Raw genomic sequence first — 112,892 nt, forward strand, 5'->3', positions numbered from 1 at the left:
ACGGGACAGACCGCTCCGGCCATGATACCGGTTCGCAGCGACGACAAGTCGCGGCCGGGGAAATCCTGGTGGCCCAGCATCGCGATGAACATCGTCGGCACGCCGTATACGCCTGTGCACCTTTCGGTTTCGATGGCGGACAGCGTCAGGCCGGGATCGAAGCCGGGTGCCGGGATGACCATCGTCGCCCCATGGCTGGTGCATCCGAGATTGCCCATCACCATGCCGAAGCAGTGGTAAAACGGCACCGGTATGCACAGCCGGTCACTGGGTCCAAGGTTGAGGAGCTCGGTGGCGAAGAACCCGTTGTTGAGGATGTTCCGATGTGACAGCGTGGCACCCTTGGGGAATCCGGTTGTGCCAGAGGTGTATTGGATGTTGATGGGTTCCGTGTTGGACAACCCGCCCGTACGTCGGCGCAGGTCGTCGACGGAGACACCTTCGGCGCGGTTGCACAGCTCGCTCCAGTCGTCGGTGCCGAGGAAGACGACGTCGGTCAGTGCGGATGAGTCGGGGCGCACCTCGTCGACCATGCTGCGGTAGTCGGACGTCTTGAAAGCCGTCGCCGAGATGAGGGTGCGCACGCCGGACTGATTGAGCACATATGCGAGTTCATGTGTGCGGTAGGCGGGATTGATGTTGACCAGAACAGCGCCGATCTTCGCTGTGGCGTACTGCACGAGCGTCCATTCGGCGCAGTTCGGCGCCCAGATGCCGACGCGGTCGCCTTTCTCGATGCCGAGGGCCATCAGACCGCGGGCCACGACGTCGACGTCGGCATCGAGTTGGCCGTAGGTCCACCGCCGGTCCGCGGCGACGTCGACGAGCGCCTCCGCGTCCGGGTTTCGCTCGACGGTCCGCTCGAAGTTCTCGCCGATCGTCTGCTCGAGGATCGGCGTGCCGGTCGGACCCGCGTCGTAGGACTTCATCGGTTCAGCACCATCTTCTCCCCGGCGCAGTTCGACGCGGCGGGTGTTGCCCGAAATCGTCCATTGTCAACACCTTCTCCAGTTCGAGCGGGGTCACCGTGTAGTCCGACGATTGAATGGCGTCGTCGGTTCAACAGCCGATCGCCTTACGACTGTCGCGGTCGCTGCCGGAGCATGCTTATATGGCAATGAAGCCCTATGCCTGCAATTCCACCGAGAACGGGTAGCACCCCTTCGCCTCGCGATCACATCCTCTCCGTGGTTGCCGTTCATGGCGCCCTGACCAACGTGGTCGCGGAGGCGTCGCGACTGATGAGCGCGCACGCGCACGACAAGTACGCGGCACATTTGGATCAATATCGTGCGGAGCTGAACGTCGCGATAGGCGAGTTGGCTATGTGGCTGGACAGTTTCGGAGGTTGGGCCACCGTTGATGTGCGCCACGGCATCCAGCCGCCGGCGACTGACCAGCTGCGCGGAGGGGCGCATAGTTCGTATGAGGCGCGCCTGCTCACGGCGCGCGAGACGCTCAAGGCGCGGCGCACAACTCTGTTTGGGGAGCTGGCCAACGCCCGCTCGGCCCTGCATCGCGCGGGACTGCCAGCCGAGGAGATCACCGCCTATCGGCGCGTGGTGCGGCTGTGGGCGGGTGAAGCCATCGACGTGGTAGCCAGCGTCCATCGCCTGACCCTGGCCGACCGCTACATTCGACGGCTGGCTCGGCTCAACGCCGATAGCGAGCAGGCCCTGCGCCGCGACGGAGCCCACCTGCTACGCGAGTGGATGCACGATCTGGAAGCCGTCGACCGCGACGGCGAGTTGGCGCTTGCCGAGACCTGTGGGTACGGCGATCTGGTCGAGTGGTATCGGGCGGAAGCGGTGTGAGCAGAATGAGGTATGGCCCAGATCAACCCGTTTCGCATCGCGGTCCCCGACGACGTTCTTGACGACCTGCAGTCCCGGCTCGCTCGCACACGGTGGCCGGAGGCTGAATGCGTCGACGACTGGAGTCAGGGCATCCCGCTGTCCTACACCCGCGAGCTTGCCGACTATTGGGCCGGTGAATACGACTGGCGCGCACGCGAAGCCGCGTTGAACCGGTTCGACCACTTCACCACCGAGATCGACGGGCTCGACATTCATTTCATCCACCAGCGCTGCGCTGACGACGATGCGTTCCCGCTGTTGATCACGCATGGCTGGCCCGGTTCGGTCGTCGAGTTCCACAAGGTGATCGAGCCGTTGACCGCGGCGGGCTTCGACGTCGTATGTCCGTCGCTGCCGGGATACGGGTTCTCCGGAAAGCCGTCAGGCACCGGTTGGGGCGTGCCCAAGATCGCCGATGCGTGGGAGACCCTGATGGGCCGCCTCGGTTACCAGCGCTACGGCGCACAGGGCGGCGACTGGGGCGCCGCGGTCACCACACAGATCGGCCGCAACGGCGGCCGCTGCGCGGCGATCCACCTGAACATGCCGCTCGCCCAGCCGCCCGGCCCGCTGGACAATCCGACCGAGGAGGAGAAGCAGGCGCTGGCCCACCTCGCCTACCACCGCAAGTGGGGCACCGGCTACTCCAAACAGCAGTCGACGCGGCCACAGACCCTCGGCTACGGGTTGGTGGACTCACCCGTCGGGCAGCTGGCCTGGATCGTCGAGAAGTTCTGGTCGTGGACAGACAACGACGGCCATCCGGAAGACGTGCTCACGCGCGACGAGCTTCTCGACAACGTGATGCTGTACTGGGCGACCGCGACGGCCGCGTCGTCGGCACGGCTGTACTGGGAGAGCTTCCGCATCTTCGAAGGCGGCGAACGCAGACGCGTCGAGCTGCCCACGGGCGTCGCCTCGTTCCCCAAGGAGATCCTTCGCGCGCCACGCAGCTGGTGCGAGGCCGGCTACAACATCACCCATTGGACGACGATGCCCCGCGGCGGGCATTTCGCCGCGTTCGAGCAACCCGAGCTGTTCGTCGATGACCTGACGGCCTTCTTCAATACGGTGCGCTGAAGTCGAGTAGCCCACTACTCGTGAGCTCGTCGCACGTTTCCTAGACCCTGGTTGCCATGACGACGAAACCTGACGATCAGGACTGGTTGCGCGTGGCCGACGAAGCCTTCGCTCCGGACGGCGAAGGTACGCACGTTGATTCTGCGCTCATGGCGCAGGTCTCTCGCACTCTTGCGCCCTGTACGCAGAGTGAATCGGGCTCGGCAGGCTAGGCCAGCGACTCCACCCATGCGCGGTGCAGTGCGGCGTAGCGTCCGTCGGTGCGGCCGATCAAGTCCTCGGGCGGGCCGTCCTCGACGATGCGGCCGTGCTCCAGGACCAGCACCCGGTCCGCGATCTGCACGGTTGACAGCCGGTGCGCGATCACGAGCGCGGTGCGATCCGACAGCACAGTCTCGAGCGCCCGCTGCACCATCCGCTCACTCGGGATGTCCAGTGACGACGTCGCCTCGTCGAGGATCAGCACCGCCGGGTCGGCAAGAAACGCCCGCGCGAATGCGACCAGCTGCCGCTGGCCCGCCGACAACCGCCCGCCACGCTTGGCGACGTCGGTGTCGTAGCCGTCGGGCAACACATCGATGAACCGGTCCGCACCGACTGCGGCTGCGGCCGCGCGTACTTCGTCATCGGTGGCGTCGGGTTTGCCGAAGCGGATGTTGTCGGCGACGGTCCCGTCGAACATGAAGTTCTCCTGGGTCACCATCACGACGTGGCGGCGCAGCTCGCTCTGCGCAAGCTCGCGCAGGTCGACCCCGTCGAGCGTGACCGATCCCGAGGTGGGGTCGTAGAACCGCGCGATGAGCTTGGCGATCGTCGTCTTGCCTGCACCCGTGGTGCCGACCAGCGCGACGGTTTGGCCCGCGGGCACCGTCAACGAAAGATCCGGCAGCACCGGACGTCCCGGCACATACGAGAACCGCACATCGTGGAATGCGACGTCGCCGCGGACCTTGTTGAGCGTGACCGGATGCGCGGGGTCCTTGATGCCGGGCCGCTCGGCAAGCACGCCGGCCAGCTTCTCCAGCGCCGATCCCGCGGACTGAAACGTGTTGAAAAACTGGGAGATCTCCTGCATCGGCTCAAAGAACATCCGCAGGTACAGCAAGAACGCCGCGAGCGTGCCGATCGTCATCTGGCCGTGCAGCACCCGGTAGCCGCCGTAGAGCAGCACCACACCGGTGGTGATGTTGCCGACCAGCTTCACGCCGGGCATGAAGACGGCGAGCAGACGGAAAGTCTGCTCGTTGTCCTCGCGGTAGCGGTCGGCGATGTCTTCGAAGATCTCCTGGTTGCGCGGCTCGCGCCGATACGCCTGCACCGCCTTGATGCCGGTCATCGTCTCGACGAACTGGACGATCACCAGCGCGGCGCTCTCACGCACCCTGCGATAGGTCTTGGCCGACTCGTTGCGGAACCACCACACCAGCGCCACCAGCACCGGGAAGGCGGCAAGACACATCAAACCCAGCCGAACATCAAGCGTGACAAGCAGAATCGACGTGCCGACGAGTGTGAGCACCGCGGTGATCAGGCTGTCGAAGCCGGTCTCCAGCATGTCCTGGATCGCCTCGACGTCGTTGGTCGATCGGCTCACCACCCGGCCGGAGGTGTAGCGCTCGTGGAAAGCGATGTCCAGCCGCTGAAAATGGCGGAACACGCGGCGGCGCAATTCCAGCAGCACCTTCTGCCCGATCCGTCCGGAGCGTTGGAGGAAGAAGATCCGGCTGACGGTCTGGATCAGCACGACCGCGCACAGCACGCCGACGATGACCATCAGCGTGTGCGTCGAGCCGCCGGACAGGATCGGCGGGATGCCGTGGTCGATCCCGCGCTGGATGAGCAGCGGAACCGAAAGGCGCGCAAGGTTTTCCACCACGACGACGATCGCCAGCAAGGCAACGGTCACCCGGTAGGGCCGCAGCAGGGAGCCAAGCAGTGCCCGCGCCTCGCGCCGGCGCGGCAGGCGTTCGTCGATGGGCAGCTCGTCGTTTTCTTCGTCGAGTTTCCCGCGCCATTCGGTTGTTGTCATCGGCGCTCGGCCTCCGACGTCACGAATCCACGTTCAGCGCATGCGGCATCGGCCGCCTCTTGCTCCTCGTAGGTCTGATCGAGTCGCTTGCGGTCCTCGTCGTCTTGCCATGCGCAGCTGCGCTCGGCGCGATCGTCGAGTTCGTCATCGGCGGCAAGCAGGTAGCGGTATTGCGGCACCTGGGCCAAAAGCTGTGCGTGCGTGCCGATGTGGGTGATGGTGCCGTCTTGCAGCAGTGCCACCTTGTCGGCGAGCAGCACGGTCGACGCCCGGTGTGCGACCACGATGCCGGTCACGGAGTGCAGCACCCTGCGCAGCGCCTCCTCGACGATGGCCTCGGTGTGCACGTCGAGCGCGGACAGCGTGTCGTCGAGCACAAGGATCTTTGGCGTCGCGAGGATGGCCCTGGCCAACGAAAGACGTTGCCGCTGGCCGCCGGACAGGCTCATGCCCTGCTCACCGATCCTGGTGTCCAACCCGAACGGCAGGTCGTACACGAACTGTGCCGCGGCGACCTCGATGGCCTGGGCCAACTGCTCATCCGTCGCATCAGGCCTGCCCAGCCGCAGGTTCTCTGCGACCGACATCGAGAACAGCGTCGGATCTTCGAACGCGGTGGCCACGGCCTGCCGCAGCGCGGGCAGCGACAGCTCGCGGATGTCTTGGCCGTCGATGCGAATCGAGCCCTCGGTGACGTCGTAAAGCCGCGACAACAGCGCGGCCAGCACCGACTTGCCCGAGCCGGTGGAGCCGACGAGAGCGAGGGTCTCCCCCGGCTCGACGGTCATGCTGACATGGCGCAGCGCCCAGTCATCTGTCGAAGCATCGGGAAAGCGGAAGCCGACGTCAACCAGCTCCAGCCGCCCGCCGCGGGGTGTGTGGTGGTGTGGCCCGTCGGTGATTTCGCGTGGCGCGTCGAAGATTTCGGCGATCCGGTTAGCGGCGGTGAACGACTCCTGCGTCATCGACAGCAGAAAGCCCAGCGACGCGATCGGCCACACCAGCGACAGCATCATCGTGATGAACGCGACGAGCGTGCCCATGGTGACGTAGCCGTGACCGGCAGCGTAGGCGCCGAAGCCCAGCACGACGATAAGGGTGAGGTTGGGGATGACCTCCAGCAGCGTCCAGAACTTGGCGGACACCGACACGCGCCTCACCTGGGTGTCGTAGAGGTTTGTGAGCTGCTCGTCGAAGCGGTCGTAGGCGTACTGCTCGCGACCGAACGACTTGACCACCCGCACGCCGAGCGCGGACTCCTCGACATGGGTTGCGACATGGCCGGATTGGTCCTGCGCCAGCCGCGAGAGCCGCGTGTACTCCCGCTGGAAATGCAGCACCGTAAGCGTGATCGGCACGATGGAGGCGACGACCAGAACACCCAGCGGCCAGTACATTGCCAGCAGGATCGCGGTGACCACCGTGATCTGAAGGACGTTGAGTAGCAAGAACACCATGCCGAACGACATGAACCGGCGAATCGTGCTCAGGTCGTTCATGATTCGCGAGAGCAGCTGGCCGGATTGCCACTTGCCGTGAAACGACATCGGCAGAATCTGCAGCCGCGCGTAGAGGTCCTTGCGAATGTCGGCTTCGACGCCCATCGTCGCGCGGGCGACCAGCCAACGGCGGATGAACCACAGCACCGCCTCGGACATGCCGACACCCATGGCCGCGGCACCGAGCAGCCACAGCCCGCGCTGATCCTGATGCCGTACCGGGCCGTCGATAACGGCCTTGGTCATCAGCGGGATCGCCACGGTGGCACCGAGGCTCGTGACGGCCACCAAGACCATCGCGATCCAGCGCACCCGGTAGGGCATCAGGTACGGCAGCATCCGCCACAAATCCGAGCTGGCGCGTCGGTGCTTGGGTGGCGGTGCGATAGCCGGCGCTGAGCGCAAGGCAGGATCTAGGGCTTTAACCACTTAGTACATCTTCCCATGACGGGCAAGCGGTTAACCTCCGCGCAAAGTCGTTCATCAAATCACCGTAAAACCTCAACAATGGATGAGGTCAACGGCTTCCCGCGTCGTGCCGGCGACGCGTTACCCTCGGCGACCCAACATCGGGGTCGCCCGGCTTGCGGCGACAAAGTCGTCAGTGGCGACAATGTCGCCCGGAGGCGGGCACCGAACAGCAGTGGCCGGAGGACAGCCACGCCCGGCGCCCGTCAGCTCCACAGCCCGATTTCGTCCAGCTGCGCGACCAACCGCGCTTGCCCCTCCGGCGTCAGACGATGCCGAAGTAGCCGAGCACGCCCGCCGCACCGACCACGATCAGGGGATTCGTCTTGGTGAAGATGAAGATCGCCGTGCAGATCGCGGTAAGCGTGTAAGCCCGCCAGTCGTGATCGGCAGCTCGGCTCATCACCAGCGAGGTCGCCATGATCAGGCCCACGGTCAGCGGGGCGAAACCCTTTTCGACGGCATATCGCAGCTTCGACTTCTGTGCCTTCTGCCAGAACAGCGTGACGACATACATCAGTGAGGCGGCGGGCATGATCATCGCGACCGTGGCGATCACGCCGCCGAGGATCGCTCCGGGGACTCCCCCGACGTGTAGCCCGGCGCCGTAGCCGACCAGTGTCACGATCAGGATGCTCGGCCCCGGGGCCGTCTGGGAGATGGAGAAGATATCGGCGAATTGGCTGTCGGTCATCCAGTGATGACTTTTGACCGCCTGCATGTGCATCTCGGGCAGCACTGCGTTTCCGCCACCGATCGACAGCAGCGACAACGTCGCGAACAACGCGGCGAGCGACAGGTAAGTGCTCATGCCGCACGGTCTCTCGGCCAGGCCCAGACCAGACTGAGCGGCGCGACGAGCAGAAGAGCCAATGGCAGCGGCCAGCGCAACACGCCGTTCAACAGGAACGCGGTCAGGAACAACAGAACCGGCACCACCCCGGTCAGACATTTGCGGCCCGTCTGGATGACCATGGCCAACGTCAGCGCGACGGCCGCCGCCGATGCACCGTGAAGCACGCCCTTGACCGCGGGCTCCTCCTTGAAGCGAAAGTAGAAGTAGCCCATCACCGTGATGATCACGACGGGCAACAGGCACAGCCCGAACACCGCGGCGGCCGCGCCGATCAAGCCCCGCATTTTCGCGCCGGCGAAGACCGCCATGTTGACCTGATTGGCACCGGGAAAGATCCGGCACATCGTCATCGCGGACAGAAATTCCTCTTCGCCCATCCACTGCTTCTCGAGGACGAGCACTTCCCGCGACCACGCCGACAGGCCGCCGCCGAACGATGCCAGCGCAATGTGGTTGAACGTCCAGGCCAGCTCGGCCAGAGAGACCTTCTCGCGCGGCGGGTCGATCTCGCCCTCGCGCGGTGGATCCATCTCACTCATGCATGAGGTCGTGGTCGTGCGGGAAATCGTCCTCGACGTGATGGGTCGCATTGAGAGGATCCGGCGCCTCGTATTGGTGCGACAGTTCCCAGTCGGTGTTGAAGACCTCCTTGAGCCGAGCGACCGTGTCCACATCGTCGATTGTGATGCCCAATTCCCGCCGCAGATCGAATGCACTGCGGTCGATATTCATCGACCCGACCAAAGCGTGCGCGTCGTCGACGATGATCAACTTGGCGTGAACGCGCAGGTTCTTCTGCTTATGCACCTTGGCCCCGAAACGCTTTAGCGTGCGCAGCGACGCGAACGTGTCGAGAATGTCCCACTCGCTGATCCCGTGCTTACCGCCGCACAGAACGTGCACCTTGACGCCACGATCGGAGGCAGCCGCCAACCGCTCGAGGATTACTGCGTCCACGTACTTCGGGTGTTGAACATCGATCCGCTCCGTCGCGGTGTCGATGAATTGCGCCATGTGATAGCGCGAATTGGAGTTGCTCCACAGCAGGCCCTCGTATGCGGAGCACGTCCAATCGCGGTGGTCCCAGTCGGCATTGAACACCTCGACGATCTGCGCCACGTGATAGGGATTATCGGTGACGATGCCGTAGTCGCGGGTCAGCGTGAAATACTTCTCCATCAGATTGAAGGTCGCGACCAGTGCAGCTTTCTCGTCGACCACTATCGACTTTTCGTGCGTGACGTAGAAATTCGGATTCGACCACTGCACCGCGACCCCGGCATTTTGTAATTGCTCGTATGTCTCATCATTCGCTCGATCACCCCCGGAGCGGGCGGGGTTGAGCATGACCCGCACGTCGACACCGGCTTTCTTCCGGTCGATGACCGCCGCGATCAGGCTCGGTTCGGTGAATGTGAATTGCTTGATCAAAAGCGAATTTTCGGCCGAATTGACGAATTCGCGGACCGGTTCCACGCCGTCATCGGGCTGGACAATCAGGCGCGTGGAGAACGGGTGCATAATTGCGGGATGCTAGCACCGCGTCAATATCATTGCTTTGCTATCGCGGGAATGTTCAGCTCGCCGTGACACAGCCGGGATCTGACCGCGGCTGTACCGATGCGCGTCGGCTCTCGTGCCTGTCACATCTGCGGCGGCGGATCAGGCAAGATTGCGTGCATGGACAGTAGTGCCGCTTCTCCCCGGGTGCTCGTGGTCGACGACGATCCAGACGTGCTGGCGTCGCTCGAACGCGGGCTGCGGCTGTCGGGGTTTGACGTGGCAACAGCCGTCGACGGCGCCGAGGCGCTGCGCAGCGCCACCGAGACCCGGCCCGACGCGATCGTGCTGGACATCAACATGCCCGTGCTCGACGGCGTGAGCGTGGTGACCGCCCTGCGCGCGATGGACAACGACGTGCCGGTGTGTGTGCTGTCGGCGCGCAGCTCCGTCGACGATCGCGTGGCCGGGCTGGAGGCCGGGGCCGACGACTACCTGGTCAAGCCGTTCGTACTGGCCGAGCTCGTCGCGCGGGTCAAGGCGCTACTGCGTCGGCGCGGATCGACTGCGACGTTCTCGTCGGAAACAATCTCGGTCGGCCCGCTCGAGGTCGACATTCCCGGCCGCCGCGCCCGCGTCAACGGCGTCGACGTCGACCTGACCAAGCGGGAGTTCGACCTCCTCGCCGTGCTGGCCGAACACAAGACGGCGGTGCTGTCGCGCGCGCAGCTCCTCGAGCTGGTGTGGGGTTACGACTTCGCTGCCGACACCAACGTCGTCGACGTGTTCATCGGCTACCTGCGCCGCAAGCTGGAGGCCGGTGGGGCTCCCCGGCTGCTGCATACCGTTCGCGGCGTGGGGTTCGTGCTAAGGACGCAATAGTGCGATGAGCTTCTTGTCGCGGATCTTCCGGCGCACCCCGTCGCTGCGGACCCGGGTGGCATTCGCGACGGCCATCGCCGCGACGATCGTCGTCGGCATCGTCGGCGCGGTGGTCTGGATCGGTATCACGAACGACCGCAAGGAGCGGCTCGACCGTCGGCTCGACGAGGCGGCCGGGTTCGCGATCCCGTTCCTGCCGCGCGGCCTTGGCGAGATTCCCAAGTCACCGAACGACCAGGACGCCGTGATCACGGTGCGGCGCGGCGGGGAGGTCACCTCCAACTCCAAAGTGGTGCTGCCCGAGTTGCCCGCCGGCTACGCCGACACCTACGTCGACGGGGTGCGCTACCGCGTGCGCACCGTCGAGCTGGCCAACCCCGATCCGATGACGGTGGCGGTCGGCGCCACCTACGACGCCACCATCGCCGACACCAACAATCTGCACCGGCGGGTAATCATCATCTGCTCCTTGGCAATTGGTGCTGCGACCGTCGGCGCCTGGCTGCTCGCCGCGTTCGCGGTGCGACCGTTCAAGCGACTGGCGCAGCAGACCCGGTCCATCGACGCCGGCGCCGAAGCCCCCGATATCGACATCCGCGGTGCGACGGAAGCCGTCGAGATCGCCGAGGCGATGAAGGGGATGCTGGAGCGCATTTGGAAGGAACAGGACCGCACCAAGGCCGCGCTTACGTCGGCCCGCGACTTCGCATCGGTGTCCGCCCACGAGCTGCGTACGCCGCTGACCGCGATGCGCACCAACCTCGAAGTGCTCTCGACGCTGGATCTGGGCGAGGAGCAACGCAAAGAGGTGGTCAACGACGTCATCCGGACCCAGTCGCGCATCGAGGCGACCCTGGGTGCGCTGGAGCGACTCGCGCAGGGCGAACTGTCGACGTCCGACGACCATGTGCCGGTTGACATCACCGAGCTGCTGGACCGCGCCGCGCACGATGCGATGCGGGTCTACCCCGACCTGGAAGTCTCGCTGGTGCCCGCGCCGACGATGATCATCGTCGGGTTGCCGGCGGGGCTTCGGCTCGCGGTGGACAACGCGATCGCCAACGCCGTCAAGCACGGCGGCGCGACGCGGGTGCAGCTATCGGCGGTCAGCTCGCGCGAGGGTGTGGAGATCGCTGTCGACGACAACGGTGTCGGCATCCCCGAAGAGGAACGCACGCTGGTGTTCGAGCGGTTCTCCCGCGGGTCGACGGCGTCGCACTCCGGCTCCGGACTCGGGCTGGCGCTGGTTGCACAACAGGCCGAATTGCACGGCGGCACAGCATCTTTGGCAGACAGCCCGCTTGGCGGCGCACGCTTGCTGCTGCGGCTGCCCGGGCACCGCTAATCCTGCGCGAGCAGACGCAAATATCCCCGACACGCCGACATTTTGGGGCAGTTTGCGCCTGCTCGCGCTTATGACTCAGCGGGTGGCCAGGAGGTCGATGACGAAGACAAGCGTCTTGCCGGACAGACGATGTCCGCCGCCGGTCGGGCCATAGGCCTGTTCTGGCGGGATGACGAGCTGGCGCCTGCCGCCGACCTTCATGCCGGGGATGCCGTCCTGCCAGCCCTGGATCAGCCCGCGCAGCGGAAACTCGATGGACTCGCCGCGGTTCCAGGAGCTGTCGAACTCCTCGCCGGTGTCGTACTCGACGCCGACATAGTGCACCTCGACGGTGCCGCCCGGCACTGCCTCGGCTCCTTCGCCGACGACCAGGTCCTTGATCACGAGGTCGGTGGGGGCGGGTCCGTCGGGAAACTCGATCTCTGGCTTCGTAGTCACCGCGCTCACGCTAGTCGGGCAGACTGGACCCGTGGCTAAGGACCAAGACATTCTCGCTCAGGTGAACAAGCTGGTCGCCGAGGAACAAGAGTTGCGCGCGAAGCTGCAGCAGCATGAGATCGACGAAACCGAGGAACACCAGCGGTTGCGTGCGGTCGAGGTGGCGCTCGACCAGTGCTGGGACCTGCTTCGGCAGCGCCGGGCACTGCGCGAGACCGGCGGCGACGCCCGTGAGGCTCGGGTGCGCCCGGCCGACGAGGTCGAGGGCTACCTTGGCTGACCTGTGACCCAGCCCGACGTCGTCATCGTCGGCGGCGGGCATAACGGGCTCGTCGCCGCGGCATACCTTGCGCGCGCCGGACGCCGGGTGCAGGTGCTGGAGAGGCTGGACCACGTCGGCGGCGCGGCGGTGTCCGCGCACGCGTTCGACGGCGTCGACGCGCGGTTGTCGCGCTATTCGTATCTGGTCAGCCTGCTGCCGCGGCGCATCATCGAGGACCTCGGCGCCCGGGTCCGGCTGGCGCGTCGGCGGTATTCGTCCTACACACCCGATCCTGCGACGGCAGGCCGCACGGGGCTGTTGATCGGGCCGCAGTCCACGTTCGGAGCCGTCGGCGCGGCCGACGACGAGACCGGCTTCGTAGAGTTCTATCGACGCTGCCGGGCCGTGACATCGCGACTGTGGCCGACGCTGACCCAACCGCTGTGCACACGGGATGAGGCGCGCCGGCACGTGGGCGACGACGCCGCCTGGCGGTTCATGCTCGACGAGCCGATCGGGTACGCGATCGCCAAGACTGTCGAAAGCGACCTCGTGCGCGGTGTGATGGCGACCGACGCGTTGATCGGTACGTTCGCCCGCACCGACGATCCGTCGCTGACGCAGAACGTGTGCTTCCTCTACCACCTGCTGGGCGGCGGCACCGGTGACTGGGATGTCCCGATCGGCGGCATGGGAGCGGTCAGCGGTGCACTTGCTGCCGCCGCGGCCGGCTATGGAGCCGAAATCACCACGGGCGCAGACGTTTACAGCGTCGACCCGGACGGCGGGGTTCGGTACCGCCATGGTGATCGGGAGCACCGTGTGCACGCCGCACATATATTGGCCAATGTGACGTCTGGCGTACTGGCACGGCTGCTTGGCGAGCCGGAGCCTGAACTGGCGCAAGGAGCGCAGGTGAAGGTCAACCTGATGCTGCGGCGGTTGCCCCGGCTGCGAGACGACACCGTGACACCGGAGCAGGCGTTCGGCGGGACATTTCACATCAACGAGACGTTCAGCCAGCTGGACACGGCCTACATCCGCGCCGAGCACGGTGTGGTGCCGGATCCGTTGCCGTGTGAAATCTACTGCCATTCGTTGACCGACCCGACGATCCTGTCGGACCGACTGCGCGACGCCGGGGCGCACACGTTGACCGTGTTCGGGCTGCACACGCCGCACAGCCTGGTGGCGGGAGCGGATCCGGATCGGATGCGGGACACATTGACGTCAGCGGTGTTGCAGTCGCTGAATTCCGTTCTGGCAGAACCTATTCAGGACGTGCTGATGGAGGATGCGTCGGGTCGGTTGTGTATCGAGGCCAAAACGACGGCCGACTTGGAGCGCACGCTGGGCATGACCGGCGGCAACATCTTTCACGGGGCGTTGTCGTGGCCGTTCGCCGAGGACGACGAGCCTTTGGATACGCCGGCGCGGCGCTGGGGTGTGGCCACCGCGCACGAACGAATCATGTTGTGCGGCTCAGGATCTCGACGCGGCGGCGCGGTGTCGGGCATCGGCGGGCACAACGCCGCGATGGCCGTGCTGGAGAGCTAAGGCATCGCGGCGGCGATCGCGATGTGGCCCTCGAAGCCTAGCTTGTTGGCCATGGCGCGGTAGCGGTCCCTGAATTCGCGGTAGGAAGCGGCGTCGCCACGGGCCTGGGCGAGCATTGCCCGCGTCCGAAGCAACACGATGTCTCGAGTCACCCATACAGAATCTGCCAAGGCTGCCGCCAACCTCTCGATCACGACCTCTGCATCTTTCAGGTCATCGTGCGTACCACGGGCCAATAGCAGTTCGACGAACGCGTGCGTACTCATCTCACAGTTGATGAAGTTGCCCGACGCGAACACTTCGTCGACAGCCGCGCGCGCTCGCTCTATCGCGGAGTCGATCTCCTCGGTCGCGGCATGCCGAGCGAGAATCGTGTCCAACCCCGAGACGATGTTCATGGCATACCGTTCGTCGATGCACGTGTTACGCAACTCGGTCAGCATGGCGAGTCCCCGTTCGCGGTCCTGCCCGAATGTCAGAACCGTACCGAATATCATTCGTAGCAGGACTACCGGCAGATCCTCACTGCACCGTTGGGCAACCTCGAATGCTTCAGTGATCTCGGCCAGCGCGGCCTCGTCGGCGGATAGAACCAAACGACTGATGTTGACGTACTTGTAGGCGGCTGCCACTGCAAACGTTGCGGGATCAGCCATCCGCGCCATCGCGACTCCGTCATCGAGGTCTTTCCGCCACCCATCCAGGCCCATGGAGCAGCGCGCAAAACCGCGATACACCAACGCCATTGCCAGCGGGGACCCCAGCATGAAGTTCCCTCGCAATGGGTCACCGTCGGCGATATCGATCGCAGCTTGTGCCCAGCTCAACGCGTCAGCCATCTCGGCGGCCTGCAGTTTGGCCGTACACGCCGGAATGGTCAGGGCCAACGTCAACGTCTCATCGCCGACGGATTCGACAAGAGCCATGTGCTCGGATGCCTGCCGAGACGCATCGGAAACACGCCCCTGGAGCATGTGCTCCATCGCTAGCCCCGCCATGCCGATCGCGAGCGATGCCTTGTCACCCGCTTGGGTGCATAGTTGACGCAATTCCTCGACGCGCCCGGATAGATCCGGATGAAACCGTCTAAAAGCGTTGCTGCACAGCAATGTTCGTGGCCTGATTCGCAGAGCCAAGCGGTCAGGGTGATCAGCCGGCAGCGCATCTGCCACCTTGGCCGCCCGTTCCCAACTCATCTGCGCGGCAGTGTGATCCCGGTTTGTCGACCATGTGCCGGCGCGCATGTGCCAGTCGTACGCCTCACGCAGATCACCGGCCGCCTCGAGATGCTCAGCGATCAGCGCGGCATTCTGGTCGTGCTGTTCGATGGTCGTCGCCAGCCGCCGATGTAACTGCGCGCGATCGGACTTGAGCTGTGATTCGTACGCCACGGCACGGATCAGCCCGTGCCGAAAGGCGTACTGCGGGTGCGGGCCAAAGGCGGTTTGGTCGATCAACTCCGCGCGCACGAGGTCGTCCAGAATTGGTTCGATGTCCAATGCCTTCAGCATGTCTGGGTCGAACTGAGAGCCGATCACCGCGGCGGCGTTCAATGCGCGTTTCGCGGCCCGATCGAGACGGTCGATCCGTGCGGCGATCACGGCTTGCAGGGTGCTGGGCACGGTGACGTCTCCGGCCGGTTCGAGGCATAGGTAGCATCCGCGCCCGCCGATCAAGACGTCTCGCTCCTTGAGGTCCCGAACGATCTCTTCGGCGAAGAACGGGTTGCCGCCGGCACGGTCTGCGACGACGTCAACCAGCTCAGTTACCGACCTGTCCTCGCCCAACAGTTCGGTACTGAGCCGCGACATCTGCGAGTCATCGAGCGGCTCGAGCACGATGGTCTGCGCCCGAGGCGCATGGGCGAGCGCACCAACATATTCCGGGCGGTAGGTGATGAGGACAAGTGCTCGCGTTCGCGGTACGACAGCGATGAAGTCCGCGAGCATCGACTCGCTGATCTCGTCGATCCAGTGCGCGTCCTCGATAACATAGACGGTCGACGTGCTCCTTGTGAGCGCGGCCGCGTTCACCATCGAGGTCAAACGGCGACGCCTGGCATCGGGATCGATTTGGGCCAACGAAGCCGCAGGATCACCGATTCCCAAGAGGTCCTCCAGGATCAACAGATCCTCTTCGTCGGCCGTGGCGAAGCGCGACCGTATCTGGGTTCGCGCCGCGGGGCCGTCGAGATCCTGCGAACCAGTCGTGGCCCGCAGCAGACTCGCCGCCGCGTGAAACGGAATGTCGGTGGTGTGAGACTCGCAGTGAGCAGTGAACACCTCTGCGCCTAAATCTCTTGCGCGTGACGTGATTTCGCGGACAAGGCGGCTCTTGCCGATCCCAGGTGGTCCGACCAGGTTGACGACAGACCCATTGCCGCGCAGGGAGCGATCGAGAAGGCCGCGCAAGGCGCCTAGTTCCCACTCCCGGCCGACGAAGGACGCTTCTACGCGCTCGATTCGGCGGCCGGTAGCGACGCCCAAAAGGCGGCGCGCCGGCACTGGCAGCTGAGCGCCCTTGATGTGCACCAGTTCTGGATCCCCCAGGATGGCGCTGTTCTCCACCAATCGTGCTGTCGACTCGCTCACCATGACGGCGCCCGGTGCTGCGACGGATTCCATCCGTTGCGCCATCCCGACCTGCTCACCCACGGCGGTATACGCCAGGGGACCCGAGCCGACTTCGCCGGTAATCACCTCGCCGGAATTCAGTCCGACACGCAGTTGCAAAGCGACGTTGTCGCGACGTTCCAGGTCCGCGGCTAAGCCGTGGGCATCCTTTTGGACATCCAGGGCAGCGCGACAGGCGCGCAGTGCGTGATCTTCGAACGCGATCGGTGCACCGAATATCGCCATGATCCCGTCGCCCGTGAATTTGTCGACGGTTCCGCCGTAGCGCTGCACGGTCGCCGACGACCGATTGAACAGCTCGGTCATGATCTCGCGAAGTCGCTCAGCCCCAACCGCCGCCGCGATATCCATCGAATGCACAACGTCGGCGAAGAGCACCGTCACCTGTTTGTACTCGGCCTGACTGTCCGCCGCCGCGACCGGCGAACCGCACGCGTCACAAAATCGGGCGCCGTCCCGCGGTTCGGCGCCGCAGTTGCGGCACGGTGTCGCCACCGTCAAAGGATATGGCTAGCGAGCAGCCGCCCGGTCAAAGATCGCTTTCAGAGCCTTCAGATCGGTTGGGTCGAGCGCTGCCAGGGCGTTGGGGGCTGGATCCTCGACAGCGTCGATCTTGGCGACCAATGCGCGGCCGGTGTCGGTCAACGAGACGACCTTGCACCGTCGATTCGTCGGATCGGTTTCGCGTACGACGAGCCCGCGGTCTTCGAGGTCGTTGACGGCGACGGTCGTCGCAGGAGCATCCATTGTCGCCGCGTGCGCCAATTGCTTGACGGTCATCGACTGGCGACTCAGCCGTTTGAGGATGCGAATCCTGCTGAACGGTAGGCCCGCTACCTCGACGACCGCGCGCTTCCACCCGTCGCGGTTGTCGTGTACCAGCGCCGCGATCGCCCGCCAAACCTCGTCGGCCAGAGGGTTACCTGACATCGGCGCCCTCCAACTGGGGACCCGCGATCAAGGGCGCTAATCGATCGGTCGAACGCAACGCGCGCTTCGACGTCGAAAACACGCCGAGCACGAGGATCACCACGCCGAGTCCCGCGCACGCCAGCCAGAGCGGCCGGGCCGCAACTGCGAAGTCCGCGCCGGTCGTCGACAACGCCGAGCCCAACACCGAACCGCACAGGGCAACACCGACACTCACCCCGACCTGGCGGCTGGTCGAAGCGACGGCAGAGGCGGCGCCGGCCCGGTCGGTTGGCATGCCGCTCACGGCCGCGTTGGTGATCGGCGCGTTGACCATCGAGAAGCCGATGCCGAACACCGAGAAGATCACCAACAGCTGCCATACCGCGGTGGTGATGGTCAGCCGGGTGAGCAGCAGCGTCGCGGCGGTGATCAGCGTGCCCGCGATCAGCAGCGAGGGCCGGGCGCCGAACCGTCCGACCAGTCGGCCCGATACCGGCGAAAAGACCAGCGCGCCAACGGCTATCGGCAGATACAGAAGTCCCGTGTGCATGGCCGAGAAGCCACGCTCGACTTGAAGGTACAGCGAGATCATGAACAGGAAGGCGCCCCACGAAGCGAACGCACACACTGCGATCATCGTCGCCGACGCGAACGGGATGCTGCGGAAGAAGCGCAGGTCGATGAACGGGTCGTGGCGACGCGATTCGTAGCGCAGGAACGCGGCGAACGCCACCGCTGCGACGACCGCGACGGTGATGATCCGGGCGTCGGTCCAGCCCCGCGCCGGACCTTCGATGAGCACGTAGACGAGGCCGAACAGGAATGTCATGCCAAGGCCCTGACCCACCGGGTCGACGTCTCGCATTGTGACCGAACGGGATTCGGGCACGAAGATGGCCGTCAGCAGGATCGCCAGCGCGCAGATCGGCAGGTTGATCCAGAACACTGCGCGCCAGTCGACGACCTGGATCAGTGCGCCACCGACGATCGGTCCGAGCGCCATCGAGATGCCGACCACCCCGCCCCAGACACCGATCGCGCGGGCGCGTTCCACCCGGCCCGTGAAGACCTGGGTGATGATCGACATGGCGACGGGGTTGAGCATCGAGCCCCCGACGGCTTGCACCATCCGCGCGACGATGAGGATCTCGATGTTCGGCGAGAGACTGCACAGCAGCGACCCGAGCGCGAACGCCGTCAACCCGATCTGGAACGTGCGCCTGCGGCCGAACCGGTCTGCGGTGGCGCCCGAGAGCAGCAGCAGGGATGCCAGCACCAGCGTGTAGATGTCGATGACCCACTGCAGCTGCGACGCCGACGCGCCGAGGTCGACGCGAATGTTGGGAATCGCGACGTTGACGATCGTCGCGTCCATCGACACGATCAGCAGGCTCAGGCAGCAGGACACCAGGATGATGCCCTTGCGCCGAGCGCTCAGAGACCGGACGACGGTTTCATTCACACAACGATTGTGAAACTACAACTGTCCGGGATGCAAGGCGCATTTCCGTGACGCTCACTACAGCGCGAGCGTGCGCAAACTTCCGAATTGCGGCGGCGTGTCGGCCGCAAACACGCACCCTCGCGGAGGAGGGGAAGGGAGGGAGGTGGCTAGCGGCCGTCGAGAGCCTTGTAGTCGCGCTCGGTGTAGCCGGTGTAGATCTGACGCGGACGACCGATCTTGCCGCCTTCTTCGTCGTGCATCTCGCGCCAGTGCGCGATCCACCCTGGCAGACGTCCGAGGGCGAACAACACCGTGAACATCCGCGTAGGGAATCCCATCGCCCGGTAGATCACGCCGGTGTAGAAGTCGACGTTCGGATACAGCTTGCGCTCGACGAAGTAGTCGTCGGTGAGCGCGACCTCTTCGAGGGCCTTGGCGATGTCCAGCAGATCGTCGTCGCCGCCGAGCTTGCCGAGGATCTTGTCGGCCTGCTCCTTGACGATGCGCGCCCGCGGGTCGTAGTTCTTGTACACGCGGTGGCCGAAGCCCATCAGCTTGACGCCGTCCTCGCGGTTCTTGACCTTCTTCACGAAGTCGTGCACGTCGCCGTCGGCCTGGCGGATCTTCTCGAGCATCTCCAGCACGGCCTGGTTGGCGCCGCCGTGCAGCGGACCCCACAGCGCGTTGATGCCGCCGGAGATCGACGTGAACAAGTTCGCCTGCGACGAGCCGACGAGCCGCACCGTCGACGTCGAGCAGTTCTGCTCGTGATCGGCATGCAGGATGAACAGCATGTCCAGGGCCCGCACGAGCTCGGGGTCGACCTCGTAGGGCTCGGCGGGCAGCCCGAACGTCATCCGCAGGAAGTTCTCCACCAGCGTCATCGAGTTGTCCGGATACAGGAACGGCTGGCCGACGGACTTCTTGTACGCATACGCCGCGATCGTGGGCAGCTTGGCCAGCAGCCGGATGGTCGACAGCTCGACCTGCTCATCGTCGAACGGGTCCAGTGAGTCCTGGTAGTAGGCGCTCAGCGCGTTGACGGCGCTGGACAGCACGGGCATCGGATGCGCGTTGCGCGGGAAGCCGTCGAAGAAGCGCTTGAGGTCCTCGTGCAGCAGCGTGTGCCGCTGGATCTGGGTGGTGAACTTGTCGAGCTGATCCTTGTCCGGAAGTTCGCCGTAGATCAGCAGGTAGCTGACCTCGATGAAATTCGACTTCTCGGCGAGCTGCTCGATGGGATATCCGCGGTAACGCAGGATGCCGGCGTCACCGTCGATGTAGGTGATGGCGCTCTTGGTCGACGCCGTGTTGACGAAACCGCCGTCGAATGTGGTGTAGCCGGACTTGGCCAGCAACGATCCCAAGGCGATACCGTCGGCGCCCTCGGTGGCGTGGACGATATCCAGGTCAAGCTCGCCGCCGGGGTATTTGAGGGTGGCGTGCTCGTCTTTTTCGGCCACGGGAATCCCTTCTTCGCTGCCGTCAATGGGGAGGTCTGCCCTACAAAAGGTAGTCCCATCGGCGCGGGTGTGCCCGCGGGGGGGCGGTCAGTTGCTCAGACCGGCTGCCGGACATCGGAGATCACGCCCACGAACTGCGCGTACGCGTCCTCCACACGGGCGACCAGATCGTCGACGGTCATACTGTCCCAATCGGTGGCCGGTCCCAGGTCGTCCTGGGCCGTCATGATGATGGCCGCCCACACCGTCGCGATCAGTTTCACTCGCTGATCCTGAACAGGAATTCCCATCCGTTGGGCCAACAGCATGTTGACCGGATGGGGCCGAAATTCCGAGGCGGCCTGGCGCAGTGCGGACGACGACATGATGATCCGCACCGCTGCGAGCAACCGCTCGGGGGTGAGACCGTTCGCGGCAGCGGTCTTGGTGTTGCGGTACATCCCTACATAGGCCCGATACAGCGCTTCGAGGGGATTGATGTCGGGGGGCTGGCGGTCCAGTTCGGCGGCGGCCAGCTGGAGCGTGTCGTCGATCAGGGCCAGCATCACCGCTTCTTTGGTGGCGAAGTAACGGCTGAATGTGCGCGGTGAGACGTCGGCGACGGCAGCGATCTGGTCGACGGTCGTGCGTTCGAATCCTTGGCGATTGCACAATTCGACGGCCGCGTCCATTAACGTTGCGCGGGTGCGCTGTTTCTTGCGTTCACGCAGGCCGAGTGCCGGCTCCCCCCTTACTTCAGCCACGTCGGCAGCCTAACGCGGCAACGTGTGAATTCTCTTAGAAACTGGCAAGGCCAGACATTTGGCGTCGCTCACACTTTGTCACCCTCGGTCACGCGATAGCGCACGAACGCGGGCACGACGAGTGCGGCGATAACCACACCGACAACCACCAGCGCCCCACCCCCCGCGGCGGCCGCCGTGGTCCCGATCGCCGCAGCGGCCGCGCCGTGCGCTGCATCGGCGAGCCGCGGGCCGCCGGCGACGACAACCGTGAACACGCCTTGTAGCCGGCCCCGCACATCGTCGGATGCCGCCTGCTGCAGGATCGTCGACCGGAAGGCCGCCGACACCATATCCGCGGCCCCGCCAATCGCCAAGAATGCCAAGGCAATCCACAACACCGCGCCGGTCGTTCCGTGCGCCAGCCCACCGGCCACGCCGAAGCCCACCATCGCGCCGCCCCACACCAGGATCGCGATCACGACCGCCAGGCCCTGCCGCTGGATGCGGGGAAACCAGCCGGAAAACACCCCACCGGCGACCGCGCCTACCGCCATCGCGGCGGAAAGCAGCGCCATCGTGGTGCCGCCCTCTACCGGTCCGCCGAAGCTTTCGTGGGCCATTTGCGGGAAAAGCGCCCGCGGCATGCCGAGGATCATCGCGATCAGGTCGACGACGAACGACATCAGCACCACCGTGTTCCCGGCCAGGTAGCGGAAGCCCTCAAGGACCGAGCGCACAGCTGCAAACCCCGCGCCATTCCCGCCATTGCTGGGCGGCATCGGCGCCAGGCGAAAAGTGGCCCAGATCGGCACGATGCACGTGATCGCGTCGATCAGATAAAGCGTCGACAGATCGACCCAGTGCAGCATCACGCCGGCCAACAGTGGCCCGACGATGGCCCCGAACTGAAACACCGTGAAGTTCAGCGAGTTGGCGGCGGCTAGCTGGTCGCCCGGGATCATGCGGGGAATCGCCGCGGCACGGGTGGGGCTGTTGATCGCATAGAAAGCCTGCTGCACCGACAGCAGGCACAGCACCACCCACACGTTGTTGAGCGCGAGCGCGGCCTGTAGCCACAACATCACCGACGCCACCGCCAGCCCGCACGACGCGATGATCAGCAGCAGCCGCCGGTCCATCGCGTCGGCCCATGCCCCGCCCCACAACCCGAACACGATGAGCGGCACGAGCGCGAAGATCCCGGACAGCCCGACGTATGCCGAGTTCTGGGTGAGCGCGTAGAGCTGTACGGGCACGGCGAAGATCGTCAGGTTGCCGCCGATGACGGTGACGATGCCGGACAGCCACAACCGCCGAAAGTCCGGCGTGCGCAGCGGAGTGGTGTCGGCGAAGAACCGCCGCACTACGGCTGGAGCCGCTCGATGCGGCTGTGTACGGTCACCGGCAGCTCGTTGTCGGTGACGACGCGAATCCTGTTGTGCACCCGGTTCTCTCGGCCCTGCCAGAACTCGACGACCTCGGGCGCGATCAGATACCCGCCCCAATTCGGGGGCACCGGCACGTCGGCGGTGTCGGCGAATCGTTGTGTCACGTCGGCCAACTGTTCCAGCAGGGCGGCGCGTGAGGCAATCGGTTTTGACTGCTGTGACGCCCATGCCCCGAGCTGCGAGCCGCGTGGCCGCTTCGACCAGTAGTCGGCGGTCGCCTCGGCCGACACCTTGGTCACCGGACCGCGCACGTGGACCTGCCGGCCCAGCAGAAACCACGGAAACGTCGCCGATGCGTACGGATTGGCCGCCAGGTCCTCGCCCTTGGCCGAATCGTAATTGGTGAAGAAGGTGATACCCGTCTCGTCCACGCTCTTGCACAACACGGCCCGGGTCGTCGGCCTTCCCCGCTCGTCGACGGTGCCCACCACCATCGCGTTCGGTTCGGCCACCCCGGCGCTCTCGGCGTCAGCTAACCACTTGCGCAGCAGCGCAACCCAGCCGTCGACAAGCCAGTCGGCATCCAGGTCCGAGCTGCCATCCTTCTCGACGGACCCGTACTCGACCCGCATTCTCGCCAGGTGCTCGTCATCGCGAGTTGCCACGCGATCACGCTACGCTCCGCCTGCTCCGCGCGTGGTTACCGACCGGTAGAGAATGCGCGGAAGCAGGGTGCGAGAATCGCCCCATGAGTGCGCTACCGGAAGACTTTGTCGAGGGGCTCGAAGGCGTCGTGGCCTTCACCACCGAGATCGCCGAACCGGACAAGGACGGCGGAGCGCTGCGGTACCGCGGCGTCGACATCGAAGATCTGGTCAACCGTCAGGTGACGTTCGGTGATGTCTGGGGACTGCTGGTCGACGGCAAGTTCGGCCACGGACTGCCGCCGGCCGAACCGTTCCCGCTGCCGATCCACAGCGGCGACGTCCGCGTCGACGTGCAGGCGGGGCTGCCCATGCTGGCGCCGATCTGGGGGTATCAGCCGCTTCTGGACATCGACGACGCGACGGCGCGTGATCAACTGGCGCGCGCGTCGGTGATGGCCCTTTCGTATGTGGCGCAGTCCGCGCGCGGCATCTATCAGCCCGCGGTTCCGCAGCGAACGATCGACGAGTGTTCCACCGTGACAGCGCGTTTCATGACGCGATGGCAGGGGGACCCCGACCCCAAACATGTCGAGGCGATCGACGCGTACTGGGTGACGGCCGCAGAGCACGGCATGAACGCGTCGACATTCACCGCGCGGGTGATCGCGTCGACGGGCGCGGACGTGGCGGCGGCGCTGTCGGGGGCCATCGGCGCGATGAGCGGTCCGCTGCACGGCGGTGCCCCGGCGCGGGTGATCCCGATGATCCAGGAGGCAGAGAAGACCGGCGACGCGCGCGATGTGGTCAAGGGCATCCTGGACCGCAAAGAGAAGCTGATGGGCTTCGGCCACCGCGTCTACCGTGCCGAGGATCCGCGGGCACGGGTGCTGCGCGCGACGGCCAAGCGTCTCGAGGCGCCGCGCTACGAGGTGGCGGCCGCGCTGGAGCAGGCGGCGCTGGCCGAGCTGCGTGAGCGCCGCCCCGACCGCGCGATCGAGACCAACGTCGAGTTCTGGGCGGCGGTCATCCTGGACTTCGCGCAGGTGCCGACGAAGATGATGCCTGCCATGTTCACCTGCGGCCGCACCGCCGGTTGGTGCGCGCACATCCTCGAGCAGAAGCGGCTGGGCAAGCTCGTGCGCCCGGCGGCCATCTACGTCGGCCCCGATCCTCGCAGTCCCGAATCCGTCGAGGGTTGGGACCTAATCGTCAAATCGTGACGGATCCCATCGCGACGTTTGCCTCCGCGGCAAGGAGTTTCGCGGATCTCGTGCACCGCGTCCCCGCTGCGGCGTGGGATGGGCCGGGCCTCGGTGAGTGGGACTTGCGCTCGCTGGTGGGCCACACGTCGCGGTCGCTGATCACGGTCAGCACCTACCTTCAGACCTCGGCCGAACACGAAGACATCACCACGCCGCAGGAGTACTACGTGCGGGTGACTCCGTCGGCCCTCGGCATCGACCCGGCAGGCGTCGTGGAGCGAGGCCGCCAGGCGGGTCGCGACCTCGGAGAAAATCCGGGCGACGTCGTCGACGGCCTGGTTTCTCGGGTATTGGCGGATCTCACCGATTGCGGTGATCCGTTGATCGCGGTGATCGGCGGAGCGGGAATCCGGTTGTACAACTATTTGCCGACGCGGACGTTCGAGCTGGCCGTGCATGGGCTGGATATTGCTCGCGCCGTTGGCATTCCGCTCGAATTGCCGGCCGACGTGATCGAGGAGGCGACGACGCTCGCGGCGCGCGTCGCCGCCGCGCAGGGTCAGGGCGAGACGGTGCTGATGGCGTTGACCGGCCGCGGCGAGCTGCCGGCGTCGTTCTCGGTTGTCTGAGTTCACCTACTTGTCGGTGCCGTGGTGTTGCATGGGCTTGCCGATGAGATTCGCCCCTGCGCGTGGTCTGTACAGGGGAACCCATCGGGTCACGTCAACTAATGAGGAGAACATCATGGCCATTGAAGTGCAGCCCTCCGTGTCCCCACACCTGTGCGTTGATGGTGCAGCCGCGGCGATCGACTTCTATGTCAAGGCGTTCAATGCCGTTGAGCTTGGCCGGGTTCCCGGCCCTGACGGCAAGCTGATGCACGCAGCGCTGCAGATCAACGGCTCGACCGTCATGCTCAACGACGACTTCCCCGAGTACAACGCCGGCAAGCCGTCGACGCCGACCGCGTTGGGTGGCACGCCCGTCACCATCCACCTGACCGTCACCGACGTCGACGCGAAATTCCAGCAGGCCCTCGATGCCGGCGCCACGGTCGTCGCCCCGCTGGAAGACCAATTCTGGGGTGATCGCTATGGCGTCGTGCGTGACCCGTTCGGCCACCAGTGGTCGTTGGGCCAGCCGGTGCGCGAGGTGAGCCCGGAGGAGATCGCCGAGGCGATGAAGCAGATGCAGTAAGACGGCCGCGCCTAGACGATGTTCGGGATGTAGGTCCCGAGCAGCACCAGGGGTAGTCCGTTGGCCGTCGTGATCTGCTTGATCGCCGAAATGCTTGCAGGCCGCGGGGTGCGCTCGAGTTCGGGTGTTGTCGGGTCGGAGCCGTACAGCCCGAACTCGAGGTCGTACCCGTTGGACCACTCGAGGTTGTCGACGAAGGACCAGTACGTGTAGCCGCGGATGTCCATGCCGTGAGCGATCTGGTCCTGCACGACGGCGATGTGGTTGACGATGTACGACGGCCGCTTGGTGTCCTCGTCATCGGCGATGCCGTTCTCGGTGACCCACAACGGCTTTCCGTATGACGCAGCGACGTCGAGAACCTCGCGGAATCCACCTGGGTCGGTCGGCTGGTTGAAGTCGCTGCATGTCGGCGACGACGCGTCGCACCGCACCGGCAAGCCTCGTAGGAACGGGAATCCCGGGATCGGAGCGACGCCGAAGCCCTGCATGGGTTGTGAGCCGTAGTACTGCACACCCATGAAGTCGACCTTGTTCATGAACTCGGGATGCACTTCGCTGGCCTGTTGGACGCCGTCGAAGTTGGCGTCGACCCAGCCGTCGATGACAGCGTTCGGGAACCAGCGGTTGTAGAAACTGTTCCACGCGTCGGCCGCCTGCACGTCCAGCGGGCTCACCGGGTTGGCCGGCCGCGCCGGAATCATGTTGTTGGTGAAGCCGACAAACGCGGCAGGTTGACCCGCCGTCGCGACCGTCGTGTCCCACTTGTGGATCTCGTCGTATGCGGCGACGTGCCCCTTCGCCTCGTTGACCAGGAACGTCGACGCCAGGTCGGGCCGGATCACGCCGGGCGGCCAGTTCGGCAGCAGACCCGGAATCGCGAGGAACTCCGTCAAGACCGGCGGGAACGGCTCGTTGAGTGTCGCCCAGTTGTCGACCTGGTCGCCGTACTTCCACGCCAGGTATGCGGAGTACTTCTCGAATTCGACCAGCGTGTCCGGCGACAGCCAACCGGCGGCCTCAACGGGCAGGCCCAGCTGAATCAACGGGCGCGCGGTGATCGGATCGTGCACCCACGTCGGCAACGTGAAGTGGTTGACGGTGATCAGCGGCTCGAGTCCGTGCGCACGCAGCGAGGCGAACACGTCGCGGTAGTGCTGGACCTCGTCTTGGTTCGCCAGCGCGTCCAATGCCTGCAAATCGGCGAGGCTGACACCGCCGCCTTCGTCCGAGATATCAATGGACGCCGTGGAATTCGGGAAGATGCGGCTCCACTCGACGCTCATCCGGAACGTGTTCATGCCGAGGTCGTTGTGGGCCAGCGCAGCGTCGGAGTCGTATTCGACGTAGGTGCCCGGGCCGTTCTCCGGCACGCCGTGCGTGATTCCCAGGGCCTGGTTGATCGGGTCGTGCACCCACTTGTACCAATCCGAATTCGGGTCGACGGGCGAACCCGGGCCACCCTCGGCCTGGAAGCCGGCGTGCGCCACACCCCAGTGGAAATCCGTCGGGAAGGACAGGTCGACGCCGGACACCGGTGTGACGTTGACGGTGATGGTTTGTGCCACCGCGTCGCCGCCGCCGGGATTGAGGAAATTGCCCAGGATCGGCACGAATTTGAGCAGTCCCAGCGGGCCGTGCACATGCAGCCCCGCGGACTCGTCGCTGACGACGACCGTGAACTGATCGGTCCCGCCGACCGCGGCCATCGCGTTCATGGGTCGGTAGGTGAAGTTGCCGTCCTCGTCGACCTCGACGGTTCCGCCGTTGAGTGGCCTGCCGATCACGGTGTAGGTCAGCGGGTCGCCGTCCGCATCGGAGGCACCGATATTCCCGGTGATCAGACCGTTTGTTTGCGGGTTGATCACCGGGTTGATGGTCGGTGACTCGTTGAAGAGCTCGCGACGCACCCAGGCCAGCAGCGTCCACAGCGACGGATCCGTCGGCAACGCGGGGAGGCCCGCGCCAAAGGGCGCCAGGAATGCATTGACGACGCTCGACACCAGCCCGCCAACGTAGGTCACCAAGGTGAGCGGATCGTAGGCGGTCGGCCATGGCCGCAAACTCGGGACGGTCGGCGGGGTCACCGCAGCTGTCGTTACTGCGGCTGTCGAAAAGGTCTGCGCGGTAAGCGAACTCACTGCAGCCTTCGGCGTGGGATCGCTGGCGGGCTGAGGGTCGGCGTCGACTTTGACCTGTACAGCGTCAACCTTGCTGTCGGGCGTCTCTGCGGCCTTCGTCGGCGTATTGGCCTGCTTGTTGGCGTCGGACTGTTTAGCAGGTTCGGGCTCCGCCGTGGGTTTGGGCTCGGCCGTCTCATCAGTCGAACTGGTGTGGGCGCCGCCGGTGCTCACCACGACGCCGGGTGGCGCCTGCGTCGTCGTCGATCCCGTGGACGTGGACACGGTCGTCGAGGCGGACGGCGTTTCGGCGGTGGTGATGTCCGTCGACGGTTCCGCGGATTGCGACGCGGGAGCGCTCGTCGAAGACTCCGACGGCGGCGTTTGCGATGAAGACGATTGCGAGGACGTGTCCGACGAAGCGTCGGGTGTGTCGGCCCACGCGACGCCGTAGCCGTGCCCGGTGGCCACCGCGACCCCGACCCCCAGAGCTACGGCCAAACCCCCGACCCGACCGACGTACGCCGCTGCAGTCATGCACATTGCATACGCCCGTTGTCGCGCAGGTAGGGCGGGTTTGGGGAAAGTGATTGCTAACGAAGCAACCCGGCGAGCAACCGCTGACGCACAGGCGGTGCAGGCGCGGCCGCCGCCGCGGCAAGCATGTCGGCGGTGGAGGTGAACTTGTCGCGTGGACGGTCCCCGCCGCCGCGGGCGATCTCCGCGGCGTCGATCGCCTTCCACCCCGCCGCGTCGACCACGTCTGGTTGCCGGCTGCGGACCAACCTGTCGAGTGCCTTGCCGACAGGGTCGCGCAACAGGCCGTTGTTGTAGTCGGCGACCAGGTTGTGCACGGTCTGCGCGGCGCACGACTTGTTGGTGCCGATGAACCCGGTGGGTCCGCGCTTGATCCAGCCGGCGACATAGCTGCCCGCCGCTCCGATGACACGACCGCCGTCGTTGGGCACCACCGCCGAGGACTCGTCGAACGGTAGCCCGCGAATTGGCCTGCCGCGGTAGCCAATTGATGTCAATACCAGACCAGCCGAGAGCTGACGCGCCTCGTCGGTACCCGTCACCGTGAACTCCATCGCCTCCGCGCGGGCCTCACCGACGACGCGGCTCGGGGTGAGCCGGTATGCGAGACGGATGCGTGGCCGCGTCGCTGGAGCCGACGCGTCACCGAGCTTGCTCAGGACCTCTAACTTGTTGCGCGTCAACGGATCTGAAGTTTCGGCGAGATCGCGCAGCACCAGATCGTGATCGGCGGTGTCGAGCACCACTTCGCAGGTCGACGTCAAGCCGATCAGCTCCGGCAGCGTGAACGCCGAATCGGCGGGACCGCGGCGTGCGGCAATCACGACCTCTTGGACTCGCGAAGTCCGTAGCGCCGCCAGCGCGTGGTCGGCGATGTCAGTGCGGGCCAGCGCGTCGGGATCGGTGGTCAGGATCCGAGCGACGTCCAATGCCACGTTGCCGTTGCCGACGATGACGACTCGTTCGTGGCCCAAATCGACTGGCAGACCAGTGTATTCGGGATGGCCGTTGATCCACGCGACCATCTCGGTGGCCGTGCCGGTGCCGGGCAGACCCATGCCCTCGATGTCGAGTCGACGGTCGTTGGGCGCGCCGACGGCGTAGATCACCGCGTGATGGTGCTCCAGCAGCTCGTCGTGCGTCAGGTCCGATCCCACCTCGACGTTGAGGTAGAACCGAAACCCGCGCCGCCTGGCGATCCTGTCGAACAGCTTGGTCACCCGCTTGGTGCTCTGATGGTCGGGGGCGACGCCGGCGCGCACCAGACCGTACGGAGTCGGCAGCCGTTCGAAGACGTTGACCCGCACGCCGTCCTGGGTGAGCAGTTCGTCGGCGGCATACATCGCGGCGGGTCCGGATCCGACGATCGCCACCGTCAGCGGGCCACCAGCACGCGCCTCGACGAACGGCGCCTCGATCACTGGCGCCAACTTGGATGTCGGCGGCAACTTGGTTTCGCGCTTGGGATAGAACGCGGCGTTCAGCTCGACGAACGGCAGCTGCGTGGGCTCCAGCTTGGTGTCGGGTGCGATCGCCCCGACGGGACACGCGCTGACGCAGGCACCGCAGTCGACGCACGCCACCGGATCGATGTAGAGCATCTCGGCGGTGGCGAAGCCCGGCTCGTCCGGTGACGGGTGGATGCAGTTCACCGGACAGGCGTAGACACAGGACCCGTCGCTACAGCACGACTGGGTAATCACATGGGGCATGGCTCTCCTACGCGGCGGCGACCACGTGCTGTCGCTGCGGCTCGCTGCGGTAGCGGCTCGGCCGGCCGTCGATCCTGCAGATCCGCCACACGAGCTTGGCGATCGGATTGATCAGGCCCGTATCGCGGCACAGCATCCGGACGTCGCCGAACATGTCGCGCAGCATCTGCCGAGACTCCGGCGAGCGGAAGAACACTTCCTTGCGCACCGACCGCGGGATGTCGAATTCCTTCCAGAACGCCCTCGGCGGAACGATGATCGCCGAGCACAGAATCCGCATCACCAAAGGCACGTAGATCGACAGCCAGAACCGCTTGCGCCGCGGCAGGTGTGGGATCCGCTTGCGCAGGTACTCATGCGCGAACGAGATGTGGCGGGCTTCCTCGGCCACGTGGATGGCCATCACCTTTTCCATGATCGGATGAAGCGACTTGCCTTCGCGCAGCACGTTTTTCTGCGTGTGGTCGATGGGCTCCTCGCCCGCGAGGATGCCGAACCAGAAGGGGATCGGCAGCGGTCCGGCCACCAGCGGGATCAACGGCTGAACCCACTTGAGCATCCGCGGCATGCCGGGCACGTCGGCGCCGATGCGGTTCACCATCTCCTGAAACATCATGGTGTGGTTGCACTCTTCGACCGCCTCGTGCAGGCAGTAGCGGTACTCCGGCGAGCCGTTCGGCGTCCAGAACGAGTACTCCATCAGACCGCGGATGAGAATCGACTCGAAGTGCAAACCGACCTTGGCGACATTGGCCTGGCGCCACATGCCGATCTCGATCTGACGCTCGACCGGCTGCGCCTTGTACCAGGGGTGGCGGCCCAGCGGATCGGTCGCCGGAAGGATCCAGCGCTCGTCGTTGTCGATCACCGCGAACTCGGGAGAATCCCAGTCGATGTCGGTGTAGGGATTGAAATTCCGCCGCACTGACCCCTCAGACAATGTGGTGAGCATGTCGACGTACTCGGTGTCATCGCGTACATCCATGTTGCGACGCCATCGCCTGACCATCCGCGTCCGTGCCATTCGAAGCCTCCCATGAGGTTTACATCTGCACCTGCAATGTCCAACGACGGTACCGCAGGTATCGCATATTGAACAGCCCCCTTCCTGGATGTGATGCGCGTCGCTTGCACGTCAGAAATGTGATGCAGGACACGGTCGATGGTCGAGTCGAAGACCGAATCCGAGAGCGCGTGGGGCCGCCGCTCTCGGGTTCTATGTCTCGTAGTGCCCGCCTCGCGGCGACAATGTCGGCAGTGGCGACAAAGTCGCCTGTAGCCGGGCAATACCTGTTCTCGCCAGAGCATCGGCCCTGGTGTCGATCTCGTGGCCAACGCCGCCGACTAGGCTTGCACCCATGGCCGAACTGACGATTCCTGCCAACCTCAAGCCCAAAGATGGACGTTTCGGCTGTGGACCGTCGAAGGTCAGGCCCGAACAACTGCAGGCGCTCGCCGCGGCGGGCGACCTGTTCGGAACATCGCACCGGCAGGCACCGGTCAAGAACCTGGTCGGCCGGGTCCGCGACGGGCTGCGTCAACTGTTCTCGCTGCCCGACGGCTATGAGGTCATCCTCGGCAACGGTGGCTCGACAGCCTTCTGGGACGCCGCCGCCTTCGGCCTGATCGACAAGCGCTCGCTGCACCTGACCTACGGCGAGTTCAGTTCGAAGTTCGCCTCGTGCGTCGTCAAGAACCCGTTCGTCGAAGAACCCATCATCCTCAAGGCGGACCCGGGCAGCGCGCCCAAACCGCAGTCCGACCCGTCCGTCGACCTGATCGCCTGGGCGCACAACGAAACCTCGACCGGCGTCGCGGTCCCCGTGCAGCGGCCCGACGGATCAGGTGATGCGCTGATCGCGATCGACGCCACGTCGGCGGCCGGCGGCCTGCCCGTCGACATCACCGAGGTCGACGCGTACTACTTCGCGCCGCAGAAGAACTTCGCCGCCGACGGCGGGCTGTGGATCGCGGTGCTATCCCCCGCAGCGCTGGCCCGCGTCGAGGCGATCGCGGGCGCGGGTCGCTGGGTGCCCGACTTCCTGTCACTGCCGATCGCGATCGACAACAGCACCAAAAATCAGACGTACAACACCCCCGCGATCGGCACGTTGATCCTGCTCGCCGAGCAGATCGACTGGTTGCTGGGCAATGGCGGGCTGGACTGGGCCGTCAAGCGGACGGCTGACTCGTCGCAGCGGCTGTACTCCTGGGCCGAATCGTCGAAATACGCCACGCCGTTCGTCACCGACCCTGAGCTGCGTTCGCAGGTGGTGGGCACCGTCGACTTCTCCGACGACGTCGACGCCGCAGCAGTCGCCAAGGCGCTGAGGGCCAACGGCATCGTCGACACCGAGCCGTACCGCAAACTCGGCCGCAACCAATTGCGGGTGGGCATGTTCCCCGCTGTCGAGCCCGACGACGTCAGCGCGCTCACCGCGTGCATCGACTGGGTTGTCGAACGGCTCTGACCTGCTGGGCGTGTCATCACGGTTACGGCCAGATAACGAAGTAGGGTCCTCCTAATCGGGCTTGGTATCCGGCCCGGAGGAGGTCGATATGCGGGAACTCAAGGTCGTCGGGCTCGACGTCGACGGCAAACGGATCATCTGCGAGACCGACGACTCCGGCGAGAAGTTCATCCTGCGGTCCGATGACCGGTTGCGGTCCGCTGTGCGCGGCGACAAGACCGGCTCGAGTCCAACCCCCGTCGATGCCGAGGTTCCAAACGTGCTGCGTCCCAAGGAGATTCAGGCTAAGATTCGCGCGGGCGCGTCCGTCGAACAGGTCGCTTCGGCCGCCGGTGTTGATATCGGCAGGGTCGAGCGGTTTGCCCATCCAGTGCTACTCGAGCGAGCTCGTGCAGCGGAGCTGGCAACGGCGGCCCACCCTGTTCTGGCCGACGGGCCAGCGGTGCTGACACTGTTGGAGACGGTGACTTCGGCGCTGGTGGCTCGCGGGCTTGACCCCGACGCCACCAACTGGGACGCGTGGCGTAACGAGGACGGCCGCTGGACCGTGCAGATGGCCTGGAAAGCCGGCTTGTCCGACAACGTCGCGCATTTCCGCTTCACACCCGGCGCGCACGGCGGCACAGTGACCGCGTTCGACGACGCGGCATGCGAACTGATCGACCCCAACTTCGCACGCCCGCTGCGGCCCCTGGCCCCGGTGGCACAGCTCGACTTCGAAGAACCCGAGCCGCAGTTGCCCGTTGAGTCACCCGAACCGCCGCCAGCACCGAAGCCGCCGCGGGCGCGCAAGGGTAAGCCTGCCGTCCCCGCATGGGAGGACGTGCTCTTAGGCGTGCGTTCCAGCGGTCAGCGCTGACGCTTGACCTGAAGTCCCGTTGAGGTCGTAGCTTCGACCGTGTGATGAGCCTGGGCCCGATCGGCCTCGCCAGCAGCAATCCGTACACCGACGACGCCACCGTGGTGGCCGACGAAGCGCGTCACGCCGAACGCCTCGGCTACTCGACGTTATGGCGATCCGGCAATCTGCCGATGCTCGAGGCGGCCGTGCACGCGACGGCCACAATCCCCGTCGCGACCGGCATCATCCCGGTCTCCAGCGTGCCCGCAGCGGACGTCATCGCGACGTACAAATCTCTGCAGGACGACCACCCGGGCCGGTTCATCGTCGGACTGGGCGGCGCGCACAACGCCCGGCCGGTGGCCACCCTCAACGCATACCTCGATGAGTTGGACGCCGCGGGCATACCCGCCGACTCACGGGTGCTCGCCGCGCTCGGCCCGACGATGCTGGCGTTGGCGCGCGACCGGGCAAGCGGCGCATACCCATTCCTGGTGACGCCGTCGTATGTGGCGGATGCTCGTGGCGTACTGGGAGGGGACCGGATGCTTGCGGTGCTGTTGATGGTGGCCCCGACGACCGACCGCGAAGCCGCGCGACGAGCCGTCGCGGAGACGTTGGGGTTCCTCGGCAAGGTCGGTGGCTACCGTCGAAACCTCTTGCGGCAGGGGTTCTCTGAGTCCGATATCGACGACGTAAGCGACCGGATACTCGACGGCATCGCGGCGTGGGGTGACGTCGACACGATCGCGAGACGGATCGGCGACTACAGAACCGCTGGTGCCGATCAGGTCGTGTTACGAATCATGGGCGCCGACGACGTCAACTCCTGGCAGACGCGGCTGGCTGAAGCGCTCATCAACTGACGCCGCCAAGGGCCATGGCCAGCAAGCCAATCCACGCGCCGGCCACACCGACTCCGGAGCCCAGCACGAACCACCTCCAGACTGGAAGCTTCCGCCACCCCCAGACCGTCGGCGCGAGTCCACCGACGGCGACGAGGTTCAGCCCGACTGCGAGCAGCGGATGCACGCGTGTCAGCCCGATGCTCAACACGACGACCGCGGCGGCGGTAACGGCGGCGACGAACCCTGCCACCGTCAAACCCGTGGCCCATGGGGTCGAGTCGTCGGTCACGGGCCCAATCTAGCTCGTTCGTAGAACGCCAAGGCTGCCGCCGTAGCGACGTTGAGCGAGTCGGTGCCGCGCGACATCGGGATCCGCACCCGCATATCGCTTGCCCGCATGGCGTGTTCGGTCAGCCCGGGACCTTCTGCGCCGACGAGAATCGCCACCTTGTCGTCGGCCAATTGCGTCATCGCGTCGGGCAAGGCATGCGCGGCGGGGTCCGGAGTCATCGCGAGCAATCGAAAGCCGTTGTCCCGCAACACTTGAAGGTCATGCGGCCAGTTGACTGTCCATGCGTACGGCACCAGCAGCGCATGCCCCATCGATACGCGGACGGCACGCCGGTACAGCGGATCGGCGCAGCCCATGCCGAACACGACCGCGTCCACTCCCAGGCCGGCGGCGTTGCGGAAGATCGACCCGAGGTTCTCGTGGTCGTTGACGCCCTCGAGCACCGCGACCGTTCTCGCACCGTCGAGCACCTGCGCCACGGTCAGCTCCGGTGGCCGCGACGCCGAAGCAAGCACCCCGCGGTTGAGGTGAAAGCCCACCACCTCGGCCATCACATCGGGCTGGACTCGGTAGTAGGGCGCGGCCACACCTTTGAGGTCGTCGGCGAGCTCCCCGAGACGCCGGTCGGTGCCGAGCATCGCGCGCGGTTTGAAGCGCGACGCCAGCATGCGCTGCACGACCAGTACGCCCTCGGCGATCACCAGGCCCTTGCCGCTGGGCAGGTCGGGCCTGCGGTCCACGCTGTTGAGATCGCGAAAGTCGTCAAGCCTCGGGTCGGCAGGATCGTTGACGTCGATTACTACTGCAGTCACGCGCTCTCGTCGACCATGCCGGACATCAGATCGGCCGCCACCAACAAGGTTTTGCGTTCGTCTGGATGAAGGCTGTCGAGCCGTTGCTTGAGCCACTCCTGGCTGGCACGTCGCTCCGCCTCGATCAGGTCGATGCCGGCGTCAGAAACCGACACCAGCACCTGGCGACCGTCGGCGGGATGCGCGGTGCGCGCGACGAAGCCCAGTTCAGCCAGCGAGGCGATGACGCGGGTCATGGACGGCGGCCGCACCCGCTCGCGCATGGCTAACGCGCCGGGCGTCATCGGGCCTTCTTTGGCAAGCGTCGACAGTGCCGACAGCTGGGACAGGGAAACCGGCGAATCCGGACGTCGGAAACGTAATTGGCGTGCCAGGCGGATCACTGCCAGAGACAGATCGCTAGCGAGCCGGGCGTCCACGTCTTTCACAAGGCAAAGAGTACATAGCGGATCTCGGGAAAAACGGTGTAATCGGATACGTTGGGCAACGATGACCGCCGACGTCCCGGAGCCCCCGACTCTTCCCACCGCCCTACTCAAGCCGTGGCCGGTGATCGTGGTGATCGCCACGGGCTGGGTCATCGCCGCTGTGCTGTCCTTCACCGTGCCTGCACTGGAGGAATGGCGGCCCTACACGGTCGCCGGACTCGGCGTAGGCGTGCTTGGCACAGCCATCGTTCTGTGGCAACGTCACGCCGTGCGCCGCGGATCACGCGGCGCTCAAAGCGGACTCAGCTGAATCGAGGGGGACGCCATGGCGGCGCCGCTGTTGCAGGCACAGATCGACATCAACGCTCCGGTCGGCAAGGTGTGGGCCTTGGTGTCCGATCTCAAGCGGATGCCACAGTGGAGCCCGCAATGCCGGGTGATGAAGTCGTTCGGCCCGCTGCGGCAGGGCACCAGGACGATCAACTTCAACCGCCGAAACCGCATGTTCTGGCCGACGACATCGACAGTGACCGAGGTCGTTCCGGAAAAGAAGCTGGCATTCAGGGTGCACCAGAACGGAACCGTGTGGAGCTACGAGCTTGAACCAACCGATACCGGCACGCGGTTAGTGGAATCGCGCCACGCGGAGAACGGGGTCAGCGCGTTCTCGAATATGAGCGTCAACGCAATGATGGGCGGCGTGCCGAGCTTCGAACGTGAACTCGTCGAGGGCATGAACGAAACACTGGCCCGCATCAAGGCGGCCGCGGAAAGCTAGTCGGCGGGCTCGGCCAGGTCGAGGACGCCGTCGTCGTAGGGGTCGTAGAGCGGGGTTCCTGTGCCGGGTGGTTGCGGGGTGTCCGAGTGTGCGCCGCAGCCGTATTCGGAGTCGACGACATGGCCGTCGGCGGCGTATTCGTTGGCGCACACGCCGAATGTCCGTCCCAATGCTCCACCGAGCGGAACGTAGAAGCCGCAGTCACGGCAGACGCGACGGGTCGAGCGTGCCATTGCAGAGCCAGGACCGAATTCACCGTCATGCCAGCGCTGCGCGGCCTCGCTGCGGCCCCACTCGCTGAGCACCTGACGGCGGCCCAGCCCGACCTCGAGTGCGACGTCGTCGATCTGCGGGTCACCCGTTGCCATGTACCCGGGCACCAGCCGCGGGTCGTCGGCCGCGGGCGCGAGCAGATCACCTGGGCTCAGGTCGCCGGGCCGGACGCGCTCCTGCCACGGCACCCACTTGGGTGCCAGCAATGCGGTCGGGCCTGGCACCAGCACGACTTCGCTAATGGTGGCGTGGTCGGCACCGGGGCAGGCGGCCACGACGACGGCCCACTGCCAGCCGCGGTATCCAGGCATAACGGCAAGGAATCGGTGCGTGGCGGCGGTCGGGTCCTCGAAGCCGGCGCCGAGGTACTCCCCGACCGTGTTCTCGCCGCTGAACTCGACGATCGCGGCGCGGGCCTGCTCGACGGCGCCCAAGAGCACCGCCTCCAGGTCGGGGCGATCCGCGGTGTCCACGCTGTCCATCGACACCATTATTGCCCCACCGAGCGAACGCGTAGCCACACCGGTCGCCTGCACGCCCGCTATCGCCGCAATGGGGGAGAATCGACGTGTGACCGGATCGCGGCGTGACCCTCGCTATTTCCCGCCGCGCCCTCCCACCGGCGACGAACATCCCGGGATGGCGAACTATCCCAGCGACGACGCCGGCTACCGCAGGCAGCGCCGCTCGACGCCAAGCGCGAATCGATGGTTGCCGCCGCTCGACGACCGTGCCCAGCGCGAATACCGATCCGATCCGCCGCCCACCGTCGGCTCCGCCGCGGGCGAAAAGGTCACAGTGACAAGGGCGGCCGCGCAGCGCAGCCGGGAAATGGGTTCGAAGATGTATGGCCTGGTGCACCGGGCCGCCACCGCCGACGGCGCCGACAAGTCCGGCCTGACGGCGCTGACCTGGCCCGTGGTGGCGAACTTCGCGGTCGATGCGTCGATGGCCGTCGCGCTGGCCAATACGCTGTTCTTCGCCGCGGCCTCCGGTGAGAGCAAGAGCCGAGTCGCGCTGTACCTGCTGATCACGATCGCGCCGTTCGCCGTCATCGCACCGCTGATCGGGCCGGCGCTGGACCGGCTTCAGCATGGCCGCCGCGTCGCGCTCGCCGCCTCGTTTATGTTGCGAACCGCGCTGGCCGTGGTGCTCATCGCCAACTACGACGGCGCCACCGGCAGCTTCCCGTCCTGGGTGCTCTACCCGTGCGCGCTCGGAATGATGGTGCTGTCCAAGTCTTTTAGCGTGCTGCGCAGTGCGGTGACACCACGGGTGCTGCCGCCCACGATCGACCTGGTGCGAGTGAATTCGCGCCTGACGACGTTCGGCCTGCTCGGCGGGACGATGGTCGGCGGCGCGGTCGCGGCGGGCGCCGAGTGGGCGTTTGGCCTGTTCCACCTGCCCGGCGCCTTATACGTGATCGTCGCAGTCTCGGTCGCCGGTGCGGCGCTGTCGATGCATATTCCAAAGTGGGTGGAGGTGACGGCGGGCGAGGTGCCCGCGACGCTGACCTACCACGGCGGCAGCGGCGAGTTGCGCCGCCACCCCGAACAGCACAAGACGTCCGGCGCCGCGCGACAGCCGTTGGGCCGCAACATCATTACGTCGCTGTGGGGTAACTGCACCATCAAGATCATGGTGGGCTTCCTGTTCCTCTATCCCGCGTTCGTCGCGAAATCGCACGATGCGAGCGGCTGGGAGCAGCTGCGGATCCTCGGGGTGATCGGCGCGGCCGCGGCGATCGGCAATTTCGCAGGCAACTTCACCGCTGCCCGGCTGAAGCTGGGCTTCCCGGCGTTGCTTGTCGTGCGGTGCGCGGTCGCGGTGACTGTCGGCGCGCTGGCCACCGCGCTGACCGGCAAGTTGATGGTCGCCGCGCTCGCCACCCTGGTCACCTCCGCGGCGGCCGCGATCGCCAAGGCGTCGCTGGACGCCTCGTTGCAAGATGACCTGCCAGAGAAATCGCGGGCGTCGGCGTTCGGACGCTCAGAGTCCTTGCTGCAGTTGGCATGGGTTACCGGCGGCGCCATGGGTGTACTGGTTTACACCGAACTGTGGGTGGGCTTCACGGCTATCACCGCTGTGCTGATCCTCGGGTTGGCTCAGACGGTGGTGAGCTACTTCGGCGAGTCGCTGATTCCCGGCTTCGGCGGCAACCGTCCGGTGTTCGCCGAACAGGAAGGCGGCAGGGCGGATACCGCGGCGGTGGGCCAGGAGTGAAACGCATCCTCGCCGCATTGGCGGTCGTGGTCGTCGTCGCGTCGGTGCTCACCGGTGTGCTGATCTGGCGGCTCACACGCGACGCGCCGCCGCAGCATCCGGAGATCAGCGCCTACTCGCACGGGCATCTGACGCGGGTAGGCCCGTACCGCTATTGCGAGGTGCTGAACCTCAACAACTGCCAAACTCCGGAAACCATCGGGGAATTGGCCGTCGACGCCCGCTTCCCCGTCCAGTTGTCGGTGCCGCCGGCGATATCTCGTGCACCGTGGGTGCTGCTGCGGGCATACGAAGGTTCCGACGAGCCAGTGGTTTCCGAGTTCCGGCCGGGGACTCGGCTGGCGGTCACGATCCCAACCGTCGATGCACACCACGGAAAGCTGACCGGCCTCGTCGTGCAGTTGCCGACGCTGGTTCGCGACGAGGCGGGCAACGAGTTTCCGTTGCCGCACGCGGAGTGGTCGGTGCGGACGGTCTGGTCCTAGCCCGCGCCGTGCCCGTCCGGCACGCGTTCGCCCTCACGCGTCGGCCCGGGAGGCGTCCCATCGCCAAAAGGCTTGCCGCCCAATTCTTCACGGCCATGAGGGGTGAGCCAGTTCGACAGATCCGGCCCCTTCGGGACGATCTGCGTCGGATTGATGTCTTTGTGGACGATGTAGTAGTGCTGCTTGATCTGCACGAAGTCGATGGTGTCGCCGAAGCCGGGTGTCTGGAACAGATCTCGTGCATAGGCCCACAGCGCGGGCATCTCGTCGAGCTTGCCCCGATTGCACTTGAAGTGCCCGTGATAGACGGGATCGAAGCGGGCAAGCGTGGTGAATAGTCGGACGTCGGCTTCGGTGATGGTGTCGCCGACGAGATAGCGCTGATTCGTCAACCGTTCTTCGAGCCAATCGAGCGCGGTGAACAACCGGTCATAGGCCTTGTCGTAGGCACCCTGTGAACCCGCGAAGCCACAGCGGTACACGCCGTTGTTGACCTCGGTGTAGATGCGCTGCGCCACGTCGTCGATCTCGTCGCGCGGCTTTTCGGGATACAGCTGTGGGGCGCCTTCGCGGTGGAACTTGGTCCACTCGGTGGAGAAGTCAAGCGTGATCTGGGCGAAGTCGTTGGTCACGACCTCGCCCGTCGGCACGTCGACAACCGCAGGCACGGTGATGCCCTTTTCGTAGTCGGGAAACCGCTTGAGGTAGGCGTCCTTGAGCCGGGGAATCTTCAGCACGGGGTCGACGCCGCCGGGGTCAAGGTCGAACGTCCAGCTGTCTTCGTCGTGGGTGGGTCCGCAAAAGCCAATGGACAGAACGTCTTCCAGGCCAAGCAGCCTGCGCACGATGATCGTCCGGTTCGCCCACGGGCAGGCCCGCGCGACGATCAGCCGATAGCGGTCGGGTTCGACGGGGTAGCCGTCGCTCCCGTCGGCTGTGATGCGCGTGGTGATGTAGTTGGTGTCGCGGTTGAACTCGCCACCGCCGGCGACATAGGGCATGTCACCAGTGTTCCCACCGAGTGGCCAGTTGTTGCACGCGATCGAGCAAAAAACGTGTATTAAGTGGACACTCGGCCGAGAAGCAGCTCAGGCGTCGAGTTCGCTCGCGACGGCCCGCACCACTTCGGACACCCTGCGGGCGACCTTGCGATCGGGGTAGCGGCCCTTGCGTAGCTCCGGCTGCACCGCGCTCTCCAAAAGCGTGATCATGTCCTCGACCATGCCGTGCAGCTCGTCGGGACTGTGCTTGTGCTCGGCCGCCGCTGCTTCGCGTCGGGTCCGCGTCAGGCTCGGCGGCGGGTCGATGATCTTCAGGCTCAACGCCTGCGGGCCGCGACGGCCCGCGGCCACGCCGAATTCGACCCGCTGCCCAGCCTTGAGACCGTCGACGCCGGCGGGCAACGCCGAGGACCGGACGTAGACGTCCTCGCCTTCCTCCTGCGACAAAAAGCCGAAGCCCTTTTCGGCGTCGTACCACTTAACCCGGCCGGTCGGCACTGGTCTCACCCGCTTGTCTTCTGCGAACAGTTACATAAGGAAAGCGTCCCGCCTGCGCCGGGACGCGTTTAGGAGATCCTACTCGGAGCCCGCGCCGGTCATCACCCCCTTTACTCGGTAGTCTGAAACCACCGCTGGAGGAAAGATGCGCCTGATCCTGAATATCATTTGGTTGCTCTTCGGCGGCCTATGGCTAGCGCTGGGCTACCTGCTCGCGGCGCTCATCTGCTTCGTCCTCATCATCACGATTCCGTTCGGATTCGCCGCGCTGCGCATCGCGTCCTATGCACTGTGGCCGTTCGGTCGCACGATCGTCGAGAAGCCAGGACCACGCCCCGGCGCGCTTATCGGCAACGTCATCTGGGTCATCTTGTTCGGCATCTGGCTGGCCATCGGCCATGTCATCACCGCGGTGGCGATGGCGGTCACGATCATCGGCATCCCGCTGGCGCTGGCCAACCTCAAGCTGATCCCCGTCTCGCTGGTGCCGCTTGGCAAGGAGATCGTGCCCAGTGACGAGGCCCGTTCCGTCTCCTATTCCCCGAGAGCCGCCGCATGACCGTCATCGATCTGGGCGTGCCGTCGATGGGCCCGGCCGAGCCCGCACCAATTAGCGGGCCGCTGCTCGACACCTTCGGCCGAGTCGCGACCGACCTTCGGGTATCGCTGACCGACCGGTGCAATCTGCGCTGTACGTATTGCATGCCGGCGGACGGCCTTGACTGGTTGCCTGGCGAGCAGCTGCTGGACTATGACGAACTGGTCCGGCTGCTGCGGATCGCAGTCACCCGGCTCGGCATCACGAGCGTGCGCTTCACCGGCGGCGAGCCACTGGTCGCCAAGAATCTCGAGGACGTCGTCGCGGCCACGGCCACACTGCGGCCCCGCCCCGAAATCACCTTGACCACCAACGGGATTGGGCTCGACAAACGCGCTGCCCGGCTCAAACGAGCCGGCCTGGACCGCATCAACGTCTCACTGGACACCGTCGACGCGGCACGCTTCGCGCACATCACCCGTCGCGACCGGCTTTCCGACGTACTCGCCGGCCTGGAGGCCGCAAAGGCTGCCGGGCTGAACCCGGTGAAGGTCAATGCCGTTCTGGACCCGGTCACGGGACTTGAGGATGCAGTGGCGCTGTTGCGCTTCTGCGTCGACGGCGGGTACCAGCTGCGCATCATCGAGCAGATGCCGCTCGATGCCGGCCACGAGTGGCAACGTGGCCGAGCGATCAGCGCCGACGATGTGCTCGCCACACTGCAGCAGCACTTCGACCTGCGGCCCGACCCGGCCCCGCGAGGTTCGGCGCCCGCGGAGCTGTGGGAGGTCGTGGACGGTCCTGGAGTCGTGGGCAAGGTCGGCATCATCGCTTCGGTTTCGCATCAGTTCTGCTCGGCTTGCGACCGCACCCGGCTCACAGCCGACGGGCAGGTTCGCAACTGTCTGTTCGCTCGGGCGGAAACGGATCTGCGCAGCCTCATTCGCTCCGGCGCTGACGACGATGCGCTCGAAGCGGCGTGGCGCGCCGCGATGTGGGCCAAGGCGGCCGGACACGGCATCAACGACCCGGGCTTCGTGCAGCCCGACCGCCCGATGAGCGCGATCGGCGGCTGAGGTGTCGATGAAGGTGACGGTGCGGTACTTCGCGGCGGCGCGTGCGGCCGCGGGCTTCGATGACGAGATCATCGCGCTGCCGACGGGCACCACGGTTGACGCTCTGGTCAACGGTCTCAGTGAACGCGACCCCGAACTCGCCAAAGTGTTGAGCCGATGCTCATACCTGTGTGACGGAATTGCGGTGCGGGACTTAGGAATGACGCTCGACGACGCTCAGACGATCGATGTTCTTCCCCCGTTCGCCGGTGGATAAGCGTGATTTGCATCACATAACGAAACGGTCACGAGCTGGCCACGGGCCGTTACCTTGCAAATTGCACCTGGGGAAACGCCTTGGCCGCCTGGGCTTTTAGAGCCTTTTTAAGATTTGCTGCCCACGGAAACGCCGCCCGCGTCAAAAGATGACGCGACCAGCTAGACCCGTTACGGTTCAGCCCAAGCCATCGACCCCTAATCGATTGGCCCGCCGTGCCCGGCCGCGCCGAGCTCCATCCGTTGGGTACGGGACAACGACAAACAACTTGGATGGAGGCGGGGGACCCACCGGTCCACCGAACAGATAGGACCTGGAATCGCTTGCGATTCCTTGGGGTGAAGCCGTCGTCTTCAACGACGACGGCCGGGTGACCTCTCCAGCCCGAACCCGACAGCTGACCTCGCGGGCGCTTAAGAGAGGACCTAACGCACCCATGAGTGGACGGCATCGTAAGCCCACTACATCGTCTGTAAGCGTCGCGAAGATCGCCTTCACCGGCGCTGTCCTCGGAAGCGGAAGCCTCGCCCTCGCCGGGCATGCTGGCGCCGCCACCGACGGCGAATGGGACCAGGTCGCCAAGTGCGAATCAGGCAACAACTGGGCCATCAACACCGGCAACGGCTACCAGGGTGGGCTGCAGTTCACCCCCGGCACCTGGTCAGCCCATGGCGGCGGCCAGTACGCGCCGGCCGCCAACATGGCCACCAGGGAAGAGCAGATCGCAGTCGCCGAGCGCGTGCTCGCCAGCCAGGGCAAGGGCGCATGGCCGGTATGCGGCGGCCCCCTGTCGCACGCGACCCCGCGCAACGTGGTCGAGCAGCCGCAGGCCCTCGACAACGCGGGCCTCAACGGCGAACTGCCGCCGCCGCCAGTCGATCCCTTGGCTCCCCCACCGGCTGAGCCCGCCGCCTTCGACGCTGTGTCGGCGCCGGTGCCCGACGCTCCGCCGCCGCCTGCGCCACTGCCCGAGCCCCCGGCCGAGGCGCCGATCGTCGACGCTGCCCTTTCGGTGCCCGCCGACCTGCCGCCGGCCCCGCCGGTCGACGTGCCGCCTCCGGCGCCAGTGGATGCACCGCCGATCGAGGAGACGGTCGTCGCGGCCGCCGACAACTGGGACGTCGCTCCCGCCCCCGTCGATCAGCCGGAAGTCTGGGCGCTGCACGCACCGGCTCCGCTCGACCCCGTACTGCCGCCGCTCCCGCCCGCCCCACCGGCTCCCCCGGCGCCGCCCGCGCCGGGGGACGTTGCGGCGCCTGACCCGCTGGCGCCTCTCGCCGGTGTCAACATTCCGGCCCCGGCCTACGACGCCGCCAACCAGGTGGCGACCGGTGGCCTGCCGGTTCCTGCCGACGGCGTGCCGCATCTGCCGAGCCCCGATGCACTTCCGCCGGGGGCCACGCTGGATCGGAGCGCGACGGGCGCCGACGGCCCCAACGTCAGTTACCTCAAGGACCTGTGGCAAGCGGTCCAGAACCATGACATCAGCGGTAAGGAAGCGTTGATCATGGGGCTGGGCCAACGCGGGATGAACACGCCGTACCCGGAGCAGGCTCCTGGTCCGAACGTTCCGGTGGGTCCGGCCGACACGGCTGATCCGGCCGCGCCGCCCCCGGCGCCAGCGCCGGCGCCGATCCTGCCGCCCGCCTAGCCGCTAGGCGGATCCCACCCATTCGTCGGAGCCGTCGGCGAAGAACTGGTGCTTCCACACCGGCAGCCGGGCTTTGACAGTGTCCACGAGCCGGGCACACGTTTCGAATGCCGCCGCGCGGTGGTCCGCTGCGACCGCAGCCACCAGGGCGGCATCCCCGATCTGCAGCGTGCCGATGCGGTGGCTGACGGCGATGGCCCGCACGCCGTGACAATCGGCCGCGATCTCGGCGGCCACGTCGGCGAGGGTCTGCTGCGCTGACGGGTGCGCGGAATACTCCAGCCGCGTCACCGTGCGCCCGCCGTCGTGGTCGCGCACAACACCGGCGAAACCCACCACCGCGCCGGCCGACTCATGGGCCACAAGCGCCTCGTATTCGCTCAATTCGATCGGTTGCTCGCTCAACTCGACACGCAGGACGACGGCCGTCATCGCGCATGGTCCTTTCCCCCGAGCTGATCAAGCGCGTGCTCGAGGACATCGTCGAGCACGCCGAGGCCGTCTTTGACGCCGCCGGGTGAGCCGGGCAGGTTCACGATGAGCGTGCGGCCCCTGACCCCGCAGATCCCGCGAGACAGGACGGACGTCGGCACATGTGGAAGGCCGGATCGCCTGATGGCGTCGGCCAGGCCGGGAATCTGGTAATCGACGATGTTGGCGGTCGCCTCAGGTGTGGCGTCCGTCGGCGATATCCCTGTGCCGCCGGAAGTGATTATCAGGTCCACGTTTTCACCCACCGCGGCGAAAAGCGCCCCGCTCACCTCGGTGCCGTCGGCGACGACCGTCGGTGCGGGTGTCGAGATGCCACGTGTGTTGAGCCAGTCGACGATGATCGGGCCGCAGCGGTCCTCGTACACACCGGCGGCCGCTCGCGTGGAGGCGATCACCACGCGACCGGAACGGATCACCTGGTCCACGTCCCGGTCTTGCCGCCGTCTTTGCGCAGCACCCGGATGTCGTCGATGCGCGCGGCGGGGTCCACCGCCTTGATCATGTCGTAGACCGTCAGTGCGGCGACGCTGACGGCGGTCAGTGCCTCCATCTCCACGCCGGTGCGGTCGGTGCTGCGCACGGTCGCTGTGACGGCGACCTCGCCGTCGCCGATCTCGAAGTCGACGTCGACACCGGTCAGCGCCAGCTGATGGCACAACGGGATCAGATCGCTGGTGCGCTTGGCGGCCAGGATGCCCGCAACGCGCGCGGTCGCCAGGGCGTCGCCTTTGGGCAGGCCGCCGGACGCGATCAGCGCGATGACGTCCGGGGTCGTGTGCAGCCTCCCGGCGGCGACCGCCGTGCGCTTCGTGACGTCTTTGGCCGTCACGTCGACCATGTGCGCCGCGCCGGATTCATCCAGGTGCGAAAGGCGGCGCGGCTGGTTCACCGTTACTTGTTGACGACCGTGGACGGGTGGACGTATGGAATGTCGTCGGACGGCAGCGGGAACGCCAGCTCACCGAAGGGTGAAAGCGCGCCGGTCCGGTCGGTGGCTAGCTCGCTGACCGCGTGATCGTCGTCGCCGTCGAGTTCCGGCCAGCCGGGGTCGACGTAGCGCTTCTTCTGCCCTTTGTTCTCTGCCACGTGCACATTGTGGCAGGCGCCTTGAGCAGTGGCGACACCGGCAGGCTGCCTTACGCTGGTCAGCAATGACCGAAACTACTCCGGGCGTCCCGCTTGGCGCCTGGCTGGCCGAGCGCGATGACGGGCAGCTGATCCGGCTCCTGGAGCTGCGGCCCGACCTGACGCAACCACCGCCGGGCACGATCGCGGCGCTGGCGGCGCGCGCGCAGGCCCGTCAATCGGTCAAGGCTGCCACCGACGAGCTGGACTTCCTGCGGCTCGCGGTTCTCGACGCGCTGCTGGTCTTGCACGCGGATACGACGGCCGTGCCGGTGACGAAGCTGCTCGAGTTGATCGGCGACCGGGCAAGCGAGGACACCGTCATCGCCGCCGTGGACGATCTGCGTGAGCGCGCGCTGGTGTGGGGCGACTCGGCGGTGCGCGTCGCGGCGGAGGCCGCGGGCGGCTTGGCCTGGTATCCGGGCCAGGCCATCGTCGAAGACTCCGCCCCGACGGATATCGCCGCCCGGCTGGAGACGCTGGACGAGCCGCAACTCGAGCTGCTGCACAAGCTGTTGGAGGGCTCACCGATGGGGCGCACCCGAGACGCCGCGCCGGGCACCCCGCCGGACCGTCCCGTGCAGCGGCTGCTGGCCGCGGGCCTGCTACGGCAGGTGGATGCCGAGACGGTGATCCTGCCGCGACTGGTCGGCCAGGTCATGCGTGGCGAGCTGCCAGGTCCGGTGGAGCTGAGCCAACCCGATCCGGTGGTGTCGAGCACGACCGTCGCCGATGTCGACGCAGTGGCCGCCGGCGCGGTGATCGACATGCTGCGCGAGGTCGAGCTGGTGCTCGAAACCCTGGGCGCCACACCGGTTCCCGAGTTGCGCAGTGGCGGCCTGGGTGTACGCGACGTCAAGAGGTTGACCAAGGTCACCGGGATCGACGAGGCGCGGCTCGGCCTGATCCTCGAGGTGTCGGCGGGGGCGGGGCTCATCGCTGCCGGGCTGCCGGAACCGGATCCTCGCGACGGCGTGGGCACGTATTGGGCGCCGACGGTGGCCGCGGACCGATTCGTCGAATCGCCTGCGGCTTCGAAGTGGCACCTGCTGGCGTTGACGTGGCTGGACCTGCCCGGCAGGCCAAGCTTGGTGGGCAGTCGCGGGCCCGACGGCAAACCTTATGCGGCACTGTCGGATTCGCTGTTCTCCACCGCAGCGCCGTTGGACCGCCGGCTGCTGCTCGACGTGCTGGCCGATCTGTCGCCTGGCGCCGGTGTCGACGCCACGTCGGCCTCGCGGGCGATGGTGTGGCGGCGGCCGCGATGGGCGGTGCGGCTGCAGCCCGACCCCATCGGTGACCTGCTGACCGAGGCGCACGCCCTCGGAGTGGTTGGCCGCGGAGCGATCTCCTCACCGGCGCGGAAGCTATTGGCAGGCGACGCACACGACGACGTCGTCAAGGCGATCGACAAGGTGCTGCCGCAGCCCATCGACCATTTTCTGTTGCAGGCCGACCTGACGGTCATCGTCCCCGGGCCGCTGCAACGCGAACTGGCCGAGCAACTGGCGGCCGTCGCCACCGTGGAGTCGGCGGGTGCGGCGATGGTGTACCGCATCAGCGAGGCCTCCATCCGGCGCGCACTCGACACCGGACGCACAGCCAGCGAGTTGCACGGTCTGTTCAATCGGCATTCCAAAACACCTGTGCCGCAAGGGTTGACATATCTGATCGACGATGTCGCCCGTCGGCATGGGCAGCTGCGCGTCGGCATGGCGGCGTCGTTCGTGCGGTGCGAGGACGCGGCCCTGCTGGCGCAGGCCGTCGCGGCGCCCGCCACCGAACAGCTGGAGATGCGGCTGCTGGCGCCAACCGTCGCGGTGTCACAAGCCCCGATCTCTGAGGTGCTCGCCGCGCTGCGCGGCTCCGGCTTCGCGCCTGCGGCCGAGGACTCGACGGGCGCCATCGTCGACATTCGCGCCCGCGGCGCGCGCGTGCCTGCACCACCGGGGCGACGGCGAAGTTACCGGCCCGCGCCGACGCCGACGAGCCAGACGCTGGGCGCGATCGTTGCGGTGCTGCGCAAGGTGGCGGCCACACCGTCGTCCAGCATGCGGCTCGACCCCGCGGTCGCCATCACACAGCTGCAGGAGGCCGCCCACATGCAGGCCTCGGTGGTGATCGGTTACGTCGACCCGGCCGGGGTGGCCACGCAGCGGGTGGTGGCGCCGATCAACGTGCGCGGCGGCCAGCTGACCGCCTACGATCCGGCGTCCGGGCGGGTGCGTGAGTTCGCCATCCACCGCGTCACCTCAGTGGTGGCGGCCGAGTCCGGATAATGGGTGGGATGACCGACGGCCCCCTGATCGTGCAGTCCGACAAAACGGTGCTGCTCGAAGTCGACCACGAGCAAGCGGGTGCCGCGCGCGCCGCGATCGCCCCGTTCGCCGAGCTGGAGCGCGCACCCGAGCACATCCACACCTACCGCATCACGCCGCTGGCGTTGTGGAACGCACGCGCAGCCGGCCATGACGCCGAGCAGGTGGTGGACGCGCTGGTGTCCTTCTCGCGTTACGCGGTGCCGCAGCCGCTGCTTGTCGACATCGTCGACACGATGGCCCGCTACGGGCGGCTGCAGTTGGTGAAGAGCCCCGTGCATGGCCTGACGTTGGTGAGCCTCGACCGCGCCGTGCTGGAGGAGGTGCTGCGCAACAAGAAGGTCGCGCCGATGCTCGGTGCCCGCATCGACGACGACACCGTCATCGTGCACAACAGCGAGCGCGGCCGGATCAAGCAGATGCTTCTCAAGATCGGTTGGCCCGCAGAAGATTTGGCCGGTTACGTCGACGGCGAAAAGCATCCGATCAGCCTTGATCAAGAGAATTGGCACCTGCGCGACTACCAGGAGATGGCCGCGGACTCGTTCTGGCAGGGCGGCTCCGGCGTGGTGGTGCTGCCATGCGGAGCGGGCAAGACGCTCGTCGGCGCGGCGGCCATGGCCAAGGCGGGCGCGACCACGCTGATCCTCGTCACCAACACGGTGGCAGGCAGGCAATGGAAGCGCGAGCTGATCAACCGGACGTCGCTGACCGAGGAGGAGATCGGCGAATACTCCGGTGAGAAGAAGGAGATCCGGCCGGTCACCATCGCGACGTACCAGGTGATCACCCGGCGCACCAAGGGCGAATACCGGCACCTCGAGTTGTTCGACAGCCGTGACTGGGGCCTGATCATCTATGACGAAGTGCACCTGCTGCCCGCTCCGGTGTTCCGGATGACGGCGGATCTGCAGTCGCGGCGGCGGCTCGGGCTCACCGCAACGTTGATTCGCGAGGATGGCCGCGAGGGCGATGTGTTCTCGCTGATCGGGCCGAAGCGCTATGACGCGCCGTGGAAGGACATCGAGGCCCAAGGCTGGATCGCGCCCGCCGAATGCATCGAGGTGCGGGTGACGATGACCGACAACGAGCGGATGCTCTACGCCGTCGCCGAACCCGACGAGCGCTACAAGCTGTGCTCGACGGTGCACACCAAGATCGCGGTGGTGAAGTCGATTCTGGAGAAGCACCGTGGCGACCAGACGTTGGTGATCGGCGCGTACCTGGACCAGCTCGACGAACTCGGCCAGGAGCTGAACGCCCCGGTGATCCAGGGGTCGACGAAGACCGCCGAGCGCGAGACGCTGTTCGACGCGTTCCGCCGCGGCGAGATATCGACGCTGGTGGTGTCGAAGGTCGCAAACTTCTCCATCGACCTGCCGGAAGCCAATGTGGCGGTGCAGGTTTCGGGGACGTTCGGCTCGCGCCAGGAGGAGGCGCAACGGTTGGGACGCCTGCTGCGGCCAAAGCATGACGGCGGAGGAGCGATCTTCTATTCGGTGGTCTCCCGCGACAGCCTCGACGCCGAATATGCCGCGCACCGGCAGCGGTTCCTCGCCGAGCAGGGCTACGGCTATGTGATCAAGGACGCCGACGACCTGCTGGGACCGGCGGTATGACCGTCAAACGGGTGATGCCGATCCTCACGGTGTCGGATATCGAAGCCACGCGGGACGCTTATGTGCGGATTCTCGGCCTGCGCGAGGTGATGAACCTTGGCTGGATTGTCACGCTCGCGGATGAGGACCTGCGCCACCAGGTCAGCCTGATGACGAAAGACGCGACGGCGCGGGTCAATCCGAACGTTTCCATCGAGGTCGACGACGTCGACGCTGCTTACGAAACCGCGGTGGCGGCAGGTCTAGAGATCGTGCATCCACTCAGCGACGAGGAGTGGGGGGTGCGACGGTTCTTCTTCGCCGACCCGTCCGGCAATGTGATCAACGTTCTAAGCCATTAGGTATGCGGCCCAACGGGTTTCGACACCGTCAGCAGCACCACTGAATCCTCTAGGGCATGCAGACCGTGTCGCTCGCGGGGCAGCACGATCAGGTCGCCGGGTGAACCGTCCCACCCGGAGGTGGAGTTCGTTACCCGCACCCTGCCTTGGAGCACTTCCAGAGTCGCTTCGCCCGGGCTCTCGTGGTCGTCGAGGGTGCTGCCGGCGGTCAACGCCATCAGCGTCTGACGCAACGAATGCTCGTGTCCGCCGTAGACGGTGTGCGAGCTTCGGCCGCTGCTCGCCGCTCGGGCGGTCTCCAACTGGTGGCGAGCTAGCGCGGTGAGCGAAACCTTTTCCATCGCGGTCCCCTTCCAGACGATCAGACATGGTTCCGGGCGGATCGACTACGGATCGTCTCACCGTCGGGCCCGTTGCGTTCGAGACATGACCAACACAACCATTGTCGTCATAGGCGGCACCGGCAAGACCGCAGCGTAGGGCGCTGACATTTGAATCTCAGTGAGCGGATCTGGGTCTACTTGCGGTGCTAGCTCACTCCGATGGGAACCGGTCTCGCAGTGCGTCGAGGAGCTTCTGCGCCTCCGCGACGCGGCCGCGCATCCGGATCAAGTTCTCCGGAGGCCGGTTCTCGTCATCGATGCCGCGCTCACACCGCCGCAGCCAACGCTTCTCCATCGAGGCGACCAGCTCCTCTAGCTCGGCTATTTCGCCTAATAGAAGGAGGTCGAACATCCTCGCCTGTGCCACGTCGGCGGGATGGGCGGGTCGCGCCCACGCCTCGGAGCGTTTGGAAACGGGCGGCACGATGCGGGGTCGCGGCACCCAGGTCGGCTCGGGCGCTGCGACGGCGAGATCGCGCGAAATCGATAACACGCACAGATCTTCTCCGACTATTGAAACGTCGGCGACTCCACAGGTTCACCGGCCGGTAAAGTTTCGTACGCTCCCGGTTACCGTTCATTCACTTCGGGCTGGACCGGCTTGTGAGGTTGCGCCTCCCAGTGAACTCCCAGCTTGGAGCACGCCTGCCCCGTGTCCGGCCAAGCAGATAATGGCTCCGGGGAAGCTCCCGAGTGCCAGTCGCGTAGCGTCGATGCGCCCTGGCCGACGTCACCGTCACCCATATTTTCGAAATCTACAGGTACGCAACGTCATTCGCCCCTGGCTGGTGGCGCGGATGTGCTGCCACACCTTCATCGCGTCCCAAAGTGGCGCGCGGACCGGCGCGCCGGGTGATTTAAGGTATTTGACGATGCACATTGCTCTGCGGAGTTTCGGCGAGGAGGCGTGGTGACGAACGACGACGGCAGCGGCTTCAACCCCGTGCCGCCGCCGTACCACCCCCCACCTGGCGGTTCGGGTCAGTTCGGGCCGCCGTCCGGTTATCCGCCGTACCCTGCACCACCCCCACGGCCGGCCAAGAAGCGCTGGCCGTGGATCGTCGGCGGCATCCTTGCGGCGGTCGTGCTGGCCGTAGTGGTCGGTCTCGTCGTCATCTTCGCCGTCGCGAAGAACGAGCCTCAGGCTGTCACCGTCACCTATGAAGTCAGCGGCTCAGGCTCGGCCGAAGTCACATACTGGGGGGCAGACGGCAATCGGTCCAACCCGGTTACTGTGGCGCTCCCTTGGAAGACCGAGGTGACGATGCGCGGTGACGACACGTACGTGTCGCTATCGGTGGAAAGGCCGAAATCGTCTGAGGAACCAGTAAAGTGCCGCATCACAGCTGGCGGCAAGGTGATCCAAGAGAATCAAGCGGAGGGCATTTTTCTGTCCTGCACAGGCCATCTCGGCAGCGGATAGCCGAGAACGTCAGTCTTCGTTACTCGCATACCGGCTCGCGAACAGCTGCGCGGTGGCTTCCGCCGCCTGTTCGGGGGTCGGCATATCCATGTCTCTCGTCAGACCCGCGCTCAATCCCGCAGTGTCATAACCCATCCGACCCATGCCGTCGACAAGAAACTGGTGCATTACTGACCGTGCCTTCAGACGCGCAAGGCCTGCAATGACCCGTATTTCTTCGGCAAGCTCGCGCTCAGTCATGTTGGTGACGCTCGGCGCGAGATCGACTCGATGCACAGATCCGTTCAGCTCGGCCGTTACCGTCACCGTGCCGGGTGGATTCGTGACGGTGAACAGCGCCGGCTCAACATTATCGAGAACTTCGTCTTCCGATACGGCGGGCGCATCTGAGTCTTCGTCAGCTGAAAAGTCCAGCGCTGCAAGATCATCGTGATCATCGCCGTCTTCAACGGGGTCCTCGTCGTCCCACGGGTGCCAGGTGCGGTCCATCAGCCGCCTGGTTTCATCTGGTTATCGAGATTCGCCTTTTCTGTCTGATCGATCTCGTCGTATTTGTCGGCAGCGTGTTCGAGCTTGACGGCAAGGTCTGAGGACTGGTCTCGGACACGTGTCGCCGCCGTATTGCGTTCTGTCTCTGCGGTCTTTACCGCGGTCGCTGTCACCGAACAGATTGAGCCATGAGTCTTCGCAACGTTGTCACCGACCCCGCTCACCGCAAGCAGCGCATCGTTGACACCGCGCGCCGCCTTTTTCTGCAGCTCCGAGAGAGCGCGCACGTACTGCGCGGTAACCGCCAATGGGTACTCAGTCAACGTGGTCTCCTGTCAGCGCTTTGGCGGGTCGAAGTCGTTATTCGAATCCGAGATGACCACCTTCGAAGCGACATCCTTATACATATCTATCGCCTCACGAACTCTGGCCGCATTGTCGTTGGCGTTGTTGTGCATATCCCACATCCTGGGGATGCACTCCATCATCGCCATCGACACCGCCCACGTCTCGAGCGTGTACTGTGCGGCCTTGCCCTCAGGACCTAGCGTGCTGAGATACTGTGTGTACGAACCGAAGTCAGCCAGGAACTGGTGTTGATGCACCAGCACTTTGCGTAGAAGACGGAGCTGATCGGCTTCACCTGTGAGGATCTGGGCGATCTCGATGTCCGCCTCGGAAAGAGTCGCCACACGATTCTCTTGTTCATGGGTCCGCTCAGCGTAGGCCTTCGAGGCCGTGCCACCCTCCCAGAGTTGACCTGGATGCGCCGTACGCAGTGTCTGAAGCTGCGCCTCGAAGGCTCGCGAGCCATTCCCGAACGCCTCGCCGTGTTCTGGCTCGTTGTCGCCGCCCGCCGAGTCGATCATCTTCTCGATGACCTTCTGGCCACCCTCCAAGACCGGCGTCGGCGCGATCGCCAACTTGCCTGCGAACTTTCCAACCGTCTTCGCTACACGGGCTACCGGGCCCAGTCCGAGTTGCTCTGCGGTCTCCGCGACCCACTCGGCGCCCTTTTCGACCTTCTCGGCCACATCGGAGACGGTGTCGACCACGTCATCGACAAAGTCGAAGAGCCCCATGCGTGCGCTACCTTTCCTCGGAAGTCAGGCTAACAGCGCAGCACAGAGCATCTCTGCACTAATTTTCGGACGGCAGCTGCTAGCTCAGCGCCGGGATGACCTTTTGCTCGAACAGCTCGATGCTGGTCCGGTCGTACGCGGCATCGGGGAAATAGAGGATGGCGTACTCGCACCCGAGGTCACGCATCCGCTGTAGCTTCTCCACAACCTGTTCCGGTGTACCAGAAGCAGATTCAGGGGCGGTGACCATGGAGAGCATGCCGTCGACGGCGGCCTCGTTCGCCTTGGCCACCTGCCGAGCCCGCAGTGCCGCGACCCGTTCCTTGACGTCGGCCTCCGATTCGCCGATCACTGCATTGAAATTCGCCGACCGCACGATGGCGTCGTAGTCCGTGCCGACGTCGCGACAGTGTTCGGCCAGGACCTGCGACTTGTGCGCGAACCCGTTCGGCTCGGACGTGAAATTGGTGTACTGGGCATACTTCGCCGCGATGCGCAGCGTTACCTTCTCCCCGCCGCCGGCTATCCACAGCGGAATGCCCCCGTCCTGCAACGGCTTTGGCTCGACGATCGCTCCGTCGACTTGGTAGTGCTTGCCGTCGAAGCTGACCTTCCCGTTTCGCCAGGCGTCGCGCATGATCTGCACGCCCTCGTCGAGTCGGCCGAGCCGCACACCGGCGGACGGAAAACCGTAGCCGTAAGCACGCCACTCGTGCTCGTACCAGCCGCCGCCGATGCCCATCTGGATGCGGCCGCCGGAGATGATGTCCGCGGTGGCCGCGACCTTGGCCAGATACACCGGATTGCGGTAGCTCATCGCGGTGCACATCTGGCCGAGTTTGATCCGCGAGGTCGTCGCCGCGTAGGCCGACATCAGCGACCATGCCTCGTGCGTCGCCTCCTGCGTCGGAACCGGAACGGTGTGGAAGTGGTCGTAGACCCACAGCGAATCCCACGCGCCGTTGTCGACGTACGTGGCGAGCTCGCGCATCACCTGCCAATGCTTGTCGCTGGGAATGTCGACGAGATCGAGCCGCCAGCCTTGCGGAATGAACAATCCAAAGCGCATGACTGTCGACTCTATGCGAGCACCACGGAAGAAGGCTGCCAGCCGCCAAAGACGCGTTCGAGGACAAGCGCCGACGGCAAGGTGGCAACACTCCCCGCTACCGCGCAATCACGCTGCCGCCGAGCACTTTCCGTCATGCCCTCGCCGCCATCACGCAACCAGTTCAGGCCCCAGGTGTGGGAGCCTTCGGGGCGAACGATGTAGGTGATCGTGCAGATCGGGGCCACGGACCGGCTCGAGGTCGCTGTGATCTACGGGCACGGCGCCGGAATGAACAGGGACCAGCACCAGCCCGGCGGAAGCGGCGGGGTCAGGTTCGGCGGCGGCGGAGGCGGGGGTGGCGGCGCCTCGCCCTCGAAAATGTTCTGAGCGACATTCCCCTGCCCGTGATAGACGTACCAATAGGTGTGGCAGACGTTGTTGTCCCAAACCACTGGGTTTGTACGAAGATTGCCCGTCTGCACCGGGGGATCCCCAGGGCACCAACGACACGGGCCTTCGGGGTGATCGTCCGGACACCCCGGCCAGGCATTCAGCGGCACAGGACTGCGCGGTGAGGCCTGAGCGATGCCTACGGTCATGCCCACACCGGCGACCGCAACGCTGATCGACATCAGCGCACTTGCGACCATGCGCTTCCGCTTGCCGACGACATTCATACCGTCCTCCCCTTGGTCATGCGCCGCGTCGCTTGGCGCCGTCGCGGCTAGTGCACAACGGCCTCCGTGCTACCGATCCCAATAACGACGACGCCCGATCCCGTCGTAGGCCGCGACTAGCCTGGCGAACATGGCCCTATCCAAAGAAGAACGCGAACAGTTTCTGGCCGAGCCGCATATCGCGGCATTGTCGGTGAGCGCTGGTGACAAGCGCGGACCGCTGACGGTACCGATCTGGTACCAGTACACACCGGGCGGCGAGCCTTGGGTGCTCACCGGCAACGGCTCGCGCAAACACCGTCTCATCGAGACGCAGGGAGAATTCACATTGATGGCCGAACGCCTGGAGCCGTCGGTCCGCTATGTCGCGGTCGACGGGCCTGTCAGCCGCATCGAGCCCGGAACCGACGAACAACTCGTCGAGATGACCAAGCGCTACCTGGCACCGGACAAGGTTGACGCCTATCTCGAGTTCGCCCGCCGCGAGCTCGGCGAAAGCGTGGCCATCTATCTGCGGCCGCAGCATTGGATCTCGGCCGACCTCGGATCGATCTGACGTCATGTCCTCGCGACAACTTCTCTTCAAGACGTTCTACCGGCTTGGCTTTGTGCCGTGGGACGGTCATCCGCTGGCGTCGAGCCTGCGTGGCTTGGTCGAGGGCGACAATGCGCTGCCGGCGGGAACCGCTTTGGACGTCGGCTGCGGTACCGGCGACAACTCGATCTATCTGGCCAAGCACGGCTGGCAGGTCACCGGCGTGGACTTCGTCGCCAAGGCGGTCGACAAGGCCAAGGCGAAGGCGGCGGCCAACAAGGTCGACGTCAACTTCGCCCAAGCGGACGCGACGCATCTGAGCTCCGAGGGCGTCGGGACGAACTTCGACCTGATCGTCGACAACGGCTGCCTGCACGGCATGAGCCCGGAGGACCGCGACTCCTACGTCCGCGAGGTATCTGCGGTGGCAGCGCCAAGTGCGCGGCTCCTGCTCGTCGAGTTCCTCCCTGGCGGGTCGTTTGGTGTGCCGGGAATCGATCAGGCGGAAGTCGAGCGGCGGTTCGCAATGAACTGGATGCCGCTGTCGTCGGGGAGTGAGCCGGCGATGGACCACAACGGCAAGGATCCCGGCCGGTTCTACTTGTTCGCGCGGGCGTCGTAGAGCGCGGCAACTTCAGGCAGGCTCACCTTCAGTGCCGGATTGCGCGGCAATTCGTCGACGACGGCAACGGCGACAGGCACGTTGTATACCGGCAACGACTGGCGCACAAGGTCTTTCAGGTCGTCCTCGGACGGCGCCGTCATCCCTGGCGTGAGTTCTATCGCGGCGAAAGGGACCTGCCCGAGCCGCTTGTCGGGCACCCCGACGACACACGCGTCGCGCACCGCTGGGTGTGAGATCAGCACGCGCCGAACGGTTTCCGGCAGGATCTTGAAACCACCGCGGTTGATGGCGCCGTCGGCCCTGCCGTGCAGCGTGACGAACCCGTCGGTGTCGATCGACGCGATGTCGGTAGTGCGGATCCAGTCCGGGCCAAGGGGCGCCACCTTGGCCTCCAGCAGCCCTTGCTCACCGGTGGGAAGCTCGGCGCCGGTGTCAGGATCGACGATCCGCAACTGCGTGTCGGGCAGTGCCCTTCCCACGCTGTTGCGTTTCGACGTACCGAACTCATCGATGAGATCGGGTGTCCACGCACACAGCGAACCCGCAAATTCCGTTGCGCCGTAGGCCAGCCGGACCGGGATGTCGAAGTGCGCCTCGAACTCGTCGCGAGTTTCCGGGTCGAGCGGACCCGAGGCACTGATCAGAAATTCCAGGGACGCCAGGTCCTCCTTGGGCACGTCGGCGTCAAGCAGCATCCGGATGACGGCGGGCTGGACACCAGATCTCTTGATGCCGTGCGTCTTTATGGCATTGACGAAGCCGTCGACGGTAAAACGCTCGAGCATCACGATTCGCCTGGCGTTGTGAACGCCCGCGATCAACTGGCACACCCCGATCCCGCCGAACTGCCAGTAGCCGAACTCCGGAGGGGCGTCCGGCGAGGCCTTCTCTCCGCTGGTCACGCTGAAGACTGTGCGCTCGAGCACCGCCGTCTTGAGGGCTTGTCGTTTCGGCGGCCCCGTCGTGCCACTGGACAGAATCTCCAGCGCCACACCGGGTTCGACGTCCGCGTGCCGGCGAGATACGTCGCGGTACTCGAGCCCTTCGACGGCGCTGACATGAGGCGACCGCATCGAAATCGCCACGCCCGCACTGCCTGTGCGCTTCGCTGCGTCAACCACCGGAGAGGTCCAATCCTCGCGGTCGGCGACGATCGCCGACATCTCGAGCTTTTCGATGTCGCGGCCGATCGACTCGGGCGACTGAAACGAGTAGATCATCGAGACAGGGCGTCCGGCGGCGAGGAAGCCGATGATCGCCGCGGCGTGTGGCAGCCGGTTGCGGACCACCAATCCGACGGGTGCGCCGTCGGCGACGCCGGCGTCGCGTAGCACCGCGGCGATGGCGTCGCCGTATGCCGTGATCTCGTCGCCGGAATACCACCGGCCCTCGAACTCGATGCACGGCTGGTCGCCGTAGCTCGCCAGCCCTGCCGCGAACGTTTCGGTAAAGCCTTCGGGCACGCCTAGACGATACGCAAGCCCGTCACGCCAACGCGCGCGGCAATCCACAGACCTGCTGCAATTTGGATCCGCCCCGGCCGATAGCTGGATACATTCATGCCTACCGGGCGAGAGGTGTGCAAGTGTCCACGAAGCGCATGTTGCTGCTGAACACGGGCAGTTCGACCTTTCAATGGTGGTTGCGATTGATCGTTGCCATGTTCTTGCTGTCAGCCTGGCTGACGGTCGGGCTGGCCAGTGGAATCGCCCACGCCGACGACTCGTCATCGTCGAGTGCCGATTCGAATTCACAGAGCTCGGCGGGCCCGCCGAAGGCCGCGTTGGCCGACCCACCGAAACAGTCCGCGCAGGCCGACGCGCCGAGCACCGGTCCCGTTGTCAAGCAACGCCCCGACACGACGGGTGACGCCACCACCTCCGAATCATCGACCCCCGAGAGCACGGCCACCGCTCAGGAGACAACAAGCGAGCCCGAGGGCGGTGCCCAGTCGGAGCCGCGTGTTCGGCACACTTCACGCCGGCCCGACTCGACCACCGAATCGGCGAAGCCCGCGAAACCCGTCGCGGCCGATCCGCCGCCCTCCGCGATCAGCGCACCTACTCAACGAAGCGCCGTCTCGCCCATCCAACAACGTCCGACGCAGGCCGCCAGCCCACTGGCGGCGGTCACGAACATCGCGCCGTCCGGACCCTCGGCGTCGAGCAGTCAATCCCCCGCGTTCAGTGGCCCGCAGACAACACAAGTGGTCGGGCTGGTGTCCGACGTCGGGATAGTTGCGGCGTCGGCGGTGTATACCGTCGCCGACACTTTCGCTCAGGCCTTCGGCCCGCACAGCTTTTTCGGTGTGCCGTACGCGCTCGCCACCGCGGTGGCCAATTCGGCTGCGGCCGTTAGTAGGACGCTGATCGGTGCACAGCTCAATTCCGCGGGCACCGGACCGTTCCCCGTCAACTACGGGATAATCAACGGGCTGACGTTCTTCAATCCGCAGCAGCCACCACCAGGCGCAAACGACCCGTCGATCACGGTGACCGCCGAGCATCCCCTGCCGATCATTCTGATCAACGGAACGGTTGCCACTCAGGGAGAGAACTGGGGTGTCGGAGCCCCGGTCCTCGCCAATGCCGGATACAAGGTCTACACGTTCAACTACGGCAATATCAGCCAGGATCCCAACTATCCGATCCAGGCCACGGACGACATCAGGCAGTCCGGCCTCGAGCTCGCCGCCGAAGTCGACAGGGTCCTCGCCGAAACGGGTGCCCCCAAGGTGATACTCATCGGCCATTCGCAGGGTGGCGGGATCCTGCCGGTGTACTACATCAACAACCTGGGCGGAGCCGACAAGGTGTCACAGCTGATCGGCATCGCTCCGAGTAATCACGGCACCGATGCCGACGGCCTCATCGGCCTGCAACAGCTGCCGATCCTTGGGCCGCTGCTCGTCGCGTTCGCGAATTCGTTTGGGCCGGCCCTGGAACAGCAGACGCTGGGTTCTGCTTTTCAGCAGGAGGTGTACGGCAACGGCGACACCCGGCCCGGTGTCTTGTACACCACGATCGCCTCGATGAACGACGAGGTCGTTACCCCCTACACCCAGCAGGCGCTCGACGGGCCGAACGTCACCAACATCGTCGTTCAGGACCTGTATCCGGGACTTCCGGTCGGGCACCTGGGCGTGGTGTTGAGTCCGCAGGTGTGGTCCGTGGTCCTCGACGCCCTGGCCAGCAATCCGGCGGCGAATCCCCTTCCGCTGCAGAGCGAGGAACTGGTCGCATAGCAAAAGCCCTCGAAACGTCTTTGTTTCGAGGGCTTTTGCGTACTTCTGCTATTTGGTCAGTGACTCCGGCGGGGTGAAGCGGTCGCCGTACTTGGCGGCCAGCTCTCGGGCCCGGGCCACAAACGCTTCCTTGCCCGTGCCGGCGGGCCCCTGGTAGCCGACGATGTACTGGGCCGAGCCACCGGTCCACGGCGGGAAGCCGATGCCCATGATCGAGCCGATGTTGGCGTCCGCGGTGGATGTGAGCACGCCCTCGTCGAGGCACTTCTGGGTTTCCAGCGCCTCGGCGAACAGCATCCGGTCGATCATGTCCTGCAGCGGCGGCTGCGACGAGCCCGACTTGAACGTCTCGCGCAGGCCCGGCCACAGCTGGGTCCGCTTGCCGTCGACGTACTCGTAGAAACCGGCGCCCTTCAACCGCGACGGCCGTCCGATTTCGATCATCTTGTTGACGACCGCCTCGGCCGGATGCGGCTCGTAGGTGCCGCCCGCATCCTCTACACCCTTGCGGGTGGCGGCGGCGATCTTCTGCATCAGCTCCATGTTGAGCTCGTCGGACAGCTGCAGCGGCGGCGCCGGGTAACCGGCTTGCGAACCGGCGTGCTCGATCGACGCCGGCTCAACGCCCTCGCCGAGCATCGCCAGCGCCTCGTTGACGAACGTGCCGATCACCCGCGATGTGAAGAAGCCGCGGCTGTCGTTGACGACGATCGGCGTCTTGCCGATGGCCAGTGTGTAGTCGAACACCCGGGCCAGCGCCTCGTCAGATGTCTTCTCGCCCTTGATGATTTCCACCAGCGGCATCTTGTCGACCGGGCTGAAGAAGTGGATTCCGATGAAGTCCTCTTGGCGTTTCACACCGGTAGCCAGACCGGTGATCGGCAGCGTCGAGGTGTTCGAGCCGAGCAGCGCATTGGGCTCGACGATGTCCTCGATCTCCTGGAACACCTTGTGCTTGAGTTCCTGGTTCTCGAACACCGCCTCGACGACGAAGTCGACACCGGCGAGATCGGCAGGATCGCCCGTCGGCGTGATCCGGTCCAGCAGTGCCTTGGACTTCTCTTCGGTGGTCTTGCCGCGCTGAAGCGCTTTGGCCTCAAGCTTTTCCGAGTAGTTCTTGCCCTTCTCGGCTGCCTCGATGCTGACGTCCTTGAGCACCACGTCGAAGCCAGCCTTGGCCGACACGTAGGCGATACCCGCACCCATCATGCCCGCGCCAAGCACGCCGATCTTGTTGATCGGCGTCTTGCCGATGCCCTCGGGCCGCGAGCCGCCGCCGTTGATGTGCTGCAGGTCGAAGAAGAACGCCTGGATCATGTTCTTGGCGACCTGGCCGGTGACCAGCTGCGTGAAATACCGGCTCTCGATGCGGCTCGCGGTGTCGAAGTCCACCTGCGCACCCTCGACGGCCGCGTCCAGGATCGCCCGCGGCGCCGGCATCGGCGCACCCTTGAGCTGCTTCTTCAGCAGCGCCGGGAACGACGGCAGGATGCCGGCGAGCGCCGGGCTGGCCGGGGTGCCGCCGGGCATCTTGTAGCCCTTGGCATCCCACGGCTGGGTGTGCGAGTCGGGGTTGGCCTTGATCCACGCCTTGGCGGCGGGCACCAGCTCCTCGACCGACCCGACGAGCTCGTCGACCAGACCGGTTTCCTTGGCCTGCGCCGGCTTGAAGCGAGTGCCCTGGCTCAGGATGTTCATGAACGCGTTCTGGATGCCGAACATCCGCACGGTGCGCGTGACGCCGCCACCGCCGGGCAGCAGGCCCAGGGTGACCTCGGGCAGGCCGACAACGAGGCCCTTGACGTCGGCCGCGATGCGGTGATGACACGCGAGTGCGATCTCGAGGCCGCCGCCGAGCGCGGCCCCGTTGATGGCGGCCACGACGGGCTTACCGAGCGTCTCGAGAGCGCGCAGATCACGCTTGACGGCCTCGACCGTGTCGAACGCCTCACCTGCGTTCTCCGGGCCGAGCTTGATCATGCCCTTGAGGTCGCCGCCGGCGAAGAAGGTCTTCTTCGCGCTGGTGATGACAACGCCGGTGATCGAATCCTTCTCCGCGGCAAGGCGTTCCACCGCGTTGTGCATGGACTCGGCGTAGTGCTCGTTCATCACGTTCGCCGACCCGGTGGGGTCGTCGAGTGTCAACGTGACGATGCCGTCGGCGTCCTTGTCCCAAACAATGGTGTTCTCTGCCACGGTCTTAAACCCTCTCGATGATGGTCGCGACACCCATGCCGCCGCCGATGCACAGTGTGATCAGCGCGCGACGCGCGTTGCGGCGCTCGAGCTCGTCGACCATGGTTCCGGTGATCATGGCGCCGGTGGCGCCCAGGGGGTGACCCATCGCGATGGCGCCACCGTTGACGTTGAGCTTCTCGTCGGGGATGTTCAGGTCCTTCTGGAACTTCAGCACCACCGACGCGAACGCCTCGTTCAGCTCGAACAGGTCGATGTCGTCGACCGTAAGGCCCGCGCGGTCCAGCACCTTGCGCGTCGCGGGCGTCGGGCCCGTGAGCATGATGACGGGATCCGCACCGCTGGTGGCAGTGGCCACGATGCGCGCGCGGGGCGTCAAATTTTGAGCCTTCCCCGCACTTTCACTGCCGACGAGCACCAGCGCGGCGCCGTCGACGATGCCGGAGCTGTTGCCGCCGGTGTGGACGTGGTTGATCTTCTCGACCCAGTGGTACTTCTGCAGCGCCACATCGTCGAAGCCGCCCATCTCGCCGATGCCGTCGAAGGCGGTCTTCAGCTTGCCGAGGCCCTCGAGAGTGCTGTCGGGGCGCATGTGCTCGTCGTGGTCGAGGATGACCAGGCCGTTCTGGTCGCGCACTGGCACGACGGACTTGGCGAAGTAACCGCCCGACCAAGCCGCGGCGGCCTTCTCCTGCGACCGCAACGCGTAGCGGTCGACGTCTTCACGGTCGAAGCCTTCGATGGTGGCGATCAGGTCGGCGCCGATGCCCTGCGGCACGAAGCCGATCGTGTAGTTGGTCTCCGGGTCGGTCGCCCACGCGCCACCGTCAGAACCCATCGGGACGCGGCTCATCGACTCCACACCGCCGGCGAGTACCAGGTCGTCCCAGCCGGAGCGGACCTTTTGGGCGGCGGTGTTGACGGCCTCGAGGCCCGAGGCGCAGAAGCGGTTGAGCTGCACCCCGCCGGTGGTCTCGGGCAGGCCTGCGGCCAGCACCGCGGTGCGGGCGATGTCGCCACCCTGGTCGCCGACCGGGGAGACGACGCCCAGGATCATGTCGCTGATCAGGGTCTCGTCCAGGTCGGGATAGCGGCGGCGGAGCTCGTCGACCAGGCCGACGACCAAGTTCAGCGGCTTGACTTCGTTCAGCGAGCCGTTGCGCTGCTTACCGCGAGGCGTGCGGATGGCCTCGTAGATGAAGGCTTCTTCAGACATGAAGATTCTTCCTGTTCAGATGGGGTTATGGGAGCCCAGCCCACGTGGGCGGTAGTCCTCTGCCCGGCCAGCCTAACAGCCCCACCCAACCGGGTGGTTGGCTGGTTGCTCGGCGCCCGCGAACGTGGGTTACCAGCACACCAATCACGGGAATTCCGTGCTGGTAACCCACGTTCGGCAAAGCCGTAGGCTCGACGGTCATGACGGTGCGGCGGCTGCAGCCCTATGCGGTCACGATCTTCGCCGAGATGTCGGCGCTGGCCGCGCGGATCGGCGCGGTAAACCTGGGCCAGGGCTTCCCCGACGAGGACGGTCCGCCTGCGATGCTCAAGACCGCGGAGAACGCGATCGCCGAGGGCGTCAATCAGTACCCACCCGGTCTGGGCATCGCGCCGCTGCGCGAAGCGATCGCCGCGCAACGCATGCGCCACTTCGGCACCGAGTACGACCCCGAGACTGAGGTGCTGGTGACGGTCGGCGCCACGGAAGCCATCGCGTCGGCAGTACTCGGGCTCGTCGAACCGGGGTCAGAAGTGTTGTTGATCGAGCCGTTCTACGACTCGTACTCGCCGGTGATCGCGATGGCCGGATGCGAGCGGCGGGCCGTGCCGTTGCTGCCCGACGGGCGCGGGTTCCGAATCGACGTCGACGGTCTGCGGCGCGCGGTCACGCCGAACACCAAGGCGTTGATCGTGAACTCGCCGCACAACCCGACCGGGATGGTGGCCTCTGACGACGAGCTTCGCGCGCTGGCACAGCTTGCCGTCGACGCCGACCTGCTGGTGATCACCGACGAGGTCTACGAGCATCTGGTGTTCGACGGGCGCCCCCACCTACCGCTCGCCAACTATCCGGGAATGGCGGACCGCACCGTGACCATCTCCAGCGCGGCCAAGATGTTCAACTGCACCGGCTGGAAGATCGGATGGGCGTGCGGCGCGGCAGAACTCATTGCGGGCGTGCGTGCCGCCAAGCAATACCTGTCCTACGTCGGCGGCGCGCCGTTTCAGCCAGCCGTGGCACAGGCGCTCGACACCGAAGAGGCCTGGGTATCAGCGCTGCGAGGGTCGCTGCAAGCCAAGCGCGACAAGCTCGGAAATGCGCTGGCGGAGCTAGGATTTGAGGTGCACGACAGCTCCGGCACCTACTTCCTGTGCGCCGACCCACGCCCGCTGGGCTACCACGACAGCACCCAATTCTGCGCCGAGCTTCCCGAACGCGCCGGGGTCGCGGCCATTCCGATGTCCGCGTTCTGCGACGCGGGTGCCTCCCACGCCGACGCGTGGAACCACTTGGTGCGCTTCGCCTTCTGCAAGCGCGACGAGACGCTGGACGAGGCGATCCGCCGGCTCGCGGTGTTAAAAGGTCACTCGTCGTGGTCGTCGTCGCAGGAAACTGTGACGTAGACGGTTCCGACTTGGGCCGGCGTGAGCGGCTTGCCCGCCGAATTGGTGCCCGACAGTCCGGAAACCTGGGTCGTCACACATTCCGATAGCGGCGCGTTCTGGTCGCCGTTGATCTGCACGGTATATCCCTGCGCCTTCAGTTGATTGACGGCGTCAGCAGCGTTCGAACCTCCCGTGGGAGCTGCGGCGGCCGTACCGGCCAATCCCAGTGTGGCCAAAGCCAGTATGCCGACCGTCGCTGTGCCGATTGCCAAACCTCGCATGATCGAACTCCTTTCACTGGTAGGTAGCTGTGGTGGTTACAGCTCGCTACCGAAAAGAATCGATCCGCTGACGCCAGAAGTCGTCAACGCTGGCGTCCATTTGACGATGGAGGCTAGCTGGTAGTCACAGCGGGGCGGCGACGGCCCAGCCCGCGCGACTATTCCTAGCTACTCCGGACGATCACAACGCTTGTCGCGCAGCACTCGCTGTCGTAATCCTTCGGTCGCGGCGTCGATGATCGTCTTACCGGCTCGCCGGATGAAGAAGTCCGGGATGAGCGAATCGGGCTCGACGGTGATGCCGACCGTCACCACGGTGGATGTTCCGCTGTGGTCGGGCCGCAATGTGTACTCGACGTGTTGGGCGTACTGCTGCTTGGTTGGTTCAGCGTCCCACACCAACCAGTTTGGGCCCCAGCGGAATTCGAGGATTTCTTCGTCCAATATTCCGAGCACTTTGACCGCGAGGCGCACGTGGTGCGGACGGCCGTCGTCGTACCTGTCGAGGACCTCGGCCCGCCTGTAAGCCGGCGACGACGACAGTAGGGCTTCCACGTCGGCCAGCGCATCCATGATGGCTTCCGGCGGCGCATCGATCACGAGCTTGCGTGATGTTCTGACGGCCATGACGCCGACCTATGACGCCCGTTTCTCCATGACGCGCCTGCGCAGGCTTTCGGTCGCGACGTCGAGAACGATCTTCTTGGCCCGCTTGATGATGAACTCGGGTATCGGCGCCGCCAGGTCCATGATGATGTCGAAGCGCACGCGCGTCTTGTCGTCGCCCTCCGGCGTCAGGTTGTATTCGCCGTGCTGGCCGCGCTGCTGGAACGTTTCGTGCGCGTCCCACACCATCCAGCGATCGCCCCAGTGATACTCGAGCACCTCCTTGTCGGTGATGCCCATGATCTTCAGCGTGGCCTTCACATGGTGTGGCCGCCCGTCGGGATAGCGATCGAGCACTTCAGCCTGCTTGTGCAGCGACGACCAGGTCGGCACGGTCTCGATATCGGCGAGCGCATCGAGGATTTCCTCGGGTGGTGCCTCGAAGACAACCTCTCGTGATGCTCGAACGGCCATGCTGGCAAATCCTAGTTAACGGCCCTGCGTCGCGCAGGTGATTGCGCAGCTAATTTTCCTACCAGTTGATTTCGTCGATCGACGTGGTGGTCTTTGGCGGTGCGCCGACAGGCCCGGCCGGGGTGCGGGAGAAGCGAGGCGCCGGCGCAGCCTGGTCTACGCCGTTGGCGGTCACCAGAGTTGAGCGTCCGCGCAAGTGTTCATTCTGAGCGGCCTCGGCCCACGTGAGCACGGGTGTGACACATGCGTCGGTGCCGCCGAAGATCTCGGTCCACTCGTCGCGCGTCTTGCTGGCAAACCGCTGCGCGAAGAGCTTGTGCATGTCCGGAAACGACGCCGCGTCCATCTGATGCGGCAATTCGTCGGCCGACAGACCCAGGCCGTCGAGCAGCTGCGTGTAGAACTGCGCCTCGATCGCCCCGACGGCCATGTACTTGCCGTCGGACGTTTCGTAGGTGCGATAGAACGGCGCACCACCGTCGAGAAGAAACGACTCGCGCTCGTCCTTGAGTGTGCCGACGGACTTCATCGTCCACGCCATCTGCGACAGGACGGACACTCCGTCGACCATCGCGGCGTCGATCACCTGGCCCTTGCCCGACCGCTCGCGCTCGTAGAGTGCCGCGACGATGCCGAGGAGCACGAACATCGAGCCGCCACCGAAGTCGGCGACGAGGTTCAGTGGCGCGACGGGCGGGCGGTCGCGATAGCCGATCGCCGACAGCGCGCCTGTCTGCGACAGGTAGTTAATGTCATGTCCGGCGACGGCGGCGTATGGGCCGTGCTGACCCCAACCGGTGATGCGGGCGAAGATCAGCCGCGGATTGACCGCCGCGCAGTCGTCCGGCCCGACGCCCAACCGCTCACACGTACCGGGCCGGAAGCCGTCGAGCAGCACGTCGGCCTTGACCACGAGATCCAGAAGTGCCTGCGGGTCCTTCTTCACGTCGAGGTCGACGATACGTTTGCCTCGGTGCAGCAGGTCCACGTCCTCGGCCGGCATCTGCAATCCGCCGGGCCTGCGCACACGCACCACGTCGGCGCCGAGGTCGGCGAGCACCATCGCGGCGTGCGGGCCAGGGCCGATGCCGCCGAGTTCGACTACTTTCACCCCGGCCAGGGGTCCGGTGTTGGTCACCGGAGCAACGTAACTCAGCCGCCCCGTTTCACTTTGAGAACCCGCTTGCGAAGCCCCTCGGTGGCCGTGTCCATCAGCCCTTGGGCACCCTTCTTGATCAGGAAGCCCGGCAACGGCACGACCGGGTCGACGGTGAGTTCGAAGCGAACCCGCGTGACGTCACCGTCGCGGGTCAGCGTGTAGCGGGCGTCTTGCGCGCGCTGTTGTTTGGAGCTCACCAGCGTCCAGCTCACGCCGTCGTCGTGCACCGTGTACGCGAGCACCTGCTCGTCGCTGATGCCAACGATCTTGACGGTCTGCCGGGACTTGCTCGGACGGCCCGCATCGTCGCGCTCGAGGATCTCCACCTTCTGGTGGGCCGACGACCACTGCGTCAACGACTCGAGGTCGAAGAGCACCGCCATGATCTCCTCAGGCGTCGCCTCGATGACGACTTCGCGTGTCTGGTTGACGGCCATCCCGAAACCGTAGCCAAGTCTTGCCTTTTGCAAACTGTGCACTGCAGTTCTCATGAGGATGCCCATATCGGTCGGACACAAGCCCATTTCGCGCCCGTCAATATCATCATTTTCGTCCTCTAAGGTGCGCGATACGCCATACCCTTGGCGAATTAGCCAGTTAGTGGGCGACGCCCGGTCGGCGGAAAGTGCAGGAGGGCCGGCAACGAAGGCATGCCGGTCGTGTGGCGCCGTGCCACACGAGGGCGCGCGATTCTGCGACGCGTGCGGGTCAAAGCTCTTGTCATGTGCCGACACCGCGGAATACAAGCAGGTGACGTTGCTGTTCGCCGATGTGGTGCGTTCGATGGACATCGCGACTGCCCTTGATATTGAGCGGTTGCGCGAGGTCATGACCGAATTGGTGGAACGGTCAGCGGCGGTGTTGCGCCGCTACGGCGGGACGGTGGACTACCAGGGCGACGGGGTGATGGCGATCTTCGGCGCCCCGATCGCGTTGGAGGATCACGCTTTTCGTGCGTGCGTGGCCGCGCTGGCCATCCAGGAGGAGACGAGCCGGTTGGCGGCGGAGCTACAGCACCGCGACGGTATCGATCTTCGCGTGCGGGTGGGCCTCGATTCGGGTCGCGTGATCGCCGGTGAAATCGGCTCGGGGTCATTGGGTTACGCCGCAACCGGGCATCACGTCGGGATGGCCCAACGAATGGAATCGGTCGCCCCACCCGGCGGGGTGATGCTGTCGGAGTCGACCGCACGGCTGGTCGAACACCTCGCCGTGCTGGCCGAACCTGAGTGGGTGCGCATCAAAGGGTCCGACAAACCGGTGTGCGCGCGCCAACTGATGGGTATCGGGCCGCGCGATCGCCGATTCGGGCGCGTCGAGGCGAGCCTGATCGGTCGGCGCTCGGAGATGGCGACGCTCGACGCCATGGTGGATCACGCCATCGGTGGCCGCGGAGTCGTGGTGAATGTGGTGGGACCTCCGGGCATCGGCAAGAGCCGGGTGGCCCGGGAGGCCGCCACGGTCGCGGCCGATCGCGGGGTGGAAGTCTTTTGGGCATTCTGCGAGTCGCATGCTCACGATATCCCGTTCCATGCTGTGACGAGCCTGTTGCGCGCGGCTACCGGCGTCGCTGACCTCGACGGGGAAGCCGCCCGCGCTCATGTCCGGGAACAATTCCCCGATGCCGACCTGCAGGATCTGTTGCTGCTTGATGATCTGCTCGACATCGCCGACCCCGATGTGCGGCGGCCCCAGATCGACCCGGATGCCCGGCGACGCCGGTTGACCACAATGATCAACAAGTCGTCGCTGGCCCGCACCCAACCGGCGCTGTTCATCGTCGAGGACGCGCACTGGATCGACGCGGTCAGCGAGTCGATGATTGCCGACTTCCTCACCGTCATTCCGCGCGTCCCGTCGATTGTGCTGATCACCTCCCGCCCCGAGTATGACGGAGCGCTGACGCGGGCAGCCGACGCACAGACGATACCGCTTGCCCCACTGGGTGATTCAGATAGCAAGGCGTTGCTCGGTGAGCTGCTGGGATCGCATCCCTCGGTCGGCGAGCTGGCGGCGATCATCGCCGAGCGAGCCGCAGGGAACCCGTTCTTCGCCGAAGAGATGGTGCGCGAATTGGCGCAACGCGGCGTGTTGACCGGCGAGCACGGTGGCTACGTCTGCCGGTCGGATATCGCCGAACTCAGCGTACCGGCCACGGTGCAGGCCGCCATCGAGGCGCGCATCGACCGCCTGAAGGCTCCGGCCAAGCGGACGTTGAACGCGGCCTCGGTGATCGGAGCCCGCTTCGGGCCCGAGCTACTCTCCGCGCTGGGCATCGGCGCGGTTTTCGACGAGCTCCTCAGCGCCGAGCTGATCGATCAGATCAAGTTCACCCCCAGCGCCGAGTACGCGTTTCGACATCCACTGATCCGCGCGGTGGCCTACGAATCGCAGCTGAAATCCGATCGCGCCCAATATCACCGGCGCCTGTCCGCCGCGATCCAAGAGTCTGAGCCCGACTCGGTGGAGGAGAACGCCGCGCTGATCGCCGAACATCTGCAGGCCGCCGGTGAGCTGCGCGAGGCCTACGGCTGGCACATGCGCGCCAGTGCGTGGTCCACCAACCGCGATCTGAACGCTGCTCGGGTCAGCTGGGAGCGGGCACGCGGGATCGCCGATCGGCTGCCCACCGACGCCCCCGACCAGCTGTCGATGCGCATCACCCCACGGACCATGCTGTGTGCCACCGACTGGCAAGCCCGAGAGGTCCAGGAAAGCCGGCGCCGCTTCGAGGAGTTGCGCGAGTTGTGCGCTGCGGCCGGGGACAAGGCCTCGCTGGCCATCGGCATGACCGCGTTGGCCACCGAGCTTCTCTACGCTGGCCGCACGCGTGAGGGGGCACGGATGGCATCCGACCAGATGGCGCTGCTGGAGTCGATCGACGACCCCGCCCCGGCCATGGGGTTGACGCCCATAGCGTTCTGCAACTGGCTCGGTGTCGGTGAATTCGATGAGGTCTTGCGGTGGTCGCAGACCGTCGTCGATCTGGCCGCAGGCGACCCCGCCAAGGGCGCCGGCTTCGGTGTGGGATCACCGCTGGCAATCGCGCTGGCATGGCGGGGCACTGCCCGGTGGTGGCTGGGCCGCCCCCGTTGGCGCCAAGACCTGCACGACGCCGTCGCGATGGCCCGACGCAGCAACACGGAAACCCTCTCCGGTGCCGTCGCCTGGACCTACGGTTTCGCGATGCAGTACGGGGTGCTCCGGACCAGTGACTCCGTGGTGCATGTGTGCGAGGAGGCAGTGCAGACCGCCCAAAGGGCCAGCAGCGATCGCGCACTGGGCTTGGCCGGGTACACGTTGGCTGTCGGGCTGCTGAATCGGGACGCCGCGGCCGACCGTCAGCGTGGGCTTGAGTTGATGATGCAGACCCGCGACATATGGCTGCGCAAGCGGGCCTTTTTCCTCATCCCGGTCACCGACGTGTGGGCCGCCCGGGAAACGGCCAGGCGCGGCGACCGAGATGCTGCCGTTGGGGTGATGCGCCAAGCCGTCGACGAGCTGTGCCAGGCAGGAAACCTCTTCTATGGCGGTTGGGGCACCGGTGTTCTGGTGGAGACGCTGCTGGAGCGCGCCGCCGAGGGCGATCTGGCCGAAGCCGAAGAGGCGATCGACCGGTTGGCGAAACTCTTCGCCGATCAATGTTCGGCGATGAGCGAGATCACTCTGCTGCGGCCGCGCGCGCTGCTATCCCGTGCCCGCGGCGATGACGTCGCCTACTCGGACTTGGTGAGTCGCTACCGCGCCATGGCGGAATCGCTTGGCTTCGAAGGCCACATCGCCTGGGCCGAGGCAATGGTCGAGGGTGGGCAATAACCGGTCGGGGGCTGGCGAGCACCACTAGGAACCGTCGCCGTCGCCGCCCGACGAACCGCCGTCCGAGGAGCTGCCGGCCGACGACGAAGCGGCTGACGACGATGCGGTCGAGGAGGGTTCGCCGGTCGCGGCCTCAGCGCCGGCAGCGGCGGTCCGGGTCGTCGGCTGGTCGGCTTCGCCGCGGTCGGACCGGTCGGGGAGCTGCTGATCCACCCCGAGCGAATCGCGCAACACCGGCCGAGGCTTCTCCGGCGTGGGTGTCGAGGCGCTAGCTGAAGGCTCGGGCCTTGCCGCGGTCGACGGCTGGACCGCACTGGCTGTCGTCGACGCCGCCTTGGTGGTTTCGGTTACGCCCAGCGGCGTCGGCTGTTCGGTGTCGGTTGCGGTTTGCGCTGACGTTGGCGGATCGGTTTCGGTCACCGTCGTCGTCGATGTTGCGGTGTCCAATGACATCTGGCGGGTACCGATCGCCGTTCCCGTCGACTTCGCCTGCTCGGTTTGGGTCGGCGTGTCCTTCGCCGTCACCTGGTGGGAGATGTCGGCTGTAGCGGTTTCGCTGGCCGGTGCCGCAAGGGTGACAGGCGTGGGCATGCTCGGCAGCGGTGGCAAGCCGATGAGGCCTAGGGATTTGTTGATTCCCTCGCCGATCGCGTTGACGAGATCGGTGACCACCTTCGCGGGGTCGAACTGTGGGATCAGCCGTGCCGGCGTGGGCTCCCACGGTGGGATGGTGCGGTCGTAGCCCAGTTCCACCAGGACCCGGAAGAACGGCTCAACCACGTCGATGAGCGGCTCGGGCACCCCCAGCGCGCGCAGCGGATCGAATAGCGGCAGGTCCCGCGTTTCGAAGAAGTAGTAGCTGGTGTCGCCATGGGTGCCCTGGTAAGCCGCCGACGTCGACGCATCGGGAGCCAGGGTCACGTCGAACGGGTGGGTGTGCCGGTACAAGAAGCCCAGCACCGCGTTCAGGTCGGCGATGACGTTGAGCGGATACAACGGGAAATCCGCCGCGCCGTCGTACTGCCGGTTGATGGTGACGGTCTTGAACTGGGTGTCGGTGGGCTCGGGGCCGTTGAACGACAGATCGAGCACCGGGATGTAGAGGCCCGGGAACCGGGCATTAAGGCCGCCGTTGGGCAGATTCGTGTCACCGGCCAGCACGAACTCGATATCGGGGGCCGTGGTCCCTGCCGGATACTGTTCGGCGAGCTTGCGCTTCTCCATGATCACGAGCGCCGCACCTTGCGAGTCGCCGAAGATCACCTGATGGTCGTTGCCATACTTCGTCATCGCAGTCTCCAGATCGGCGACCCCGGCCCGCAGCGACTGATCGATGGTGAGGTCGAAAAGCCCCGAGAGTTTCCACCACGGCTCATCCGGCCACGCCGGCCCACCAGGTCCGAACAAGCGCGGATCCCCGACCACGGGCCCGATAAGGCGCAAAAACCCGGTGATGGGCCAATACTCCTCGGGCGTAGTCACCGCGACCGGCGTGATGGTCTGGCCTGGATGGGTCGGCGTGATGAACTGGTTCATGACGGACCCGACCACGTACTCGTCGGGCGTCGGGCAGGTGGTCCCGCACACGATCAGGGCGGTCGAGTCGGCCGATAGCCGCACGGCCGGCGACCCAGTCGAATCCGGCACCGGCCCAGTCGTGGCCATCACCACCAGGGCCGCGACGCCGATCGACACCGTCATCCGGGTGGCGGCGCGCCGAACATTCCCTACTCCCAGCGCGACAGCCAATGCCCCAACGCGACCGATGTGCTTCGCGGTACCCGTCATCCGTCCTGGACCTGGGCCCTGGCGAAACGTCGGCTTTTCGACGATGGCCTGTGGATCGGCTTGTGCCGCAAATGACTCGGACACTTTGTGCCTTCTCTCGTTGGCGTTGTGACCGATTAATCGTCGCTCGCGTCAGTTCGATGACCCCAGTAGTGCACCACTGGATCTCGCCTGGTCTCGACTCGGTACTACTTAGCCGCGGCCTTGACCTGCTGCCTGCCCCGGCGGCCACATGCCCGCCGATCGCACCCTGGCGCACCGAACTTGTGGTCACACCCGGCGCAGAAGAGCGGCGAGCTCGTCGCGGCTAGATACTCCCGTCTTTGACATTGCCTGGTAGATGTGGCTTTCAACCGTCCGCACGGAGAGTGTCAGTCGTTCGGCCACTGCGCGGTTGGACAATCCCTCACCGATCAGCATGACAATCTCTCGTTCGCGATTGGTCAGCGGCAACGGCGCGGTGGCCTGACCAAGCGCTGGCGTACACGCTCCACCACATTGTTCGGCCAGCGCATCTGCGCGCGTCGAACAGGCTAGTGCCGAACCTCGTCGGCCCTGGCGCCGATAGACAACGGCGGCGTGCGCCGCCGCATCGACGGCGGCAACGAGGTCGCCCATGTGCTCGAATTCCTCTGATACCGAGGACAACTCAACGCCATCGTCGTCGCGCAGGGCGATGGCGAACCGCGCCGCCAAGCCGACACGTGGCCCTTCGACAATCGATTCGAGTTCGTGCAACCTTTGCGCACTGGTGCGATCGCCAAACTGGGCGGCGGACTGTAGGCATAGCACTTCCGCGGCGAATCGCCCTGTGGCTCTCGCTCTTTCGGCCGCTGATAGCAACACAGCGATCGCCTCCGTCACCGCGCCTTGGCCGGCGGCCGTCCAGGAACGGGCCAGGCTGAGCTCGTGGTCCAGAGACCTAAACCGGCGTTGCACATCGTCGAGCTTGGCAAGCGCGGCCGCCGCCTCCTCAGTAGAACCACGCATCGCCAATGCGGTCGCATGGGATATGCGATAGCGGTATCCCCAGCCGCCCGGATGCGATGCCGACAGCCCTTCGGCCGCCCGTTCCAGTAATAGGCATGCGCGGTGCAGGTCACCGGCTCCAAGCGCGGCCCGCCCAGCCACGGCACCACCGAGCAATTGAGCCGCACCCGGGAGATGAGATGCCTGCTGCTGCGTTCGCTCCGCCACATCAAGAGCGTCGGCAATTCGGCCAGACAGCAGCAGTGCGGTGACTTCTGCGTCAGCGATGTTGAACCTCATGTGCGGAGCATCGAGGGCGCGTGTGGCGACGGCGTATCCGGCGTCCGCATTGGCGACTGCTTCGCTGATGCGCCCCGCGTCTGCGGATATTTGGGCCAGGGCCCAGGCAATCTCGGTGCCGACGACGGGAATATCTTCCAACGCAAGTCTTTTCGAAACCCTCAGCGCCTCCTCTGGCTGGTCCGTTGCAAACCAATAGATCGTGAGGAAGGCGTCGATGTACGCGCGAGCCTCCTTAGGGGTGTTGCGCGACGCGTCGTCGATGAGTTCCTTGGCTCGCGCCGGATCGCCGAGCGCCCAGAGCATGTTGCTGGATCGCAGGAACACCAATCTGGCGCGGTCGCGATCGGTCAGCTGGCTGGTACGGATATCCGCGAGCAAAGCTTCGGCCTCCTCGCCGCGCCCTAACCACGACAATGCATGCGCGCGAACAAAGCTGGGTTCCGGCCCTGCCCCGGCGTGAATTGCCGCATCTGCGAGTCGATCCGCGAGGTGGAGGTCTCCCAGCCAAACTGCGCCGTGTGCTGCTCTCACGAGCAGATCGGCGTCGGCTGGGAGGTCGGATTCGAGGCTCAACGTCGCGCGGCGCACGACGGCTCGGATGTCATCTCGGAGACCTGACACTGCGAGCTCGGTGGCGACGAGGCCACGTAGCCGTCGCAGCCGGCTGTGGGGCGCACGCCTGCGCCGCACCTCTCCGTAGAGCGGATGCGCCACCCGCACCTCGATGCCGCCGCCGGCGGGCTCGAGTGTGATGAGGCCGCGGGCTTCGGCCTCCTCGATCGCGGCCGCATCGGTGATCCGTGCGAGGGACCCGAGGTCGATAGGCTCCCCGACAGCCAGCACGTCGACCACATCGCTGACCGGCGTAGGAAGCTCCCCGATGCGGGATTCGATGAGCTCGACCAGACCCGGCGGCATGATCGGATCGCCAATCCACCGCCAGTACCCGTGGTCTTGCACAATTCGGCCGTCGGCGACCTCCTGCCCGACGATGTTCCGCAGATAGAGAACATTGCCGCGGGTCAGCTTCCATAGCCGCTGCGCGGCATCCGAATCCACCGAACCCTCTAAGGCCGCCTCCAACAGCTTGGTGGTTTCGTCGAGCGATAGTTGCTGTAGGTCGAGCCGGTCGAAGTGGCCAACCTTCGATATCTCTTGTAACGCAAGGGGAATCAGCTCACCATCTCGGACCGTGAGTATCACTTTTGCCGCACCCCGCTGCACGATCTGATGCACGACGAAAGTCGACAAGTCATCGAGCAGGTGTGCGTCGTCAACAGCCAGGACCACCTTGGCGTCCGGGGAAGATGCCGTGGTCAGTGATTCGATCACGCCCCGGAGCAATTGAAATGTATCGGTGACAGCTGACGGCGCCCATGCGGTGAAAGCACCGAGCGGAATTTCCCGCGCCGAAGATGTGCCAACTGTCCAGCGCGCATCGAATCCGTGCGAAGCGGCAACCGACAACGCCTCACGGGCGATCCGACTCTTCCCGACACCCGCCGCTCCACAAACGAGAATGCCGGAGACATCCGAAGCCGAGATGGCGGCCTCGAGAGTTCGCATCTCCTCGGTGCGACCAGTTAACGGCCACGACAATTCCACCCACCGAGCGTAAGAGGCCATATACGGCCGCGCGGAAGTAATGGCGACTTCGCCCTAGCCACATGCAGCATTCGGTGGCGGTCCTTGCGAAGTGCAGTACGCGACCACCGGTCAAGCGTCAGTTACTTGGCGCCCTTCTTCACCTTCAGCACCTGCTTGCGCAGGCCGTCGGTGGCGGTTTCCATCGCGCCTTTCATCGCGCGTTTGAGGATGAAGCCGGGCAAGGGCACCGACGGGTCGACCGTGATCTCGAAACGGACCTTGGTCTTGTCGCCGTCGGGCGTGAGCGTGTATTTCGCGTCCTGCGAGCGCAGCTGGCCGGCGCTGACCAGCGTCCAACTGGCGCTGGTCTCCGTCCAGGTGTACTCGACGACCTGCTCGTCGGTCAGGCCTGCCGCCTTGACTTTCATCTTGACCTGCTTGGGTCTGCCGTCCTTGTAGCTGTCGAGGACCTCGGCGCTCTGGTATTGCGACGACCAACTGGGCGTCGACTCGACGTCGGCGATGACGTCGAGGATCTCCTCGGTTGTTGCTTCGATGGTGACTTCGCGGGAATCGCTGGTAGCCATGGCGCGACCATATCTGGTTTACGGTTCGAGTCATGGAGCTTTGGGAGCTGACCGCGCGTGAACGAATCAGGGACACACTCGCCAGCTACAACTGGTCCGGGGACGCGCTTCGGCTCGACGAGCTCGCCCAAAGCTTTTGCGAAGACGGTGAGCTCGAGCTGAGGGGCCGCGAGCCGGTCCGCGGCCGGGCGGCGATCGTCGAGCTGCTCGGCGGAGCTGTCGCAGCACCGAACGCGACAGCGCAGGCCTCGGGTGTGAAGCGAATCGTGCGTCATAACGTCACGAACATCCGGTTCACCGACGTCGCGCCGGACCAGGCGCGGGTCGCCTGCTACTTCACCGTCTTCACCGAGATCGGTCTCGACCACTACGGCCGCTACCGGGACGTGTTCGTTCCCGTCGGCGATGACTGGCTCATGCGACATCGCTTCGTCTCGACGGACTGGAGCGCACCTGAGTCGACGATGGCACGTTAGGGTGTTGGCGGCACCAGACTGCTTGCACGGTCCCATCGTCGAGATTGCATCCAGGGCTGTGAAATCACATACCCAACAACCCTCAGTGCAATCTCAAGCAGAGGAGCGCAACTCGCCCAAAGGCGCGAGGAGCATTGGCTCCGCGCTGAGGGCGAAGAAGTGCGAGTAGACCACACCCTACGCGCAGAATGAACGGGCGCTAGGGCGTCGGCGGCACCAGCATCGACTGCCAAGTCTTGTTGTCCGGGTGCGCCAAATCCGTCTGTGTATAGCGCTTTCCATCGGGGCCGATGTAGTCGCCGGTGGCCGGATCGTAGGGGACGGCCGCAGGCGGTGGCGGCTGCCGCGGATCCTGGCCCGGCGCGTATTGCGGCACACCCTGACCCGAGAGCGTCGCGTTCGGATCGCCCTTCCAGTTCAGGCCCTCGTTCAGCGGCACGTACTGCTCGTCGCTCTCGCACAGCTCGACCGTCGGCGAACGCTTGTCTGGCTTCGTCTCGCACGGAATGTTGCGCACCCCACGCACATTCATATCCGAGTCCTGCGGGATGCGGCAGTACAACTCCCCCGCGGGCCGCTCGGGATAATCCTGATCGGAGGGCGACCGCTGCTGGCGGACCGGCAGGAACCCGGTGTTGCATGGCGGCGGCAAGTTGAGGTTGAGATTGAAGTCGAGATATATGCCCCGATAAGCCTGTTTGACACCGGAATCCGCGACGGCGATCGCCGACATCACGGCGGTCCCCTGCGGGAAGAGGACCAGCAGCTGCTCGAGGTCGTTACGGTAGGTCACCGCGATATCGCCGAGGCTGACGAGATTGGCCAGCAGCACCGGCAACGCGGGGGCGACGCGGTCGAACAGCGCCCGGCCTTCCTCCAGCGCCGGGCCGCCGACGTTGAGCAGGTCCCCGAAGGCCACGTCCTGCGCCTTGAACTGGCCCGTGATCGACGCCATGCGCTGTGCCCAGGTGGCGATCGAATCGGCAGTCTGCACTTGGGAATTCAGCACCGGTGGAGCCTGGTCGATCAACTGACTGATTTGGTCGACGGACTTTCCGCTCTCGATCGCCAGTGCCGTCGACCCGTCGACGATGTGCGAGAGTTCCGGTCCCAGACCGCCGACCGCTTTGGCCGATTCGTCGACGACCGTCCGCAGATTGTCCGGTGGGATCGCTTGCAGCGCTTTGTTTGTGGCGTCGAGCAGCTTTCCGATGTCGGCGGGAATCTGCACGTCGCCCACCGGGATGACATCGCCGTCCCGCAACTTCGCAGCAGTGTCTGCGCCGGCTTTCGGTGTCAATTCGAGGAATTGCTCGCCGACGGCTGAGCGGCTGTGCACTGCGGCCGAAACATCGGACGGAACCTTGGTCTCGGAATTAAGTGTCAACACCGCACGAACACCGTCGGCCGTGACGTCGATCGACTTGACCCTGCCGATCTCACTGCCGCGGTAGGTGACCACGGACGTCGGGTACAACCCGCCGGACGCGGGAAGCTCCACCGTCACGGTGTAGCGCCCAATCCCCAGCAAGGCCGGGACTTTCACGAAGCCGAATGCCATGACACCGACGGCCACGACGGTGATCGCCGCCAGGATCGCCAGCTGTGTCCACACCGGACGCGACAAGCGCAGCATGTCAGTAGGCTCCCCACCGATACGGGGCGATGAGCGGGTTGCCCCCGGTATACGGGCTCGGCATCTGCCCGATCGTGCGGCCCCACTGCAGTTCGAGCTCGGTGAGGTCGCCTTCCCACCGCGTCCCGGTGAACAGGCTGCTGTCGATCCGGCTCAGAGTCAGATCGATGACGAGGGTGATGTTCGCGAAGTCACCCCGGAACCAGTTGGCAAGCGTGCTCTTCACCCATGGGTACGTCGACAGGAAATCCAATCCCTTGGTGAGGGCGGGGCCGGCGTTGGCCAGTTCCCGGAACACCGGCGCAATGTTGCGCAGGTTGTCCACGAACGACTCCTTGGTCTGATTGACCGTCGACGTCGCGATGGCGCTGAACTTACCGAGAGCATCGATGGCATCGGCCAATTTGGCGCGTGAATCCGACAGCACGGCCAGCGCTTGCGGGATTGTGGTGAGCGCCGTGTCGACGGTCTGGTCTTTCGCGGCCACCTGCCCCGCCAGCGAATTGAGATGCTCCGTGGCGGAGATGATGTCGTCGGTCTGGGCATTCAACTGAGATATGAACGTATCCAATTGATTCAGAAGGCTGCGCATGTCGTTCTCACGGCCCGCCAACGCTTTGGCGAACGCCTGGTTGATCTCCTGCAGCTGACCGAGCCCACCGCCGTTGAGCAGAACCGACACCGAGGCCAGCGTCTGCTCGGTCGTCGGATAGGTACTGGCCGCCGTCAGCGGGATCACCGAACCGTCCCTGAGTTCGCCCTGCGGCGGCTCATCGGTGGGGGGTGCCAGTTCGATGTGCATGGACCCAAGCAGACTGGTTTGCCCGACCTTGGCGGTGCTGTTCGCCGGTAGGTGCACGTTGCCGTCGATACGCATCGTCACCAACGCATGCCAATCCTGTACCTCGATATTGGTGACGTTTCCGACGTTGACGTCCGCCACCCGCACCCGGGTGTTCCGTTGAATGACAACCACATCGGGCAGCTGCGCCTGAATGGTGTACGAGCCGTTGCCGGTGCCTTCGGTCCCCGGCAAGTTCAGTGAGTTGAGGCCCTGCCAGCCACACCCTGAAACTGAGGACAGGCATGCGACGACGAGCGCCGCGATCGCCATTCGCCTCATGGCGTGCCCCCGGGCGGCACCATCATTCCCTGCAATCCCAGGCTGGGGTCGGTGGGTGTCGCGGCTTCGGCCGTCAGTGGTTCGGCGGGCAGCGGCGCCGGAACATCCGCCGGCGGCGCGGGCGGCAGGTGCGGATTCAGCCGGTCTTCGCTGTAGGTGATCTCGTTAGGCCGCGCCGACGCTCCCACGAACGGGTTGATACCGAGCGGCGGAAAGTTGTACTGGCGGTTCTTGATGATCGGCGCGAGGTACTGGACACACAGCTTCGACGACTGCTCCCAATTCTCCCTCGACGCGGCCTGGATTGCGCTGCAGATGAATTGGACGGTGTTGGCGAAGTTGACCGGAGCAAGGATGCCCGTGACGGCGCTCTGCGCGGGTTGGTAGATGTTCATGAAGTTCTGGAACACCGTCGGCGCGATGTGCAGCACCTGCTTGATGTCTCCCCGGCTGTCGTTCAGCGCAGTGGTGACGGTATTGAGGTGGTCGAATGTGGTGCCGAGACCCTCCCGGTTGTCGGCGACGAAGCCGCGCAGGTCGATGACCGCGCCGTCGAGTCCCTTTGCCGCGTCGGCCACTTCGTTGGGTGTGTTGGCGAGGACGGTCGTGATATCGGCCAGGTTCGTATTGAATGCGGCCAGCAAGTCACTACTCGACGACAAGGCCGATACCAACAGCTGCAGGTTGCGTACCGTGCTGAAGATGTCGGTGCTGTGGTCGCCGAGCGCCGAAACCGCTTGGGAGAGCTTGATGACCGTGTCGCGTGCCGTGTCGCCCTCACCGCGCAGGTTCGCGGCGGCGCTGTTGACGAATTCGCCCACTGCGCTGGGGCCGCCGGGGGTCGTGGGCTGCAACGAGTCGGTGAGCTTCTCCAGTTGCTGGCGCAAGTCGTCCCACTCGACGGGAACAGCGGTGTGTTCCTTCGGAATCGTGGCGCCGTCAGCCAGTTTCGGGCCGCTGGAGTAGGCGGGGACGAGCTGGATCGCGCGGGCGGACACCAGCGACGGCGACAGGATCGCCGCCTGGACATCGGCGGGCACCGGGTACTGCCTGTCGACCGAGAACGTGACCTTCGCGGCGTTTGGTTGGGGGTCGATCTCGTCCACGGTTCCGACGGCGACACCGAGGATGCGTACCTCGTCGCCGGTATACAGACCGTTGGTGTTGGCGAAGTAGGCGACGTAGGTGTTGCGGGCGACGCTCTTCCACCACGGCGTGGCCACCACCGTGATCCCGACGGCAAGGATCACGACCAGGGTCGCTGCGAGGGCTCTCCGCGCCGTCATCCGTGCGCCCCTTCCGCTGGGGCCGGTGGCCCGAAGGTCGGCGGTGGAAGTTCGCCCGGTGCGGGGCCGAGGGCCGGCGGACCTGGCGGCGGTCCGCCGGGCGCAGGGGCGGGCAGGGGCTCGCGGTAGGGGTAGCGCGGATCGCCGGGTTTACCCGTAATAGCCTCTGGCAGTGTCAAATTCGGCTCGCCGCCTTGCCCGGTACGCGGAAAGGGCACCGGCAGCGCCGGGGTTCCTGGCTGGCCCACCCCTGGGTCGACGAGCTGCGACGGCAGCAGCACATTCGGGTCCAGGCCGAGATCGGAGAACGCGGCGTCGATGAACGGCTGGGCGAACTGGCCGGGGGCGAGGTTGACCAGTGAGGCCTTGAAGAACGGTCCGGATCCCAAGACTTCACCGAACGACATCGCATACCGCCGAAGCAGATACAGAGTGCGCTGAAGTTCTTGCCTGCGGTTGTCCAGGATCCCGAGGACACCGTTGATCTTGTCGACGGCAGGCTTCAGTTGTGTCCGGTTGTCGTTCACGACGCCGGATATCTGATGTGACACCGCTGTCAGGTTGTTCATCAGCGCATCGACCGAATCGCGTTGTGTGAGAAGCCCGGCGAGAAGCGCGTTGGCGTTGACGACCAGGCCGGCGATCTGGTCGCTGCGCTTGGCCAGCACCGCGGTGACCTTGTTCGCATTGGCCAGCAAGTCGCGCAGCTTCGCGTCACGATTGTTGAGGGTGTCGGAGAATCGGGCCACCCCCTCCAGCGCGATCTTCAGGTCGGGCGGGGTGTCCTTGAAGGTATCCGCCAGTGTCGTCAGCGCCGTGGATAGCTGCGTGGTGTCCAGAGCGCTGATGGTCGTGGTCAGGTCGCCAAGCGCATCAGGCAGGTCATAGGGAGACTTGGTCCGCTCGATCGGGATGGGGCCGACGAGGTTGCCGTCGCCGCGCGGAGTCAGCTCGAGGAACTTCGTCCCCAGCACCGTTTCGGTCTTGATCGCGGCCTCGGTCCGATCGCCTATCTCGACACCGTCGCGAACCGTGAAGTCCACCAACACTTTCGTCCCGTCCAGGTGGATGCTCGACACCCTGCCGACGCCGAGTCCCGACACGCGCACATCGCTTCCGGGCTTGATTCCGCCCGCCTCGGTGAAATAGGCGGAGTAGTCGGTGGTGCCCTTGATCAACGGGATCTTGTCGTAGGAGAACACGGCCACGACCAATGCGACCAGAATGAGGGCGCCAACGACACCGACGACGACTCGATTGCGCTCGGCCAGCGGCTTGATCTTGGGGCGTATCAACGTCATTTAGGTGTGCACCGTCCCGAGTCCTGGCCGGCCAGTTTGATGAACACAGGCTGGCCGCCTTTACCGTTGACCTTCAGAATCGCGTCGCAGAGATAGAAGCCGAAGTAGTCGCCGTAGAGCCCGTTGCGGGCGAGCACCTGATAGGCGTCGGGCAGCGTCTTGACCAGATCGTCGACGAAATCGTGATCGGCCATGACCTGACCGGCGAACCGATCCGCCTGAACCACAGTGTCTTTGATCGGCTGGCGCGCAGCTGTCAACAGGTCCGCCACCGATCCCGCGGCGGCGTTGATGTACGCCGTGCCCGTCGCGATGTCGGTCTTGCGCTCGGCCAGCCCCTGCACAAGCTGCGACAGTTTGTCCAGACCTTCGGAGAACTGATCATCACGGGCGGCGAAGGTGCCGAGCACGGTATCGAGATTGGTGATCACCTGCCCGATGAGCTCGTCGCGGCCTGCCAGGGTCGTGGTGAGTGCAGAGGTCTGGGCCAGCACCGACGAGATGGTGCCGCCCTGGCCCTGGAACACCTTCAGCAGTTCGCCGGACAACGCGTTTACCTGGTCAGGGTCCAACGCACGAAACAGCGGCCGGAAACCGCCGATGAGGGCGTCGACGTCGAGCGCCGGTGACGTGCGAGCCAGCGGAATCGTTTGTCCCGGCTGCAGTTTCCGCACCGAGCCGGCCCCTTCTTCGAGGGACAGGTAGCGGTCACCGATGAGATTCTCGTAACGCACCGCGGCCCTTGTGCCCTCGGTCAGCGTGAGATTCTTGTCGATGGCGAAGTCGACGCTGACGGTACCGTCCTTGTGCAGGGTCAGGTTCTTGACTTTTCCGACCTCCACACCGGCGATGCGGACGAAGTTCCCGCCTTTGAGGCCCGAGACATTCGTGAACACCGCGCTGTAGGAGACGCGAGAGTCGAAGCGGAACTGCCCGAACACGGTCACCAGCACGAACATGAAGACCAGGCACATCACGGTGAACAACGCCACCCGCACGGCAGCGCGGCGAGTCCTGCCTCTCATGGCGTGCCTCCCGGCGGCGGCGGGTAGAGCGGTGTTCCATCGGACCCGAATTCCGGTGCGCCGTATGCAGGTGCGCCCGGGTAGGCCGGAAGCGGACCCGGTGCGGGGCCGCCGGGATACCGGATCTTCGGCGGTTCAGGCACTGCCTTGGTGACCGGGAAGTAGTTGGCGAAACCGGGGAAGCCAATGCCGGGATTGGGGCGGATATCGAGGCCCGTGCCGAAGCCGGTATCGGTGACCAGGTACTTCACCGGGAAGTTCTTGCTGACATCGGGCAACGAGCCGCAACTGGGCTTGCCGCCGGGCCCGCCCTTGGCGTTGACGACGGGCAGGTTGTCTGGATAGCGGTAGGGATCGTCACCGAACAGCAGGCCAGCATCCATGATCACCGATTTGCCATTACCGCCCAAGGCATCTCGGCCACCGTGGTCCAAGAACCACTGGGCGCCCTGGAACAGGCAGGTATAAGTCGGCGAGTACTTCAGGAACAGTGCGGTCGTCGGGTCCAGGATGTTCATCGCGCGCACCAGGTTTGACTGGTTTGCGCCGATCGTGTTGATACCGGATTGGGAGAATCCCACGGCGGACAGCAGCAGTTCATCGAGCGACTTCGCGTGCGTGGTGATCGTCGTGCTCGTCGTCGAAAACGAATCCAGGATCGACAGGATATCTTGGGCCGCATTGGAATACGCTTCGGCGGTTTGCCCGAACAGCTGCCAGTCCTTCTGGACCGTCGGCATTCTCGGGTTCACAGCGAGCAGCACGTTGTTGGCGTCCGTGATCGCCTGCCCGATGCGATCGCCCTTACCGCGCACCGATTCGGCCACCGCAGACAGCACCGAATTCAGTTTCGCCGGGTCGATCGAATGCACTACTGACTGCAGGTTCTCGAACACGGTGTTGACTTCAACGGTCACGTTGCGGGAATACAGCACAGCACCCGGCTTGAGGCGGTCGGAACTCCCGCCACCGTCAGGCACGATCAGGTCTACGTACTTGGCACCAAATGCGGTGCTGGACTTGATCTCCGCCTCGACATTGTTTGGCAGGTACTGGAACGGGCCCGGGTCCATCTTGAGGTTCAGCTTCGACAGGTTGGACTCGGCACCGATGGATGCGACTTCCCCGACTTGAACGCCGCGCAGCTTCACCTTCGCGCCGTCTTCCATGACCAGACCGGCCCTGTCGGAAACCAGCGTCAGCGGAACGGTTTTGCGCAAGGTCCCGTTGAACGACAGGACGGTCAGCGTGCTCAGCACCACGATCACGACGAGCAGCACAGGCGCCCACCAGATGGGGTCGATCCGGTCGCGACGAGATGACTTGGACATTTCCACCTCACCCCGACAGATGGAAGTTGCCCGACTGCCCGTACACCGACAGTGTGATGGTCAACAGAATGAACACGCCCGCGGTGATCGAGGTTCGCACCGCGCGGCCGACCGCGTCCCCGACGCCGGCCGGACCCCCGGTGACGGTATAGCCGTAGTACGTGTGCACCGCCATCACGGCGGCCGCCATCGACAACGCCTCCACGAAGGACCACAACAGGTCGGTCGGCTGCAGAAACGTCGTGAAGTAGTGGTCGTAGACGCCACGCGACTGCCCGTACACGATCGTCGTCCCGAACCGGGTCGCCAGAAACGACATCAACACAGACACCGTGTAGATCGGAATGACCGCGACGACGCCCGCCACGATCCGGGTGGAGGCCAGGTACGTGATCACCCGGATCCCCATCACCTCGAGCGCATCGATCTCCTCGTTGATGCGCATGGCACCGATTTGCGCGGTGGCGCCTGCGCCGATGGTGGCGGCCAGCGCCACACCCGCGGTTGCCGGTGCGATGAAGCGAACGTTGAGGAACGCGCCGAGGAAGCCGGTGAGGGCTTCGATCCCGACGTTGGACAGCGTGTTGTAACCCTGCGCGGCGATCAGCGCGCCGGTGCACAGCGTGAGGAAACCGATGATGGCCACCGTCCCGCCGATGACGGCCAACGCCCCGGTGCCCATGCCCATGCCTGCGATCTGGCGCAACACCATGGCCGGATAGCGCCGCACGGCATCGGGGGTAGCCCACAGCGCCCGACCGTAGAAGGCGGTCTGCTCTCCCAGCCTGCGGGTCCTGTCAACCACACCGACGTCTGTCACGGCGCGACCTTCACGCCGAACGCGGTGGCCAGAATGTTGATGAGAAACAGGGCCATGAACGCGAACACGACGGTTTCGTTGACGGCGTTTCCGACCGCCGTGGGCCCACCGCCGACGTGCAACCCCTTGTAGCACGCGATCAACCCGGCCGACAGACCGAACAACAACGCCTTGACCAGAGACACGACCACCTGCGGCAGGCCGGTCAGCAGTGTCATCCCGGCGACGAACGCGCCCGGCGTGACGTGCTGAACGAACACCACGAAGAAATAGCTGCCGGACAGCCCGACGACGGCGACTACCGAATACAGCATCAGCGCAACGAAAGTCGCGGCGATCACGCGCGGCACCACGAGAGCTTGAATGGGGTTGACACCGATGACCTTCATCGCGTCGATCTCCTCGCGAATCGTTCGGGCACCCAGATCGGCGCACATCGCTGTCGCACCCGCACCGGAGACGACGATCGCCGTCACCACGGGTCCCACCTGGGTCACCGACGCCAGCGCTGCTCCAGCACCGGACAAGTCGCCGGCACCGACCTCCAGCAGGACGATGTTCAGTGTGAAGACGATGAGCACCGTGTAGGGAATCGACAGCACGAGCGTCGGCACGATCGACACCCTTGCCACGAACCAGATCTGATCCAGCAACTCGCGCCAGGCGAACGGTGGACGTGACATCGCCGCGAACGTCTCCCCAACGAGGACGACGAAATCCCCGATGGCGAAAGCGGGCTTAGACCAGGCGACCCCCATCAGGCTCGACTGCCGAGAGATAGCGGCATCGGACTACGTCATTCGCCAAGAGGCGCACGCGCGAGGTGACGACAGCGGCGCCATCGCCGCGGTGCGTGAGCATGGTCCTGCCGATCCCACATGCATTCCTATCGTCGTCAAGCTTGGGCGGGACGCTAGGAGAGCACGGGTTAGCCGTCAACGCGGCACAATAAGCAAACAGCCCGTCAATAAACGCAATTCGCTGGTTGCCCCAACGCATTTGGTTTCGCTCATTTCGATCGAATCGTATTGATTTTAAGTGTTGCCGGGGCGATTCGAGCAGTGCCGGTAGGCTCGCGGACCATGAGCACCGATGTAGACCCCACGATTCCGCCGAGCGGCGAAGGCTGCGTCGAGTGCGATGCGGTCGGCGGATGGTGGGTGCACCTACGCCGGTGTGCGGCCTGCGGGCACATCGGGTGTTGCGACGACTCGCTCGCGCGGCACGCGTCGGCGCATTGGCGCGAAACCGGACACCCCATCATCCGATCGTTCGAGCCTGGCGAGGACTGGTTCTGGAACTACGCCACGAATGAGTACTACGACGGGCCGGAACTCGCTGCGCCGGAGTGTCACCCGTCCGATCAGCCCGTTCCCGGCCCCGCCGGTCGGGTACCCAAGGACTGGGTCACGCAACTCCGTAACCGCGAGTGAGGACGCGCCGACGTTTCCGAGCCCGGGGACGGGGTAGTCACTACCGGTGAACAGCAACAAGCCCAAGGCGGCCGAATCCGACTCGGGCGCGAAAGGCGCCGACGACGACGTCGTGACCGATCCAGCCAGGAGCGCAGGCGAAGGCAACGACTGGTCGGACGAGGGTGGTGCCACACCCGGCGGCCCCGCCGACACCGGCGACCACACGCAGTGAACTAGATAGACGCGGCCAACGCCGACAGTGTCTCGGCTGCAGTGTATTTCGGCGTCCAGCCCAGCTGCGTCTTGGCCTTGGTGGTGTCCATCACCACCGAAGTGCGGCCGACATGCAGCCATTCCATTGCCGACGGCACGAACGGCAGGCGGGCGATGACCTCCGACGCCGTCGACACCGCGATCCTCGGAACCCGCACCGGACGGGCGCCAAGCGCTTCGGCTACGTCGGACATCGACAGCACCCCGTCGCCTGCGATGTTGTAGGCGCCCGGCGGCGCGGAAGTCGTTGCCGCCAAGGCGATTGCCGCGGCGACGTCGTCGTGGTGAACGAGTTGCACCGGCGTGCCCGGATCGGGGAACGGCGGTTTGAGCAGCGGCAGCGCCTGGGTGAAGCGCCTGACCGGACCGGGCAACTGGTTCCATGGCATCGCCTCGGCCAACGCGGGCGCCTTCGGCCCTGCAACTATGCACGGCCGCAGCACATACACCTCCAGCGACGAGCCGCCGGTGATCTCCTCCAGCGCTGCCTCGCACGCGGCCTTCTGCTCGGAGTAGTAATGCTCGGGCGATCCGCGCGGCGGTACATCCTCTGTGATCGGGACGGGATTGTCGGAGTGATAGCCGTACGCGGCCACCGACGACGTGTACACCAGCCTCCGCGGACGCGCGGCCGCGACCGTCGCCTCGAAGACGTTGCGCGTGCCGTCCAGATTCACGCGGGCGCTCTCCTCGCGGGAGCCCATGATGATGAACGCCAGGTGGATCACCACGTCGGCGTCGGCCACCAGCGCATCGACGGCGTCGCGGTCGAGAATGTCGCCCTGCTGATATTCGGTTCGGCGCCAGCCATGGTCGGCCGGGTCGAACGGGCGGCGGGCCATCCCGATGATGCGCTCGACCTCGGGTGCACGCTCCAGGGCCTCGACGGTCGAGACGCCGATCTCCCCCGTCGGGCCGGTGACGGCCACGGTCACTCCCACCCCGCCGTGGTTCCCCTCTGGCGACAGTGCGAAACCGAAACGGCCAAAGGTTGGCTTATCCGGTCATCCGGGCATAGAAAGGGGCAGACCCACAAAGGAGTGCACCATGAAGCTGATCTCGCCGACGGATTCGATATTCCTGCTGGGTGAGTCACGCGAACACCCCATGCATGTCGGCGGCCTGGGTCTGTATCAACCCCCCGACGGCATCTCAGGGTCGGACTTCCTGCGTGAACTCCATCAGGACATGACCGCCCACCAGGATTTCCAGCCGACGTTCCGCAAACACCCGGCCACCCTTTTCGGCGGTATCGCCAACATCGGCTGGACGCTGGACGACGATGTCGACCTCGACTACCACCTGCGCCGGTCGGGACTGCCCGCACCGGGCCGCGTCCGTGACTTACTGGAGCTCACGTCGCGCCTGCACGGCACGCTGCTCGACAGGCACCGGCCGCTGTGGGAAGCCCATCTGGTCGAAGGTCTCAGCGACGGCCGGTTCGCGGTGTACGTCAAGTTTCACCATGCCCTGATCGACGGGGTGTCCGCGCTCAAGCTGACGCAGCGCACGCTGTCCCCTGATCCCGACGACACCGAGGTTCGCGTGCCGTGGAATCTGCCGCCCAGGCGGCGGCCGGCGGCGCCCGACGATTCGTCGTTGTTGCAGACCGTGACCCGGACAGCGGGTTCCGTCGCAGCGCTTGCGCCCTCGACGCTGTCGTTGGCCCGCGCCGCGCTGCTCGAACAGCAGCTGACGCTGCCATTCGGCGCGCCCCGCACCATGTTCAACGTTCCGATCGGCGGAGCCCGCCGGGTGGCCGCGCAGTCGTGGTCCCTCGACCGCATAAAGCGCATCAAGCAGGCGGCGGGCGTGACCGTCAACGATGTCGTGCTCGCGATGTGCGCCGGCGCGCTGCGCCACTACCTCATCGATCAGAACGCGCTGCCGGACGCGCCGCTGATCGCGATGGTCCCGGTGAGCCTGCGTTCAGAGGCCGACGCCGACAGCGGCGGCAACATGACCGGCGTGCTGCTGTGCAATCTCGCGACCGACACCGAGGATCCGGCCAAACGCCTTGAGGCGATTAACATTTCGATGCGGGACAATAAGGAAGTGTTCTCGCAGTTGCCGAAGATGCAGGCGCTGGCGCTTTCTGCGCTGCTGATGTCGCCGATGGCGCTGACGGTCCTTCCCGGCTTCATGTCCTACGCCCGGCCACCGTTCAACATCGTAATTTCGAACGTCCCGGGTTCACGTGACGCCTTGTACTGGAAGGGCGCACGTTTGGACGGCAACTATCCGCTGTCGATCGCGCTCGACGGTCAGGCGCTCAACATCACGCTGTGCAACAACTCCGACAATCTGGACTTCGGGCTCGTCGGCTGCCGGCGCAGCGTGCCGCACTTGCAGCGACTGCTCGGACATCTCGAGGACTCGCTGAAGGAACTGGAACGCGCGGTCGGCGTTTAGCCCACGTTGGCGAGCGCCTCCTTCGCGGCGTTGTATCCCGGAATGAAGGTGATGCCAGGGCCGCCGTGGCAGCCGGCACTGCCCAGATACAGGCCCTCGATCGGGATCGGTTGATCCACATAGCCCTTCGGCCCCGGCCGGTTCAATCCGATCTGGTCGGGGTGGATCAGCCCGAGGCAGTAGTCGCCACCAGGCGCACCGAACATCGTGCCCATGTGTTTCGGGGTGAACGTGGTATGCCGAATGATGAGGCTTTCGAAATTCGGCGCGAGCTTGGTGATCTTGTCAATCACCCGCTGGCCCATCTCCACCTTCATCTCGCCGTAGCTCTTGTCGCTCTCCTCGATCGGGAACCACAGCGAGAAGGCCGACGCCGCGTGCTTGCCGGGCGGGGCGAGGCTCGGGTCGTTGACGGATGGGATCTGCACAGCGATCGACGGATCGGCAGGGACGATGCCATGTCTGCAGTCCTCCCACTGCTGCTGCAGCTCCTCCGGCGTGCTGAAAATGCCGATGTTCGACTGCAATGCGGGATCGTTGAGCAGTTCGTACGGCGCCGCAAATTCCGGTATCCCGTCGAGCGCGAAGTGCATCTGCAGATAGCTGCCGCGATGATCGACGCGGGAGAACCGCTCGCGGATATCCGCAGGAACTGCGTTCGAGTCGACGAGTCCGTTGATCGTGAGGTCTGGCGCTATCCCAGAGATGACGATCGGCGCGGTGAGCGTCGAGCCGTCTTCGAGGCGCACACCGGTGACCCGGCCGTCGGCAACGAGGATCTCTTCGACCTTCGCGCGCAACCGCAATTCCCCACCGCTGGAGGCGAATACGTCGCACAGGTGCTGCGTCAACGCACCGATGCCGCCCTGCAGCTTCTTGACGAGCAGCGCGTTCTCGTCTGGCACCGCAAACCCGTAGGCCAACGCCGCAGCGGTGCCGGGAGTCGCAGGCCCGCGATACGTGGTGTTGCACGCCAGCAGCGACAGCATGCCGCGCAGCGCGCCGTTCTTCTCTTTGTCAGGCAGATAGCGGTCGATCACGTCGGTGACTGAGCCGAACAACATGTCGGTGATCGTCGATCGCTCGAATTCGTTTGTCGCGCAGGCGTACATCTCGTCAAGCGTTTTCGGCGGCTGGCCGGCCTCAAACCTGCCAAGTGCCCGCGTCGGCGCCTGGCACCAGGCCATCAGACCCGCCATCCCGTTGACGGCCTCCGCGCCGTGCACCTCGTTGATGTGCGTGAGCAGCTTCATCGGGTCGGTGTAATAGACGAGCGGTTCGTCGCCGACGCCGCGCAGGGACACCGACATCACGTCGAGGTCGACGGTCGGCAGCTCGTCGAGGCCGAGTTCACGGCTCACGACGGCCGAGGTCGGGATCTGCACCGAGCCGGCGATCTCGAACTTGTATCCGTCGAAGAGCTCCACCGTCGAGGCCATCCCGCCGGCGTAGAGCTTGGAGTCCAGGCACAGTGTGCTCAACCCCGCACGCTGCAGAAGAGTGGCCGCGGTCAATCCGTTGTGGCCCGCACCAATGACAATCGCGTCGTAATCCGCCATCGGCTGAGGCTGACACGGACAACCAAGTTTTGTCAATATTGACGAAACTTTGCTTAGGGCGAGTCGACGATCCCCTTACCGATCGTCTCCAGCGCTTCTTGGCACAGCCGCGCCAACTCGGGCAGTGAGCGGTCCTCGCTGAGCATCCATACCTCCATCGCGCCGAAGACGGCGGCCGCGATGCATCGCGCGGTCACCGTCATCCGCATCCGCTCTCCGGTACCCGGCGCGGGCGCGTTGTCCTCGCTGAGGTGCTCCTCGATCGCCTCGGCGAAGTCGGCTTCGACCTGGCGAATGTGCCGGACGATGCGGCTCGGATCGAGTTCCTGTGCACGCAGCGCGGCGATCTGAGTCACGGCCCAGTCGTCGTACGGCCTCGCCATGATCGCCGTCTGCACCGACTCGATGATCGTCTCGTCGGGCGAACGTGCCGCCAGCGCGGCCCGAAACCAGTGCAGGCCCGCGTCGTAGTCGGCGAACAACAAGTCGTGTTTGGACGTGAAGTGTCGGTAGAAGGTCCGCAGCGACACTCCGGCGTCGGCGGCGATCTGCTCGGCGGTCGTTTCCTCCACACCCTGGGCGATGAACCGCACCAGCGCCGCCTGCCGCAGCGCCTCGCGGGTGCGCTCGCTGCGGGCTGTCTGGGCAGGCCGGACCATGTGCGTAAAGTACCCCAACCGCTGAAATGTCAATATTGACAAAACTTCGGACAGTGGCGAGACTACCGCTATGGTCGCCCTGGTCGTTCACGCCATCCTCGCGGTCGTCGTGATCGCCGTCGTCATCAAGCTGAATCCGGGCATCTTCGCCCGCGTCAACGGCAGCTCACAGTCGTCGACGCTGGAGATCGTCTACTACGTTGTCGGCGTCGCATCGATCCCGCTGTGCTGGTACTTCAATTTCCGCTACGTGCAGGAGTACGCGACAGCCGGTTCCCACAACGTGCTGTGGGGTCCTGGCAGCTGGGCCGAGTTCATCGCGCTGGGGTACGACAACCCTGCGGCCAGCTCCGCGAGTGCCGACTACACCATCGGCAACGTGATCCTGCTGCCGCTGTTCACCATCATCGACGGCCGGCGACGGGGCATCAACCATCCCTGGTTGTTCTTCGTGAGCAGCTTGTTCACGAGCTTTTCGTTCGCCTGGGCGTTCTACCTGGCGACCGTCGAACGCCAGCGCCGCCACCAGAAGTCCGCGGTGTCCGTCGACTCTCGCGCCTGAGGGCAGCATCCAGCACACTGCAGAGGTGAAGGTTCACCACCTCAACTGCGGAACCATGCATCCCCCCGGCACCAACCGAATGGTCTGCCATGTGCTGCTCGTCGAGGGCGCGAACTGTCTGGTTCTGATCGACACCGGCTTCGGTTCACACGATTGCGACGACCCCGCGCGGCGCGTGGGACCCACGAGGCGGTTTGTCCGGCCAACGTTCAATCACAACGAGACGGCCGCCAGCCAGGTCGAGCGACTCGGATTTCGCCGCGAAGACGTTCGACACATCGTCGTGACGCATTTCGACGTCGACCACATCGGCGGCCTCTCCGACTTTCCTGACGCCGAGGTACACGTCACCGCCGCCGAAGCGCGCGGCGCAATGAAGGCCCCATCGCTGCACGAGACACTTCGCTTCCGCCCCGCCCAGTGGGCGCATGGCCCCAAAATCGTGGAGCACACGCCCGACGGTGAAAAGTGGCGGGGATTCGCCGCGGCGAAGGAACTCGACGAGATATCGCCGGGCATCGCACTGATTTCGCTTCCTGGCCATACCCGCGGCCATGCCTGTGTGGCCGTCGACGCCGACCACCGCTGGGTGTTGCATTGCGGCGACGCCTTCTACCATCCCGGCACCGTCGACGGAACCTCACGGGTTCCGCGTGTGGTCACGGTGATGGAGCCGCTCATCGCGTTCGATCGAAAACGTGTGCAGGACAACCACGCCCGGCTCGCCGAACTGTACCGGCGCAAAGAACCCGACCTGTACATGATCTGCTCACACGATCCGTCGCTCTACGAGCACGCCCTCGCCACCGCCTAGGCAGGAGATCCGATGCAAGCCACGTCGCACGCCACCGTCGCCGCGCCCATCGACGTCGTGTGGGGCACCCTCACCGATCACGTCGGCATGAGCAACTGGGGACCCGGTGTCACGGTCACGCTAGACAAGTCCGGCACAGAGGAGGCCAATGGCGTCGGTGCGGTTCGCCGCATCACGACACCCGGTCCAGGGCCGGCCATCGTCGAAGAGGTCGTCACCTACCAGCGGCCACATTTGTTCGGGTATAAAGCCTTGTCGGGCACGCCATTTCCCGGATACGCCGGTGAGGTCCGACTGACCGACGAAGGTCCGCAGACCCGCATCAGTTACACCATCTCCTCGACGGCCACGTTCCCGTTGATCAAGGCACCGCTGGCGGTGCTCAGCCAGGTGCTGTTGCGCCTGCTCACACGCGCTGTGACCAAAGCAAGTTAGGAGAACCATGATCACCGACGACTTGCGGCAGCGTCGCCTCGCCGTTATCCGAGAACACATGGACACCGAGGTGACCAAGGAGTTCGACGCGACACTGGCCACCTTCAACGGTCATCCGCACTACGAGATCATGGCCACCGGCCAGGTCTTCGACGGCGACGACGAAGTGATGGGTTACTACCTCACGACTAGAACGGCGTTCCCCGACCAGCGGCACGACAATGCCCGCTTCCACGTTGCCGACGATGCCGTCATCGTCGAATTCGACCTGCTCGGAACGAATCTCGGTGAGTTCTACGGCTTGCCGCCCACGGGCAAGGCGTTTCGCGTGCCAGTCATCGCGGTGTTCTACTTCGAGGGCGACCGCATCGTCAACGAGCGCATCTACTTCGATACCGCCAGCCTCGTCACACAGATCGGCCGCAGCGAATTGCTCGCGCTCGTCGGCGAAGCCGGCACCTAAACGGAGACGTCCCGCGCGTTGGCCTGACTGCGCCTTCTGAGGAAGCCTTCCAACTGACCGAGCAGATCGTAGTAGTGCGTCGGCGCGATCCGGCCGAGCACGTCGAACATGTACGCGTCGGGGCCGACGAGGATGCGCGCCTTGCCGGCTTCCACGCCGCGGTGGATGATCTCGGCGGCCTTGTCCGGCTTTGTCATCGTGATCGCCGCGAACTCCTGCGCCATCTGATCTTGGGTCCGGCCGCGTCCTTCTGGATCTTTGCGGAATCGCGCGTTGCGGACGATGTTGGTGTCGATGCCGCCCGGATGAACGTTGATTGCGGTGACACCCGTCCCGCGCAGCTCCTGCCTCAACGAGTCGGTGAAGCCACGGACGGCGAATTTCGCAGAACAGTAAGCGCTTTGATTGGGCATGCCGACCAACCCGAACACGCTCGAGGTGTTCACGATGGCGCCCTCGTCCTGTTCGACCAGAATCGGCAAGAAGGCACGCGTGCCGTTGACGACGCCGTGGAAGTTGATGTCCCACAGCCAATTGTCGTCCTCGGGAATCGATTCGAGCACACTCGAGGCAACGGCGACACCGGCGTTGTTGAACACGGCGCCGATGGGCTTCGGCGCCCACTCGCGGACCTCGCCGGCAAAGTCGCGCTGCGCGTCGGCGTCGCGGACGTCGAGCACCCGCACCAACGCCGGTCCGGGCAGGGACGCCTCGGTCTCCTTCAGGCCCGTCTCGTTGACATCCGTGATCGCGACCGGGCAACTGTGTGCCGAAAGTCGTTGCGCCAGAGCACGGCCTATTCCCGATGCCGCGCCGCTGATGACGACGGTACGGCCGCTGATCGTTCTGCGTTGCGACTTGCTCATGCATGCTCCTCGAGTTCGGCGGTCCGGGCGGCTGCCCGGGTGTGTTCGGTGATCAGGTCGATGATTCGGCCCCATGCCCCGATTGGTAGGTCGTGACCGAGGCCCTCGATCGTCTCCAGTCTCGCGCCGCGAATGGCCCGGGCGGTCGCCTCACCACCATTGGGATGGACCATGCGGTCGCGGTCGCCATGGATGACGAGCGTCGGCACATCGATGTGGCTCAGCTCGTTGGTGCGGTCACCCGAGGCGAAGATGCCGGCCAGCTGGCGCACGACACCACCGGCCGTGGGGTCGCGGTCCCATGCGATTCCGGCGTTCTCGCGAACCGCGTGCCCATCGAACGGGAATCCATGAGAGCCGATGTGGGAGAACATGTTCGCCGCGCGCTCCATTGCCTCGGTGCGCGTTCGCGGCGGCCGCGACGTCAGCATCCGCCGCCAGGTCGACAGCGCCGGACGGCCCAGCCGCGGCGCGCCGGTCGTCGACATGATCGACGTGAGGCTGCTGACCCTGCCCGGATAGTGCGCGGCAACCGTCTGGGCGATCATGCCGCCCATCGAAATTCCGACCAGATGCGCGTCGCGGTACCCGAGCTCGTCGAGCAATCCGACAGTGTCGCGCGCCATGTCGCCGAGGTGGTACTGGTTGCGACCCCGGAACATCGCCACCGGATTCGGCGGCGGATAGCTCATATGCGTGGACCGCCCGGCGTCACGGTTGTCGAATCGCGTCACCCGATAGCCGCGGCCTGCCAGCGCGCTGACGAAATCGCCCGGCCATGAATGCAATTGCTGTCCGAGACCGGCGATCAGCAGAATCGGTGGGTGCGCGGGATCGCCGGCCTGGTCGTAACACAGTTCGATGCCGCGGCCTACACCGACGACGGCTTCTGGTCCGCTCATGCCGACGCCCGCTGCGCGTCCCGGCCCGCCGACGTGTGCCGCCGGTACACGACGGCACGACCGCCCTGCGCCGGTGCGGTGGCGACGCCGCGAGAGTGCAGTCGCTCGTCAGGCGCATATGTGGTGCCGAACTCGAATTCACGCAGCAGCGTGCGCAGCGTGACGTTCATCTCCATGTTGGCAAACGCGGCTCCAATGCAGCGGCGGACACCGCCCCCATACGGAATCCACGCGTAGTTGTCCGGCGGGTTGCCGACGAATCGGTCCGGGTTGAACACCTTGGCGTCGGGAAAGCTGCTCTCCGAGGCGTGCGCAAGCGAGATGCTCGCCAGCACCGCGTGGCGTTCGGGAATCACCCACTCGCCCAGCCGCATTCGCTTCTTCGTCATCCGCGCGGTCCCGTTGATCACCGGTCGTGTGCGCTGCACCTCCCAGATTGTCGCTTGCCGCAACTCCGACCCTCCAGCGTCTGCTTCTGCAGTCAGCCGCGCGAGCAGTCGCGGATGACGCCGCAGCCGTTCGACCGCCCATGCCAGCGTCGTCGCGGTGGTTTCGTGTCCCGCCGCAAGCAAGGTGAGCAGTTCGTCGGCCACGTGCTCGTCGGAGATCGGCGTCCCGTCGTCGTAGCGGGCCTGCAGCATCAGCGCCAGGACGTCGTTGCGCTCCTCGAAGCCAGGATCGCGGCGAACATCGGCGATCAGACGCTCGATGATCTCGTCGTAGCGCCGTCGATGCGCCGCCAGTTTCCCGCCTGGGCTCCACGGGCCGACGTCGCGGCGAACCACTGGTGGCAGCACCGCCATTCTCGACGCGTGCAGCACCATCGGCGGCAGCAGTTGGCGAAGTTCGTCCAACGCGTGGCCTTCAGCGCCGAACACGGTTCGCAGGATCGCGTTCAGCGTGATGCGCATCATCGACGGCAGCGTCTCGAACTCGCGGCCCTGGGGCCATGAAGCGACTTCGCGCATGACCTCTTCTTCGATGATCTGTTCGTAGGCGGCCATCCGCTTGCCGTGGAAGGGCGGCACCAGAAGCTTGCGGCGTTCGCGGTGCTCTGCGCCGTCGAGGCTGAAGGTCGAACCCGGGCCGAACATCTCGCCGAGGACGCCCGCCCTGGCCACCAGATCGGTGTTGGTGGTGAACAGTTCCTTGATCAGCGTGGGGTCGCTGACCACGACGGTCTCGCCGAAGATCGGCAGTCGCAGCGTGAACGCCGACCCGTATCGCTTGGCCAATGCGGCCACCGACTTCTCCCTGGCGGCGACGAATCCGATTCCTTGCAGGATCTTCGGGATGCGCGGCGCGGGCGGCAGCCGTACAGGATCGGTCGTCGCTTCGGCCATCTCGCCTCCTCGTCGGTACCTCAAGGTACCGGTGACGGTACGCCTTAGTACCGATGGCGGTCAAGGCTCTTTGCACACACGCCTAATAGTGGTACCGTCTGGTACCGAACACGGTACTTGATCGTACCGCCGAGCGACAGGTGGCTCCCAATGACGAGTGGACCGATCGAATACACCGACGTGCTGATCGTCGGGGCGGGGTTGTCCGGGGTTGGCGCTGCGTGCCAACTGCGGCAAGCACGGCCGGAAAAGTCCGTCGTCCTGCTGGAAGCCCGCGATGCGATCGGTGGCACCTGGGATCTGTTTCGCTACCCGGGCGTCCGGTCGGACTCCGACATGTTCACGCTTGGCTACCGATTCCGTCCGTGGACCGATCCCAAGGCGATCGCCGACGGGCCCAGTATTCTGCGCTACATCCGGGATACTGCGGAAGCGTACGGAGTCCAGGAGCTCATTCGGCTGAATCACCGTGTGGTTAAAGCGAGTTGGCGCAGCGACGAGGCACGCTGGACGGTCGAGGTGCACCGCGCCGACACTGGCGAAACCGTGTTGTTCAGCTGCGCGTTTCTGTACGTCTGCTCCGGCTACTACCGGTACGACGGGGGCTTCAGCCCGAAATTCCCTGGCGCACAGCATTTCCGCGGGCCGATCATCCATCCGCAGCATTGGCCTGAGGATCTGGACTACCGCGACAAGAAGGTGGTGGTGATCGGCAGCGGAGCGACGGCGGTGACGCTGGTCCCAACGCTTGCCGAGTCGGCGGCTCACGTGACGATGCTGCAACGCTCCCCCACCTACGTCGCGGCGCGGCCGGCCAGTGACGCGATCGCCGACCGATTGCGAGCATCGCTGCCGCCGAAGTTGGCCTACGCGATCGTGCGGTGGAAGAACGCATTGCAGGCCATCGCGATTTTCAACTTGAGCAGGCGACGGCCCGAGTTGATGAAGTCCATGCTGCGCAAGGCGGCCGCCAGGCAACTGCCCGAGGGATATGCCGTCGACACCCACTTCGCTCCCTCGTACAACCCGTGGGACCAGCGGATGTGCCTGGTTCCCGACGGAGATCTGTTCACGGCGATCCGCAGTGGACGCGCCTCCGTCGTCACCGACCACATCGAGACGTTCACCGAGAGCGGCATTCGATTGCGCTCAGGCGCAGAACTGCAGGCCGACGTCATCGTCAGCGCCACGGGACTCAACTTGCTTGCCATCGGCGGTATGCGGCTCGAAGTCGACGGACGACCCGTCGAATTGTCAGAGACGGTGTCCTACAAGGGAATGATGCTCTCGGGCGTGCCCAACTTCGCGTGGACCATCGGCTACACGAATGCGTCGTGGACGCTCAAGGCCGACCTCGTGGCCGAGTACGTGTGCCGTCTGCTCGAGCACATGGACGAAAACGGCTACGCGTCAGTGACACCGGATGCCGGTAGTGCAACCGCGGCCAGCCCGTTCCTCGACCTCGCGTCGGGCTACGTGCAGCGAGCCGTCGCCGACCTGCCCAAGCAGGGTGAGGAGACGCCGTGGCGCCTGCACCAGAACTACGTGCGCGACGTCAGGTTGCTGCGCCGCGGCCCGATCGACGACGACGTCGTGTTCACCCCTTCGGCCGCAGGCGATTCCGTCGCGACTGACGGCTTGCAGCGCTATGCGGCGAGCGTGAACTAGTCCTCATGCGTGCGCGGCGTGAGCAGCGCGATCGACGCGTCGACCGCTTCTTCGGTGATATCACTCATCCGACCGCCCTCCTCGACGGTGCTTGCGGTCAGTTCGCGCAGGCCGCCGAGAAGCATGACGATCCGCTGACGTGATACCGGACCGATGCCTGCGGCGCGAAACTCGTTGGTGGCACCGAGCGCCTGCACCATTTCGATGAAGCTCTCCATCACGTCGCGTTGCAAGCGGCGCGCACCCGCGCCCAGAGATGGCACGTCGCGAATCCAGCTCAACATCAGCGAAGGCCGGGATTCGCCTGAAGAGATCCATGCCTCGACGGCCTGCCGGACCTGGCTGCGCCACGGTGCGTTCGGATCGACCGCGGCTGAAATCTGCCGGACCTGCTCGGCATTGGCGTCGGTCAGCAGCGCGATGAAGCAGGCCTCCCTGCTGTCGAAGTGCTCGTAGAACGTGCGCCGAGACGTCCTGGCCCGCCGCACGATGTCGGCGACTGTCGTTCCCGGATAGCCGTCCTCGGCGATGCACGCCTCGAGCGCATCGAGCAGTCGCTGGCGAAAGTTGCTCTTATCGTCGTCGGCGCGCCGCTGCTGCACGGCGGTGGACGACGTCTTGACCGTCGTCACGCGAAACCTCTCATGTCACAGGCATCGTACTGCGGCGGGCCCTAACAGCCGCGCTGCCTTCAGTGATTTGTGGCTGAGGCGACGAGCTGGGCCTGCGCGAGGAAGTTCTTGTCCGTCGAGGCCCCGTCTGGAGCGAGGAGGCAGGTGACGAGCACCAACCGTCCGGGAACCTTCTCCATCACCTCGGGCGAGTCTTGCACCTCGCCGAACTTGGCGTAGTTCACCGTGCGCTCGACGCGATAGGTCAGAGTTCCCGACGGCGTCGTGACCTCGACGTCGTCGCCGACCGCCAGCTGTTGCAGGCGGGCGAACACACCCTGCCCTCCCGCGACCGCATGGCCGATGATGAATACCGTTCCGTCCGAGTCGGTTCCGGGTTTCGAGCGGCACCCCACCCAATAGGCCTCGTCGACTGTTGGCGGGTTGAGCACGGGACACTCCGAGGCGGCCATCTCCTGCACTGACGCCGTGAGTCCAAGCGCGGGGATGGATAGCCCTGTCGGAACTGCGCTCGTCACCGGGGGCGTGACCGGTGCAGCAATCGGTATCGGGGTGGCTACCCGAGATGCTGTTGCGGCGGAAGTAGTTGGCGCGCTTTCGCTTTCAGCTGCGCACGCCGACGCCGAGATGGCGACGAGAAGCGCCATGGCGCCGATGCCTGCCCGTCGGACGCTCCGCATTCCGCCTCCACAAGATGTAGCCACCACCGGCCGCGACGATGAACGCCGACACCACAATCGGGAACTCCCCGCCTGCGTTGCCTTCGTCACTGCCGGTCAAGAAGGTCAAGCCGCCGCCGTATGACGCCGGCGTGTACACAGCGGGGCCGCCGCTCGCGAGAGCAATCGGCGCTCCGCCGCCGCCACCACCACCGCCGCCGGGCGCGCCGCCGCCGACCGGCGGCAGGCCGAGCATCGGTGGTACGACCGGTGGTGCAGGCGGAACGGCAAGTCCGGGCACGTAGGGGCCGCAGCCTGCCTTCACCCGCGGCAAGCCGGGCACTCCCGGGAAAAATATCGGCAAACCAATGCCGGGCTGGTCCTCTTCATCGGGCGGTGGCGGAGGAGGGGGCGGGGGCGGCGGCGGTTCGACTTCGCACGAGCACCCGGTCCACCAGTTCACAAGCGCTTGCCACGGATCTTGCGGTGGCGGAGCAGCAGGATCGGCGGCGGCCGCCGCAACACTCGCGGTGGGGGCGGCGGCTTCCGGCGCGGTGGCTCCTGCGGCAGCGGCAGCGACGGTTTCACCCGCAGCGGCAGGGGCCGCAGTGTCTGCGGGAGCCGCGGGCTGGGTACCGGTCACCACCCGACTGGTGCCGACTGGATGCTGGGTGGGTGCACCGGTTCGCCCGTCGCCGAACACGGTCTTGATGAGCGACCCGATCGCTTCACCGACCGGGTCGGACGCGGCAGTCGGCGTCGTCGTGCCAGTGCCTTCCGTCGTGCCCGTCGTACCGGACGTGCCGCCCGTGGAGTCCCCTCCGGTCGTGCCCGAAGCGCCGGACGTCCCGTCGTCCGCCAGAGCGACGGACGGGAACGCAAACAAGAAGGCGGTAGTTACAGACGCTGCCGCGACTGCCGGAAGACGATTCGGTAGCTGGGCCATCGGTTCTTCCTTACAAGTGGACGGATATTGGGGATTTGCCAACAACCGGGCTCACGGTGCGGCCCGTCTCGCGGCAGCCACGCAATGGCGCTGCGGCGATACCGATCGATACACGCGAAGAAAATAGCATGTATTGCGACATTCAGTCAGGAATTGTTCTCGCGTCTGGCAAGTCGCTCAGCTGATTTAATTAACGCCTACGTAGTTAATGCAATTTCAGTGATATACGATCCGCAGATTATGTATGAATTCTTGCCACAGCGCACTGTCATCGCTGTGGCCAGTATGGATCATCCATTATCACGTTGCTCGGTGCCGGTCAAATCAAGGCGGAGCGCAAACCTCTATCCTTCGCTTTTCGACCAGGTGATCGATGGTCTCGCTAACTTCTATGACGAAGCCATTCTGACAATTCAGTTGACCTGATAAGGCGCAGCGTTCGGCAGCTCTTGCGGTCGTCGGTTCCCCGAACTAGTTAGTGAACTGGCCGAGTCGTGTGGATAGCCAAGAAATTTGCCCGAATGCACGGCTTGTCAGGGCGCTTGGCTATGGAACGATGCGTGCCAGGGTCGTCGCGCGATCGGGGTAATCGACCATCGCGACGTAATGCCTTGAGCGACAAACTGCTTGGTGGCCAGGGCCGTGATCGAACCGGCGACCTTCAGCATTGGGGGATTCCTCTAATCGGACGTGGACCGTGCGGCGTGCCACCACCTGACATGCCCACGAGCTAAACAGCCCACCCTGTGGGGGAATCGCTCACCGGCCCCTTGCTTCACTCACCGGGTCCGCGGTGGCCGTTGCCTCTTATCCTGTTGCTTCCAGAGGTCGCTCCAGTTGGCTTGCCAGTCGCATTACTTTTCTTGTTGCTTGCGGTGGGCGCTCCACCTGGGTTGCCAGTCGCATTGCTTTTCTTGTTGGTTCCGGTGGGCGCTCCAGCTGGGTTGGCCGTCGCATTGCTTATCTTGTTGGTTCCGGTGGGCGCTCCCGCTGCGTTGACATTCGTTGCGCCGCTTTGGCCGCTCGGCGCCGCCGTCCCACCGACGCGGAAGTTGTTGATCGCGATGCCTGGGTTCATCTTGGTGATGGTTTGACCGTCCCGTAAGACGGAACCGGCAAGCGCGAACGGACCGGGGCCGGCTGCGACCGTATTGTTTCTGCCGAAGAAGTTGAACCCGGCGTTCAAGTTGCCGGGCCCGGACGGACTCTCACCGGCGCTGATCGTGTTGCCGCCTCCGCCGGTGTTGAGGACGGCGTTCAGGTTGCTGGTGAGTCCACCTGCGGACAGCTTATTGCCATTGCTGAAGATGTTAACGCCCAAGTTCAGGTTGCTGCCGGGGCCACCGACGGATAGCTCATTGCCGCTGCCGATGATGTTCCTCGCCCCATTGAAATACCCGCCCTTCGACGTGATGGTGTTGTTGCTGCCTAAGAAATTGGTGGCCACGTCTGAATAACCGACCTGTGTCGTGATGGTGTTGGTGTCGCCGAACAGGTTTCGGGCAAAGTTCCCGTAGCCGCCTTGTACCGTGATCTTGTTATTGTCGCCGAAGAGGTTTCGGGCCGTGTTTGCATAGCCGGCTTGTATCGTGACGTTGTTTCCGCTGCCGAAGAAGTTTCGAGCCCAGTTTGCATAGCCGCCCTGTACCGTGACGGTGTTGGTGTCGCCGAACACATTTCGGGCCCAGTTCAAGTAGCCGCCCTGTGTCGAAACGTTGTTGTTGCTGCCGAAGATATTTGTGGCGGTGTTCGCCACGCTGCCTTGTGTCGTGACGGTGTTCATGTTTCCGCCGATGTTGGTGGCCCAGTTCGCTATGCCACCTTGTGCCGTGACGGTGTTGTTGCTGCCGAAGAGGCTGAGGGCCAAGTTGAGGAAAGACCCCGGGCTTGTGGTGGCGGTGGAGTTCGGACCGACGACGAAAGCCGCGCCGAAGACCCCATCGGCGTGGGCCTCCGCTCCGTCGCCGATTGCGAAGGCGACGCTGAACAGCGTGCTGGTGCATTCGGCGCTGTTGCCGATTCCGAAGATTGACGCACAGGTCGCATTCGCTGTCGGGGCTAACCCCAATCCGGCGCTTGCGAATAGTCCGCTTGCGACGCCGCCAGCGACGAGGGCGCCAGTGATCTTGCGGGGTGAATTCACGTTGCTCCAACCATGGCAGAACCGGCTTGACATAACTAGGTATATCTCAACGTTCAAGGTCAAAGAGGGGAATCTGCGCATCCCTGGAACCGCGGGCGGGAATTGGCTGCGGCCGGTAGGTGGGGAAGCAACGCCCCCGAGGCGGGCACGGATCTTCGGTTTGCTGTAGAAGGCCATCGAAAACGCGTCGATTACGGTCACCGCCCACACCAACGCACACACCTCTTCGACGACGAGCTCGACAAGATCGCGACTGCGCTCGACTCGCTGAACGATCTGAGTTCGGACACGTGAGATACGTCCTGCTGGCAGCAGTTCATTTGGCTCAACCGCCGGCCAGATCCGCAAATTATCGGCCCGAAGACGAGAGCAAACGGCGCTGCGCGGCCGAACTACTTGGTGGCCAGGGCCGGGATCGAACCGGCGACCTTCCGCTTTTCAGGCGGACGCTCGTACCAACTGAGCTACCTGGCCGGAAGGCACCCGTACCGCTATTACCCAAGTGCCTCGCCAAACTGGCGACCCTGACGGGACTTGAACCCGCGACCTCCGCCGTGACAGGGCGGCGCGCTAACCAACTGCGCCACAGGGCCTTGCTTTTCCTCGCTGTGCGGCTCCTATCGTACGGACGCCGCGCGTACCCCCTACGGGATTCGAACCCGCGCTACCGCCTTGAAAGGGCGGCGTCCTAGGCCGCTAGACGAAGGGGGCCAGCCGAATCTCTCCGGGGTACTCGCAACGCTGTGACGTTGGGAGCCTCGATAGCTTAGGGTACCCGGACCCCAATCCTCAAACGAGCCGCCCAGTGGCACGCAGTATCCTGATGCATCGCGCCCCTATAGCTCAGTTGGTAGAGCTACGGACTTTTAATCCGCAGGTCCCAGGTTCGAGCCCTGGTGGGGGCACTCACTATTGCTTCGCAGGTCAGGCACTGCGCGCGGTGGCTATGTCGTCAGCCAGCGGCGCTATCGCACTGATGATCTGGCCGACGATCTCCTCGGGCACACCAGCCGCTGACAGGCTGTCCGTGAGGTGACCCGCCACCAAAGTGAAGTGGTGCATGGTGATTCCGCGGCCCTGATGCACCTGCCGCATGGGAGCTCCCGTATAGGGATCCGGGCCGCCGAGCGCGGCAGCGAAGAACTCCACCTGCTTTCCCTTGAGCCGGGCCATGTTGGTGCCGGAGAAGAAACCGGCCAATTGGTCGTCGGCCAGCACGCGGCCGTAGAAGTCCTCGACAACCGCCTCGAGTGCCTCGGCGCCGCCGATCTGCTCGTAAATGCTTGTCATGCGTATGCACGCAACGCCTGACCGATTGCAGAGCTATTGCATGGGCGTAGCGCGCACGCTAACAATGCCTCACATCGCGTCAGCCGCCGTGCTTCGGCTTGTGCCCGTTGCCATTTCCGTTTCCGCCCTTCTTCGGATTGCCCTCGTCAACCTGAACCGGCGTCGTCGGAGGCGGTGGTGGCGGCAACAGTGACGTCGTCAGTGGTGTGGACACCGACGTGCTCGTGCTGGCCGGTTCGGGCGCAGGCGTCCGCGACGCCGAGTCCGCGATAAAAGCGGCGACGGCAATCACGATGGCGGCGGCAGCCGCCGCGAGACCCAGCAGCATCCGCGACCGGCCGCGTCGAACCTGCGGGGGCACCACCATGGTCGACGGGTCGGGCAGCGGGGTGGCCAGCACCATGGTCGGCGGTCGCATCGCGGCCGGACCCGAGGTCCGGCCCGCAAGAGCGGCACGCATTTCCGCAGCGCTTCCGAACCGCCAGTGCGGATCACGTGCCATCGCGCGGTCGACGACAGCCGCAAGCGCCGGGTCCACGTCTGGCCGCAGCATGGTCAACGGCGGCGGTGTGTCGTCTGCGATCGCGCGTGCCAGTTCGGGCAGGTTCTCCTGCGGGAAGGGCCTGCGGCCAGTCAACGCCTCGTAGCCGACGACGCCGAGCGCGTACAGGTCGTCCGCGACCGAGGCCGGCTTGCCCGCGATGCGCTCGGCGCTCAAATAGGCCAGGGTGCCAACGATTTGGCCGGTCATGGTGTTGACGGCGTCGGCGCTCTTGGCGATGCCGAAGTCAGCGACCTTTGTCTTCCCAAGATCGTTGAACAAGATGTTGGCGGGCTTGATGTCACGGTGCAGGATTCCGGCCGCGTGCGCGGCGGTCAGCGCAGAGAGGATGTCGTCCAGAATCGACCGCACCTGCTGTTGCGGTAACGGCCCGGAGGCGATCACGTCGGCGAGTGTGCGCCCCGACAGCCGCTCCATCACGATGTAGGGCGTTCCGTTGTGTTCACCGCTGTCGTGCACGCAGACGATGTGCGGATGATTGAGCGAGGCCGCGGCGCGCGCCTCGACCTCAAACCGCCGTCGGTTGTCGGGTTGCGTGGTGAAGACCGGATGCAGCAGCTTGACCGCGACAGGCCGATCCAGCCGGGTATCCCAGCCGTCGCGAACTTCGGCCATTCCGCCGCGCCCTAGAACACCCCGCAGTTCATAGCGGCCGCCAAGAACCTCTGGCGCCTGCATATATCAAAGCTAGCCCGCCGACGGCTTCGTCAAACCACCGGCTACCAACCGGCGACCGGCTTCACCGTGTGCGGCGCCGGAATGGTGACCGGCGGAGGCGTCCCGACCATTTCGACCACGTTCGCGATGCCCTCGGCGATCGCCTCGACGACGTGAATGCCCACGGCAACCGGGTTGAAGAACGAAATCAGCGGTAAGGGAGACGGCTGCGTATCGCTCACCGCGGTGCTCGCCGAAGCCTGCGGACACCCGGCCACGCTGGATGCCAACCCGACGGCGACGGCGGCGATCATCGACGCAACCGCCACGCCAAGGGACCGGAGAAATCGCAGCACAAGAGAATCGTGCCCCAAAAATCTCTCGGCGCATAGCGAAAAACGCCGAACGATTTGCCTCGCGAGCGCGGTGGTGTCCGGCCGGCAGCCCCGTGGGCTGATTTTGGCCTCGCGCATTGCGCCCGCCCGCGTCAGATCTTCGGGCAGTAGTGGGTCGGTTTATCCCGCTCGTCGAGCGGTGGCAGGTTGCGCGCGGGCGTGTGCACCAGCGGCGCATCGGCCGGGATGCGACCCGTTACACGGTCCCAGCCGGCGCGGGCCCGCGGATGCATCCTGGCCCGCTTCGGCAGCAGTGCGAACAGTACCCGCACCGCATCGCCGAAACGTCGGTGCAGCCACTCGTCGCGGGACGACCAGGTGTAGCCCATCAACTCCCGAACAGGAGGGTCGTACAACCCGACGGTGATCCAGACAAAGAACGGCGCCAACAACTTTCGTTGCAGCGCCCACAACCGGTCCGGAATCCACTGGGCGAATGGCGGTTTCGGGAGTTCAGTGAGATCAAGCACGGCTCGCGCCGCATAGTTGTTCTCTAACACGTTGCGACACATGTGATCCCAATAGACCTGAAATTCCTCCCAGGAATTCGGAACCGGACGCATGCTCATGCCGTACATGCGATACCAAGCGATGTGCTCGTCGAACAACTGGCGTTTTTCATCCTCTGTGATGCCGCCGCAGAACCGTTCGGCAACGATGATGGTGCCGACGAAGAACGTGGCATGCGCCCAGTAGAAGACGTCGGGATTGAGCGCGTGGTAGCGCCGGCCCTGCGCGTCGACCCCTTTGATGTCGACGTGGTAGTCGCGCACCTCGGCACCGGTGACGGGCGCTCGATCGCTGTCGAACACAACACCACCGATCGGGTACAGCGAGCGCAGCAGCCGGGGCCAGCGTTCCCGGAAGAACGTCGAATGCTCCTCGACGGCGGCGCCGAGTTGCGGGTGCATGTTCTGCATCGAGCCGGCCCACGGCCCCTGAAGCATGCCGCGCCAGTCGCCGAAGTATTTCCAGGTCAGCGAATCCGGCCCGAGCGGCTGCGGCGGTGCGTCGTAGCCGTCCGGCGCCACCGGACAGCCGGATGCGAGTGGGGCCGTACCGCTGGGCACCGGGTAGGCCTCAGACGTATCTTGAGTCACTGATGAACTTCCGATCGGAGTCAGATGCGATTCTGACTACGTGCGTTGTCATCATGAGCTTAGGAGTGATGTGCATCCCGGTCAACGACGGGGCCGATGGACCGGCGTTCCCCTGCAGGACCGCCAGGTCTTGCGCCGAGACGAACTGATCGCCGCGGGCGTCGCGCTTCTGGGCTACGAGGGCGGGCCGACGCTCACCGTACGCGCCGTATGCCGTGCGGCCGGCCTGACCGAGCGCTACTTCTACGAGAGCTTCGCCGACCGCGACGAATTTGTGCGCGCCGTCTATGACGACGTCTGTACCCGCGCGATGTCGATACTGATGAAAGCCGAGACCCCACGCGACGCCGTCGAGCGGTTCGTCGAGTTGATGGTCGACGATCCCGTGCGGGGCCGGGTCCTGTTGCTCGCACCTGAGGTCGAACCGGTCCTGACACGCTCGGGCGCCGAATGGATGCCCAACTTCATCGACCTGCTGCAGCAGAAACTGACCCGCATCACCGACCCCGCGGTACAGGCCATGGTGGCCACCGGGTTGATCGGCGCGCTGACGGCGTTGTTCACCGCCTACCTGGACGGTCGCCTCGCAGCGACGCGCGAACAATTCATCGACTACTGCGTCGCCATGCTGCTCGGCAGGGTGACCAGCTACTAGCGGCTACGCACCGGGCGTGCTGACCTCTTCGAGCGGCGCCTCTTCTTGGGCCGCGGCCTCATCCGCGGCGGCCTTCGCCGCGCGGCCCTCCGAGGACCCCATCGAGTTGCCGGGACTAGTCGCAGTGGCGAATCCGCCGTTGCAGTTCAGGTAGAACTGCACCTGGCCGTCGACGTGCGCACCGTCATTGGCGCTGGCGAACGGCGCGGTCTGCGACCGTGTCACGAGGCACTCGTCCTGCGACAGCTTGTCACCCACCCGGGCGGCCACAACCACGGTCTGGCCGGCCTCACTCGCCGCCGCCGACGCGTCGGCGTATGTCTGTCCGGCGTAATCGTCCGCCGCGGCGACTCCGGTGCCGAAAAATGCGATACAGGCCGATGCGGCCACAGCGGCGCCGGCCCCGAGAACGATCTGTTTCTTCACCTGAGCCGGACCTCCGAAGTGTCTGAGAAATGTCTGCGAACGTTATGCAGGAAGTTTATTGCCTGGCCCGGCTCACCGCTACCGCGGCGGACTCAGCCGGCGTCAGCGGAGGCCAATGCCTGACGGCCTTCTGGGCTGGCCGCCGAGTTGCCGGGCGCCCCGGCCGTGGCCACTGCGGCATTGCAGTTCAGCGCGACCATCACCTGCTTGGTGTCGCTGCCCCCGCGGGGGTTGTCGACCTGTGGCTTGCTCCACGCGTTGGTGACGATGCACTCGTCCAACGACGCCAGGCTTCCGGTCTTCGTCGCGATGACGGTCGTGGCCCCGGTCTGCTGAATTGTCTGCTTTGCGTCGCTGTACGTCTGGCCGACAACGTCCGGGGCAGCTGCCGCGCTGCCCGCGCCAAGAAGAGCGGCCGACCCAGCCGCGGCGAGCACGCCGGCGCCTACGAAAACATTGAGCATCTTCACGTGAGCCCGTCCTTCAGTCGATCCACTACCTGCGCTGGAAGCGGGCTCCCCGCAGTGCCCGAGCGGATAGTACCGCGACGGAACGTGTCGCGTGTGGCCTGTGTGACACCCCGTCGGGTGGCTTGAATGTCACCGCGGTACACAGATATATTGAGTGCAACCAACAGGTACAGATAACTGGAGGGTGTCCCGCACAGCGAGGAGGACGAAACGCTTATGCACGAGAACCTGACCGACCTGCACCTGCTTCGCGAACTCGAGCCTGTCGTCGAGCAGAACCTCAATCGGCACCTGCGGATGCGCAAGGACTGGAACCCGCACGACTACATCCCGTGGTCGGACGGCAAGAACTACTACGCGCTCGGCGGCCAGGACTGGGAGCCTGGGCAGTCGCAGCTGTCCGAGGTCGCTCAGGTCGCCATGGTGCAGAACCTTCTCACCGAGGACAACCTGCCCTCCTATCACCGCGAGATCGCAATGAACTTCGGCATGGACGGCGCGTGGGGCCAGTGGGTCAACCGCTGGACGGCCGAGGAGAACCGCCACGGCATCGCGCTGCGCGACTACCTCGTCGTCACCCGTGCGGTCGATCCCGTGCAGCTCGAGCAGCTGCGCGTCGAGCAGGTCACCCGCGGCTTCTCCCCTGGCCAGAACCAGCAGGGCGACCTGTTTGCCGAGAGCCTGTTCGACTCGGTCATCTACGTGACGTTCCAGGAATTGGCGACGCGTGTGTCGCACCGCAACACCGGCAAGGCCTGCGACGAAACGATCGCCGATCAACTGCTGCAACGGGTTTCGGCCGACGAGAACCTGCACATGATCTTCTACCGCGACGTGTCCGAGGCCGGCTTCGAGATCGCGCCAGACCAGGCCATGCACTCGTTGCACAGGGTGCTGCGCAACTTCAAGATGCCCGGGTACACCGTTCCTGAGTTCCGGCGCAAGGCCGTGATCATCGCCGTCGGCGGCGTCTACGACCCGCGCATCCACCTCGACGACGTGGTGATGCCGGTCCTCAAGAAGTGGCGCATCTTCGAACGCGAAGACTTCACCGGCGAAGCCGCGCGCATGCGCGACGACCTCGCAGTGCTCGTCGAGGAGCTCGAGGACGCCTCGCAGAAGTTCGAGGAGTCCAAGCAGCGCCGCCTCGAGCGCGAGGCCCGCAAGGCCGAGAAGCTCACCGCGTCGAAGGTGCTGGCCTCGTCGGCGTCATGACGGCGTTAGCCGAGCCGCGCGCCCAGCTGCGGATCGGGCCGATCGCGCTGCGCAGTCCGGTTGTACTGGCCCCGATGGCCGGTGTGACAAATGTCGCATTCCGCACGCTGTGCCGCGAAATGGAGCTGTCCAGAGCCGGGACGGTCAGCGGCCTCTATGTGTGCGAGATGGTGACCGCTCGGGCGCTCGCCGAGCGTCATCCGGTGACCATGCACATGACGACGTTCGCGCCGGACGAGTCCCCCCGCTCGCTGCAGCTCTATACCGTCGACCCGGATACCACGTTCGCGGCGGCGAAAATGGTCGCTGACGAGGGGCTTGCCGACCACATCGACATGAATTTCGGCTGCCCGGTGCCCAAGGTCACGCGCCGTGGTGGCGGTGCCGCGCTGCCGTTCAAGCGCCGGCTGTTCGGCCAGATCGTCGCCGCCGCGGTGCGCGCCACCGAGGGGACCGACATCCCGGTGACGGTGAAGTTCCGGATCGGCATCGACGACGCTCACCACACGCATCTGGACGCAGGCCGCATCGCGGCCGAGGAGGGCGCGGCGGCCGTCGCGCTGCACGCCCGCACCGCGGCGCAGCGCTACTCCGGAGCCGCCGACTGGGAGCAGATAGCCCAGCTCAAGCAGCACGTCACGGGCATTCCGGTGCTCGGAAACGGCGACATCTTCGAGGCCGACGATGCACTGGCCATGATGGCCGCGACCGGATGCGACGGCGTGGTCATCGGCCGCGGGTGCCTGGGCCGGCCCTGGCTGTTCGCCGAGCTGTCGGCCGCGTTTTCCGGGACGACGGCCCCGACGCCGCCGACATTGGGAGAAGTGGCCACGATCATCCGTCGGCACGGTGAGCTGCTGGCGGCCCATTTCGGCGAGGACAAGGGCATGCGGGACATCCGCAAGCACGTCGCCTGGTACCTGCACGGCTTTCCTGCCGGAGCGGAGCTGAGGCGGTCATTAGCCCTGGTCAAGACGCTGACGGAGCTCGACGTGTTGCTGGGCCAGCTCGATCCTGCGGTGCCTTTCCCCGAGGCCGCCACCGGTCCGCGGGGACGTCAGGGGTCGCCCGCTTCGGTGGCCCTGCCAGAGGGCTGGCTCGCCGATCCCGACGACTGCACCGTGCCCGCCGGGGCAGACGTCATGCATTCGGGAGGCTAAACCGAGACGATCTTGACACCGTCTCCTGACTGGCTGTCTCTCAGGATGTCTCAGTACGATATGAATCTCGTCGCATCAGGCTCCAGTGGCGGAGCCCCGCAGGGTGCTGCTAGAAGACAAGAGGCACTGGATACGCCCATGCGCACCGACGCGCATGACGCCTTAAGAGTCGGAGGCCGGTAGGAACATGAGTGACGGCGACAACGCCACTCCTGGTCTGCCTGACTACGGCGGGCCGGTTCCTCCTGCCGACGACAATCAATGGCTTACCCGAAGCCCGCGGCCCTCGCCAGGCGCCGCGCCGTGGGAGCGCAGTTCGGGTTCTGATCCCGAGGATGCCGAGCCGGCCGGTAACCACACCGACGGCGTCACCGTCGCCGATCTGATCGCCAAGCTGCACGGCCACGCGAGTGTCCCTGAAGAACTGAAGCGGCCGCACCGCGACCCGGAACCGCATCCTCCTCCGCCGGCGCCGCCGACCGAGATCATCGATGCAGTCTGGGATCCCGTCATAGCCGGCCCCGGGGGCGACGACACCGAAGTCATCCCTGTCGTTTCCGGAGATCTGCCCGACCTGGCCCGTCTGCGCCGGGCCGACCGCGTAGGCCCGGCTCGCGTGGGTACCCGCACGGAGGTGGACCAGGCGGAACCCCGCCGCGGCCGTCGCAAGACCATGGTGGCCGGACGGGTCGCCGCGGCGCTGATCGCGGCGAGCGCCCTCGCCCTCACAGGTGGGGCGTGGCAATGGCAGTCGTCCAAGAACAACATGCTCAACAAGGTGTCCGCGCTCGACCCCGACTCGCGTGACATCGTCGACCCCAATGCCCAATTCGGCGACGAGAACTTCCTGATTGTGGGAGTGGACAGCCGGTTTGGCGAAAACAGCGACATGGGCGCGGGAACCACCGAGGACGCGGGCGGTACCCGATCCGACACCGTAATGCTTGTGAACATCCCGGCCAACCGCAAACGCGTTGTCGCCGTGTCCTTTCCGCGTGACTTGTCGATCAACCCGATGCAATGCGAGGCGTGGAACCCGGAGACGCACGAGTACGGGCCGCTGTATGACGAGCAGACGGGCACCTACGGACCCGAAGAGGTGTACACCGAGACCAAGCTGAATTCCGCCTACGCCGTGGGCGGTCCCAAGTGCCTGGTGAAGGTAGTCCAGAAACTGTCGGGTCTGTCCGTAAACCGTTTCATGGCAGTCGATTTCGCCGGATTCTCGAAGATGGTCGATGCCCTCGGCGGTGTCGAGGTGTGTAGCACCACACCCTTGGAGGACTACGAGCTCGGCACCGTGCTGCCCAATGCAGGCCGCCAGATGGTCGACGGCCATACCGCGCTGCAGTACGTGCGCGCCCGGCAGGTGACCACCGAAACAAACGGTGACTATGGCCGCATCAAACGTCAGCAGCTGTTCTTGTCGTCGCTCCTGCGCTCGCTGATTTCCAAGGAAGTGTTCTTCTCGCTGCCCAAGCTCAACAACGTGGTCAACATGTTCATCAACGACAGTTTCGTCGACAACATCAGGACCAAGGACCTCGTTGACCTCGGCCAGTCCGTCCAAGGGGTGAATGCGGGCCGCATCACGTTCGTGACCGTGCCGACCGTTGGATATCCCGACGAATACGGCAACGAGGTGCCTCGCACCGACGACATGCACGCCTTGTTCGATGCGATCATCAACGACGACCCGCTGCCCGAGGAAAAAAACGCCGACAACACTCCCGTCCCGGGCACGCCCGAGTCGACGGTGAGCGCGACGCCGGACCCCGCCAACCAGAAGCTCAGTGCGCCAACCAACGCCGAGCTGGTGAACGCCGTCACGACCAGTCCGCAGGACGTCACCGTGAGGGTGTCGAATTCGACCGGCGAGAACGGGTTGGCCAACACCGCGGCCAGCCAACTGCAGGCCCACGGCTTCAACGTCACCACTCCGGACGACTACCCGGGCCCGCTGTCCTCGACGACGGTGTTCTTCTCACCGGGCAACGAGCAGGCCGCGGCCACGGTCGCCTCGTCGTTTGCCAACCCCACCATCGAGCGGGTCACCGGCATGGGTGACGTGGTCCAGGTGGTGCTCGGCAGCGATTTCTACAACAACGTGAGCGCGCCGTCGCCCAGCGGCTCGCCTGTTCAGGTGCATGTCGTTCGGGGCACCAGCACCGCCCCGACCCACCTGCCCGAGGATCTGACCGTCACCAACGCGGCGG

At 65.4% G+C, this 112,892-nt stretch carries 112 protein-coding genes, 4 tRNA genes and 1 riboswitch (2 of these 117 running past the window's edge); of the genes, 43 read left to right on the forward strand and 73 right to left on the reverse strand.

The genetic code is table 11. The features are described from left to right. On the reverse strand, positions 1–929 hold the 5' portion of the coding sequence (locus tag ACWW36_RS04745) for an AMP-binding protein (protein ID WP_456140444.1). Its footprint begins 700 nt before the window's first position; 929 of the gene's 1,629 nt are visible here — the first part of the coding sequence; its start codon is at positions 927–929; its stop codon lies off the left edge, out of view. A 258-nt stretch (positions 930–1,187) separates the two neighbouring features. Between ACWW36_RS04745 and ACWW36_RS04750 the strand changes: the two genes are divergently transcribed. Continuing rightward, entirely contained in the window at positions 1,188–1,814 is a 627-nt protein-coding gene (locus tag ACWW36_RS04750) for a hypothetical protein (protein WP_456140445.1), read from the forward strand. Positions 1,815–1,826: 12 nt separating this feature from the next. Further along, positions 1,827–2,936: an epoxide hydrolase family protein gene (locus ACWW36_RS04755; RefSeq protein WP_456140446.1), complete on the forward strand. Its 1,110-nt coding sequence runs from the start codon at positions 1,827–1,829 to the stop codon at positions 2,934–2,936. Positions 2,937–3,144: 208 nt separating this feature from the next. Here the strand turns inward: ACWW36_RS04755 and ACWW36_RS04760 are convergent, their stop codons facing one another. The 5 genes from ACWW36_RS04760 to ACWW36_RS04780 form a co-directional block, all read right to left on the reverse strand. Beyond that, on the reverse strand, positions 3,145–4,965 hold the full coding sequence (locus ACWW36_RS04760; RefSeq protein WP_456140447.1) for an ABC transporter ATP-binding protein: 1,821 nt from the start codon (positions 4,963–4,965) through the stop codon (positions 3,145–3,147). Next, positions 4,962–6,893, reverse strand: coding sequence for an ABC transporter ATP-binding protein (locus tag ACWW36_RS04765; RefSeq protein WP_456140448.1), 1,932 nt, complete (start codon positions 6,891–6,893; stop codon positions 4,962–4,964). Before ACWW36_RS04765 ends, ACWW36_RS04760 begins: the two co-directional genes overlap by 4 nt. Positions 6,894–7,197: 304 nt before the next feature. Continuing rightward, entirely contained in the window at positions 7,198–7,743 is a 546-nt protein-coding gene (locus ACWW36_RS04770; RefSeq protein WP_456140449.1) for a chromate transporter, read from the reverse strand. After that, positions 7,740–8,327, reverse strand: coding sequence for a chromate transporter (locus ACWW36_RS04775; RefSeq protein WP_456140450.1), 588 nt, complete (start codon positions 8,325–8,327; stop codon positions 7,740–7,742). Before ACWW36_RS04775 ends, ACWW36_RS04770 begins: the two co-directional genes overlap by 4 nt. Continuing rightward, positions 8,320–9,309 carry a phospholipase D-like domain-containing protein gene (locus ACWW36_RS04780; protein WP_456140451.1) on the reverse strand — a complete coding sequence of 330 codons (990 nt, stop codon included), beginning with the start codon at positions 9,307–9,309 and terminating at the stop codon, positions 8,320–8,322. Before ACWW36_RS04780 ends, ACWW36_RS04775 begins: the two co-directional genes overlap by 8 nt. Positions 9,310–9,468: 159 nt before the next feature. Here ACWW36_RS04780 and prrA point away from each other — a divergent pair, with 159 nt between their 5' ends. After that, positions 9,469–10,170, forward strand: a complete 702-nt coding sequence (prrA, locus tag ACWW36_RS04785; RefSeq protein ID WP_325337809.1) for a two-component system response regulator PrrA — start codon at positions 9,469–9,471, stop codon at positions 10,168–10,170. A gap of 4 nt (positions 10,171–10,174) precedes the next feature. Then, positions 10,175–11,515 carry a sensor histidine kinase gene (locus ACWW36_RS04790; RefSeq protein WP_456140452.1) on the forward strand — a complete coding sequence of 447 codons (1,341 nt, stop codon included), beginning with the start codon at positions 10,175–10,177 and terminating at the stop codon, positions 11,513–11,515. A gap of 75 nt (positions 11,516–11,590) precedes the next feature. Here ACWW36_RS04790 and ACWW36_RS04795 read toward each other — a convergent pair whose 3' ends face one another. Next, on the reverse strand, positions 11,591–11,953 hold the full coding sequence (locus ACWW36_RS04795; protein WP_456140453.1) for an FKBP-type peptidyl-prolyl cis-trans isomerase: 363 nt from the start codon (positions 11,951–11,953) through the stop codon (positions 11,591–11,593). Between the two features lie 31 nt (positions 11,954–11,984). Between ACWW36_RS04795 and ACWW36_RS04800 the strand changes: the two genes are divergently transcribed. Together ACWW36_RS04800 and ACWW36_RS04805 are read left to right on the forward strand one after the other, a co-directional pair. Then, entirely contained in the window at positions 11,985–12,233 is a 249-nt protein-coding gene (locus ACWW36_RS04800; protein WP_456140454.1) for a DUF2630 family protein, read from the forward strand. 3 nt (positions 12,234–12,236) lie between these two features. Beyond that, positions 12,237–13,772, forward strand: coding sequence for a phytoene desaturase family protein (locus ACWW36_RS04805; RefSeq protein ID WP_456140455.1), 1,536 nt, complete (start codon positions 12,237–12,239; stop codon positions 13,770–13,772). Here the strand turns inward: ACWW36_RS04805 and ACWW36_RS04810 are convergent. The 7 genes from ACWW36_RS04810 to pdxH form a co-directional block, all read right to left on the reverse strand. Further along, positions 13,769–16,900: an AAA family ATPase gene (locus ACWW36_RS04810; RefSeq protein ID WP_456140456.1), complete on the reverse strand. Its 3,132-nt coding sequence runs from the start codon at positions 16,898–16,900 to the stop codon at positions 13,769–13,771. The two genes, ACWW36_RS04805 and ACWW36_RS04810, sit on opposite strands and share 4 nt — an antisense overlap. Positions 16,901–16,915: 15 nt before the next feature. Then, positions 16,916–17,335, reverse strand: a complete 420-nt coding sequence (locus ACWW36_RS04815; protein ID WP_456140457.1) for a MarR family winged helix-turn-helix transcriptional regulator — start codon at positions 17,333–17,335, stop codon at positions 16,916–16,918. Continuing rightward, positions 17,325–18,779, reverse strand: a complete 1,455-nt coding sequence (locus ACWW36_RS04820; protein WP_456140458.1) for an MFS transporter — start codon at positions 18,777–18,779, stop codon at positions 17,325–17,327. The genes ACWW36_RS04815 and ACWW36_RS04820 overlap by 11 nt, the downstream gene beginning before the upstream one ends. 149 nt (positions 18,780–18,928) lie before the next feature. Continuing rightward, positions 18,929–20,224: a citrate synthase gene (locus ACWW36_RS04825; RefSeq protein ID WP_456140459.1), complete on the reverse strand. Its 1,296-nt coding sequence runs from the start codon at positions 20,222–20,224 to the stop codon at positions 18,929–18,931. A 95-nt stretch (positions 20,225–20,319) separates the two neighbouring features. After that, a complete protein-coding gene (locus ACWW36_RS04830) occupies positions 20,320–20,967 on the reverse strand; it encodes a TetR family transcriptional regulator (RefSeq protein WP_456140460.1) in 648 nt (215 codons plus the stop codon). Between the two features lie 68 nt (positions 20,968–21,035). Continuing rightward, positions 21,036–22,313: an MFS transporter gene (locus tag ACWW36_RS04835; protein ID WP_456140461.1), complete on the reverse strand. Its 1,278-nt coding sequence runs from the start codon at positions 22,311–22,313 to the stop codon at positions 21,036–21,038. After that, entirely contained in the window at positions 22,313–22,969 is a 657-nt protein-coding gene (pdxH, locus tag ACWW36_RS04840; RefSeq protein WP_456142365.1) for a pyridoxamine 5'-phosphate oxidase, read from the reverse strand. The genes ACWW36_RS04835 and pdxH overlap by 1 nt, the downstream gene beginning before the upstream one ends. 116 nt (positions 22,970–23,085) lie before the next feature. On the opposite strand from pdxH, the gene ACWW36_RS04845 reads away from it, so the two are divergent. The 3 genes from ACWW36_RS04845 (at position 23,086) to ACWW36_RS04855 (ending at position 25,383) form a co-directional block, all read left to right on the forward strand. Continuing rightward, a complete protein-coding gene (locus ACWW36_RS04845) occupies positions 23,086–24,204 on the forward strand; it encodes a citrate synthase 2 (protein ID WP_456140462.1) in 1,119 nt (372 codons plus the stop codon). Then, the gene (locus tag ACWW36_RS04850; protein ID WP_456142366.1) at positions 24,198–24,815 is read left to right on the forward strand and encodes a maleylpyruvate isomerase N-terminal domain-containing protein; all 618 of its coding nucleotides are present in this window, start codon (positions 24,198–24,200) and stop codon (positions 24,813–24,815) included. The genes ACWW36_RS04845 and ACWW36_RS04850 overlap by 7 nt, the downstream gene beginning before the upstream one ends. Positions 24,816–24,930: 115 nt before the next feature. Then, positions 24,931–25,383, forward strand: coding sequence for a VOC family protein (locus tag ACWW36_RS04855; RefSeq protein WP_456140463.1), 453 nt, complete (start codon positions 24,931–24,933; stop codon positions 25,381–25,383). Between the two features lie 11 nt (positions 25,384–25,394). On the opposite strand, the gene ACWW36_RS04860 is transcribed toward ACWW36_RS04855, so the two are convergent. Genes ACWW36_RS04860 through ACWW36_RS04870 form a run of 3 tightly spaced genes read right to left on the reverse strand, consistent with a single transcriptional unit; the run spans position 25,395 to position 30,776 of the window. Then, positions 25,395–28,040, reverse strand: a complete 2,646-nt coding sequence (locus ACWW36_RS04860) for a family 1 glycosylhydrolase (protein ID WP_456140464.1) — start codon at positions 28,038–28,040, stop codon at positions 25,395–25,397. A 56-nt stretch (positions 28,041–28,096) separates the two neighbouring features. Beyond that, positions 28,097–29,752 carry an FAD-dependent oxidoreductase gene (locus tag ACWW36_RS04865; RefSeq protein ID WP_456140465.1) on the reverse strand — a complete coding sequence of 552 codons (1,656 nt, stop codon included), beginning with the start codon at positions 29,750–29,752 and terminating at the stop codon, positions 28,097–28,099. 7 nt (positions 29,753–29,759) lie between these two features. Continuing rightward, positions 29,760–30,776 carry an AurF N-oxygenase family protein gene (locus tag ACWW36_RS04870; protein ID WP_456140466.1) on the reverse strand — a complete coding sequence of 339 codons (1,017 nt, stop codon included), beginning with the start codon at positions 30,774–30,776 and terminating at the stop codon, positions 29,760–29,762. Positions 30,777–31,110: 334 nt separating this feature from the next. Here ACWW36_RS04870 and serC point away from each other — a divergent pair, with 334 nt between their 5' ends. The 3 genes from serC to ACWW36_RS04885 all read left to right on the forward strand — a co-directional run bounded on the left by serC (position 31,111) and on the right by ACWW36_RS04885 (position 33,930). Beyond that, positions 31,111–32,223, forward strand: coding sequence for a phosphoserine transaminase (serC, locus tag ACWW36_RS04875; RefSeq protein ID WP_456140467.1), 1,113 nt, complete (start codon positions 31,111–31,113; stop codon positions 32,221–32,223). A gap of 88 nt (positions 32,224–32,311) precedes the next feature. After that, positions 32,312–33,082, forward strand: coding sequence for a septation protein SepH (gene sepH, locus ACWW36_RS04880; RefSeq protein ID WP_456140468.1), 771 nt, complete (start codon positions 32,312–32,314; stop codon positions 33,080–33,082). A 44-nt stretch (positions 33,083–33,126) separates the two neighbouring features. Further along, the gene (locus ACWW36_RS04885; RefSeq protein ID WP_456140469.1) at positions 33,127–33,930 is read left to right on the forward strand and encodes a TIGR03620 family F420-dependent LLM class oxidoreductase; all 804 of its coding nucleotides are present in this window, start codon (positions 33,127–33,129) and stop codon (positions 33,928–33,930) included. On the opposite strand, the gene ACWW36_RS04890 is transcribed toward ACWW36_RS04885, so the two are convergent. Genes ACWW36_RS04890 through ACWW36_RS04900 form a run of 3 tightly spaced genes read right to left on the reverse strand, consistent with a single transcriptional unit; the run spans position 33,923 to position 35,444 of the window. Continuing rightward, positions 33,923–34,201, reverse strand: coding sequence for a DUF2537 domain-containing protein (locus ACWW36_RS04890; RefSeq protein ID WP_456140470.1), 279 nt, complete (start codon positions 34,199–34,201; stop codon positions 33,923–33,925). The genes ACWW36_RS04885 and ACWW36_RS04890 overlap by 8 nt on opposite strands. Then, entirely contained in the window at positions 34,198–35,016 is an 819-nt protein-coding gene (locus ACWW36_RS04895; RefSeq protein ID WP_456140471.1) for a TrmH family RNA methyltransferase, read from the reverse strand. Before ACWW36_RS04895 ends, ACWW36_RS04890 begins: the two co-directional genes overlap by 4 nt. Next, complete coding sequence (locus ACWW36_RS04900) at positions 35,013–35,444, reverse strand: Rv0880 family HTH-type transcriptional regulator (RefSeq protein ID WP_456140472.1); 432 nt, start codon at positions 35,442–35,444, stop codon at positions 35,013–35,015. The genes ACWW36_RS04895 and ACWW36_RS04900 overlap by 4 nt, the downstream gene beginning before the upstream one ends. 61 nt (positions 35,445–35,505) lie before the next feature. Between ACWW36_RS04900 and ACWW36_RS04905 the strand changes: the two genes are divergently transcribed. Next, positions 35,506–35,754 (forward strand): DUF2530 domain-containing protein, encoded by a 249-nt coding sequence (locus ACWW36_RS04905; RefSeq protein ID WP_456140473.1) that lies wholly within the window; start codon positions 35,506–35,508, stop codon positions 35,752–35,754. 15 nt (positions 35,755–35,769) lie between these two features. Next, positions 35,770–36,222: an SRPBCC family protein gene (locus ACWW36_RS04910; RefSeq protein WP_456140474.1), complete on the forward strand. Its 453-nt coding sequence runs from the start codon at positions 35,770–35,772 to the stop codon at positions 36,220–36,222. Here ACWW36_RS04910 and ACWW36_RS04915 read toward each other — a convergent pair. Continuing rightward, positions 36,219–36,977 carry a DUF3027 domain-containing protein gene (locus tag ACWW36_RS04915; protein WP_456140475.1) on the reverse strand — a complete coding sequence of 253 codons (759 nt, stop codon included), beginning with the start codon at positions 36,975–36,977 and terminating at the stop codon, positions 36,219–36,221. The two genes, ACWW36_RS04910 and ACWW36_RS04915, sit on opposite strands and share 4 nt — an antisense overlap. Positions 36,978–37,134: 157 nt before the next feature. Between ACWW36_RS04915 and ACWW36_RS04920 the strand changes: the two genes are divergently transcribed. Together ACWW36_RS04920 and ACWW36_RS04925 are read left to right on the forward strand one after the other, a co-directional pair. After that, the gene (locus ACWW36_RS04920) at positions 37,135–38,718 is read left to right on the forward strand and encodes an MFS transporter (RefSeq protein WP_456142367.1); all 1,584 of its coding nucleotides are present in this window, start codon (positions 37,135–37,137) and stop codon (positions 38,716–38,718) included. Further along, positions 38,715–39,203, forward strand: a complete 489-nt coding sequence (locus ACWW36_RS04925) for a DUF2771 domain-containing protein (RefSeq protein WP_456140476.1) — start codon at positions 38,715–38,717, stop codon at positions 39,201–39,203. Before ACWW36_RS04920 ends, ACWW36_RS04925 begins: the two co-directional genes overlap by 4 nt. Here ACWW36_RS04925 and ACWW36_RS04930 read toward each other — a convergent pair. Continuing rightward, positions 39,200–40,204, reverse strand: coding sequence for a glutathione S-transferase family protein (locus tag ACWW36_RS04930; RefSeq protein ID WP_456140477.1), 1,005 nt, complete (start codon positions 40,202–40,204; stop codon positions 39,200–39,202). The genes ACWW36_RS04925 and ACWW36_RS04930 overlap by 4 nt on opposite strands. Before the next feature lie 87 nt (positions 40,205–40,291). After that, positions 40,292–40,702, reverse strand: a complete 411-nt coding sequence (locus ACWW36_RS04935) for a cold-shock protein (RefSeq protein WP_456140478.1) — start codon at positions 40,700–40,702, stop codon at positions 40,292–40,294. A 145-nt stretch (positions 40,703–40,847) separates the two neighbouring features. On the opposite strand from ACWW36_RS04935, the gene ACWW36_RS04940 reads away from it, so the two are divergent. The 4 genes from ACWW36_RS04940 to ACWW36_RS04955 all read left to right on the forward strand — a co-directional run bounded on the left by ACWW36_RS04940 (position 40,848) and on the right by ACWW36_RS04955 (position 44,223). Next, a complete protein-coding gene (locus ACWW36_RS04940; protein ID WP_456140479.1) occupies positions 40,848–41,261 on the forward strand; it encodes a YccF domain-containing protein in 414 nt (137 codons plus the stop codon). Next, positions 41,258–42,316: a GTP 3',8-cyclase MoaA gene (gene moaA / locus ACWW36_RS04945; protein WP_456140480.1), complete on the forward strand. Its 1,059-nt coding sequence runs from the start codon at positions 41,258–41,260 to the stop codon at positions 42,314–42,316. The genes ACWW36_RS04940 and moaA overlap by 4 nt, the downstream gene beginning before the upstream one ends. A gap of 7 nt (positions 42,317–42,323) precedes the next feature. Next, complete coding sequence (locus tag ACWW36_RS04950) at positions 42,324–42,572, forward strand: MoaD/ThiS family protein (protein ID WP_456140481.1); 249 nt, start codon at positions 42,324–42,326, stop codon at positions 42,570–42,572. 247 nt (positions 42,573–42,819) lie between these two features. Beyond that, a riboswitch (cyclic di-AMP (ydaO/yuaA leader) is annotated at positions 42,820–42,999 on the forward strand. 9 nt (positions 43,000–43,008) lie between these two features. After that, complete coding sequence (locus ACWW36_RS04955) at positions 43,009–44,223, forward strand: transglycosylase family protein (protein WP_456140482.1); 1,215 nt, start codon at positions 43,009–43,011, stop codon at positions 44,221–44,223. Between the two features lie 3 nt (positions 44,224–44,226). Here ACWW36_RS04955 and ACWW36_RS04960 read toward each other — a convergent pair whose 3' ends face one another. The 4 genes from ACWW36_RS04960 to ACWW36_RS04975 are packed head-to-tail and all read right to left on the reverse strand — an operon-like array spanning position 44,227 to position 45,801. Then, the gene (locus tag ACWW36_RS04960) at positions 44,227–44,655 is read right to left on the reverse strand and encodes a molybdenum cofactor biosynthesis protein MoaE (RefSeq protein WP_456140483.1); all 429 of its coding nucleotides are present in this window, start codon (positions 44,653–44,655) and stop codon (positions 44,227–44,229) included. After that, the gene (locus ACWW36_RS04965) at positions 44,652–45,131 is read right to left on the reverse strand and encodes a MogA/MoaB family molybdenum cofactor biosynthesis protein (RefSeq protein ID WP_456140484.1); all 480 of its coding nucleotides are present in this window, start codon (positions 45,129–45,131) and stop codon (positions 44,652–44,654) included. The genes ACWW36_RS04960 and ACWW36_RS04965 overlap by 4 nt, the downstream gene beginning before the upstream one ends. Further along, on the reverse strand, positions 45,128–45,553 hold the full coding sequence (gene moaC / locus ACWW36_RS04970; protein WP_456142368.1) for a cyclic pyranopterin monophosphate synthase MoaC: 426 nt from the start codon (positions 45,551–45,553) through the stop codon (positions 45,128–45,130). The genes ACWW36_RS04965 and moaC overlap by 4 nt, the downstream gene beginning before the upstream one ends. Before the next feature lie 53 nt (positions 45,554–45,606). Continuing rightward, entirely contained in the window at positions 45,607–45,801 is a 195-nt protein-coding gene (locus tag ACWW36_RS04975; protein ID WP_456140485.1) for a hypothetical protein, read from the reverse strand. Between the two features lie 65 nt (positions 45,802–45,866). Between ACWW36_RS04975 and ACWW36_RS04980 the strand changes: the two genes are divergently transcribed. The 3 genes from ACWW36_RS04980 to ACWW36_RS04990 are packed head-to-tail and all read left to right on the forward strand — an operon-like array spanning position 45,867 to position 50,118. Beyond that, the gene (locus ACWW36_RS04980; protein ID WP_456140486.1) at positions 45,867–48,119 is read left to right on the forward strand and encodes a helicase-associated domain-containing protein; all 2,253 of its coding nucleotides are present in this window, start codon (positions 45,867–45,869) and stop codon (positions 48,117–48,119) included. An 8-nt stretch (positions 48,120–48,127) separates the two neighbouring features. Beyond that, positions 48,128–49,777 carry a DNA repair helicase XPB gene (locus ACWW36_RS04985; protein ID WP_456140487.1) on the forward strand — a complete coding sequence of 550 codons (1,650 nt, stop codon included), beginning with the start codon at positions 48,128–48,130 and terminating at the stop codon, positions 49,775–49,777. Next, positions 49,774–50,118, forward strand: coding sequence for a VOC family protein (locus ACWW36_RS04990; RefSeq protein WP_456140488.1), 345 nt, complete (start codon positions 49,774–49,776; stop codon positions 50,116–50,118). The genes ACWW36_RS04985 and ACWW36_RS04990 overlap by 4 nt, the downstream gene beginning before the upstream one ends. Here ACWW36_RS04990 and ACWW36_RS04995 read toward each other — a convergent pair. Both ACWW36_RS04995 and ACWW36_RS05000 read right to left on the reverse strand, forming a co-directional pair. Then, positions 50,115–50,459, reverse strand: coding sequence for a cupin domain-containing protein (locus ACWW36_RS04995; RefSeq protein WP_456140489.1), 345 nt, complete (start codon positions 50,457–50,459; stop codon positions 50,115–50,117). The two genes, ACWW36_RS04990 and ACWW36_RS04995, sit on opposite strands and share 4 nt — an antisense overlap. Before the next feature lie 193 nt (positions 50,460–50,652). Next, positions 50,653–50,994: a hypothetical protein gene (locus ACWW36_RS05000; RefSeq protein ID WP_456140490.1), complete on the reverse strand. Its 342-nt coding sequence runs from the start codon at positions 50,992–50,994 to the stop codon at positions 50,653–50,655. Between the two features lie 417 nt (positions 50,995–51,411). Between ACWW36_RS05000 and ACWW36_RS05005 the strand changes: the two genes are divergently transcribed. Continuing rightward, positions 51,412–51,924: an MmpS family transport accessory protein gene (locus ACWW36_RS05005; protein WP_456140491.1), complete on the forward strand. Its 513-nt coding sequence runs from the start codon at positions 51,412–51,414 to the stop codon at positions 51,922–51,924. 9 nt (positions 51,925–51,933) lie between these two features. On the opposite strand, the gene ACWW36_RS05010 is transcribed toward ACWW36_RS05005, so the two are convergent. The 6 genes from ACWW36_RS05010 to ACWW36_RS05035 form a co-directional block, all read right to left on the reverse strand. Continuing rightward, on the reverse strand, positions 51,934–52,413 hold the full coding sequence (locus tag ACWW36_RS05010; protein ID WP_456140492.1) for a hypothetical protein: 480 nt from the start codon (positions 52,411–52,413) through the stop codon (positions 51,934–51,936). Then, entirely contained in the window at positions 52,413–52,721 is a 309-nt protein-coding gene (locus ACWW36_RS05015; RefSeq protein ID WP_456140493.1) for an ESX-1 secretion-associated protein, read from the reverse strand. Before ACWW36_RS05015 ends, ACWW36_RS05010 begins: the two co-directional genes overlap by 1 nt. A 27-nt stretch (positions 52,722–52,748) precedes the next feature. Continuing rightward, a complete protein-coding gene (locus tag ACWW36_RS05020) occupies positions 52,749–53,495 on the reverse strand; it encodes an EspA/EspE family type VII secretion system effector (RefSeq protein ID WP_456140494.1) in 747 nt (248 codons plus the stop codon). Positions 53,496–53,574: 79 nt separating this feature from the next. After that, positions 53,575–54,564 (reverse strand): LLM class F420-dependent oxidoreductase, encoded by a 990-nt coding sequence (locus ACWW36_RS05025; RefSeq protein WP_456140495.1) that lies wholly within the window; start codon positions 54,562–54,564, stop codon positions 53,575–53,577. 11 nt (positions 54,565–54,575) lie between these two features. After that, positions 54,576–54,791 (reverse strand): hypothetical protein, encoded by a 216-nt coding sequence (locus ACWW36_RS05030; protein ID WP_456140496.1) that lies wholly within the window; start codon positions 54,789–54,791, stop codon positions 54,576–54,578. Between the two features lie 24 nt (positions 54,792–54,815). Next, complete coding sequence (locus ACWW36_RS05035) at positions 54,816–55,223, reverse strand: hypothetical protein (RefSeq protein ID WP_456140497.1); 408 nt, start codon at positions 55,221–55,223, stop codon at positions 54,816–54,818. Between the two features lie 130 nt (positions 55,224–55,353). Here ACWW36_RS05035 and ACWW36_RS05040 point away from each other — a divergent pair, with 130 nt between their 5' ends. Together ACWW36_RS05040 and ACWW36_RS05045 are read left to right on the forward strand one after the other, a co-directional pair. After that, positions 55,354–55,779: a pyridoxamine 5'-phosphate oxidase family protein gene (locus ACWW36_RS05040; RefSeq protein ID WP_456140498.1), complete on the forward strand. Its 426-nt coding sequence runs from the start codon at positions 55,354–55,356 to the stop codon at positions 55,777–55,779. 4 nt (positions 55,780–55,783) lie between these two features. Further along, positions 55,784–56,380: a class I SAM-dependent methyltransferase gene (locus ACWW36_RS05045; protein ID WP_456140499.1), complete on the forward strand. Its 597-nt coding sequence runs from the start codon at positions 55,784–55,786 to the stop codon at positions 56,378–56,380. Here the strand turns inward: ACWW36_RS05045 and ACWW36_RS05050 are convergent. Further along, on the reverse strand, positions 56,356–57,846 hold the full coding sequence (locus ACWW36_RS05050; protein WP_456140500.1) for a class I adenylate-forming enzyme family protein: 1,491 nt from the start codon (positions 57,844–57,846) through the stop codon (positions 56,356–56,358). The genes ACWW36_RS05045 and ACWW36_RS05050 overlap by 25 nt on opposite strands. Positions 57,847–57,968: 122 nt before the next feature. Between ACWW36_RS05050 and ACWW36_RS05055 the strand changes: the two genes are divergently transcribed. Continuing rightward, entirely contained in the window at positions 57,969–59,627 is a 1,659-nt protein-coding gene (locus ACWW36_RS05055; RefSeq protein ID WP_456140501.1) for an alpha/beta fold hydrolase, read from the forward strand. Between the two features lie 48 nt (positions 59,628–59,675). On the opposite strand, the gene ACWW36_RS05060 is transcribed toward ACWW36_RS05055, so the two are convergent. Both ACWW36_RS05060 and ACWW36_RS05065 read right to left on the reverse strand, forming a co-directional pair. Continuing rightward, positions 59,676–61,823 (reverse strand): 3-hydroxyacyl-CoA dehydrogenase NAD-binding domain-containing protein, encoded by a 2,148-nt coding sequence (locus ACWW36_RS05060; protein WP_456140502.1) that lies wholly within the window; start codon positions 61,821–61,823, stop codon positions 59,676–59,678. 4 nt (positions 61,824–61,827) lie between these two features. Continuing rightward, the gene (locus ACWW36_RS05065; protein WP_456140503.1) at positions 61,828–63,039 is read right to left on the reverse strand and encodes an acetyl-CoA C-acetyltransferase; all 1,212 of its coding nucleotides are present in this window, start codon (positions 63,037–63,039) and stop codon (positions 61,828–61,830) included. Positions 63,040–63,239: 200 nt separating this feature from the next. On the opposite strand from ACWW36_RS05065, the gene ACWW36_RS05070 reads away from it, so the two are divergent. Next, on the forward strand, positions 63,240–64,445 hold the full coding sequence (locus ACWW36_RS05070; RefSeq protein WP_456140504.1) for a pyridoxal phosphate-dependent aminotransferase: 1,206 nt from the start codon (positions 63,240–63,242) through the stop codon (positions 64,443–64,445). Here ACWW36_RS05070 and ACWW36_RS05075 read toward each other — a convergent pair. From ACWW36_RS05075 to ACWW36_RS05095, 5 genes are all read right to left on the reverse strand, one after another. Beyond that, on the reverse strand, positions 64,406–64,708 hold the full coding sequence (locus ACWW36_RS05075) for a hypothetical protein (RefSeq protein WP_456140505.1): 303 nt from the start codon (positions 64,706–64,708) through the stop codon (positions 64,406–64,408). The two genes, ACWW36_RS05070 and ACWW36_RS05075, sit on opposite strands and share 40 nt — an antisense overlap. Positions 64,709–64,876: 168 nt before the next feature. Then, positions 64,877–65,335 carry an SRPBCC family protein gene (locus ACWW36_RS05080; RefSeq protein WP_456140506.1) on the reverse strand — a complete coding sequence of 153 codons (459 nt, stop codon included), beginning with the start codon at positions 65,333–65,335 and terminating at the stop codon, positions 64,877–64,879. Positions 65,336–65,344: 9 nt separating this feature from the next. Beyond that, positions 65,345–65,788 (reverse strand): SRPBCC family protein, encoded by a 444-nt coding sequence (locus tag ACWW36_RS05085; RefSeq protein ID WP_456140507.1) that lies wholly within the window; start codon positions 65,786–65,788, stop codon positions 65,345–65,347. A gap of 58 nt (positions 65,789–65,846) precedes the next feature. Continuing rightward, positions 65,847–66,926, reverse strand: coding sequence for a CaiB/BaiF CoA transferase family protein (locus tag ACWW36_RS05090; RefSeq protein ID WP_456140508.1), 1,080 nt, complete (start codon positions 66,924–66,926; stop codon positions 65,847–65,849). A gap of 14 nt (positions 66,927–66,940) precedes the next feature. Beyond that, entirely contained in the window at positions 66,941–67,384 is a 444-nt protein-coding gene (locus ACWW36_RS05095; protein WP_456140509.1) for an SRPBCC family protein, read from the reverse strand. Between the two features lie 163 nt (positions 67,385–67,547). Here ACWW36_RS05095 and ACWW36_RS05100 point away from each other — a divergent pair, with 163 nt between their 5' ends. Next, a complete protein-coding gene (locus ACWW36_RS05100) occupies positions 67,548–70,763 on the forward strand; it encodes an AAA family ATPase (protein WP_456140510.1) in 3,216 nt (1,071 codons plus the stop codon). Positions 70,764–70,787: 24 nt separating this feature from the next. Here ACWW36_RS05100 and ACWW36_RS05105 read toward each other — a convergent pair whose 3' ends face one another. From ACWW36_RS05105 to ACWW36_RS05115, 3 genes are all read right to left on the reverse strand, one after another. Next, positions 70,788–72,635 (reverse strand): PE-PPE domain-containing protein, encoded by a 1,848-nt coding sequence (locus ACWW36_RS05105; protein WP_456140511.1) that lies wholly within the window; start codon positions 72,633–72,635, stop codon positions 70,788–70,790. Positions 72,636–72,821: 186 nt separating this feature from the next. Beyond that, positions 72,822–75,428 (reverse strand): tetratricopeptide repeat protein, encoded by a 2,607-nt coding sequence (locus tag ACWW36_RS05110; RefSeq protein ID WP_456140512.1) that lies wholly within the window; start codon positions 75,426–75,428, stop codon positions 72,822–72,824. 122 nt (positions 75,429–75,550) lie between these two features. Further along, positions 75,551–75,997 (reverse strand): SRPBCC family protein, encoded by a 447-nt coding sequence (locus ACWW36_RS05115; protein ID WP_456140513.1) that lies wholly within the window; start codon positions 75,995–75,997, stop codon positions 75,551–75,553. A gap of 32 nt (positions 75,998–76,029) precedes the next feature. Here ACWW36_RS05115 and ACWW36_RS05120 point away from each other — a divergent pair, with 32 nt between their 5' ends. Beyond that, positions 76,030–76,473, forward strand: a complete 444-nt coding sequence (locus ACWW36_RS05120) for a nuclear transport factor 2 family protein (protein WP_456140514.1) — start codon at positions 76,030–76,032, stop codon at positions 76,471–76,473. 199 nt (positions 76,474–76,672) lie between these two features. Here the strand turns inward: ACWW36_RS05120 and ACWW36_RS05125 are convergent, their stop codons facing one another. Genes ACWW36_RS05125 through ACWW36_RS05160 form a run of 8 tightly spaced genes read right to left on the reverse strand, consistent with a single transcriptional unit; the run spans position 76,673 to position 85,753 of the window. Continuing rightward, on the reverse strand, positions 76,673–78,109 hold the full coding sequence (locus ACWW36_RS05125; protein ID WP_456140515.1) for an MCE family protein: 1,437 nt from the start codon (positions 78,107–78,109) through the stop codon (positions 76,673–76,675). Position 78,110: 1 nt separating this feature from the next. Then, positions 78,111–79,232 carry an MCE family protein gene (locus ACWW36_RS05130; protein WP_456140516.1) on the reverse strand — a complete coding sequence of 374 codons (1,122 nt, stop codon included), beginning with the start codon at positions 79,230–79,232 and terminating at the stop codon, positions 78,111–78,113. Continuing rightward, entirely contained in the window at positions 79,229–80,518 is a 1,290-nt protein-coding gene (locus tag ACWW36_RS05135; protein WP_456140517.1) for an MCE family protein, read from the reverse strand. The genes ACWW36_RS05130 and ACWW36_RS05135 overlap by 4 nt, the downstream gene beginning before the upstream one ends. Beyond that, positions 80,515–81,819: an MCE family protein gene (locus ACWW36_RS05140; protein ID WP_456140518.1), complete on the reverse strand. Its 1,305-nt coding sequence runs from the start codon at positions 81,817–81,819 to the stop codon at positions 80,515–80,517. Before ACWW36_RS05140 ends, ACWW36_RS05135 begins: the two co-directional genes overlap by 4 nt. Further along, positions 81,816–82,844 carry an MCE family protein gene (locus ACWW36_RS05145; RefSeq protein ID WP_456140519.1) on the reverse strand — a complete coding sequence of 343 codons (1,029 nt, stop codon included), beginning with the start codon at positions 82,842–82,844 and terminating at the stop codon, positions 81,816–81,818. Before ACWW36_RS05145 ends, ACWW36_RS05140 begins: the two co-directional genes overlap by 4 nt. After that, positions 82,841–84,175 (reverse strand): MCE family protein, encoded by a 1,335-nt coding sequence (locus ACWW36_RS05150; protein ID WP_456140520.1) that lies wholly within the window; start codon positions 84,173–84,175, stop codon positions 82,841–82,843. The genes ACWW36_RS05145 and ACWW36_RS05150 overlap by 4 nt, the downstream gene beginning before the upstream one ends. 7 nt (positions 84,176–84,182) lie before the next feature. Further along, positions 84,183–84,995 (reverse strand): ABC transporter permease, encoded by an 813-nt coding sequence (locus ACWW36_RS05155; RefSeq protein ID WP_456140521.1) that lies wholly within the window; start codon positions 84,993–84,995, stop codon positions 84,183–84,185. After that, complete coding sequence (locus ACWW36_RS05160) at positions 84,992–85,753, reverse strand: MlaE family ABC transporter permease (protein WP_456140522.1); 762 nt, start codon at positions 85,751–85,753, stop codon at positions 84,992–84,994. Before ACWW36_RS05160 ends, ACWW36_RS05155 begins: the two co-directional genes overlap by 4 nt. A gap of 324 nt (positions 85,754–86,077) precedes the next feature. Between ACWW36_RS05160 and ACWW36_RS05165 the strand changes: the two genes are divergently transcribed. Both ACWW36_RS05165 and ACWW36_RS05170 read left to right on the forward strand, forming a co-directional pair. Continuing rightward, a complete protein-coding gene (locus ACWW36_RS05165; RefSeq protein WP_456140523.1) occupies positions 86,078–86,428 on the forward strand; it encodes a UBP-type zinc finger domain-containing protein in 351 nt (116 codons plus the stop codon). 46 nt (positions 86,429–86,474) lie between these two features. Next, positions 86,475–86,642, forward strand: coding sequence for a hypothetical protein (locus tag ACWW36_RS05170; protein WP_456140524.1), 168 nt, complete (start codon positions 86,475–86,477; stop codon positions 86,640–86,642). Between the two features lies 1 nt (position 86,643). Here the strand turns inward: ACWW36_RS05170 and ACWW36_RS05175 are convergent, their stop codons facing one another. After that, positions 86,644–87,624 (reverse strand): NAD-dependent epimerase/dehydratase family protein, encoded by a 981-nt coding sequence (locus ACWW36_RS05175; protein WP_456140525.1) that lies wholly within the window; start codon positions 87,622–87,624, stop codon positions 86,644–86,646. A gap of 106 nt (positions 87,625–87,730) precedes the next feature. On the opposite strand from ACWW36_RS05175, the gene ACWW36_RS05180 reads away from it, so the two are divergent. Next, positions 87,731–89,095 carry a WS/DGAT/MGAT family O-acyltransferase gene (locus ACWW36_RS05180; RefSeq protein WP_456140526.1) on the forward strand — a complete coding sequence of 455 codons (1,365 nt, stop codon included), beginning with the start codon at positions 87,731–87,733 and terminating at the stop codon, positions 89,093–89,095. Here the strand turns inward: ACWW36_RS05180 and ACWW36_RS05185 are convergent. Both ACWW36_RS05185 and ACWW36_RS05190 read right to left on the reverse strand, forming a co-directional pair. Then, positions 89,092–90,654, reverse strand: coding sequence for a phytoene desaturase family protein (locus tag ACWW36_RS05185; protein ID WP_456140527.1), 1,563 nt, complete (start codon positions 90,652–90,654; stop codon positions 89,092–89,094). The genes ACWW36_RS05180 and ACWW36_RS05185 overlap by 4 nt on opposite strands. Before the next feature lie 53 nt (positions 90,655–90,707). Then, positions 90,708–91,313, reverse strand: a complete 606-nt coding sequence (locus ACWW36_RS05190; RefSeq protein ID WP_456140528.1) for a TetR/AcrR family transcriptional regulator — start codon at positions 91,311–91,313, stop codon at positions 90,708–90,710. Between the two features lie 70 nt (positions 91,314–91,383). Between ACWW36_RS05190 and ACWW36_RS05195 the strand changes: the two genes are divergently transcribed. From ACWW36_RS05195 to ACWW36_RS05210, 4 genes are read left to right on the forward strand one after another with little or no spacing between them, the layout of a single operon-like run. After that, on the forward strand, positions 91,384–91,875 hold the full coding sequence (locus ACWW36_RS05195) for a DUF2834 domain-containing protein (protein ID WP_456140529.1): 492 nt from the start codon (positions 91,384–91,386) through the stop codon (positions 91,873–91,875). 25 nt (positions 91,876–91,900) lie between these two features. Beyond that, complete coding sequence (locus ACWW36_RS05200) at positions 91,901–92,689, forward strand: MBL fold metallo-hydrolase (protein WP_456140530.1); 789 nt, start codon at positions 91,901–91,903, stop codon at positions 92,687–92,689. A gap of 12 nt (positions 92,690–92,701) precedes the next feature. After that, entirely contained in the window at positions 92,702–93,124 is a 423-nt protein-coding gene (locus ACWW36_RS05205) for an SRPBCC family protein (RefSeq protein ID WP_456140531.1), read from the forward strand. Between the two features lie 7 nt (positions 93,125–93,131). Continuing rightward, the gene (locus ACWW36_RS05210) at positions 93,132–93,587 is read left to right on the forward strand and encodes an ester cyclase (RefSeq protein ID WP_456140532.1); all 456 of its coding nucleotides are present in this window, start codon (positions 93,132–93,134) and stop codon (positions 93,585–93,587) included. Here the strand turns inward: ACWW36_RS05210 and ACWW36_RS05215 are convergent. The 3 genes from ACWW36_RS05215 to ACWW36_RS05225 are packed head-to-tail and all read right to left on the reverse strand — an operon-like array spanning position 93,584 to position 96,698. After that, positions 93,584–94,453 (reverse strand): SDR family NAD(P)-dependent oxidoreductase, encoded by an 870-nt coding sequence (locus ACWW36_RS05215; protein WP_456140533.1) that lies wholly within the window; start codon positions 94,451–94,453, stop codon positions 93,584–93,586. The genes ACWW36_RS05210 and ACWW36_RS05215 overlap by 4 nt on opposite strands. Continuing rightward, complete coding sequence (locus tag ACWW36_RS05220) at positions 94,450–95,355, reverse strand: alpha/beta fold hydrolase (protein WP_456140534.1); 906 nt, start codon at positions 95,353–95,355, stop codon at positions 94,450–94,452. Before ACWW36_RS05220 ends, ACWW36_RS05215 begins: the two co-directional genes overlap by 4 nt. Then, entirely contained in the window at positions 95,352–96,698 is a 1,347-nt protein-coding gene (locus tag ACWW36_RS05225; RefSeq protein ID WP_456140535.1) for a cytochrome P450, read from the reverse strand. Before ACWW36_RS05225 ends, ACWW36_RS05220 begins: the two co-directional genes overlap by 4 nt. A gap of 150 nt (positions 96,699–96,848) precedes the next feature. Here ACWW36_RS05225 and ACWW36_RS05230 point away from each other — a divergent pair, with 150 nt between their 5' ends. Further along, positions 96,849–98,366, forward strand: a complete 1,518-nt coding sequence (locus ACWW36_RS05230; RefSeq protein WP_456140536.1) for a flavin-containing monooxygenase — start codon at positions 96,849–96,851, stop codon at positions 98,364–98,366. Here the strand turns inward: ACWW36_RS05230 and ACWW36_RS05235 are convergent. From ACWW36_RS05235 to ACWW36_RS05265, 7 genes are all read right to left on the reverse strand, one after another. Beyond that, positions 98,363–98,998 carry a TetR/AcrR family transcriptional regulator gene (locus ACWW36_RS05235; RefSeq protein ID WP_456140537.1) on the reverse strand — a complete coding sequence of 212 codons (636 nt, stop codon included), beginning with the start codon at positions 98,996–98,998 and terminating at the stop codon, positions 98,363–98,365. The two genes, ACWW36_RS05230 and ACWW36_RS05235, sit on opposite strands and share 4 nt — an antisense overlap. A gap of 59 nt (positions 98,999–99,057) precedes the next feature. Continuing rightward, positions 99,058–99,516, reverse strand: coding sequence for a class F sortase (locus tag ACWW36_RS05240; RefSeq protein ID WP_456140538.1), 459 nt, complete (start codon positions 99,514–99,516; stop codon positions 99,058–99,060). A gap of 85 nt (positions 99,517–99,601) precedes the next feature. Continuing rightward, on the reverse strand, positions 99,602–100,603 hold the full coding sequence (locus tag ACWW36_RS05245) for a hypothetical protein (protein ID WP_456140539.1): 1,002 nt from the start codon (positions 100,601–100,603) through the stop codon (positions 99,602–99,604). Positions 100,604–101,378: 775 nt separating this feature from the next. After that, positions 101,379–102,947 (reverse strand): hypothetical protein, encoded by a 1,569-nt coding sequence (locus tag ACWW36_RS05250; protein ID WP_456140540.1) that lies wholly within the window; start codon positions 102,945–102,947, stop codon positions 101,379–101,381. Between the two features lie 196 nt (positions 102,948–103,143). Beyond that, a tRNA-Phe gene (locus tag ACWW36_RS05255) sits at positions 103,144–103,220 on the reverse strand. 42 nt (positions 103,221–103,262) lie between these two features. Continuing rightward, positions 103,263–103,339: transfer RNA gene (locus ACWW36_RS05260), tRNA-Asp, on the reverse strand. 45 nt (positions 103,340–103,384) lie between these two features. Beyond that, positions 103,385–103,457: transfer RNA gene (locus ACWW36_RS05265), tRNA-Glu, on the reverse strand. 121 nt (positions 103,458–103,578) lie between these two features. Between ACWW36_RS05265 and ACWW36_RS05270 the strand changes: the two genes are divergently transcribed. Continuing rightward, positions 103,579–103,651, forward strand: a tRNA-Lys gene (locus tag ACWW36_RS05270). Positions 103,652–103,670: 19 nt separating this feature from the next. Here the strand turns inward: ACWW36_RS05270 and ACWW36_RS05275 are convergent. The 4 genes from ACWW36_RS05275 to ACWW36_RS05290 all read right to left on the reverse strand — a co-directional run bounded on the left by ACWW36_RS05275 (position 103,671) and on the right by ACWW36_RS05290 (position 106,750). Then, on the reverse strand, positions 103,671–104,036 hold the full coding sequence (locus ACWW36_RS05275; RefSeq protein WP_456140541.1) for a group I truncated hemoglobin: 366 nt from the start codon (positions 104,034–104,036) through the stop codon (positions 103,671–103,673). A gap of 79 nt (positions 104,037–104,115) precedes the next feature. Continuing rightward, complete coding sequence (locus tag ACWW36_RS05280) at positions 104,116–105,276, reverse strand: serine/threonine-protein kinase (protein WP_456140542.1); 1,161 nt, start codon at positions 105,274–105,276, stop codon at positions 104,116–104,118. A 41-nt stretch (positions 105,277–105,317) separates the two neighbouring features. After that, positions 105,318–105,611: a hypothetical protein gene (locus tag ACWW36_RS05285; RefSeq protein ID WP_456140543.1), complete on the reverse strand. Its 294-nt coding sequence runs from the start codon at positions 105,609–105,611 to the stop codon at positions 105,318–105,320. Positions 105,612–105,742: 131 nt separating this feature from the next. Next, positions 105,743–106,750: an oxygenase MpaB family protein gene (locus ACWW36_RS05290; protein WP_456140544.1), complete on the reverse strand. Its 1,008-nt coding sequence runs from the start codon at positions 106,748–106,750 to the stop codon at positions 105,743–105,745. A 70-nt stretch (positions 106,751–106,820) separates the two neighbouring features. Here ACWW36_RS05290 and ACWW36_RS05295 point away from each other — a divergent pair, with 70 nt between their 5' ends. Continuing rightward, a complete protein-coding gene (locus tag ACWW36_RS05295; protein ID WP_456140545.1) occupies positions 106,821–107,405 on the forward strand; it encodes a TetR/AcrR family transcriptional regulator in 585 nt (194 codons plus the stop codon). A 3-nt stretch (positions 107,406–107,408) separates the two neighbouring features. Here the strand turns inward: ACWW36_RS05295 and ACWW36_RS05300 are convergent, their stop codons facing one another. Both ACWW36_RS05300 and ACWW36_RS05305 read right to left on the reverse strand, forming a co-directional pair. After that, positions 107,409–107,831: a hypothetical protein gene (locus ACWW36_RS05300; protein WP_456140546.1), complete on the reverse strand. Its 423-nt coding sequence runs from the start codon at positions 107,829–107,831 to the stop codon at positions 107,409–107,411. A gap of 92 nt (positions 107,832–107,923) precedes the next feature. Then, the gene (locus ACWW36_RS05305; protein WP_456142369.1) at positions 107,924–108,295 is read right to left on the reverse strand and encodes a hypothetical protein; all 372 of its coding nucleotides are present in this window, start codon (positions 108,293–108,295) and stop codon (positions 107,924–107,926) included. 222 nt (positions 108,296–108,517) lie between these two features. Here ACWW36_RS05305 and ACWW36_RS05310 point away from each other — a divergent pair, with 222 nt between their 5' ends. The 3 genes from ACWW36_RS05310 to ACWW36_RS05320 all read left to right on the forward strand — a co-directional run. Then, positions 108,518–109,516: an acyl-ACP desaturase gene (locus ACWW36_RS05310; RefSeq protein ID WP_456140547.1), complete on the forward strand. Its 999-nt coding sequence runs from the start codon at positions 108,518–108,520 to the stop codon at positions 109,514–109,516. After that, on the forward strand, positions 109,513–110,676 hold the full coding sequence (gene dusB, locus ACWW36_RS05315) for a tRNA dihydrouridine synthase DusB (protein ID WP_456140548.1): 1,164 nt from the start codon (positions 109,513–109,515) through the stop codon (positions 110,674–110,676). The genes ACWW36_RS05310 and dusB overlap by 4 nt, the downstream gene beginning before the upstream one ends. 187 nt (positions 110,677–110,863) lie before the next feature. Then, a protein-coding gene (locus ACWW36_RS05320; protein WP_456140549.1) for an LCP family protein crosses the window boundary here: on the forward strand, positions 110,864–112,892 show its 5' portion. 17 nt of this gene lie beyond the right edge of the window; only the first 2,029 of its 2,046 coding nucleotides appear in the window; the start codon lies at positions 110,864–110,866; the stop codon falls past the right edge of the window.

This window comes from Mycobacterium sp. MMS18-G62 (genome assembly GCF_053877835.1).

What these genes read in the sequence shown, in the direction of transcription:
- ACWW36_RS04915 (WP_456140475.1), bottom strand. Translation starts at nt 36,977, where the DNA reads ATGGACAGCGTGGACACCGCGGATCGCCCCGACCTGGAGGCGGTGCTC.
- ACWW36_RS04775 (WP_456140450.1), bottom strand. Translation starts at nt 8,327, where the DNA reads ATGAGTGAGATGGATCCACCGCGCGAGGGCGAGATCGACCCGCCGCGC.
- ACWW36_RS04855 (WP_456140463.1), top strand. Translation starts at nt 24,931, where the DNA reads ATGGCCATTGAAGTGCAGCCCTCCGTGTCCCCACACCTGTGCGTTGAT.
- ACWW36_RS05185 (WP_456140527.1), bottom strand. Translation starts at nt 90,654, where the DNA reads ATGGCGGATTACGACGCGATTGTCATTGGTGCGGGCCACAACGGATTG.
- ACWW36_RS04780 (WP_456140451.1), bottom strand. Translation starts at nt 9,309, where the DNA reads ATGCACCCGTTCTCCACGCGCCTGATTGTCCAGCCCGATGACGGCGTG.
- ACWW36_RS04885 (WP_456140469.1), top strand. Translation starts at nt 33,127, where the DNA reads ATGAGCCTGGGCCCGATCGGCCTCGCCAGCAGCAATCCGTACACCGAC.
- ACWW36_RS04760 (WP_456140447.1), bottom strand. Translation starts at nt 4,965, where the DNA reads ATGACAACAACCGAATGGCGCGGGAAACTCGACGAAGAAAACGACGAG.
- ACWW36_RS04910 (WP_456140474.1), top strand. Translation starts at nt 35,770, where the DNA reads ATGGCGGCGCCGCTGTTGCAGGCACAGATCGACATCAACGCTCCGGTC.
- ACWW36_RS04980 (WP_456140486.1), top strand. Translation starts at nt 45,867, where the DNA reads ATGACCGAAACTACTCCGGGCGTCCCGCTTGGCGCCTGGCTGGCCGAG.
- ACWW36_RS05065 (WP_456140503.1), bottom strand. Translation starts at nt 63,039, where the DNA reads ATGTCTGAAGAAGCCTTCATCTACGAGGCCATCCGCACGCCTCGCGGT.
- ACWW36_RS05205 (WP_456140531.1), top strand. Translation starts at nt 92,702, where the DNA reads ATGCAAGCCACGTCGCACGCCACCGTCGCCGCGCCCATCGACGTCGTG.
- ACWW36_RS05010 (WP_456140492.1), bottom strand. Translation starts at nt 52,413, where the DNA reads ATGGACCGCACCTGGCACCCGTGGGACGACGAGGACCCCGTTGAAGAC.
- ACWW36_RS04870 (WP_456140466.1), bottom strand. Translation starts at nt 30,776, where the DNA reads ATGGCACGGACGCGGATGGTCAGGCGATGGCGTCGCAACATGGATGTA.
- ACWW36_RS05215 (WP_456140533.1), bottom strand. Translation starts at nt 94,453, where the DNA reads ATGAGCAAGTCGCAACGCAGAACGATCAGCGGCCGTACCGTCGTCATC.
- ACWW36_RS04955 (WP_456140482.1), top strand. Translation starts at nt 43,009, where the DNA reads ATGAGTGGACGGCATCGTAAGCCCACTACATCGTCTGTAAGCGTCGCG.
- ACWW36_RS04860 (WP_456140464.1), bottom strand. Translation starts at nt 28,040, where the DNA reads ATGACTGCAGCGGCGTACGTCGGTCGGGTCGGGGGTTTGGCCGTAGCT.
- ACWW36_RS05180 (WP_456140526.1), top strand. Translation starts at nt 87,731, where the DNA reads ATGAAGCTGATCTCGCCGACGGATTCGATATTCCTGCTGGGTGAGTCA.
- ACWW36_RS05045 (WP_456140499.1), top strand. Translation starts at nt 55,784, where the DNA reads ATGTCCTCGCGACAACTTCTCTTCAAGACGTTCTACCGGCTTGGCTTT.
- ACWW36_RS05280 (WP_456140542.1), bottom strand. Translation starts at nt 105,276, where the DNA reads ATGCAGGCGCCAGAGGTTCTTGGCGGCCGCTATGAACTGCGGGGTGTT.
- serC (WP_456140467.1), top strand. Translation starts at nt 31,111, where the DNA reads ATGGCCGAACTGACGATTCCTGCCAACCTCAAGCCCAAAGATGGACGT.
- ACWW36_RS05025 (WP_456140495.1), bottom strand. Translation starts at nt 54,564, where the DNA reads ATGCGCTTTGGATTGTTCATTCCGCAAGGCTGGCGGCTCGATCTCGTC.
- ACWW36_RS05080 (WP_456140506.1), bottom strand. Translation starts at nt 65,335, where the DNA reads ATGGCCGTCAGAACATCACGCAAGCTCGTGATCGATGCGCCGCCGGAA.
- ACWW36_RS05040 (WP_456140498.1), top strand. Translation starts at nt 55,354, where the DNA reads ATGGCCCTATCCAAAGAAGAACGCGAACAGTTTCTGGCCGAGCCGCAT.
- ACWW36_RS05190 (WP_456140528.1), bottom strand. Translation starts at nt 91,313, where the DNA reads ATGGTCCGGCCTGCCCAGACAGCCCGCAGCGAGCGCACCCGCGAGGCG.
- ACWW36_RS04960 (WP_456140483.1), bottom strand. Translation starts at nt 44,655, where the DNA reads ATGACGGCCGTCGTCCTGCGTGTCGAGTTGAGCGAGCAACCGATCGAA.
- ACWW36_RS05085 (WP_456140507.1), bottom strand. Translation starts at nt 65,788, where the DNA reads ATGGCCGTTCGAGCATCACGAGAGGTTGTCTTCGAGGCACCACCCGAG.
- ACWW36_RS05140 (WP_456140518.1), bottom strand. Translation starts at nt 81,819, where the DNA reads ATGACGTTGATACGCCCCAAGATCAAGCCGCTGGCCGAGCGCAATCGA.
- ACWW36_RS05120 (WP_456140514.1), top strand. Translation starts at nt 76,030, where the DNA reads ATGGAGCTTTGGGAGCTGACCGCGCGTGAACGAATCAGGGACACACTC.
- ACWW36_RS05225 (WP_456140535.1), bottom strand. Translation starts at nt 96,698, where the DNA reads ATGGCCGAAGCGACGACCGATCCTGTACGGCTGCCGCCCGCGCCGCGC.
- pdxH (WP_456142365.1), bottom strand. Translation starts at nt 22,969, where the DNA reads ATGCGGGTCGAGTACGGGTCCGTCGAGAAGGATGGCAGCTCGGACCTG.
- ACWW36_RS05195 (WP_456140529.1), top strand. Translation starts at nt 91,384, where the DNA reads ATGGTCGCCCTGGTCGTTCACGCCATCCTCGCGGTCGTCGTGATCGCC.
- ACWW36_RS04940 (WP_456140479.1), top strand. Translation starts at nt 40,848, where the DNA reads ATGCGCCTGATCCTGAATATCATTTGGTTGCTCTTCGGCGGCCTATGG.
- ACWW36_RS05115 (WP_456140513.1), bottom strand. Translation starts at nt 75,997, where the DNA reads ATGGCTACCAGCGATTCCCGCGAAGTCACCATCGAAGCAACAACCGAG.
- prrA (WP_325337809.1), top strand. Translation starts at nt 9,469, where the DNA reads ATGGACAGTAGTGCCGCTTCTCCCCGGGTGCTCGTGGTCGACGACGAT.
- ACWW36_RS04950 (WP_456140481.1), top strand. Translation starts at nt 42,324, where the DNA reads ATGAAGGTGACGGTGCGGTACTTCGCGGCGGCGCGTGCGGCCGCGGGC.
- moaC (WP_456142368.1), bottom strand. Translation starts at nt 45,553, where the DNA reads ATGGTCGACGTGACGGCCAAAGACGTCACGAAGCGCACGGCGGTCGCC.
- ACWW36_RS05150 (WP_456140520.1), bottom strand. Translation starts at nt 84,175, where the DNA reads ATGTCCAAGTCATCTCGTCGCGACCGGATCGACCCCATCTGGTGGGCG.
- ACWW36_RS05210 (WP_456140532.1), top strand. Translation starts at nt 93,132, where the DNA reads ATGATCACCGACGACTTGCGGCAGCGTCGCCTCGCCGTTATCCGAGAA.
- ACWW36_RS04865 (WP_456140465.1), bottom strand. Translation starts at nt 29,752, where the DNA reads ATGCCCCATGTGATTACCCAGTCGTGCTGTAGCGACGGGTCCTGTGTC.
- ACWW36_RS05160 (WP_456140522.1), bottom strand. Translation starts at nt 85,753, where the DNA reads ATGGGGGTCGCCTGGTCTAAGCCCGCTTTCGCCATCGGGGATTTCGTC.
- ACWW36_RS05095 (WP_456140509.1), bottom strand. Translation starts at nt 67,384, where the DNA reads ATGGCCGTCAACCAGACACGCGAAGTCGTCATCGAGGCGACGCCTGAG.
- ACWW36_RS05245 (WP_456140539.1), bottom strand. Translation starts at nt 100,603, where the DNA reads ATGGCCCAGCTACCGAATCGTCTTCCGGCAGTCGCGGCAGCGTCTGTA.
- ACWW36_RS05130 (WP_456140516.1), bottom strand. Translation starts at nt 79,232, where the DNA reads ATGAGGCGAATGGCGATCGCGGCGCTCGTCGTCGCATGCCTGTCCTCA.
- ACWW36_RS04755 (WP_456140446.1), top strand. Translation starts at nt 1,827, where the DNA reads ATGGCCCAGATCAACCCGTTTCGCATCGCGGTCCCCGACGACGTTCTT.
- ACWW36_RS05135 (WP_456140517.1), bottom strand. Translation starts at nt 80,518, where the DNA reads ATGACGGCGCGGAGAGCCCTCGCAGCGACCCTGGTCGTGATCCTTGCC.
- ACWW36_RS04845 (WP_456140462.1), top strand. Translation starts at nt 23,086, where the DNA reads ATGAGTGCGCTACCGGAAGACTTTGTCGAGGGGCTCGAAGGCGTCGTG.
- ACWW36_RS05220 (WP_456140534.1), bottom strand. Translation starts at nt 95,355, where the DNA reads ATGAGCGGACCAGAAGCCGTCGTCGGTGTAGGCCGCGGCATCGAACTG.
- ACWW36_RS04770 (WP_456140449.1), bottom strand. Translation starts at nt 7,743, where the DNA reads ATGAGCACTTACCTGTCGCTCGCCGCGTTGTTCGCGACGTTGTCGCTG.
- ACWW36_RS04990 (WP_456140488.1), top strand. Translation starts at nt 49,774, where the DNA reads ATGACCGTCAAACGGGTGATGCCGATCCTCACGGTGTCGGATATCGAA.
- sepH (WP_456140468.1), top strand. Translation starts at nt 32,312, where the DNA reads ATGCGGGAACTCAAGGTCGTCGGGCTCGACGTCGACGGCAAACGGATC.
- ACWW36_RS04995 (WP_456140489.1), bottom strand. Translation starts at nt 50,459, where the DNA reads ATGGAAAAGGTTTCGCTCACCGCGCTAGCTCGCCACCAGTTGGAGACC.
- ACWW36_RS05125 (WP_456140515.1), bottom strand. Translation starts at nt 78,109, where the DNA reads ATGCTGCGCTTGTCGCGTCCGGTGTGGACACAGCTGGCGATCCTGGCG.
- ACWW36_RS05165 (WP_456140523.1), top strand. Translation starts at nt 86,078, where the DNA reads ATGAGCACCGATGTAGACCCCACGATTCCGCCGAGCGGCGAAGGCTGC.
- dusB (WP_456140548.1), top strand. Translation starts at nt 109,513, where the DNA reads ATGACGGCGTTAGCCGAGCCGCGCGCCCAGCTGCGGATCGGGCCGATC.
- ACWW36_RS04905 (WP_456140473.1), top strand. Translation starts at nt 35,506, where the DNA reads ATGACCGCCGACGTCCCGGAGCCCCCGACTCTTCCCACCGCCCTACTC.
- ACWW36_RS05070 (WP_456140504.1), top strand. Translation starts at nt 63,240, where the DNA reads ATGACGGTGCGGCGGCTGCAGCCCTATGCGGTCACGATCTTCGCCGAG.
- ACWW36_RS04815 (WP_456140457.1), bottom strand. Translation starts at nt 17,335, where the DNA reads ATGTCAGGTAACCCTCTGGCCGACGAGGTTTGGCGGGCGATCGCGGCG.
- ACWW36_RS05035 (WP_456140497.1), bottom strand. Translation starts at nt 55,223, where the DNA reads ATGAATGTCGTCGGCAAGCGGAAGCGCATGGTCGCAAGTGCGCTGATG.
- ACWW36_RS04920 (WP_456142367.1), top strand. Translation starts at nt 37,135, where the DNA reads ATGGCGAACTATCCCAGCGACGACGCCGGCTACCGCAGGCAGCGCCGC.
- ACWW36_RS05305 (WP_456142369.1), bottom strand. Translation starts at nt 108,295, where the DNA reads ATGCTCAATGTTTTCGTAGGCGCCGGCGTGCTCGCCGCGGCTGGGTCG.
- ACWW36_RS05145 (WP_456140519.1), bottom strand. Translation starts at nt 82,844, where the DNA reads ATGAGAGGCAGGACTCGCCGCGCTGCCGTGCGGGTGGCGTTGTTCACC.
- ACWW36_RS05020 (WP_456140494.1), bottom strand. Translation starts at nt 53,495, where the DNA reads ATGGGGCTCTTCGACTTTGTCGATGACGTGGTCGACACCGTCTCCGAT.
- moaA (WP_456140480.1), top strand. Translation starts at nt 41,258, where the DNA reads ATGACCGTCATCGATCTGGGCGTGCCGTCGATGGGCCCGGCCGAGCCC.
- ACWW36_RS04790 (WP_456140452.1), top strand. Translation starts at nt 10,175, where the DNA reads ATGAGCTTCTTGTCGCGGATCTTCCGGCGCACCCCGTCGCTGCGGACC.
- ACWW36_RS05275 (WP_456140541.1), bottom strand. Translation starts at nt 104,036, where the DNA reads ATGACAAGCATTTACGAGCAGATCGGCGGCGCCGAGGCACTCGAGGCG.
- ACWW36_RS05230 (WP_456140536.1), top strand. Translation starts at nt 96,849, where the DNA reads ATGACGAGTGGACCGATCGAATACACCGACGTGCTGATCGTCGGGGCG.
- ACWW36_RS04985 (WP_456140487.1), top strand. Translation starts at nt 48,128, where the DNA reads ATGACCGACGGCCCCCTGATCGTGCAGTCCGACAAAACGGTGCTGCTC.
- ACWW36_RS05075 (WP_456140505.1), bottom strand. Translation starts at nt 64,708, where the DNA reads ATGCGAGGTTTGGCAATCGGCACAGCGACGGTCGGCATACTGGCTTTG.
- ACWW36_RS04930 (WP_456140477.1), bottom strand. Translation starts at nt 40,204, where the DNA reads ATGCCCTATGTCGCCGGCGGTGGCGAGTTCAACCGCGACACCAACTAC.
- ACWW36_RS05310 (WP_456140547.1), top strand. Translation starts at nt 108,518, where the DNA reads ATGCACGAGAACCTGACCGACCTGCACCTGCTTCGCGAACTCGAGCCT.